This window comes from Klebsiella sp. KP20-425-1, from assembly GCF_025813515.1.
GTDB classification, from domain to species: domain Bacteria; phylum Pseudomonadota; class Gammaproteobacteria; order Enterobacterales; family Enterobacteriaceae; genus Klebsiella; species Klebsiella pneumoniae.
Map to the genome: position 1 here is coordinate 618,511 of NZ_CP109614.1, position 109,192 is coordinate 727,702.

122 protein-coding genes, 1 tRNA gene and 1 riboswitch (1 of these 124 cut by a window edge) are annotated in these 109,192 nt (G+C 56.7%); of the genes, 73 read left to right on the forward strand and 50 right to left on the reverse strand.

Translation table 11 applies throughout. The annotated features are described in order from the left end of the window. Positions 1-641: the 5' portion of a transcriptional regulator LsrR gene (gene lsrR, locus OHJ17_RS03035; protein WP_032433599.1), read on the reverse strand. It extends 331 nt beyond the left edge of the window; only the first 641 of its 972 coding nucleotides appear in the window; the start codon lies at positions 639-641; its stop codon lies off the left edge, out of view. A 218-nt stretch (positions 642-859) separates the two neighbouring features. On the opposite strand from lsrR, the gene lsrA reads away from it, so the two are divergent. Genes lsrA through lsrG form a run of 6 tightly spaced genes read left to right on the forward strand, consistent with a single transcriptional unit; the run spans position 860 to position 6,572 of the window. Beyond that, entirely contained in the window at positions 860-2,347 is a 1,488-nt protein-coding gene (gene lsrA / locus OHJ17_RS03040) for an autoinducer 2 ABC transporter ATP-binding protein LsrA (protein ID WP_002917730.1), read from the forward strand. Continuing rightward, positions 2,344-3,378: an autoinducer 2 ABC transporter permease LsrC gene (lsrC, locus tag OHJ17_RS03045; RefSeq protein ID WP_002917729.1), complete on the forward strand. Its 1,035-nt coding sequence runs from the start codon at positions 2,344-2,346 to the stop codon at positions 3,376-3,378. The genes lsrA and lsrC overlap by 4 nt, the downstream gene beginning before the upstream one ends. After that, on the forward strand, positions 3,379-4,377 hold the full coding sequence (gene lsrD, locus OHJ17_RS03050) for an autoinducer 2 ABC transporter permease LsrD (protein ID WP_002917727.1): 999 nt from the start codon (positions 3,379-3,381) through the stop codon (positions 4,375-4,377). It abuts the gene before it with no gap. Position 4,378: 1 nt separating this feature from the next. Beyond that, on the forward strand, positions 4,379-5,380 hold the full coding sequence (gene lsrB / locus OHJ17_RS03055; RefSeq protein ID WP_002917725.1) for an autoinducer 2 ABC transporter substrate-binding protein LsrB: 1,002 nt from the start codon (positions 4,379-4,381) through the stop codon (positions 5,378-5,380). A gap of 11 nt (positions 5,381-5,391) precedes the next feature. Continuing rightward, positions 5,392-6,279, forward strand: a complete 888-nt coding sequence (gene lsrF / locus OHJ17_RS03060) for a 3-hydroxy-5-phosphonooxypentane-2,4-dione thiolase (RefSeq protein ID WP_002917724.1) — start codon at positions 5,392-5,394, stop codon at positions 6,277-6,279. Then, positions 6,276-6,572, forward strand: a complete 297-nt coding sequence (gene lsrG / locus OHJ17_RS03065; protein WP_004181386.1) for a (4S)-4-hydroxy-5-phosphonooxypentane-2,3-dione isomerase — start codon at positions 6,276-6,278, stop codon at positions 6,570-6,572. Before lsrF ends, lsrG begins: the two co-directional genes overlap by 4 nt. 46 nt (positions 6,573-6,618) lie before the next feature. On the opposite strand, the gene ygjG is transcribed toward lsrG, so the two are convergent. Together ygjG and OHJ17_RS03075 are read right to left on the reverse strand one after the other, a co-directional pair. Next, positions 6,619-7,998, reverse strand: coding sequence for a putrescine aminotransferase (ygjG, locus tag OHJ17_RS03070; RefSeq protein ID WP_032433597.1), 1,380 nt, complete (start codon positions 7,996-7,998; stop codon positions 6,619-6,621). 257 nt (positions 7,999-8,255) lie between these two features. Beyond that, positions 8,256-8,810, reverse strand: a complete 555-nt coding sequence (locus OHJ17_RS03075) for a PadR family transcriptional regulator (protein ID WP_002917718.1) — start codon at positions 8,808-8,810, stop codon at positions 8,256-8,258. A 237-nt stretch (positions 8,811-9,047) separates the two neighbouring features. Between OHJ17_RS03075 and OHJ17_RS03080 the strand changes: the two genes are divergently transcribed. Further along, positions 9,048-9,824: a siderophore-interacting protein gene (locus tag OHJ17_RS03080; protein WP_004144829.1), complete on the forward strand. Its 777-nt coding sequence runs from the start codon at positions 9,048-9,050 to the stop codon at positions 9,822-9,824. Between the two features lie 155 nt (positions 9,825-9,979). Here OHJ17_RS03080 and OHJ17_RS03085 read toward each other — a convergent pair whose 3' ends face one another. The 5 genes from OHJ17_RS03085 to OHJ17_RS03105 all read right to left on the reverse strand — a co-directional run bounded on the left by OHJ17_RS03085 (position 9,980) and on the right by OHJ17_RS03105 (position 15,191). Then, positions 9,980-11,629: a glycerone kinase gene (locus OHJ17_RS03085; RefSeq protein ID WP_004185760.1), complete on the reverse strand. Its 1,650-nt coding sequence runs from the start codon at positions 11,627-11,629 to the stop codon at positions 9,980-9,982. 75 nt (positions 11,630-11,704) lie between these two features. Next, positions 11,705-13,126: a dihydroxyacetone kinase phosphoryl donor subunit DhaM gene (gene dhaM, locus OHJ17_RS03090; RefSeq protein ID WP_023328340.1), complete on the reverse strand. Its 1,422-nt coding sequence runs from the start codon at positions 13,124-13,126 to the stop codon at positions 11,705-11,707. 10 nt (positions 13,127-13,136) lie between these two features. Next, a complete protein-coding gene (dhaL, locus tag OHJ17_RS03095) occupies positions 13,137-13,769 on the reverse strand; it encodes a dihydroxyacetone kinase subunit DhaL (RefSeq protein WP_004181378.1) in 633 nt (210 codons plus the stop codon). A 10-nt stretch (positions 13,770-13,779) separates the two neighbouring features. Continuing rightward, a complete protein-coding gene (dhaK, locus tag OHJ17_RS03100) occupies positions 13,780-14,850 on the reverse strand; it encodes a dihydroxyacetone kinase subunit DhaK (protein WP_002917682.1) in 1,071 nt (356 codons plus the stop codon). A gap of 155 nt (positions 14,851-15,005) precedes the next feature. Then, complete coding sequence (locus OHJ17_RS03105; protein WP_031593445.1) at positions 15,006-15,191, reverse strand: hypothetical protein; 186 nt, start codon at positions 15,189-15,191, stop codon at positions 15,006-15,008. Positions 15,192-15,460: 269 nt separating this feature from the next. On the opposite strand from OHJ17_RS03105, the gene OHJ17_RS03110 reads away from it, so the two are divergent. Then, on the forward strand, positions 15,461-16,558 hold the full coding sequence (locus OHJ17_RS03110) for a glycerol dehydrogenase (RefSeq protein WP_002917681.1): 1,098 nt from the start codon (positions 15,461-15,463) through the stop codon (positions 16,556-16,558). 101 nt (positions 16,559-16,659) lie between these two features. Then, positions 16,660-18,585: a dihydroxyacetone kinase operon transcriptional regulator DhaR gene (gene dhaR, locus OHJ17_RS03115; protein ID WP_002917680.1), complete on the forward strand. Its 1,926-nt coding sequence runs from the start codon at positions 16,660-16,662 to the stop codon at positions 18,583-18,585. On the opposite strand, the gene OHJ17_RS03120 is transcribed toward dhaR, so the two are convergent. Genes OHJ17_RS03120 through OHJ17_RS03135 form a run of 4 tightly spaced genes read right to left on the reverse strand, consistent with a single transcriptional unit; the run spans position 18,563 to position 21,081 of the window. Next, positions 18,563-19,093 carry a cob(I)yrinic acid a,c-diamide adenosyltransferase gene (locus OHJ17_RS03120; RefSeq protein ID WP_019704946.1) on the reverse strand — a complete coding sequence of 177 codons (531 nt, stop codon included), beginning with the start codon at positions 19,091-19,093 and terminating at the stop codon, positions 18,563-18,565. The two genes, dhaR and OHJ17_RS03120, sit on opposite strands and share 23 nt — an antisense overlap. Beyond that, entirely contained in the window at positions 19,094-19,447 is a 354-nt protein-coding gene (locus OHJ17_RS03125; protein ID WP_002917678.1) for a glycerol dehydratase reactivase beta/small subunit family protein, read from the reverse strand. A gap of 20 nt (positions 19,448-19,467) precedes the next feature. Further along, positions 19,468-20,631 carry a 1,3-propanediol dehydrogenase gene (gene dhaT, locus OHJ17_RS03130; RefSeq protein WP_023328341.1) on the reverse strand — a complete coding sequence of 388 codons (1,164 nt, stop codon included), beginning with the start codon at positions 20,629-20,631 and terminating at the stop codon, positions 19,468-19,470. A 21-nt stretch (positions 20,632-20,652) separates the two neighbouring features. Next, the gene (locus OHJ17_RS03135; protein WP_015875176.1) at positions 20,653-21,081 is read right to left on the reverse strand and encodes a GlcG/HbpS family heme-binding protein; all 429 of its coding nucleotides are present in this window, start codon (positions 21,079-21,081) and stop codon (positions 20,653-20,655) included. A gap of 413 nt (positions 21,082-21,494) precedes the next feature. Between OHJ17_RS03135 and OHJ17_RS03140 the strand changes: the two genes are divergently transcribed. The 5 genes from OHJ17_RS03140 to OHJ17_RS03160 are packed head-to-tail and all read left to right on the forward strand — an operon-like array spanning position 21,495 to position 26,880. Further along, complete coding sequence (locus tag OHJ17_RS03140; RefSeq protein ID WP_002917676.1) at positions 21,495-23,162, forward strand: propanediol/glycerol family dehydratase large subunit; 1,668 nt, start codon at positions 21,495-21,497, stop codon at positions 23,160-23,162. 12 nt (positions 23,163-23,174) lie between these two features. Then, the gene (locus OHJ17_RS03145; protein WP_002917672.1) at positions 23,175-23,759 is read left to right on the forward strand and encodes a propanediol/glycerol family dehydratase medium subunit; all 585 of its coding nucleotides are present in this window, start codon (positions 23,175-23,177) and stop codon (positions 23,757-23,759) included. A gap of 2 nt (positions 23,760-23,761) precedes the next feature. Next, complete coding sequence (locus OHJ17_RS03150; RefSeq protein WP_023328342.1) at positions 23,762-24,187, forward strand: glycerol dehydratase small subunit DhaB3; 426 nt, start codon at positions 23,762-23,764, stop codon at positions 24,185-24,187. A gap of 12 nt (positions 24,188-24,199) precedes the next feature. After that, positions 24,200-26,023, forward strand: a complete 1,824-nt coding sequence (locus OHJ17_RS03155; RefSeq protein ID WP_002917661.1) for a diol dehydratase reactivase subunit alpha — start codon at positions 24,200-24,202, stop codon at positions 26,021-26,023. Positions 26,024-26,076: 53 nt separating this feature from the next. Then, positions 26,077-26,880, forward strand: a complete 804-nt coding sequence (locus OHJ17_RS03160) for an MIP/aquaporin family protein (protein ID WP_002917658.1) — start codon at positions 26,077-26,079, stop codon at positions 26,878-26,880. 52 nt (positions 26,881-26,932) lie between these two features. On the opposite strand, the gene hdeB is transcribed toward OHJ17_RS03160, so the two are convergent. Both hdeB and OHJ17_RS03170 read right to left on the reverse strand, forming a co-directional pair. Continuing rightward, complete coding sequence (gene hdeB, locus OHJ17_RS03165; RefSeq protein ID WP_002917655.1) at positions 26,933-27,238, reverse strand: acid-activated periplasmic chaperone HdeB; 306 nt, start codon at positions 27,236-27,238, stop codon at positions 26,933-26,935. Positions 27,239-27,264: 26 nt separating this feature from the next. Next, positions 27,265-27,840 carry an HdeD family acid-resistance protein gene (locus OHJ17_RS03170; RefSeq protein ID WP_002917651.1) on the reverse strand — a complete coding sequence of 192 codons (576 nt, stop codon included), beginning with the start codon at positions 27,838-27,840 and terminating at the stop codon, positions 27,265-27,267. A gap of 240 nt (positions 27,841-28,080) precedes the next feature. On the opposite strand from OHJ17_RS03170, the gene OHJ17_RS03175 reads away from it, so the two are divergent. Next, the gene (locus tag OHJ17_RS03175; protein ID WP_072196897.1) at positions 28,081-28,743 is read left to right on the forward strand and encodes a YfdX family protein; all 663 of its coding nucleotides are present in this window, start codon (positions 28,081-28,083) and stop codon (positions 28,741-28,743) included. Between the two features lie 90 nt (positions 28,744-28,833). On the opposite strand, the gene OHJ17_RS03180 is transcribed toward OHJ17_RS03175, so the two are convergent. Then, positions 28,834-32,076 (reverse strand): ATP-binding protein, encoded by a 3,243-nt coding sequence (locus OHJ17_RS03180; RefSeq protein WP_023328343.1) that lies wholly within the window; start codon positions 32,074-32,076, stop codon positions 28,834-28,836. A gap of 4 nt (positions 32,077-32,080) precedes the next feature. Beyond that, entirely contained in the window at positions 32,081-32,695 is a 615-nt protein-coding gene (evgA, locus tag OHJ17_RS03185) for an acid-sensing system DNA-binding response regulator EvgA (protein WP_004174237.1), read from the reverse strand. 301 nt (positions 32,696-32,996) lie between these two features. On the opposite strand from evgA, the gene OHJ17_RS03190 reads away from it, so the two are divergent. Beyond that, entirely contained in the window at positions 32,997-33,362 is a 366-nt protein-coding gene (locus OHJ17_RS03190; protein ID WP_029602352.1) for an HdeA/HdeB family chaperone, read from the forward strand. Between the two features lie 68 nt (positions 33,363-33,430). Here OHJ17_RS03190 and OHJ17_RS03195 read toward each other — a convergent pair whose 3' ends face one another. From OHJ17_RS03195 to OHJ17_RS03210, 4 genes are all read right to left on the reverse strand, one after another. After that, positions 33,431-33,703, reverse strand: a complete 273-nt coding sequence (locus tag OHJ17_RS03195; protein ID WP_023328345.1) for a hypothetical protein — start codon at positions 33,701-33,703, stop codon at positions 33,431-33,433. A gap of 710 nt (positions 33,704-34,413) precedes the next feature. Then, entirely contained in the window at positions 34,414-35,661 is a 1,248-nt protein-coding gene (locus tag OHJ17_RS03200; protein ID WP_032433591.1) for a hypothetical protein, read from the reverse strand. A 22-nt stretch (positions 35,662-35,683) separates the two neighbouring features. After that, entirely contained in the window at positions 35,684-36,682 is a 999-nt protein-coding gene (locus OHJ17_RS03205; RefSeq protein WP_032433590.1) for a phage integrase, read from the reverse strand. Beyond that, the gene (locus tag OHJ17_RS03210) at positions 36,682-37,257 is read right to left on the reverse strand and encodes a phage repressor protein CI (RefSeq protein WP_032433588.1); all 576 of its coding nucleotides are present in this window, start codon (positions 37,255-37,257) and stop codon (positions 36,682-36,684) included. Before OHJ17_RS03210 ends, OHJ17_RS03205 begins: the two co-directional genes overlap by 1 nt. Before the next feature lie 129 nt (positions 37,258-37,386). Here OHJ17_RS03210 and OHJ17_RS03215 point away from each other — a divergent pair, with 129 nt between their 5' ends. The 11 genes from OHJ17_RS03215 to OHJ17_RS03265 all read left to right on the forward strand — a co-directional run bounded on the left by OHJ17_RS03215 (position 37,387) and on the right by OHJ17_RS03265 (position 43,850). Further along, positions 37,387-37,650, forward strand: coding sequence for a hypothetical protein (locus OHJ17_RS03215; RefSeq protein ID WP_001630878.1), 264 nt, complete (start codon positions 37,387-37,389; stop codon positions 37,648-37,650). A 30-nt stretch (positions 37,651-37,680) separates the two neighbouring features. Continuing rightward, the gene (locus OHJ17_RS03220; RefSeq protein WP_039818858.1) at positions 37,681-38,190 is read left to right on the forward strand and encodes a phage regulatory CII family protein; all 510 of its coding nucleotides are present in this window, start codon (positions 37,681-37,683) and stop codon (positions 38,188-38,190) included. 7 nt (positions 38,191-38,197) lie between these two features. Then, positions 38,198-38,398 (forward strand): phage filamentation protein Fil family protein, encoded by a 201-nt coding sequence (locus tag OHJ17_RS03225; protein WP_023343330.1) that lies wholly within the window; start codon positions 38,198-38,200, stop codon positions 38,396-38,398. Further along, entirely contained in the window at positions 38,362-38,700 is a 339-nt protein-coding gene (locus tag OHJ17_RS03230) for a DUF5347 domain-containing protein (RefSeq protein ID WP_032433585.1), read from the forward strand. Before OHJ17_RS03225 ends, OHJ17_RS03230 begins: the two co-directional genes overlap by 37 nt. 67 nt (positions 38,701-38,767) lie before the next feature. Beyond that, the gene (locus OHJ17_RS03235; RefSeq protein WP_032433580.1) at positions 38,768-38,995 is read left to right on the forward strand and encodes a DUF2732 domain-containing protein; all 228 of its coding nucleotides are present in this window, start codon (positions 38,768-38,770) and stop codon (positions 38,993-38,995) included. Then, on the forward strand, positions 38,995-39,216 hold the full coding sequence (locus OHJ17_RS03240; protein ID WP_032433578.1) for a TraR/DksA family transcriptional regulator: 222 nt from the start codon (positions 38,995-38,997) through the stop codon (positions 39,214-39,216). Before OHJ17_RS03235 ends, OHJ17_RS03240 begins: the two co-directional genes overlap by 1 nt. A 148-nt stretch (positions 39,217-39,364) precedes the next feature. Then, positions 39,365-41,434 (forward strand): replication endonuclease, encoded by a 2,070-nt coding sequence (locus tag OHJ17_RS03245; RefSeq protein ID WP_072198081.1) that lies wholly within the window; start codon positions 39,365-39,367, stop codon positions 41,432-41,434. Between the two features lie 118 nt (positions 41,435-41,552). Further along, the gene (locus OHJ17_RS03250) at positions 41,553-41,993 is read left to right on the forward strand and encodes a DinI family protein (RefSeq protein WP_048292468.1); all 441 of its coding nucleotides are present in this window, start codon (positions 41,553-41,555) and stop codon (positions 41,991-41,993) included. Between the two features lie 428 nt (positions 41,994-42,421). Then, complete coding sequence (locus OHJ17_RS03255; protein WP_162897204.1) at positions 42,422-42,577, forward strand: hypothetical protein; 156 nt, start codon at positions 42,422-42,424, stop codon at positions 42,575-42,577. Between the two features lie 36 nt (positions 42,578-42,613). Continuing rightward, entirely contained in the window at positions 42,614-42,922 is a 309-nt protein-coding gene (locus OHJ17_RS03260) for a helix-turn-helix domain-containing protein (RefSeq protein WP_071557792.1), read from the forward strand. Continuing rightward, positions 42,900-43,850, forward strand: coding sequence for a reverse transcriptase family protein (locus OHJ17_RS03265; RefSeq protein WP_032433573.1), 951 nt, complete (start codon positions 42,900-42,902; stop codon positions 43,848-43,850). The genes OHJ17_RS03260 and OHJ17_RS03265 overlap by 23 nt, the downstream gene beginning before the upstream one ends. A gap of 138 nt (positions 43,851-43,988) precedes the next feature. Here OHJ17_RS03265 and OHJ17_RS03270 read toward each other — a convergent pair whose 3' ends face one another. Then, complete coding sequence (locus OHJ17_RS03270; protein ID WP_032433571.1) at positions 43,989-44,420, reverse strand: hypothetical protein; 432 nt, start codon at positions 44,418-44,420, stop codon at positions 43,989-43,991. Between OHJ17_RS03270 and OHJ17_RS03275 the strand changes: the two genes are divergently transcribed. Then, the gene (locus OHJ17_RS03275; protein WP_032433569.1) at positions 44,419-44,613 is read left to right on the forward strand and encodes a hypothetical protein; all 195 of its coding nucleotides are present in this window, start codon (positions 44,419-44,421) and stop codon (positions 44,611-44,613) included. The two genes, OHJ17_RS03270 and OHJ17_RS03275, sit on opposite strands and share 2 nt — an antisense overlap. A gap of 512 nt (positions 44,614-45,125) precedes the next feature. Here OHJ17_RS03275 and OHJ17_RS03280 read toward each other — a convergent pair. Next, complete coding sequence (locus OHJ17_RS03280; RefSeq protein ID WP_032433567.1) at positions 45,126-46,169, reverse strand: phage portal protein; 1,044 nt, start codon at positions 46,167-46,169, stop codon at positions 45,126-45,128. After that, the gene (locus OHJ17_RS03285) at positions 46,169-47,938 is read right to left on the reverse strand and encodes a terminase ATPase subunit family protein (protein WP_009309687.1); all 1,770 of its coding nucleotides are present in this window, start codon (positions 47,936-47,938) and stop codon (positions 46,169-46,171) included. Before OHJ17_RS03285 ends, OHJ17_RS03280 begins: the two co-directional genes overlap by 1 nt. A gap of 165 nt (positions 47,939-48,103) precedes the next feature. Here OHJ17_RS03285 and OHJ17_RS03290 point away from each other — a divergent pair, with 165 nt between their 5' ends. The 26 genes from OHJ17_RS03290 to OHJ17_RS03415 all read left to right on the forward strand — a co-directional run bounded on the left by OHJ17_RS03290 (position 48,104) and on the right by OHJ17_RS03415 (position 68,549). Next, entirely contained in the window at positions 48,104-48,958 is an 855-nt protein-coding gene (locus OHJ17_RS03290) for a GPO family capsid scaffolding protein (protein ID WP_032433566.1), read from the forward strand. Positions 48,959-49,031: 73 nt separating this feature from the next. Further along, positions 49,032-50,090 (forward strand): phage major capsid protein, P2 family, encoded by a 1,059-nt coding sequence (locus tag OHJ17_RS03295; protein WP_025710540.1) that lies wholly within the window; start codon positions 49,032-49,034, stop codon positions 50,088-50,090. 3 nt (positions 50,091-50,093) lie between these two features. After that, on the forward strand, positions 50,094-50,837 hold the full coding sequence (locus tag OHJ17_RS03300; protein ID WP_032433565.1) for a phage terminase small subunit: 744 nt from the start codon (positions 50,094-50,096) through the stop codon (positions 50,835-50,837). A gap of 96 nt (positions 50,838-50,933) precedes the next feature. Further along, complete coding sequence (locus OHJ17_RS03305) at positions 50,934-51,440, forward strand: head completion/stabilization protein (protein ID WP_009309691.1); 507 nt, start codon at positions 50,934-50,936, stop codon at positions 51,438-51,440. Next, positions 51,440-51,643 (forward strand): tail protein X, encoded by a 204-nt coding sequence (locus OHJ17_RS03310; protein ID WP_019725382.1) that lies wholly within the window; start codon positions 51,440-51,442, stop codon positions 51,641-51,643. The genes OHJ17_RS03305 and OHJ17_RS03310 overlap by 1 nt, the downstream gene beginning before the upstream one ends. Positions 51,644-51,647: 4 nt before the next feature. Then, entirely contained in the window at positions 51,648-51,938 is a 291-nt protein-coding gene (locus tag OHJ17_RS03315) for a phage holin family protein (protein ID WP_032433564.1), read from the forward strand. Continuing rightward, positions 51,925-52,422, forward strand: a complete 498-nt coding sequence (locus tag OHJ17_RS03320; protein WP_032433563.1) for a glycoside hydrolase family 24 protein — start codon at positions 51,925-51,927, stop codon at positions 52,420-52,422. Before OHJ17_RS03315 ends, OHJ17_RS03320 begins: the two co-directional genes overlap by 14 nt. Beyond that, positions 52,419-52,850, forward strand: coding sequence for an Rz-like lysis system protein LysB (gene lysB / locus OHJ17_RS03325; protein WP_032433560.1), 432 nt, complete (start codon positions 52,419-52,421; stop codon positions 52,848-52,850). Before OHJ17_RS03320 ends, lysB begins: the two co-directional genes overlap by 4 nt. Further along, the gene (gene lysC, locus OHJ17_RS03330) at positions 52,732-52,983 is read left to right on the forward strand and encodes an Rz1-like lysis system protein LysC (protein WP_142743271.1); all 252 of its coding nucleotides are present in this window, start codon (positions 52,732-52,734) and stop codon (positions 52,981-52,983) included. The genes lysB and lysC overlap by 119 nt, the downstream gene beginning before the upstream one ends. After that, complete coding sequence (locus OHJ17_RS03335) at positions 52,946-53,413, forward strand: phage tail protein (RefSeq protein WP_032433558.1); 468 nt, start codon at positions 52,946-52,948, stop codon at positions 53,411-53,413. Before lysC ends, OHJ17_RS03335 begins: the two co-directional genes overlap by 38 nt. Beyond that, positions 53,406-53,855, forward strand: coding sequence for a phage virion morphogenesis protein (locus OHJ17_RS03340; RefSeq protein ID WP_032433555.1), 450 nt, complete (start codon positions 53,406-53,408; stop codon positions 53,853-53,855). Before OHJ17_RS03335 ends, OHJ17_RS03340 begins: the two co-directional genes overlap by 8 nt. A 328-nt stretch (positions 53,856-54,183) precedes the next feature. After that, positions 54,184-55,227 (forward strand): hypothetical protein, encoded by a 1,044-nt coding sequence (locus tag OHJ17_RS03345; RefSeq protein WP_045326985.1) that lies wholly within the window; start codon positions 54,184-54,186, stop codon positions 55,225-55,227. 390 nt (positions 55,228-55,617) lie between these two features. Next, entirely contained in the window at positions 55,618-56,211 is a 594-nt protein-coding gene (locus tag OHJ17_RS03350; protein WP_229297262.1) for a phage baseplate assembly protein V, read from the forward strand. Beyond that, entirely contained in the window at positions 56,208-56,555 is a 348-nt protein-coding gene (locus OHJ17_RS03355) for a GPW/gp25 family protein (RefSeq protein WP_014343405.1), read from the forward strand. The genes OHJ17_RS03350 and OHJ17_RS03355 overlap by 4 nt, the downstream gene beginning before the upstream one ends. 4 nt (positions 56,556-56,559) lie before the next feature. After that, entirely contained in the window at positions 56,560-57,468 is a 909-nt protein-coding gene (locus OHJ17_RS03360) for a baseplate assembly protein (protein WP_032433553.1), read from the forward strand. Positions 57,469-57,475: 7 nt separating this feature from the next. Then, complete coding sequence (locus OHJ17_RS03365) at positions 57,476-58,063, forward strand: phage tail protein I (protein ID WP_076026137.1); 588 nt, start codon at positions 57,476-57,478, stop codon at positions 58,061-58,063. Continuing rightward, positions 57,999-60,329, forward strand: coding sequence for a sialate O-acetylesterase (locus OHJ17_RS03370; RefSeq protein WP_125116968.1), 2,331 nt, complete (start codon positions 57,999-58,001; stop codon positions 60,327-60,329). Before OHJ17_RS03365 ends, OHJ17_RS03370 begins: the two co-directional genes overlap by 65 nt. Before the next feature lie 5 nt (positions 60,330-60,334). Then, a complete protein-coding gene (locus OHJ17_RS03375; protein WP_032433551.1) occupies positions 60,335-61,063 on the forward strand; it encodes a hypothetical protein in 729 nt (242 codons plus the stop codon). Positions 61,064-61,074: 11 nt separating this feature from the next. Beyond that, positions 61,075-62,154 (forward strand): phage tail protein, encoded by a 1,080-nt coding sequence (locus tag OHJ17_RS03380; protein ID WP_032433550.1) that lies wholly within the window; start codon positions 61,075-61,077, stop codon positions 62,152-62,154. Positions 62,155-62,263: 109 nt separating this feature from the next. Further along, entirely contained in the window at positions 62,264-63,445 is a 1,182-nt protein-coding gene (locus OHJ17_RS03385) for a phage tail sheath protein (protein ID WP_019724797.1), read from the forward strand. Between the two features lie 13 nt (positions 63,446-63,458). Beyond that, positions 63,459-63,974 (forward strand): phage major tail tube protein, encoded by a 516-nt coding sequence (locus OHJ17_RS03390; protein WP_032433549.1) that lies wholly within the window; start codon positions 63,459-63,461, stop codon positions 63,972-63,974. A gap of 60 nt (positions 63,975-64,034) precedes the next feature. Then, a complete protein-coding gene (locus tag OHJ17_RS03395; RefSeq protein ID WP_114505217.1) occupies positions 64,035-64,310 on the forward strand; it encodes a phage tail assembly protein in 276 nt (91 codons plus the stop codon). 32 nt (positions 64,311-64,342) lie between these two features. After that, positions 64,343-64,462 carry a GpE family phage tail protein gene (locus tag OHJ17_RS03400; RefSeq protein WP_014343413.1) on the forward strand — a complete coding sequence of 40 codons (120 nt, stop codon included), beginning with the start codon at positions 64,343-64,345 and terminating at the stop codon, positions 64,460-64,462. Beyond that, positions 64,455-66,893, forward strand: a complete 2,439-nt coding sequence (locus OHJ17_RS03405; protein WP_032433547.1) for a phage tail tape measure protein — start codon at positions 64,455-64,457, stop codon at positions 66,891-66,893. Before OHJ17_RS03400 ends, OHJ17_RS03405 begins: the two co-directional genes overlap by 8 nt. 16 nt (positions 66,894-66,909) lie before the next feature. Continuing rightward, the gene (locus tag OHJ17_RS03410; RefSeq protein WP_023343304.1) at positions 66,910-67,389 is read left to right on the forward strand and encodes a phage tail protein; all 480 of its coding nucleotides are present in this window, start codon (positions 66,910-66,912) and stop codon (positions 67,387-67,389) included. Beyond that, the gene (locus OHJ17_RS03415) at positions 67,389-68,549 is read left to right on the forward strand and encodes a phage late control D family protein (protein WP_032433545.1); all 1,161 of its coding nucleotides are present in this window, start codon (positions 67,389-67,391) and stop codon (positions 68,547-68,549) included. The genes OHJ17_RS03410 and OHJ17_RS03415 overlap by 1 nt, the downstream gene beginning before the upstream one ends. 40 nt (positions 68,550-68,589) lie before the next feature. On the opposite strand, the gene OHJ17_RS03420 is transcribed toward OHJ17_RS03415, so the two are convergent. Then, positions 68,590-68,997 carry a hypothetical protein gene (locus OHJ17_RS03420; RefSeq protein ID WP_032433542.1) on the reverse strand — a complete coding sequence of 136 codons (408 nt, stop codon included), beginning with the start codon at positions 68,995-68,997 and terminating at the stop codon, positions 68,590-68,592. 93 nt (positions 68,998-69,090) lie between these two features. Between OHJ17_RS03420 and OHJ17_RS03425 the strand changes: the two genes are divergently transcribed. Next, positions 69,091-69,309 carry a DNA-binding transcriptional regulator gene (locus OHJ17_RS03425; RefSeq protein WP_023343301.1) on the forward strand — a complete coding sequence of 73 codons (219 nt, stop codon included), beginning with the start codon at positions 69,091-69,093 and terminating at the stop codon, positions 69,307-69,309. A 158-nt stretch (positions 69,310-69,467) separates the two neighbouring features. On the opposite strand, the gene OHJ17_RS03430 is transcribed toward OHJ17_RS03425, so the two are convergent. After that, positions 69,468-69,543, reverse strand: a tRNA-Ile gene (locus OHJ17_RS03430). A 124-nt stretch (positions 69,544-69,667) separates the two neighbouring features. On the opposite strand from OHJ17_RS03430, the gene mug reads away from it, so the two are divergent. Further along, positions 69,668-70,174, forward strand: a complete 507-nt coding sequence (gene mug, locus OHJ17_RS03435; RefSeq protein WP_002917636.1) for a G/U mismatch-specific DNA glycosylase — start codon at positions 69,668-69,670, stop codon at positions 70,172-70,174. A gap of 99 nt (positions 70,175-70,273) precedes the next feature. Here the strand turns inward: mug and rpoD are convergent, their stop codons facing one another. The 3 genes from rpoD to rpsU all read right to left on the reverse strand — a co-directional run bounded on the left by rpoD (position 70,274) and on the right by rpsU (position 74,406). Beyond that, on the reverse strand, positions 70,274-72,115 hold the full coding sequence (rpoD, locus tag OHJ17_RS03440) for an RNA polymerase sigma factor RpoD (protein ID WP_004174339.1): 1,842 nt from the start codon (positions 72,113-72,115) through the stop codon (positions 70,274-70,276). Positions 72,116-72,333: 218 nt separating this feature from the next. Then, positions 72,334-74,079, reverse strand: coding sequence for a DNA primase (dnaG, locus tag OHJ17_RS03445; RefSeq protein WP_002917631.1), 1,746 nt, complete (start codon positions 74,077-74,079; stop codon positions 72,334-72,336). Positions 74,080-74,190: 111 nt separating this feature from the next. Continuing rightward, positions 74,191-74,406: a 30S ribosomal protein S21 gene (gene rpsU / locus OHJ17_RS03450; protein WP_001144069.1), complete on the reverse strand. Its 216-nt coding sequence runs from the start codon at positions 74,404-74,406 to the stop codon at positions 74,191-74,193. Positions 74,407-74,643: 237 nt separating this feature from the next. Between rpsU and tsaD the strand changes: the two genes are divergently transcribed. After that, the gene (tsaD, locus tag OHJ17_RS03455) at positions 74,644-75,657 is read left to right on the forward strand and encodes a tRNA (adenosine(37)-N6)-threonylcarbamoyltransferase complex transferase subunit TsaD (protein WP_002916879.1); all 1,014 of its coding nucleotides are present in this window, start codon (positions 74,644-74,646) and stop codon (positions 75,655-75,657) included. 44 nt (positions 75,658-75,701) lie between these two features. Here tsaD and OHJ17_RS03460 read toward each other — a convergent pair whose 3' ends face one another. The 8 genes from OHJ17_RS03460 to OHJ17_RS03495 all read right to left on the reverse strand — a co-directional run bounded on the left by OHJ17_RS03460 (position 75,702) and on the right by OHJ17_RS03495 (position 82,413). Next, on the reverse strand, positions 75,702-77,309 hold the full coding sequence (locus OHJ17_RS03460) for a purine-cytosine permease family protein (protein ID WP_004181356.1): 1,608 nt from the start codon (positions 77,307-77,309) through the stop codon (positions 75,702-75,704). Between the two features lie 153 nt (positions 77,310-77,462). Then, the gene (gene ureG / locus OHJ17_RS03465; RefSeq protein ID WP_002916877.1) at positions 77,463-78,080 is read right to left on the reverse strand and encodes an urease accessory protein UreG; all 618 of its coding nucleotides are present in this window, start codon (positions 78,078-78,080) and stop codon (positions 77,463-77,465) included. Between the two features lie 8 nt (positions 78,081-78,088). Continuing rightward, positions 78,089-78,763, reverse strand: a complete 675-nt coding sequence (locus OHJ17_RS03470; RefSeq protein WP_004150924.1) for an urease accessory protein UreF — start codon at positions 78,761-78,763, stop codon at positions 78,089-78,091. Between the two features lies 1 nt (position 78,764). Continuing rightward, positions 78,765-79,241 (reverse strand): urease accessory protein UreE, encoded by a 477-nt coding sequence (gene ureE / locus OHJ17_RS03475; RefSeq protein WP_032433540.1) that lies wholly within the window; start codon positions 79,239-79,241, stop codon positions 78,765-78,767. Positions 79,242-79,250: 9 nt separating this feature from the next. After that, complete coding sequence (ureC, locus tag OHJ17_RS03480) at positions 79,251-80,954, reverse strand: urease subunit alpha (protein WP_015958999.1); 1,704 nt, start codon at positions 80,952-80,954, stop codon at positions 79,251-79,253. Next, entirely contained in the window at positions 80,947-81,267 is a 321-nt protein-coding gene (locus OHJ17_RS03485; protein WP_002916872.1) for an urease subunit beta, read from the reverse strand. The genes ureC and OHJ17_RS03485 overlap by 8 nt, the downstream gene beginning before the upstream one ends. 9 nt (positions 81,268-81,276) lie before the next feature. Next, complete coding sequence (locus OHJ17_RS03490) at positions 81,277-81,579, reverse strand: urease subunit gamma (RefSeq protein WP_002916871.1); 303 nt, start codon at positions 81,577-81,579, stop codon at positions 81,277-81,279. Positions 81,580-81,588: 9 nt separating this feature from the next. Continuing rightward, positions 81,589-82,413 (reverse strand): urease accessory protein UreD, encoded by an 825-nt coding sequence (locus tag OHJ17_RS03495; protein WP_023328348.1) that lies wholly within the window; start codon positions 82,411-82,413, stop codon positions 81,589-81,591. Between OHJ17_RS03495 and OHJ17_RS03500 the strand changes: the two genes are divergently transcribed. Beyond that, a complete protein-coding gene (locus OHJ17_RS03500) occupies positions 82,403-82,549 on the forward strand; it encodes a hypothetical protein (RefSeq protein ID WP_032416339.1) in 147 nt (48 codons plus the stop codon). The two genes, OHJ17_RS03495 and OHJ17_RS03500, sit on opposite strands and share 11 nt — an antisense overlap. 10 nt (positions 82,550-82,559) lie before the next feature. On the opposite strand, the gene OHJ17_RS03505 is transcribed toward OHJ17_RS03500, so the two are convergent. Both OHJ17_RS03505 and plsY read right to left on the reverse strand, forming a co-directional pair. Continuing rightward, positions 82,560-82,679 carry a hypothetical protein gene (locus tag OHJ17_RS03505; RefSeq protein ID WP_032416338.1) on the reverse strand — a complete coding sequence of 40 codons (120 nt, stop codon included), beginning with the start codon at positions 82,677-82,679 and terminating at the stop codon, positions 82,560-82,562. Between the two features lie 131 nt (positions 82,680-82,810). Next, complete coding sequence (plsY, locus tag OHJ17_RS03510) at positions 82,811-83,428, reverse strand: glycerol-3-phosphate 1-O-acyltransferase PlsY (protein ID WP_004144530.1); 618 nt, start codon at positions 83,426-83,428, stop codon at positions 82,811-82,813. A 107-nt stretch (positions 83,429-83,535) separates the two neighbouring features. Between plsY and folB the strand changes: the two genes are divergently transcribed. Then, positions 83,536-83,919, forward strand: coding sequence for a bifunctional dihydroneopterin aldolase/7,8-dihydroneopterin epimerase (gene folB, locus OHJ17_RS03515; RefSeq protein WP_004150923.1), 384 nt, complete (start codon positions 83,536-83,538; stop codon positions 83,917-83,919). Between the two features lie 198 nt (positions 83,920-84,117). Further along, complete coding sequence (gene bacA / locus OHJ17_RS03520; RefSeq protein WP_004144532.1) at positions 84,118-84,939, forward strand: undecaprenyl-diphosphate phosphatase; 822 nt, start codon at positions 84,118-84,120, stop codon at positions 84,937-84,939. A gap of 11 nt (positions 84,940-84,950) precedes the next feature. Here bacA and OHJ17_RS03525 read toward each other — a convergent pair whose 3' ends face one another. Further along, complete coding sequence (locus OHJ17_RS03525; protein ID WP_002916864.1) at positions 84,951-86,192, reverse strand: multifunctional CCA addition/repair protein; 1,242 nt, start codon at positions 86,190-86,192, stop codon at positions 84,951-84,953. 61 nt (positions 86,193-86,253) lie between these two features. Then, positions 86,254-86,874: a TIGR04211 family SH3 domain-containing protein gene (locus tag OHJ17_RS03530; protein WP_002916862.1), complete on the reverse strand. Its 621-nt coding sequence runs from the start codon at positions 86,872-86,874 to the stop codon at positions 86,254-86,256. 214 nt (positions 86,875-87,088) lie between these two features. On the opposite strand from OHJ17_RS03530, the gene OHJ17_RS03535 reads away from it, so the two are divergent. The 3 genes from OHJ17_RS03535 to hldE are packed head-to-tail and all read left to right on the forward strand — an operon-like array spanning position 87,089 to position 92,737. Continuing rightward, complete coding sequence (locus OHJ17_RS03535) at positions 87,089-88,387, forward strand: CYTH domain-containing protein (protein WP_009484818.1); 1,299 nt, start codon at positions 87,089-87,091, stop codon at positions 88,385-88,387. Between the two features lie 20 nt (positions 88,388-88,407). Next, positions 88,408-91,245: a bifunctional [glutamate--ammonia ligase]-adenylyl-L-tyrosine phosphorylase/[glutamate--ammonia-ligase] adenylyltransferase gene (glnE, locus tag OHJ17_RS03540; RefSeq protein WP_032433538.1), complete on the forward strand. Its 2,838-nt coding sequence runs from the start codon at positions 88,408-88,410 to the stop codon at positions 91,243-91,245. Between the two features lie 58 nt (positions 91,246-91,303). Beyond that, positions 91,304-92,737, forward strand: coding sequence for a bifunctional D-glycero-beta-D-manno-heptose-7-phosphate kinase/D-glycero-beta-D-manno-heptose 1-phosphate adenylyltransferase HldE (hldE, locus tag OHJ17_RS03545; protein WP_002916858.1), 1,434 nt, complete (start codon positions 91,304-91,306; stop codon positions 92,735-92,737). Positions 92,738-92,814: 77 nt separating this feature from the next. Here the strand turns inward: hldE and OHJ17_RS03550 are convergent, their stop codons facing one another. Beyond that, complete coding sequence (locus OHJ17_RS03550) at positions 92,815-92,964, reverse strand: hypothetical protein (RefSeq protein WP_032433536.1); 150 nt, start codon at positions 92,962-92,964, stop codon at positions 92,815-92,817. Between OHJ17_RS03550 and glgS the strand changes: the two genes are divergently transcribed. Continuing rightward, the gene (gene glgS, locus OHJ17_RS03555; protein WP_002916857.1) at positions 92,956-93,153 is read left to right on the forward strand and encodes a cell surface composition regulator GlgS; all 198 of its coding nucleotides are present in this window, start codon (positions 92,956-92,958) and stop codon (positions 93,151-93,153) included. The two genes, OHJ17_RS03550 and glgS, sit on opposite strands and share 9 nt — an antisense overlap. A 35-nt stretch (positions 93,154-93,188) precedes the next feature. Here glgS and ubiK read toward each other — a convergent pair whose 3' ends face one another. After that, positions 93,189-93,461 carry a ubiquinone biosynthesis accessory factor UbiK gene (gene ubiK, locus OHJ17_RS03560; protein ID WP_004174355.1) on the reverse strand — a complete coding sequence of 91 codons (273 nt, stop codon included), beginning with the start codon at positions 93,459-93,461 and terminating at the stop codon, positions 93,189-93,191. 120 nt (positions 93,462-93,581) lie between these two features. Next, a riboswitch (FMN riboswitch) is annotated at positions 93,582-93,733 on the forward strand. 106 nt (positions 93,734-93,839) lie between these two features. Here ubiK and ribB point away from each other — a divergent pair. Beyond that, positions 93,840-94,493, forward strand: coding sequence for a 3,4-dihydroxy-2-butanone-4-phosphate synthase (ribB, locus tag OHJ17_RS03565; RefSeq protein WP_004174356.1), 654 nt, complete (start codon positions 93,840-93,842; stop codon positions 94,491-94,493). Between the two features lie 61 nt (positions 94,494-94,554). Here ribB and zupT read toward each other — a convergent pair whose 3' ends face one another. Continuing rightward, positions 94,555-95,325, reverse strand: coding sequence for a zinc transporter ZupT (gene zupT / locus OHJ17_RS03570; protein ID WP_002916852.1), 771 nt, complete (start codon positions 95,323-95,325; stop codon positions 94,555-94,557). A gap of 186 nt (positions 95,326-95,511) precedes the next feature. Between zupT and ygiD the strand changes: the two genes are divergently transcribed. Then, positions 95,512-96,303, forward strand: coding sequence for a 4,5-DOPA-extradiol-dioxygenase (ygiD, locus tag OHJ17_RS03575; protein WP_004174357.1), 792 nt, complete (start codon positions 95,512-95,514; stop codon positions 96,301-96,303). 44 nt (positions 96,304-96,347) lie between these two features. Here the strand turns inward: ygiD and OHJ17_RS03580 are convergent, their stop codons facing one another. The 3 genes from OHJ17_RS03580 to tolC form a co-directional block, all read right to left on the reverse strand. Further along, positions 96,348-97,508 (reverse strand): glutathionylspermidine synthase family protein, encoded by a 1,161-nt coding sequence (locus OHJ17_RS03580; RefSeq protein WP_004144540.1) that lies wholly within the window; start codon positions 97,506-97,508, stop codon positions 96,348-96,350. Positions 97,509-97,513: 5 nt separating this feature from the next. Then, positions 97,514-98,185, reverse strand: a complete 672-nt coding sequence (locus OHJ17_RS03585) for a DUF1190 family protein (protein ID WP_032433535.1) — start codon at positions 98,183-98,185, stop codon at positions 97,514-97,516. 167 nt (positions 98,186-98,352) lie between these two features. After that, on the reverse strand, positions 98,353-99,825 hold the full coding sequence (tolC, locus tag OHJ17_RS03590) for an outer membrane channel protein TolC (protein ID WP_032433534.1): 1,473 nt from the start codon (positions 99,823-99,825) through the stop codon (positions 98,353-98,355). A 196-nt stretch (positions 99,826-100,021) separates the two neighbouring features. On the opposite strand from tolC, the gene nudF reads away from it, so the two are divergent. Genes nudF through parE form a run of 5 tightly spaced genes read left to right on the forward strand, consistent with a single transcriptional unit; the run spans position 100,022 to position 104,426 of the window. Continuing rightward, a complete protein-coding gene (gene nudF, locus OHJ17_RS03595; protein ID WP_002916848.1) occupies positions 100,022-100,654 on the forward strand; it encodes an ADP-ribose diphosphatase in 633 nt (210 codons plus the stop codon). Continuing rightward, complete coding sequence (locus tag OHJ17_RS03600) at positions 100,651-101,073, forward strand: DUF1249 family protein (protein WP_002916847.1); 423 nt, start codon at positions 100,651-100,653, stop codon at positions 101,071-101,073. Before nudF ends, OHJ17_RS03600 begins: the two co-directional genes overlap by 4 nt. Before the next feature lie 24 nt (positions 101,074-101,097). Beyond that, on the forward strand, positions 101,098-101,925 hold the full coding sequence (gene cpdA, locus OHJ17_RS03605) for a 3',5'-cyclic-AMP phosphodiesterase (protein WP_002916846.1): 828 nt from the start codon (positions 101,098-101,100) through the stop codon (positions 101,923-101,925). After that, positions 101,925-102,500: an esterase YqiA gene (gene yqiA, locus OHJ17_RS03610; protein WP_002916845.1), complete on the forward strand. Its 576-nt coding sequence runs from the start codon at positions 101,925-101,927 to the stop codon at positions 102,498-102,500. Before cpdA ends, yqiA begins: the two co-directional genes overlap by 1 nt. Positions 102,501-102,530: 30 nt before the next feature. Continuing rightward, entirely contained in the window at positions 102,531-104,426 is a 1,896-nt protein-coding gene (gene parE / locus OHJ17_RS03615) for a DNA topoisomerase IV subunit B (RefSeq protein WP_002916844.1), read from the forward strand. A 72-nt stretch (positions 104,427-104,498) separates the two neighbouring features. On the opposite strand, the gene OHJ17_RS03620 is transcribed toward parE, so the two are convergent. The 4 genes from OHJ17_RS03620 to qseB form a co-directional block, all read right to left on the reverse strand. After that, on the reverse strand, positions 104,499-104,813 hold the full coding sequence (locus OHJ17_RS03620; protein WP_002916842.1) for a putative quinol monooxygenase: 315 nt from the start codon (positions 104,811-104,813) through the stop codon (positions 104,499-104,501). 80 nt (positions 104,814-104,893) lie between these two features. Continuing rightward, positions 104,894-105,475 (reverse strand): NAD(P)H-dependent oxidoreductase, encoded by a 582-nt coding sequence (locus OHJ17_RS03625; RefSeq protein WP_002916840.1) that lies wholly within the window; start codon positions 105,473-105,475, stop codon positions 104,894-104,896. A gap of 106 nt (positions 105,476-105,581) precedes the next feature. Continuing rightward, positions 105,582-106,931, reverse strand: a complete 1,350-nt coding sequence (gene qseC / locus OHJ17_RS03630; RefSeq protein WP_032432263.1) for a quorum sensing histidine kinase QseC — start codon at positions 106,929-106,931, stop codon at positions 105,582-105,584. Continuing rightward, positions 106,928-107,587 carry a quorum sensing response regulator transcription factor QseB gene (gene qseB / locus OHJ17_RS03635; protein WP_002916836.1) on the reverse strand — a complete coding sequence of 220 codons (660 nt, stop codon included), beginning with the start codon at positions 107,585-107,587 and terminating at the stop codon, positions 106,928-106,930. The genes qseC and qseB overlap by 4 nt, the downstream gene beginning before the upstream one ends. Before the next feature lie 150 nt (positions 107,588-107,737). On the opposite strand from qseB, the gene OHJ17_RS03640 reads away from it, so the two are divergent. Both OHJ17_RS03640 and OHJ17_RS03645 read left to right on the forward strand, forming a co-directional pair. Then, the gene (locus tag OHJ17_RS03640; protein WP_002916833.1) at positions 107,738-108,133 is read left to right on the forward strand and encodes a YgiW/YdeI family stress tolerance OB fold protein; all 396 of its coding nucleotides are present in this window, start codon (positions 107,738-107,740) and stop codon (positions 108,131-108,133) included. A gap of 77 nt (positions 108,134-108,210) precedes the next feature. After that, entirely contained in the window at positions 108,211-109,080 is an 870-nt protein-coding gene (locus OHJ17_RS03645) for an AraC family transcriptional regulator (protein WP_002916831.1), read from the forward strand. The last annotated feature ends 112 nt before the right edge of the window (positions 109,081-109,192 follow it).

The window sequence follows — 109,192 nt, forward strand, 5'->3', positions numbered from 1 at the left end:
ATGCCAACCACCGCCGCGTCCGCCGCCGTCGCCGCGAGGATCACGTCGCGCACGCTCGACTCACGGCGCAGGATCTCGGCGACCTCCGCCGAAGAGACCCGCAGCGGCGCCGGGATAATGCTGACGCTGCAGGCGGCATCCAGCTGGCCAATACCGGTCATATAGGGGCCGACGCCGCCGGAGAGGGTCACCAGCCGCACCTGCTGCGAGCCGATAAAGCCGCTGAGATGCTGCAGGCAGCTCATGGTGGCTTCGCCGAAGCCGACCGCCAGCAGCTGTCCCGGCTGCAGAATGCCCATCAGCGACTGCGCCGCGCCGATACCCAGCCGGGTATTCATCGGCGGGGTGTTGAGCGCCGGCAGTACGCGGGCAATCTTGAGGCCAAAACGCTGCTGGAGTTCACTTTCCAGCGCCAGACAGCCCTCATAGCGCGAGTTGATCTGCACGCGGATCACCCCGGACTGGCGGCCTTTCTCCAGCAGGCGAGAAATCTTCAGCCGCGGCAGCCCCAAACGCTCGCCGATGTCATTTTGCGTCAGGCCGTCGTGGTAGTAGCACCACGCCACCCGCGCCACCAGCTCTTCCTCGGCTAACGCCAGCCCGGCGTAGCGGTTCTCTTCCGTAATGCGTTTATCGCTCATAAATTGAACTCTTATAAAAATTTAGATCATATGTTCGCTATTGCGCGGTCGGAAAGTGTGAGCCGACTGGCAAAACGGATCTTTCATCGCTGGCCCATTTTTTCCTGACGATCTAAAGCACCAAAGTGTGATCTTCGCACGGTTGTAAATATAGTTCACCGTCTACGCTTTTGAACATTATTAAATTTAAAAATCATTTGTTCAATCGAGGCGCGATGATGAAGCCACTGCTTGAAGCTCGCCAGATCCGCAAACAGTTCTCCGGCGTTGCCGTGCTGAAGGGCATCGACTTTACGCTATGCGCGGGCCAGGTGCATGCCCTGATGGGAGGCAATGGCGCGGGTAAATCGACGCTGATGAAGATCATCGCCGGCGTCGAAACCCCGGATAACGGTGAACTGACGATCGGCGACCGCGCGTTTGCGCGCCTCAATCCGGCGCTGGCTCATCAGTTAGGCATCTATCTGGTGCCGCAGGAGCCGATGCTGTTTCCCAACCTCAGCGTGCGCGAGAACATTCTCTTTCGTTTGCCGAAGCGGGCGGATACCGTCGCGCGGTTGCAGGACAAACTGCAGAAGTTGAACTGCCAGATCAACCTCGACGCCAGCGCCAGCACGCTCGAGGTAGCCGATCAACAGATGGTCGAGATCCTGCGCGGGCTGATGCGCGAGGCCAGGATCCTGATCCTGGATGAACCCACCGCCTCTTTAACGCCGGGTGAAACCGAGAGGCTCTTTAGCCAGATCCGTGCGTTACAGGCGCTGGACGTTGGGATCGTCTTTATCTCACACAAATTGCCCGAAATCCGCCAGCTTGCCAGCCATATTTCGGTGATGCGCGACGGCGCGGTGGTGCTGAGCGGCGAGACCGCGGCATACCGCGACGAACAACTGATTAACGCGATGACGCCGGTCAGCCGCGACCATGCGCTGAGCGACACGCAAAAGCTGTGGCTGTCGCTACCGGGCAACCGCCGTACGCAACCGCAGGACTTTCCCGTGCTGCGGGTGGAAGATCTTACCGGCGAAGGCTTTATCGATCTCAATCTGGAGATCCGCGCCGGAGAGATCGTCGGTCTGGCCGGGCTGGTGGGATCCGGGCGCACCGAATTTGCCGAAACCTTATACGGCCTGCGTCCACCGCGCGCCGGGCGAATCTGGCTGGAGAACCGCGAGATTAGCTGCGACAGCACCCGCGCCAGGTTGGCCAGCGGGCTGGTCTATCTGCCGGAAGACCGCCAGGTCTCGGGGCTGTTTCTCGATGCGCCGGTGCGCTGGAACACGGTGATGTTCAATCAGCCGTCGTGGTGGCAGCAGGGGAAACGGGAGGCGGCGGTGGTTGAACGCTATCACCGGGCACTGGGGATCAAGCTGGCCGATGGCGATCAGCCGGTGCGCACTCTCTCTGGCGGTAACCAGCAGAAGGTGCTGCTGGCGCGCTGTCTGGAAGCTAATCCGTTACTGCTGATTGTCGATGAGCCGACGCGCGGCGTGGATGTCTCCGCCCGCGCCGATATCTATCAGCTGCTGAAAAGCGTTGCCGCGCAAAACGTGGCGGTGCTGATGATCTCCAGCGATCTGGATGAGTTCGTTGGCCTTGCCGACCGGGTGCTGGTGATGCATCAGGGCCGCTACAGCGGCGAGCTGGCGCGGCAGGCGGTGACCGTCGATCGCATGATGACCCTGGCCTTTGGAGGGCAGGCATGAAAACGTTACTCAAGAATCGCGAACTGAGCGCCTTCTTTGCCATCGTGGCGCTCTTTGTTGTGCTGGTGGCGCTCAATCCAGCCTATTTCAGCCTGCAGACCCTGGCGATGATTTTCTCCAGCTCGCAAATCCTCTGCCTGCTGGCATTGGGCGCGACCCTGGTGATGCTGACCCGCAATATTGACGTGTCGGTAGGTTCGACCGTTGGGCTATGCGCCATCGCCGTCGGCGTGGCGCTGAACAACGGCTATGGGTTGGCGACGGCTATCGCCTTCGCGCTGGCGATTGGCGCGCTGGCCGGAGCTTTTAACGGCCTGCTGGTCGTGGGGCTGCGCATCCCGGCGATCGTCGCGACGCTCGGTACGCTGGGGTTGTATCGCGGGGTGATGTTGCTGTGGACCGGCGGGAAATGGATCGAAGGCTTGCCCGACAGCCTGAAATCGCTCTCGGAGCCCGCGTTTATCGGCGTGTCGCCGCTGGGCTGGCTGGTGCTGGCGCTGCTGCTGGCGGGCGGCTGGCTGCTGTCGCGCACCGCCTTTGGTCGTGATTTTTACGCCGCTGGCGATAACCTCGCCGCCGCGCGCCAGCTGGGCGTGGCGGTCAACCGCACGCGGATGCTGGCCTTTACCCTCAACGGTATGCTGGCGGCCTGCGCCGGGATCGTCTTCGCCGCGCAGATTGGTTTTGTGCCTAATCAGACCGGCAGCGGCCTGGAGATGAAAGCCATCGCCGCCTGCGTGCTGGGCGGGATCTCGCTGCTCGGCGGTACCGGCACGCTGCTTGGCGCGTTTCTCGGCGCCTTTTTCCTCACCCAAATCGACACCGTACTGGTGCTGTTCCGCCTTCCCGCCTGGTGGAACGACTTTATCGCCGGCCTGGTGCTGCTCGGCGTGCTGGTGCTCGATGGCCGTCTGCGTCAGGCGCTGGCCCGCCATCAGCGGGCGCTAAAGTACAGCCGTTTCCAGCCCGGTAACAAAGGGGGGAAACAGGTTGCCCGCTTTCCCGAACGCAAAAGCAAAGAGGTGGCTTAAATGAAGCTGAAGCTTAACTGGGAAAGCGCGCTGCTGGCGTTGCTGATCGTGGAGATCCTGCTGTTCGGCGCGCTGAATCCGCGCATGCTGGATCTCAATATGCTGCTCTTTAGCACCAGCGACTTTATCTGCATCGGCATCGTCGCGCTGCCGCTGACGCTGGTGATCATCAGCGGCGGGATCGATATTTCGCTGGGCTCGACCATCGGCCTGTGCGCCATCGCCCTCGGGGTGATGACCCAGGCGGGCTGGCCGCTGTGGCTCGCGGTATCGCTGACGTTGCTCTTGGGACTGCTGTGCGGGTTATTCAACGCCGCGCTGATCCACTACACCGGCATCAGCCCGCTGGTGATCACGCTTGGTACGCTGTATCTGTACGGCGGCGGCGCGCTGCTGCTTTCCGGGATGGCCGGCGCGACCGGTTACGAGGGGATTGGCGGTTTTCCCGATAGCTTCACCGCCTTCGCCAATTTAACCCTCGCCGGACTGCCGCTGCCGCTGGTGCTGTTCGCGATTATCACCTTTTTCTTCTGGCTGCTGACCCATCGCGGGCGCTTTGGCCGCCACCTCTTTTTACTCGGGCAAAACCCGCGCGCCGCGCGCTATGCCGCGCTGTCGGTGAACGGCATCCCGTACGTGCTGTATGGCCTGGTGGGCGTCGCCTCGGCGGTCGCGGCGCTGGTGATGGTCTCCTATTTCGGCTCGGCACGTTCGGATTTAGGCCGCGACCTGCTGATGCCGGCGCTGACCGCGGCGGTGCTCGGCGGGGCCAATATTTACGGCGGCTCGGGATCGATACTGGGTACCGCGCTGGCGGCATTGCTGGTGGGGTATCTGCAACAGGGTTTACAGATGGTCGGCATCCCCAACCAGGTGTCGAGCGCGCTGTCAGGGGCGCTGTTGGTTGTGGTGGTGATGGGGCGTTCGCTGAGCCTGCACCGTGAATGGGTGCGCGCGACCTGGCGGCGTCTTTTCTCGCATAAAACAATCGGAGCATAAAATGAAATTAAAACTGATCGTGCTGGCGCTGGCGATGAGCGTGGTTACCGCGCAGGCGGCGGACCGCATCGCCTTTATTCCTAAGCTGGTCGGCGTCGGCTTCTTTACCAGCGGCGGCAACGGCGCGAAAGAGGCGGGGAAAGCGCTGGGCGTGGATGTCACCTATGACGGCCCAACCGAGCCCAGCGTCTCCGGCCAGGTGCAGCTTATCAACAACTTCGTCAACCAGGGCTACAACGCGATTATCGTTTCCGCCGTCTCGCCGGACGGCCTGTGTCCGGCGCTGAAGCGGGCGATGCAGCGCGGGGTGAAAGTCCTGACCTGGGATTCCGATACCAGGCCGGAGTGCCGCAGCATCTATATCAATCAGGGCACGCCGCAGCAGCTTGGCGGCCTGCTGGTCGAGATGGCGGAAAAGCAGGTGACGAAGCCTACTGCCAAGGTAGCGTTTTTCTACTCCAGCCCGACGGTGACCGACCAGAACCAGTGGGTGAAGGAAGCCAAAGCCAAAATCGAAAAAGAACATCCGCAGTGGCAAATCGTCACCACCCAGTTTGGCTATAACGATGCCACCAAATCGCTACAAACCGCCGAGGGGATCTTAAAAGCCTATCCGGATCTCGACGCCATTATCGCGCCGGATGCCAATGCGCTGCCGGCGGCGGCGCAGGCGGCAGAGAACCTCAAGCGTCAGGGCGTGGCGATTGTCGGCTTTAGTACGCCGAACGTGATGCGTCCGTACGTTGAGCGCGGCACGGTGAAAGCGTTCGGCCTGTGGGATGTGGTTCAGCAGGGCAAAATTGCGGTTAACGTCGCCGATCGATTACTGAAAAAGGGCGATCTTAACGTAGGCGACAGCGTTGAGGTGAAAGATATCGGCTCGCTGAAGGTCGAACCGAACAGCGTGCAGGGCTATCAGTATGAGGCGAAGGGCAACGGTATCGTGCTGCTGCCGGAGCGCGTGGTGTTCAGCAAAGAGAACATCAACAACTACGACTTCTGACGGAGGATGAGATGGCAGATTTAGACGATATCAAAGAGGGGAAGGACTTCGGTATTGACCGCCCGCAGCAGAATACGCTGTATACCCTGAAAGGCTGCGGCTCGCTGGACTGGGGCATGCAGTCGCGGCTGGCGCGCATTTTTAATCCGCACAGCAACCGCACGGTGATGCTGGCCTTCGATCACGGCTACTTCCAGGGGCCAACGACCGGGCTTGAGCGTATCGACCTGTCGATTGCGCCGCTGTTTGCCGACACCGACGTGCTGATGTGCACCCGCGGCGTACTGCGCAGCCAGGTACCGGCGGCCACCAATAAGCCGGTGGTGCTCCGCGCCTCCGGCGGCAATTCGATTTTGAGCGAACTCTCCAACGAATGCGTGGCGGTGGCGATGGAAGACGCGCTGCGGCTCAACGTATGCGCGGTGGCGGCGCAGGTCTATATCGGCAGCGAATACGAACATCAGTCGATCAATAACATCATCAAACTGGTGGACGCCGGCAATCGCTACGGTATGCCGGTCCTGGCGGTTACCGGCGTCGGCAAAGAGATGACCCGCGATGCGCGCTACTTCTCGCTGGCCAGCCGGATTGCCGCCGAAATGGGGGCGCAGTTTGTGAAGACCTATTTCGTTGAGGAAGGCTTTGAAAAAGTGACCGCCAGCTGTCCGGTGCCGATCGTTATCGCCGGCGGTAAAAAACTGCCGGAGCATGAGGCGCTGGAGATGTGCTGGCGGGCGATCGACCAGGGGGCTTCCGGGGTGGATATGGGGCGCAATATCTTCCAGTCCAGCGCCCCGCGCGCGATGCTGAAGGCGGTGAAAAAGGTGGTACATGAGAATCTGAACGCGCGGGAAGCGTATCAGTTCTGGCAGGAAGAGAAACAGGGAGAGCTGAAATGAACGTCACGCTAGTGGAGATCAATATTAAACCCGAGCGGGTGGATGAGTTTCTCGAGGTGTTTCGCGCCAACCACGAGGGCGCGCTGCGGGAGCCAGGCAACCTGCGCTTTGATGTCCTGCAGGATCCTGAGGTGAAAACCCGCTTTTTTATCTACGAAGCCTATAAAGACGATGAGGCGGTGCTGGCGCATAAGAAGACGCCGCACTATTTAGCCTGCGTCGAAAAGCTGGAGGAGATGATGTCGCAGCCGCGGCAGAAGCGCAGCTTTATCGGCCTGTTACCGCAGGTGTGAGGGTTATCCTTCACCCTCTCAGAGGGAGAGGGTGAAGGACACTTTATTACGCTTCTTCGACCGAAACGCGCAGGGCCGCCAGCGCCTTGCGCGCCGCCTTCAGCACCTGTTCGCACTGCTCAAGGGTGAGCGTCAGCGGCGGTTCAATGCGGATCGTCTTGGCGTTGTTTAACGTCCCGGCGACCAGCACCCGCTGTCTGAACATCTCGCTGGCAAAGTCGTAGCCAATCTCGTTATCAACAAACTCGATAGCCATCAGCATGCCTTTCCCGCGCACTTCATTCACCAGGTCCGGATACTCCTGCGCCAGCAGGCGGAAACCGTCCAGCAGCATATCGCCTTTCTGCGCCGCCTGCGCCGGCAGGTTTTGCGTCAGCAGCACGTTGATCGTCGCCAGCGCCGCCGCACAGGCCAACGGGTTGCCGCCGAAGGTGGTGGTGTGCAGGAACGGGTTATCGAAGAGCACCGAGAAGACCTCTTCCGTCGCCACCGTCGCGCCGATCGGCATCACACCGCCGCCGAGCGCTTTCGCCAGACACAGAATGTCCGGCTGGACGTTCTCATGCTCACAGGCGAACATCTTGCCGGTGCGGCCCATGCCGGTCTGCACTTCGTCGAGGATCAGCAACGCGCCAAACTCGTCGCACAGTTTACGCACCGCCGGCAAATACCCCGTTGGCGGGAGGATCACGCCCCCTTCGCCCTGAATCGGCTCGAGGATCACCGCCGCGACGTCGTCGCCGGTTTTCTTGCACTCGCTCAGCATGGTGCGCATGGCGTTGATATCGCCGAACGGCACGTGGCGGAAGCCCGGCAGCAGCGGCATAAAGGGTTTGCGGAAGGTCGACTTGGCGGTGGCCGACAGCGCGCCCAGCGATTTACCGTGGAACGCGCCGCTGGTGGCGACGAAGGTAAATTTGCCGCGCGGAGACTGATAGGCTTTTGCCAGCTTCAGCGCCGCTTCTACTGATTCGGTACCGCTGTTGCAGAAGAAACTGTATTTGAGCTTGCCGGGCGTTAAGGCCGCCAGGGTTTTCGCCAGCATCGCGCGTAGCGGGTCCAGCAGCTCCTGACTGTGAAGCGGTTGTTTCGCGAGTTGATTCTCGACGGCGGATACCACAACTGGATTACGGTGCCCTACATTGAAGATGCCAAACCCACCAAGGCAGTCGATAAACTCCTGTCCCTGGGTGTCGACAAGCGTATTTAACCCTCCCGCTTGCCACTCTACGGCTCCGTAATCCCCGCCGGCTGTGACCGATTTTCGATACTCTAAAAACCCCGGATTCACATGCTCTTTAAAGTATTCCCTGACCTCCTGGTTAAGTGCTTTCATTTCCTCATGATCAAGCGTGCGCTTTTCAATGAGATTCAGTGCGTGTGCGCTGCAGGCCAGAGCCGATGCGCTGGAAGGTAACCTGTTCAAAATGTGCTCCTGGGGCGGACGTATCACACGATACTGGATTAAGTATTGCAGGGATTACGCCAGTTCGGCAGAAGCGGTGAAAATCGGGATAAATGCAAAGCAAAAGACGAATTGTGTAAAATTTAATCTCATTGCGCCACTATTGGCACGTTTTATTCCTGAGCTGACGAGATTTTCTGCCTGGCGGCAATGGACGGGGCGATCCGCCGTGGTGCGGGCTGCCCCAGCGCGGGGCAGCCGGTGGTGAAAAAAGAGGCTTAGTCGAGCTGAGAGATCTCCATCGCCGCCCGGTCAATAATGCCGATGATCTGCTTGAGCTGGGCGGCACTGCTGGCCTGCTGGTTCACTTTCAGGTCGAGGACCGCTTTGAAGTTTTCCAGCGCGCGCTTCATCTGCGGATCGCGGCGCAGCTCGCAGCCGACCATCCGCGCCTGCAGGCGCTCCTGGATATGGGCCAGGTGCTCCTGGTTCTCGGCGTGCAGCTGTTTTCCTTCCTCGCTGATAAGGATTTTCTTGCGTCCGTTGTCGTCTTCCACGCTGATAAGGCCCTGGTCCTGGAGCAGATCCAGCGTCGGATAGATCACCCCCGGGCTGGGGCTGTAGTTCCCCTGGGTAAGCGTTTCGATCTCTTTGATCAGCTCATAGCCATGGCTGGCGCTGCGGCTGAGGATATCCAGAATGATCAGCCGCAGTTCACCGTGGCCAAAGAAACGCTGGCGACGTCCGCCGCCGCGGCGGCCATGGTCGCCGTGTTCGCTGGGGTCACCGTGGCGCCCGCGTGGCCCACGCCCCTCTTCATGATGATGTCGCATGGTTACCTCCTGCTGTTTTTGATATATCTAATTTATATCTAAAAAATAAATGTTCGCAATGCTGGTTGCTATTTATTTTTTAAGATTTTGATATATATGTGATTTTTTTCTGGGTGTGGATTTTGATGCGGTTTGTTTTGACTATATCAAAAAAAGACTTGCATTCTTTTTAGTTGGCAATCATTATCATTTGCATCAAGTTTAGATATATCTATTTACCGTTCACGAAGGCAATCGATGATGACAAAAACCAAAGCAGACAAGTACCCGCAGCGTGTCCGCAATGAGCTGCGTTTCCGTGAGCTGACGGTGCTGCGCGTGGAGCGCGCAGGCGCGGCGTTCCAGCGTATCGTGCTGGGAGGCGAGGCGCTGGAAGGCTTCGCCTCTCACGGCTTTGACGACCATACCAAGCTTTTTTTCCCCGAGCCGGGCGCGGCATTTACCCCGCCGCAGGTGACCGAGGAGGGGATTGACTGGGGGGAAGGCGTGCGGCCTGCCACCCGCGACTATACGCCGCTGTACGATGCCGAACGTCACGAGCTGGCTTACGATTTCTATATCCACGATGGCGGTATCGCCAGCCGTTGGGCGCTGGAAGCAAAAGTGGGCGATAAGCTGGTGATCGGCGGCCCGCGCGGCTCGCTGGTGGTGCCGGAAGATTATGCCTGGCAGCTGTATGTTTGCGATGAGTCCGGCATGCCGGCGCTGCGCCGTCGTCTGCTGGGATTACGCCAGCTGCCGGCGAGGCCGCAGGTGACGGCCATCGTTACTATCGCCGATGCGTCGTATAAAGATTATCTGGCGGATCTCGACGGCTTTAACATCGAGTGGGTGGTGGGCCACAATCCGGCCTTCGTCGCCGAGCGTCTGGCGCAGGTGAAGGTGCCGGCGGAGGATTATTTTATCTGGCTGACCGGCGAAGGCGCGGTGGTGAAATCGCTGCTGGCGCGCTTTGAAGACGAGAGCATCGATCAGCAGCTGGTGCGTTCCCAGGCGTACTGGCACAGCAAGTAAAAAGCCATCGTGGTAAAACCCGGATAGCGGCGGGTCGCGCCTTATCCGGGCTACCGGCGGTGCCGTTTTTTGTCGGGTGGCGGCTTACGCCTTACCCGACCTGCTATTCGGCGGTGTTACATCGCCCCGGTAAGCGCAGCGCCACCGGGGAAGGCTTAGCGTTCCGCCAGCGCCTTAAATACCATCGCCACCGCGTGGGCGCCGGGGTCCATGTTGCCGAGCAGGCTATCGCTGTTGAGATAGGACGCGCGTCCGGCGCCGGCTTTGCTTGACTGGCAGGTGCGATCCGCCCCGGCCTGCGCCGCGGCGAAAGCGGCCTGCAGATTCTCCGGTTCGGCCAGCAGCGCCGCCAGGGCCGGCTGCAGAGCGTCGATCATCGTCCGGTCTCCCTCATCGGCGCCGCCGTAAAACTTCATCTGTTCCAGACCGGCGTTCAGCGCCTCGGCCACGCTGGCGCCTTGCCCCAGCTTCTGCCCGGCAGCGGTGAAGAAGATAGACATCAATACCCCGCTGGAGCCGCCCATCACCACCGTCAGGCGTTCGCCGATCAGCGCGAAGAGCGTTGGCAGATCGTTCAGGGGCAGCTGCTGACGCTCGAGCCGCTCGGCAATTTCACGCGCCCCGGCGGCGAAGGTGGAGCCGGTATCGCCGTCGCCTACTTTGGCATCCAGCGCGTTGAGATGTTCTTCAAGATCGATGAGGGCGCCGGTCACCTGCGCCACGTAATCGCCCACCTGTGGGTTGGCCGAGGGTGTAAAATCCACCCGGGCGCTGTCGAGGGTGGACGGCACGACGTTGATAGTCCGCGGCTGCACCGGCTTCTGCCAGCTGGCGGTTTCCACATCCGAAAGCAGCGCTTTCTCAATACTCTCCTCCAGCACGATGGCGGTCAGCGAGAAGCCTTTCATATCCAGCGCCGTCACCAGCGAGGCCGGGCCTATTAACCAGTCAATGCGCGCCTGCAGCGGGGTGTTGGCCAGCTCGCGGGTCAGAATCGCCATCTCAGCCACCGACACGCCGCCGAGGTTATTGAGCATCACCGCCAGGCGGCCGGTTTCCGGTAGGGCGGCGGTCAGTTTTTCCACCATCAGGTTAACGATCTCCGCACTGTTTTGCGTGGCGATCGTCGAGGCGCCCGGCTCACCGTGGATGCCCATTCCCAGCTCGGCGTGACCGGCCTGATGGCGCGGCGCGCTGTCGGCTTCCTGCGGCAGGTGGCAGCTGGCCAGCGCCACCCCGATGCTGGCGGTATGGCTGGCGGCGTATTGCGCTTCACGCAGGACGGTGGCGAGGTTGAAGCCGCGCTCGGCGAAATAGCCCGCCACTTTATGCACCAGAATGGTCCCGGCGATGCCGCGCGGCTGTTTGTTATCCGGCAGCGAAATATCGTCGCCGACGATCAGCATCTCCACGTTGTAGCCGAGTCGGCGCGCTTTCTCCGCCGCCAGACCGAAGTTAAGCCGATCGCCGGTGTAGTTTTTGACGATCAGCAGGCAGCCCGCCTCGCCGGTCACTGCCTGAATGGCGGTGAGCACCGCGTCGACGCTCGGCGAGGCGAACAGATCGCCGCAGACCGCGGCGGTCAGCATGCCTTTACCAATAAAGCCGACGTGCGCCGGTTCATGGCCGGCGCCGCCGCCGGAGATCACCGCCACGTTGTTTTTATTCAGATCGCGACGGACCACCACCCGGATCGCCGGGTCGCTCTCCAGACGGGCGAGGTTATTCCACGGGCTGGCGATAATGGTACCCTCAATCACATCGTTGACGAGGCTGGCGCGCTGGTTAAAAAAGAATTGAGACATAGTGGTTCCTGAAGAGTAAGCGAAAACTCACCCTCCGGAGGCAGGCCCCCGGAGCGGTAACGGTCAACGTGAATTTTAGTCACGGATAAGGCGCTGGTGGCGCATATCGAGCACGATAGTCTCGCCGGGCTGCACGCTGTTCAGCGCCTCGCCCTGCTGGCTCAGCCAGGCGATCCCCGCCGCGCGGGCGATAATCGCGCCGTGAGCCTGTTCGCTGCCATCGCGCAGGCACAGGCCTTTAACGAAGCTGGCATCCAGCTGTAAGACGGTTGAGGGATAAATGTTGTCGGCAATAATAATTGTTGGCTCGCCGGGCGTCGGCACTCTCTCCTGAACGCCCTGCAGATGGCGCAGGGTGCGCTGCAAAATATCTTCGATATCGATATAGCGCGCCTGCAGGTAGGGGTCATCCAGCTGGCGATACTGCTGGCTGAGCTCCATCAACACCTGATGCCATGCCCATTCCGCCGTGCATTGTTCGGTGAGCAGACGATCGTTGGCGGCATCAAACAGATCGTCATCGTCGAGTAGGGTGTGGTGCCCGGCGAAGATCGCCGCGATATCGGCGTGAAATTTATTTTCCGCCAGCTCGGTCAGGGCGATAAGATCCGCCAGCGTCTGGTCAATGGCCTGGCGCAGGCGCTGCTGCTCGCGGGCGGCATCGGCGGCAGCCGGGCGGAGCGGCTGGATCAGGGCCAGCGGATAGCGCAGGGCAGCGCCTTCGACGCGCTCGGGCGTTGCCGGAGCCGCTGCCGGTTGCGCCGCAGGAGATTCACCGAAGTTATCGGCGGCCAGCGCCTGAAACGCCGCCAGCGCCGCGTCGGCATCCGGACCGCGGGCCAGCAGGCGCAGCTTATCGTTGCGGCGGACCTGCAATAGCGCGATTTGGTTGAGGCTGTCCGGGTTGACGCACTTCCCGTTTTTCTCCAGCAGCAGATCGGCGTTAAAGCCCGCCAGCGCGGCGACCAGCTTCGACGCCGGACGCACGTGCAGGCCGTTGTGATTGTTAATAATGACTGACACCGATTTTGTGTCGCCGTCGTCGGCAAGCATCGGCGCCGGCGCGGCGTCAGAAGTTGGCGAAGGTAAACCCAGCTGAACCCGCTTGGCCTCCAGGGCGCTCATGGCGTCGGCGATCACCTTGTCGATCCCCGCGCCGGAGGCAGCGCTGACGGTGGCCGCCAGCGTCCCTTCCACCAGCGGCGCGGCGCACAGTCGCACCTTCGCGGCAATCGCCGGATCGAGCAGATCGAGGGCGGTTTCGGCGCTGAGCAACGCGCTGCCGATATCCATCATCACCAGCACGTGATCGGTATCGGCCACGGATTCGATCGCCTCCATGACTTTAAGCGGATCGGTGCCGATCGGGCTGTCGGGATCGTCGATCCCGGCGGCGATCGCCAGTTTGCAGCCATCGTTGATTAACATCTGCCGGGCCAGTTCTCCGACACCTTCGCCCAGCCGGGCGCTATGAGAAACAATAACCAGGTTTACCATCGCAATTTCCTTACTCTTTGGCGGCGGCGGCCAGCATCTGAACCATAAACAGCACCGAGGTCGCGCCGGGATCCTGATGTCCGATGCTGCGCTCGCCGAGATAGCTGGCGCGGCCTTTACGCGCCTGCATAGTGATGGTGGCGTGGGCCGCACGCTCGGCCACTTCGCAGGCGGCATCCAGCGCGGCGGCGATCGACAGGTGCTGCTCGCTGGACTGGCGCAGGGAGTCCACCACCGGCAGCCAGACGTCGCACATGGTTTTATCCCCTGGCTCCGCTTTGCCGCGATTGACGACACCGTCCGCACCTTCGCGGATCATCAGGTACAGCTCGTCGAGCGTCAGGCTCTGGTGGGCCTGGGTCACCTGCGCGGCGCGAATGAAGAAGGTGCCGAACAGCGGGCCGCTGGCACCGCCGACGTTGGAGAGCAGCGTCATGCCGGTGTTTTTGAGGATAAAGCCAATATCTTTATCGGCAATCGACGGCAGCTTTTCGACCACTTTACTGAAACCGCGGTGCATATTGAGACCGTGGTCGGCGTCGCCAATCTCTTTATCGAGGCCGGTGAGAAAATCGCTCTCTTTGGTGAAAATATCGCCGCAGCGGTACAGCCAGTCGACGATTTGCGTTCTGTTCAGTGACATGTCGTGCTCCTTAGTTTCCCCAGTTCAGCGCCGGGGTGTGAACCGGGGCGTCCCATAGCGTCAGCGTCTCGTCATCCACTTTCAGCAGAGTGATGGAGAAGCCCGCCATATCCAGCGAAGTACAGTAGCTGCCGATGAGGTTGCGTTCGATGATGATGCCGGACGCTTCGCAGCGCTGGGCGAGGCGGTTATACACGCCATACAGTTCGGAAAGCGGAGTGGCGCCGAGGTTATTAACCAGCGCGATAACCCGGTCGCCGTTTTGCAGCGCGGTTTTGCTCTGCTGCACTTCCTGCCACGCGCCCTTGACGGTATCCCACTGGCGCAGCGTGCGGCTGTAAGCGCCGTTTTCCAGCAGGGTATCGAACATCTCATCGACGGTTTGGTCCAGCGAGCTGAAGCGGCGGCGGTCGATGCCCGGCTCGCCGTGAATGCCGACGCCGAACTCCATCTCGTCATCTTTCAGCGTAAAGGATGGCTGCCCGGCAGCCGGTACGGTGCAGGCGCCAAGGGCGATACCAATCGAGTGGCCGAGATTGTTCAGGCGGCGGCCCAGTTCAGCGCAGGCTTCCAGCGAGTCGCCGCGCTCGGCGGCGGCGCCGACCAGTTTTTCGATCAGTACGGTGTTGGCGACGCCGCGACGACCGGCGGTATAGAGGCTGTCTTTCACCGCCACGTCGTCGTCGACCACCACGGTGGTGACTTTAATGCCGCTCTCATGCAGCAGCTCGGTGGCGGTCTCAAAATTCAGGATGTCGCCGGTATAGTTTTTGATAATTAGCAAGACGCCTTCGCCGCCGTCAATTTGCATCGCGCATTCAAACATTTTGTCCGGCGTCGGCGAGGTGAAGATTTCCCCCGGACAGGCGCCGGAGAGCATGCCCTGGCCGATATAGCCGCAGTGCATCGGTTCATGTCCGCTGCCGCCGCCGGAGAGCAGGGCCACCTTGCCAGCCACCGGCGCGTCGGTGCGGGTCACATACAGCGGGTCCTGATGCAGGGTCAGCTGCGGATGGGCTTTAGCCAGCCCCTGTAATTGTTCATTCAGTACATCTTCAACACGGTTAATCAGCTTTTTCATTATTCAGTGCTCCGTTGGAGAAGGTTCGATGCCGCCTCTCTGCTGGCGGAGGCAGTCATCGCGTAGGGGTATCGTCTGACGGTGGAGCATGCCTGGCGATATGATGATTCTGGCTGAGCGGGCGAAAAAAAGAATGCCCCGACGATCGGGTTTCATTACGAAACATTGCCTCCTTGTTTTGTTTCTTTATGGAACGTTTTTGCTGAGGATATGGTGAAAATGCGAGCTGGCGCGCTTTTTTTCTTCTGCCATAAGCGGCGGTCAGGATAGCCGGCGAAGCGGGTGGGAAAAAATTTTTTGCTGATTTTCTGCCGACTGCGGGAGAAAAGGCGGTCAAACACGGAGGATTGTAAGGGCATTATGCGGCAAAGGAGCGGATCGGGATCGCAATCCTGACAGAGACTAGGGTTTTTTGTTCCAATATGGAACGTAAAAAATTAACCTGTGTTTCATATCAGAACAAAAAGGCGAAAGATTTTTTTGTTCCCTGCCGGCCCTACAGTGATCGCACTGCTCCGGTACGCTCCGTTCAGGCCGCGCTTCACTGGCCGGCGCGGATAACGCCAGGGCTCATCATGTCTACATGCGCACTTATTTGAGGGTGAAAGGAATGCTAAAAGTTATTCAATCTCCAGCCAAATATCTTCAGGGTCCTGATGCTGCTGTTCTGTTCGGTCAATATGCCAAAAACCTGGCGGAGAGCTTCTTCGTCATCGCCGACGATTTCGTAATGAAGCTGGCGGGAGAGAAAGTGGTGAATGGCCTGCAGAGCCACGATATTCGCTGCCATGCGGAACGGTTTAACGGCGAATGCAGCCATGCGGAAATCAACCGTCTGATGGCGATTTTGCAAAAACAGGGCTGCCGCGGCGTGGTCGGGATCGGCGGTGGTAAAACCCTCGATACCGCGAAGGCGATCGGTTACTACCAGAAGCTGCCGGTGGTGGTGATCCCGACCATCGCCTCGACCGATGCGCCAACCAGCGCGCTGTCGGTGATCTACACCGAAGCGGGCGAGTTTGAAGAGTATCTGATCTATCCGAAAAACCCGGATATGGTGGTGATGGACACGGCGATTATCGCCAAAGCGCCGGTACGCCTGCTGGTCTCCGGCATGGGCGATGCGCTCTCCACCTGGTTCGAGGCCAAAGCTTGCTACGATGCGCGCGCCACCAGCATGGCCGGAGGACAGTCCACCGAGGCGGCGCTGAGCCTCGCCCGCCTGTGCTATGATACGCTGCTGGCGGAGGGCGAAAAGGCCCGTCTGGCGGCGCAGGCCGGGGTAGTGACCGAAGCGCTGGAGCGCATCATCGAGGCGAACACTTACCTCAGCGGCATTGGCTTTGAAAGCAGTGGCCTGGCCGCCGCCCATGCAATCCACAACGGTTTCACCATTCTTGAAGAGTGCCATCACCTGTATCACGGTGAGAAAGTGGCCTTCGGTACCCTGGCGCAGCTGGTGCTGCAGAACAGCCCGATGGACGAGATTGAAACGGTGCTGGGCTTCTGCCAGCGCGTCGGCCTGCCGGTGACGCTCGCGCAGATGGGCGTCAAAGAGGGGATCGACGAGAAAATCGCCGCGGTGGCGAAAGCCACCTGCGCGGAAGGGGAAACCATCCATAATATGCCGTTTGCGGTGACCCCGGAGAGCGTCCATGCCGCTATCCTCACCGCCGATCTGTTAGGCCAGCAGTGGCTGGCGCGTTAATTCGCGGTGGCTAAACCGCTGGCCCAGGTCAGCGGTTTTTCTTTCTCCCCTCCGGCAGTCGCTGCCGGAGGGGTTCTCTATGGTACAACGCGGAAAAGGATATGACTGTTCAGACTCAGGATACCGGGAAGGCGGTCTCTTCCGTCATCGCCCAGTCATGGCACCGCTGCAGCAAGTTTATGCAGCGCGAAACCTGGCAAACGCCGCACCAGGCCCAGGGCCTGACCTTCGACTCCATCTGTCGGCGTAAAACCGCGCTGCTGACCATCGGCCAGGCGGCGCTGGAAGACGCCTGGGAGTTTATGGACGGCCGCCCCTGCGCGCTGTTTATTCTTGATGAGTCCGCCTGCATCCTGAGCCGTTGCGGCGAGCCGCAAACCCTGGCCCAGCTGGCTGCCCTGGGATTTCGCGACGGCAGCTATTGTGCGGAGAGCATTATCGGCACCTGCGCGCTGTCGCTGGCCGCGATGCAGGGCCAGCCGATCAACACCGCCGGCGATCGGCATTTTAAGCAGGCGCTACAGCCATGGAGTTTTTGCTCGACGCCGGTGTTTGATAACCACGGGAGGCTGTTCGGCTCTATCTCGCTTTGCTGTCTGGTCGAGCACCAGTCCAGCGCCGACCTCTCCCTGACGCTGGCCATCGCCCGCGAGGTGGGTAACTCCCTGCTTACCGACAGCCTGCTGGCGGAATCCAACCGTCACCTCAATCAGATGTACGGCCTGCTGGAGAGCATGGACGATGGGGTGATGGCGTGGAACGAACAGGGCGTGCTGCAGTTTCTCAATGTTCAGGCGGCGAGACTGCTGCATCTTGATGCTCAGGCCAGCCAGGGGAAAAATATCGCCGATCTGGTGACCCTCCCGGCGCTGCTGCGCCGCGCCATCAAACACGCCCGCGGCCTGAATCACGTCGAAGTCACCTTTGAAAGTCAGCATCAGTTTGTCGACGCGGTGATCACCTTAAAACCGATTGTCGAGGCGCAAGGCAACAGTTTTATTCTGCTGCTGCATCCGGTGGAGCAGATGCGGCAGCTGATGACCAGCCAGCTCGGTAAAGTCAGCCACACCTTTGAGCAGATGTCTGCCGACGATCCGGAAACCCGACGCCTGATCCACTTTGGCCGCCAGGCGGCGCGCGGCGGCTTCCCGGTGCTGCTGTGCGGCGAAGAGGGGGTCGGGAAAGAGCTGCTGAGCCAGGCTATTCACAATGAAAGCGAACGGGCGGGCGGCCCCTACATCGCCGTCAACTGCCAGCTATATGCCGACAGCGTGCTGGGCCAGGACTTTATGGGCAGCGCCCCTACCGACGATGAAAATGGTCGCCTGAGCCGCCTTGAGCTGGCCAACGGCGGCACCCTGTTTCTGGAAAAGATCGAGTATCTGGCGCCGGAGCTGCAGTCGGCCCTGCTGCAGGTAATTAAGCAGGGCGTGCTCACCCGCCTCGACGCCCGGCGCCTGATCCCGGTGGATGTGAAGGTGATTGCCACCACCACCGTCGATCTGGCCAATCTGGTGGAACAGAACCGCTTTAGCCGCCAGCTGTACTATGCGCTGCACTCCTTTGAGATCGTCATCCCGCCGCTGCGCGCCCGACGCAACAGTATTCCGTCGCTGGTGCATAACCGGTTGAAGAGCCTGGAGAAGCGTTTCTCTTCGCGACTGAAAGTGGACGATGACGCGCTGGCGCAGCTGGTGGCCTACTCGTGGCCGGGGAATGATTTTGAGCTCAACAGCGTCATTGAGAATATCGCCATCAGCAGCGACAACGGCCACATTCGCCTGAGTAATCTGCCGGAATATCTCTTTTCCGAGCGGCCGGGCGGGGATAGCGCGTCATCGCTGCTGCCGGCCAGCCTGACCTTTAGCGCCATCGAAAAGGAAGCTATTATTCACGCCGCCCGGGTGACCAGCGGGCGGGTGCAGGAGATGTCGCAGCTGCTCAATATCGGCCGCACCACCCTGTGGCGCAAAATGAAGCAGTACGATATTGACGCCAGCCAGTTCAAGCGCAAGCATCAGGCCTAGTCTCTTCGATTCGCGCCATGGAGAACAGGGCATCCGACAGGCGATTGCTGTAGCGTTTGAGCGCGTCGCGCAGCGGATGCGCGCGGTCCATGGCCGTCAGCAGGCGTTCGAGCCGACGGGACTGGGTGCGCGCCACGTGCAGCTGGGCAGAGGCGAGATTCTTTCCCGGGATCACGAACTGTTTTAACGGGCCGCTCTCGGCCATATTGCGGTCGATAAGCCGCTCCAGGGCGGTGATCTCCTCTTCGCCGATCGTCTGGCTCAGGCGGGTCAGGCCCCGCGCATCGCTGGCCAGTTCAGCCCCCAGCACGAACAGCGTCTGCTGAATATGGTGCAGGCTTTCCCGCAGCCCGGCGTCGCGGGTCGTGGCGTAGCAGACGCCCAGCTGGGATATCAGTTCATCGACGGTACCGTAGGCCTCGACGCGAATATGGTCTTTCTCGATGCGGCTGCCGCCGTACAGGGCGGTGGTGCCTTTATCCCCGGTGCGGGTATAGATACGATACATTCAGTTTCTCTCACTTAACGGCAGGACTTTAACCAGCTGCCCGGCGTTGGCGCCGAGCGTACGCAGATGATCGTCGCTATCGGTGACGTGTCCGGTAGCCAGCGGCGCGTCCGCCGGCAGCTGGGCATGAGTGAGGGCTATCTCGCCGGACGCGCTGAGCCCAATACCCACCCGCAGGGGCGAGCTTCTGGCCGCCAGGGCGCCCAGCGCAGCGGCGTCACCGCCTCCGTCATAGGTTATGGTCTGGCAGGGGACCCCCTGCTCCTCCAGCCCCCAGCACAGCTCATTGATGGCGCCGGCATGGTGCCCGCGCGGATCGTAAAACAGGCGTACGCCTGGCGGTGAAAGCGACATGACGGTCCCCTCGTTAACACTCAGAATGCCTGGCGGAAAATCGCGGCAATCTCCTGCTCGTTGCCTTTACGCGGGTTCGAGAACGCATTGCCGTCTTTCAGAGCCATCTCCGCCATGTAGAGGAAGTCGGCCTCTTTTACCCCCAGATCGCGCAGATGCTGCGGAATACCGATATCCATCGACAGACGCGTGATAGCGGCGATGGCTTTTTCCGCCGCGTCGAGAGTGGACAGTCCGGTGATATTTTCGCCCATCAGTTCAGCGATATCGGCGAATTTCTCCGGGTTGGCGATCAGGTTGTAGCGCGCCACATGCGGCAGCAGGACAGCGTTGGCCACGCCGTGCGGCATGTCGTACAGGCCGCCCAGCTGGTGCGCCATGGCGTGCACGTAGCCGAGGTTGGCGTTATTGAAAGCCATCCCGGCCAGCAGAGAGGCATAGGCCATGTTTTCCCGCGCCTGCAGATTGCTGCCGAGGGCCACGGCCTGGCGCAGGTTGCGGGCGATGAGGCGGATCGCCTGCATGGCGGCGGCGTCCGTCACCGGGTTAGCGTCTTTGGAGATATAGGCCTCTACGGCGTGGGTCAGGGCATCCATCCCGGTCGCCGCGGTCAGGGCGGCCGGTTTACCGATCATCAGCAGCGGATCGTTGATAGAGACCGACGGCAGGTTGCGCCAGCTGACGATCACAAACTTCACTTTGGTTTCGGTGTTGGTCAGGACGCAGTGGCGGGTGACCTCGCTGGCGGTGCCGGCGGTGGTATTGACCGCGACGATAGGCGGCAGCGGGTTGGTCAGGGTCTCGATTCCGGCATACTGGTACAGATCGCCCTCATGGGTGGCGGCGATGCCGATGCCTTTGCCGCAATCGTGCGGGCTGCCGCCGCCCACGGTGACGATGATGTCGCACTGTTCGCGGCGAAACACGGCGAGGCCGTCGCGCACGTTGGTGTCTTTCGGGTTCGGCTCGACGCCGTCAAAGATCGCCACCTCGATCCCGGCCTCCCGCAGATAATGCAGGGTTTTGTCCACCGCGCCATCTTTAATTGCCCGCAGGCCTTTGTCGGTGACCAGCAGGGCTTTTTTCCCCCCCAGCAGCTGGCAGCGTTCGCCGACTACGGAAATGGCGTTGGGGCCAAAAAAGTTAACGTTTGGCACCAGATAATCAAACATACGATAGCTCATAATATACCTTCTCGCTTCAGGTTATAATGCGGAAAAACAATCCAGGGCGCACTGGGCTAATAATTGATCCTGCTCGACCGTACCGCCGCTAACGCCGACGGCGCCAATTACCTGCTCATTAAAAATAACTGGCAGGCCACCGCCAAAAATAATAATTCGCTGTTGGTTGGTTAGCTGCAGACCGTACAGAGATTGTCCTGGCTGGACCGCTGACGTAATTTCATGGGTACCTTGCTTCAGGCTGCAGGCGCTCCAGGCTTTATTCAGAGAAATATCGCAGCTGGAGACGAAGGCCTCGTCCATCCGCTGGATAAGCAGCGTGTTGCCTCCGCGGTCAACCACGGAAAACACCACCGCCACGTTGATCTCAGTGGCTTTTTTTTCCACCGCCGCCGCCATTTGCTGGGCGGCGGCCAGGGTGATTGTCTGAACTTGTTGGCTCTTGTTCATCATTCTCTCCCGCACCAGGATAACGCTGGCGCGAATAGTCAGTAGGGGGCGATAGTAAAAAACTATTACCATTCGGTTGGCTTGCTTTATTTTAGTCAGCGTTATTTTGTCGCCCGCCATGATTTAGTCAATAGGGTTAAAATAGCGTCGGCAAAACGTAATTAAGGGCGTTTTTTATTAATTGATTTATATCATTGCGGGCGATCACATTTTTTATTTTTGCCGGCGGAGTAAAGTTTCATAGTGAAACTGTCGGTAGATTTCGTGTGCCAAATTGAAACGAAATTAAATTTATTTTTTTCACCACTGGCTCATTTAAAGTTCCGCTATTGCCGGTAATGGCCGGGCGGCAACGACGCTGGCCCGGCGTATTCGCTACCGTCTGCGGATTTCACCTTTTGAGCCGATGAACAATGAAAAGATCAAAACGATTTGCAGTACTGGCCCAGCGCCCCGTCAATCAGGATGGGCTGATTGGCGAGTGGCCTGAAGAGGGACTGATCGCCATGGACAGCCCCTTTGACCCGGTCTCTTCAGTAAAAGTGGACAACGGTCTGATCGTCGAACTGGACGGCAAGCGCCGGGACCAGTTTGACATGATCGACCGGTTTATCGCCGATTACGCGATCAACGTTGAGCGCACAGAGCAGGCAATGCGCCTGGAGGCGGTGGAAATAGCCCGCATGCTGGTGGATATTCACGTCAGCCGGGAGGAGATCATTGCCATCACTACCGCCATCACCCCGGCCAAAGCGGTCGAGGTGATGGCGCAGATGAACGTGGTGGAGATGATGATGGCGCTGCAGAAGATGCGTGCCCGCCGGACCCCCTCCAACCAGTGCCACGTCACCAATCTCAAAGATAATCCGGTGCAGATTGCCGCTGACGCCGCCGAGGCCGGGATCCGCGGCTTCTCAGAACAGGAGACCACGGTCGGTATCGCGCGCTACGCGCCGTTTAACGCCCTGGCGCTGTTGGTCGGTTCGCAGTGCGGCCGCCCCGGCGTGTTGACGCAGTGCTCGGTGGAAGAGGCCACCGAGCTGGAGCTGGGCATGCGTGGCTTAACCAGCTACGCCGAGACGGTGTCGGTCTACGGCACTGAAGCGGTATTTACCGACGGCGATGATACTCCGTGGTCAAAGGCGTTCCTCGCCTCGGCCTACGCCTCCCGCGGGTTGAAAATGCGCTACACCTCCGGCACCGGATCCGAAGCGCTGATGGGCTATTCGGAGAGCAAGTCGATGCTCTACCTCGAATCGCGCTGCATCTTCATTACCAAAGGCGCCGGGGTTCAGGGACTGCAAAACGGCGCGGTGAGCTGTATCGGCATGACCGGCGCTGTGCCGTCGGGCATTCGGGCGGTGCTGGCGGAAAACCTGATCGCCTCTATGCTCGACCTCGAAGTGGCGTCCGCCAACGACCAGACTTTCTCCCACTCGGATATTCGCCGCACCGCGCGCACCCTGATGCAGATGCTGCCGGGCACCGACTTTATTTTCTCCGGCTACAGCGCGGTGCCGAACTACGACAACATGTTCGCCGGCTCGAACTTCGATGCGGAAGATTTTGATGATTACAACATCCTGCAGCGTGACCTGATGGTTGACGGCGGCCTGCGTCCGGTGACCGAGGCGGAAACCATTGCCATTCGCCAGAAAGCGGCGCGGGCGATCCAGGCGGTTTTCCGCGAGCTGGGGCTGCCGCCAATCGCCGACGAGGAGGTGGAGGCCGCCACCTACGCGCACGGCAGCAACGAGATGCCGCCGCGTAACGTGGTGGAGGATCTGAGTGCGGTGGAAGAGATGATGAAGCGCAACATCACCGGCCTCGATATTGTCGGCGCGCTGAGCCGCAGCGGCTTTGAGGATATCGCCAGCAATATTCTCAATATGCTGCGCCAGCGGGTCACCGGCGATTACCTGCAGACCTCGGCCATTCTCGATCGGCAGTTCGAGGTGGTGAGTGCGGTCAACGACATCAATGACTATCAGGGGCCGGGCACCGGCTATCGCATCTCTGCCGAACGCTGGGCGGAGATCAAAAATATTCCGGGCGTGGTTCAGCCTGACACCATTGAATAAGGCGGTATTCCTGTGCAACAGACAACCCAAATTCAGCCCTCTTTTACCCTGAAAACCCGCGAGGGCGGGGTAGCTTCTGCCGATGAACGTGCCGATGAAGTGGTGATCGGCGTCGGCCCTGCCTTCGATAAACACCAGCATCACACTCTGATCGATATGCCCCATGGCGCGATCCTCAAAGAGCTGATTGCCGGGGTGGAAGAAGAGGGGCTTCACGCCCGGGTGGTGCGCATTCTGCGCACGTCCGACGTCTCCTTTATGGCCTGGGATGCGGCCAACCTGAGCGGCTCGGGGATCGGCATCGGTATCCAGTCGAAGGGGACCACGGTCATCCATCAGCGCGATCTGCTGCCGCTCAGCAACCTGGAGCTGTTCTCCCAGGCGCCGCTGCTGACGCTGGAGACCTACCGGCAGATTGGCAAAAACGCCGCGCGCTATGCGCGCAAAGAGTCGCCTTCGCCGGTGCCAGTGGTGAACGATCAGATGGTGCGGCCGAAATTTATGGCCAAAGCCGCGCTATTTCATATCAAAGAGACCAAACATGTGGTGCAGGACGCCGAGCCCGTCACCCTGCACGTCGACTTAGTAAGGGAGTGACCATGAGCGAGAAAACCATGCGCGTGCAGGATTATCCGTTAGCCACCCGCTGCCCGGAGCATATCCTGACGCCTACCGGCAAACCATTGACCGATATTACCCTCGAGAAGGTGCTCTCTGGCGAGGTGGGCCCGCAGGATGTGCGGATCTCCCGCCAGACCCTTGAGTACCAGGCGCAGATTGCCGAGCAGATGCAGCGCCATGCGGTGGCGCGCAATTTCCGCCGCGCGGCGGAGCTTATCGCCATTCCTGACGAGCGCATTCTGGCTATCTATAACGCGCTGCGCCCGTTCCGCTCCTCGCAGGCGGAGCTGCTGGTGATCGCCGACGAGCTGGAGCACACCTGGCATGCGACAGTGAATGCCGCCTTTGTCCGGGAGTCGGCGGAAGTGTATCAGCAGCGGCATAAGCTGCGTAAAGGAAGCTAAGCGGAGGTCAGCATGCCGTTAATAGCCGGGATTGATATCGGCAACGCCACCACCGAGGTGGCGCTGGCGTCCGACGACCCGCAGGCGAGGGCGTTTGTTGCCAGCGGGATCGTTGCGACGACGGGCATGAAAGGGACGCGGGACAATATCGCCGGGACCCTCGCCGCGCTGGAGCAGGCCCTGGCGAAAACACCGTGGTCGATGAGCGATGTCTCTCGCATCTATCTTAACGAAGCCGCGCCGGTGATTGGCGATGTGGCGATGGAGACCATCACCGAGACCATTATCACCGAATCGACCATGATCGGTCATAACCCGCAGACGCCGGGCGGGGTGGGCGTTGGCGTGGGGACGACTATCGCTCTCGGGCGGCTGGCGACGCTGCCGGCGGCGCAGTATGCCGAGGGGTGGATCGTACTGATTGACGACGCCGTCGATTTCCTTGACGCCGTGTGGTGGCTCAATGAGGCGCTCGACCGGGGGATCAACGTGGTGGCGGCGATCCTCAAAAAGGACGACGGCGTGCTGGTGAACAACCGCCTGCGTAAAACCCTGCCGGTGGTGGATGAAGTGACGCTGCTGGAGCAGGTCCCCGAGGGGGTGATGGCGGCGGTGGAAGTGGCCGCGCCGGGCCAGGTGGTGCGGATCCTGTCGAATCCCTACGGGATCGCCACCTTCTTCGGGCTAAGCCCGGAAGAGACCCAGGCTATCGTCCCCATCGCCCGCGCCCTGATTGGCAACCGTTCCGCGGTGGTGCTCAAGACCCCGCAGGGGGACGTGCAGTCGCGGGTGATCCCGGCGGGCAACCTCTACATTAGCGGCGAAAAGCGCCGCGGAGAGGCCGATGTCGCCGAGGGCGCGGAAGCCATCATGCAGGCGATGAGCGCCTGCGCTCCGGTACGCGACATCCGCGGCGAACCGGGCACCCACGCCGGCGGCATGCTTGAGCGGGTGCGCAAGGTAATGGCGTCCCTGACCGGCCATGAGATGAGCGCGATATACATCCAGGATCTGCTGGCGGTGGATACGTTTATTCCGCGCAAGGTGCAGGGCGGGATGGCCGGCGAGTGCGCCATGGAGAATGCCGTCGGGATGGCGGCGATGGTGAAAGCGGATCGTCTGCAAATGCAGGTTATCGCCCGCGAACTGAGCGCCCGACTGCAGACCGAGGTGGTGGTGGGCGGCGTGGAGGCCAACATGGCCATCGCCGGGGCGTTAACCACTCCCGGCTGTGCGGCGCCGCTGGCGATCCTCGACCTCGGCGCCGGCTCGACGGATGCGGCGATCGTCAACGCGGAGGGGCAGATAACGGCGGTCCATCTCGCCGGGGCGGGGAATATGGTCAGCCTGTTGATTAAAACCGAGCTGGGCCTCGAGGATCTTTCGCTGGCGGAAGCGATAAAAAAATACCCGCTGGCCAAAGTGGAAAGCCTGTTCAGTATTCGTCACGAGAATGGCGCGGTGGAGTTCTTTCGGGAAGCCCTCAGCCCGGCGGTGTTCGCCAAAGTGGTGTACATCAAGGAGGGCGAACTGGTGCCGATCGATAACGCCAGCCCGCTGGAAAAAATTCGTCTCGTGCGCCGGCAGGCGAAAGAGAAAGTGTTTGTCACCAACTGCCTGCGCGCGCTGCGCCAGGTCTCACCCGGCGGTTCCATTCGCGATATCGCCTTTGTGGTGCTGGTGGGCGGCTCATCGCTGGACTTTGAGATCCCGCAGCTTATCACGGAAGCCTTGTCGCACTATGGCGTGGTCGCCGGGCAGGGCAATATTCGGGGAACAGAAGGGCCGCGCAATGCGGTCGCCACCGGGCTGCTACTGGCCGGTCAGGCGAATTAAACGGGCGCTCGCGCCAGCCTCTCTCTTTAACGTGCTATTTCAGGATGCCGATAATGAACCAGACTTCTACCTTAACCGGGCAGTGCGTGGCCGAGTTTCTTGGCACCGGATTGCTCATTTTCTTCGGCGCGGGCTGCGTCGCTGCGCTGCGGGTCGCCGGGGCCAGCTTTGGTCAGTGGGAGATCAGTATTATCTGGGGCCTTGGCGTCGCCATGGCCATCTACCTGACGGCCGGTGTCTCCGGCGCGCACCTTAATCCGGCGGTGACCATTGCCCTGTGGCTGTTCGCCTGTTTTGAACGCCGCAAGGTGCTGCCGTTTATTGTTGCCCAGACGGCCGGGGCCTTCTGCGCCGCCGCGCTGGTGTATGGGCTCTATCGCCAGCTGTTTCTCGATCTTGAACAGAGTCAGCATATCGTGCGCGGCACTGCCGCCAGTCTTAACCTGGCCGGGGTCTTTTCCACGTACCCGCATCCACATATCACTTTTATACAAGCGTTTGCCGTGGAGACCACCATCACGGCAATCCTGATGGCGATGATCATGGCCCTGACCGACGACGGCAACGGAATTCCGCGCGGGCCGCTGGCGCCGTTGCTGATTGGCTTGCTGATCGCCGTGATCGGCGCGTCGATGGGGCCGCTAACCGGCTTTGCGCTGAATCCGGCGCGCGACTTCGGCCCAAAACTGTTTACCAGTCTGGCCGGGTGGGGCTCGATCGCTTTTACCGGTGGGCTGGCGATCCCTTACTTTCTGGTGCCGCTGCTGGCGCCGGTGGTGGGGGCGATTATCGGGGCGTTTTTGTATCGCAAGCTTATCGGCCGCCATCTGCCGTGCGAATGCGGTATCGATGAGTAAAGCGGGACCCGCCGCAGCGCGGCGGGTTTCCCCGGCCTGATGCCGGGGGGGGTTATTTTTTGATGACCGCGCTGAGATCGCCAAGTTTAGCGGCGGGGTTCTTGTGGCACTCCTGCAGCATTTTCGGTACCGAAACGGTCTCGACTTCATGCCAGTCAACATAGTCGCCGCCGCTAAAGTCGGTGTTGCGATTCACTACCCAGAAGGCCACCGGGGTCATGCTTTTTGGGTTCATATCCATAAATTCCTGACAGGTCATATTCTGCGGCGTGGTTTCCTCAACCGCGAACGCCGGGCTGGTCATCAGACAGAATGTGGTAGCCGCCACGGTCAATACGAGTGCTTTAGGTAAATTCATTTTCTTCTCCAGTGACAAAATAGGGCTTAAGCCTGAGCGTGCTTCATTTTATTGCGCAGGACCAACAAGCCGATGGCGCTAAATATCATTTCAACGCCGATAAAGGCGGTAATAAATAACCAGCTTTGCTGCGGGTTCATGGCCAGCCACAGGCAGGCGATAAGTAAATCCAACAGGCCGATAAAAATATTCCAGCCAGCGCCGCTTTGTTTGCGGGTTTGACATCCGTTAACGATGCGGGAAATACCGCCGAGAACAAATAAAAAGCCAAATAAAATGGCCAGACTGCTCATACCGTTGAGAGGATTGACGACAAAGCTCAGGCCGAGCACGATCCAGGCGATGGCGAAGATCAGCGCCACCAGGCGTGATTTCCAGTGCTGCTGGCGGAAGACAATCAGGCTGTACAGCGAATAGAAGCCGCAGATCATCAATAACATGCCGGTTACTGTGGCGAGATACCAGCCGGCGACCAACGGCCAGGCCAGACAACAGGCTCCGCAGATAAACAGCAATACCGCCATCAGGCAGGCATGCCGTTTATATCGAATGAAGACGCGTGGGCTAAACGCATTTAAGGTGTAATGGCTAAACATAAACATAATTGCTCCGCAGATCCCGGTTGGCGGCCTGACGCTGAATAAAAAGCGTGAGGGTTTATTCAGCGGGCCAAAAGAAAGGTCTGAGGAAAATAGTAGGCCGCGCGATCGGCAGGCGTAAATAAGAGCGCCGAGGCCACTTTATACGCCTGGTCTGACAGCTGTCAGACCAGGCCCGCAATATTACTTCCGGGCTCTGATTCTCAATGCCCACGATATTTTTTAAGCTGGCTGCTTTTGGTGATGCTTACCGATTTTAATCAGGAGTCAACGATGAAAAAAGTCATTCTGGCGAGCCTGCTGGCAACCATGATGAGTACCTCTCCGGTATGGGCAACAGATAGCGCGACGGCAGCGCCAGCCGCGGCAGCCACGACGCAGGTACAGAAAGAAGCCGCCGATGTGCTGCAGGTGGCGGTGCAGGGCGCGAATGCGATGCGCGACATCCAGTTCGCCCGTCTGGCGCTGTTCCATGGCCAGCCGGATAGCGCCAAAAAACTGACAGACGACGCCGCCGCGCTGCTGGCCGCCGATGATGCCAGCTGGGCGAAGTTTGTGAAAACTGATGCTAAAGCCAAAATGATCGCCGATCGCTATGTGATCATTAACGCCTCTATCGCCCTGTCTGAAGACTATGTGGCCACGCCGGAAAAAGAGAGCTCTATCCAATCCGCCAACGAAAAGCTGGCGAAAGGCGATCAGAAAGGGGCTATCGATACCCTGCGCCTGGCCGGTATTGGCGTGATTGAGAACCAGTATCTGATGCCGCTTAACCAGACCCGTAAGGCGGTAGCGCAGGCGCAAGAACTGCTGAAAGCCGGTAAATATTACGAAGCGAATCTGGTGCTGAAGGGCGCTGAAGAGGGCATTGTGGTGGATAGCGAGATGCTGGTGGCAGGCAACTGATACTTGTTCCACCCTGAGAGAGCGCAGAGGAAAAAACTGACAAGGATGTCCCCTTAACGCTCGGGCAGGCGGACTGCCCGAGCGGAACGGCTAGCGGCCGATCAGGGCGTCGATTTCGCCATCGATCTCGCGCATGACGCCGGTGATGCGCTGTACCACCTCCAGACAGCTTGCCGGCGTCAGCGAATCAGGCCGCTTTGCCTCAAAAGGGGCGCACAGTTGTTGTAGCGCAGTAATCCCCAGAATTTGTGCTGAACCGTGCAGACGGTGCAGCGCCCGCAGAAAGGTCTGCGGCTCATGCCGGGCGATTGCCTGTCCGGCAGCCTGTAAATCCGCGGCCGACGCATCGCGGAACGTCTCCAGCATCTCATTCATCAGCGCCTGGTCTCCCCCCGTATTCTCGCTCAGCACGCTGAGCTTCAGGTGCCGGGTAGCGTGAGGTGATGCGCGGCCCACCGCTAAACGGCTGAGCTCATGACTCAGCGTCTGGACCGACACCGGCTTAAACAGACACATATTCATGCCGCTGGCCAGACACGCCTCCCGCGACTGCGGCAGCGCGCTGGCAGTCACGCCCCAAATTACCAGGCCCGGATAGCGACGGCGTAGCGAGGCCGCCAGCGCCAGGCCATCTTTCTTCGGCATATTGAGGTCCGTTATCAGCAGATCGTAATGTTTGCTGGCGAGCTTATTCTCTGCCTCTTCACCGTCGCAGGCTTCATCGACGCTATAGCCGATAGTGCTGAGCTGGCGCTTGAGCAGTAGCCGGTTGGTGGGGTGATCGTCCGCTATCAGTATCGCCAGCCCGGGTAGAGCCTGCGGTCTGGCGGGCGACGACTGCGGCGCGTGGATCGCGCAGCGGCTCGCCTTGACCGGCAGCGTGATGGTGAAAGTGGTCCCCACGCCCGGACGGCTGACCATCTCCAGGCGACCCTGCATCAGCGCAACCAGCTCTTTGCAAATGACCAGCCCCAGTCCGGAGCCGGTCTGCTGGCGTCCCTGGCGCGCCTGGGCATAGCGGTGGAAGAGGGTGGCCTGCTCTGCTTCACTGATCCCGCAGCCGCTGTCGCTAACCATGAGGGCCAGCTCTCCCTGTGTCTCATTCGCCAGCGTCAGCCGGCAGGAGACCTGAATTGCGCCTTCGACGGTAAACTTCAGCGCATTGCCGATGAGATTATTGAGGATTTGCCGTAGCGCCTGCGGGTCGACCCACAGCATGGTCCCTTCCTGCAGCGCGTTATGGTAGTGCAGATCGATGCCCTTTTGCTGCGCCAGCGCGTCGAAGGTATGACACTGCTGCGACACTAACTGTGCGACATCGCTCCACTGCGGGGTAACCTGGTATTTTCCCGATTCAATCTTGTCGATATCAAGAATATTGCCGATAAGTCCCAGCAGGGTTTGCGCCGTCGACCCCGCCAGCTCGATCGCCTCTTTACGCTGGCCGACGTTCAGCTCAGGTTTCGCCAGCAGCTCCAGAAAGCCGACGATGGCGCTCACCGGCGTGCGCAGCTCGTGGCTCATGCTGGCCAGAAAGCGGCTCTTGGCTTTTGTCGCCTGAATCGCTTTGTCTTTTTCGCGCTCCAGCGCACAGGAGAGAGCTTCCTTCTGCGCCAGCTCCTCCTCGAGCCGCTGCTGGGAGTCTTTACGTTTGCGCACTTCCCGACACAGGGAGAGTCCCCAGCCGAGGCTGATGGCGATCAGCACCAGCGCAAAGGCGATCAGCTGGTAAAACTGGCGGCTGTACTGGCTCCAGTTCTCTATTTGCTGACTGGAGATTTTCGACCACTTCTCGGTCATCTGCAGAATATCCCGTGGCGGAATAACCTGCAGCGCTTTGTTAAGAATGGCGGCCAGCACCGGTTCATCGCGCGGGATGGCCAGCCGAATGGCCGCGACGGGGAGTCCATCAATGCGGGTGTAGTGCAGACCCTGTGGATAGTAGTGGTCGATCATATAGCGGGCGGAAAGCTCCGAGGCTACGGCGGCATCCACTTCGCCTTCCTCTACCATCTTCATGGCGACGCCAACGTTATCCGTTTCCACCCAGTTAATCAGCGGAAAACGCGCTTTCAGATCATGGGCGGCGATAGGCCCGACCGGCAGGGCGATCCGCGCCGAGCGCTTCAGCAGATGCTGGTCGGGGGCGCTGCCGCGGGCGACCAGCACAAAGGCCACGTTAATGAGCGGATCGCTGAGGGTGACGTAGGCCTGCGGCTGTGGGGTCAGGGTGGCGGCGGGCATGATCGCCCAGTCCTCTTTTTCCATGCGCTTTGCCAGAGCCTGACGGTTGCGCACCAGAATGGGGTCAAACTGCAGGCCGGTCTGGAGTGAGACAATATTCAGCATATCGGCCATGATGCCGCGTAGTTCATCCTCGTTATCCACCAGGGTAAATGGCGGAAAATAGGGGTTCACCAGCAGGCGGACGCGACGATGCTTCTGCAGCCAGCGCTGCTCTTCGGGGCTAAAGGTAAGCGGGGTATTGAGAAACGACAGATCGCCACGGTTGAGCCAGTTTTGCATGATCCGCATCGCGGTGTCGCTGTCGACGGCATGGATAAAACGGTCGAAGAGTTGATGCAGCTCTGGCCGATCGTCACGGGTGACAAAGCGGTTGTGTTGCTCCTGCTGACGAAAATAGTGCGCGATAACCAGCGATTGCGAGAAATATTTCGAGATGCAGTGGCCAGTGGTGATGTTGTTGCCGATAAAATACTGATTCTCGCCGCTGACCACCGAGGCGAGAGCCTGATAGTCGCTATCATAAAGGGTGATTTTGGCGTTGGGAAACGCCTGCTGAATAATATCGAAAAAAGCGCAATCGCGGGTGCAGGCCAGCGTGACGCGGCGGTCAGTGGTCAGCGGCGGCAGAGGGGATTTCAGCGAGGTGACCAGCGTCGGCCAGGTTTTAAGCAGCGGCGCGGATTGATCCAGGCCCGGGGCGAGCGCATCCCGGTGCGCCACCTGAGTGAGCAGGGTATCCACCTGGCGGTCGGCCAGGGCGGTGAGCGCCTGCTGCTCGGTGTCATACTGGCGGATAATCACCTTCAGTCCGAGGCTGTGCGCCATCAGCGCCAGATAGTCGGCGTTAATGCCCTGATAACTTTTCTCGTCGCCGTCATAGACGATGGGCGTCCTCTCGGGAAGCCAGGTCCCGACGGTCAGCGTAGGCTGCGCCGCCAGCCATGCTTTCTCCTTACCGCTAAGCGGGATATCGATCGCCGCGATATGAGAATGGCTCTTCAGCTCCAGCTGTTTCATGGCATACGCGGCAGGCGAGAGGCTCAGCGCCAGCCCGACAACGACGGATAAAATAAGACGAACCGCCATGCCATCACCCTATTTTATTGCGTTGCGCAAAGTCATATAGCTCAAGCAGGGTGCTGCAGCCTAATTTATCCATCAGACGGACCTTATAGGTACTTACCGTTTTATTGCTGATATTCATTTTGCTGCCGATGGTGGTGTAGTCGACGCCGCTGAGAATATAGCGGAACACCTTCATCTCCTGCGTTGACAGCGTATCCAGCCGGTCCTGATCGGTGATGCCGTGGGTGCAGAAGCGTTCCAGTGAAAAGGGGAAATAGCTGTAGCCATTATTGGCTGCGTCGATTGCGGCGAGGATATTATTCATTCCCTCTTTTTTACTCACAAAACCATTTGCTCCGCAGTCGGCGCTGCGTTTGCCGTAGAACAGTTCATTCTTAGCGGAAATGATGATGATTGTTCCCTGGTAGCGGCGTTTGCGCAGCTGCTCCAGCACCTCGATACCGCTGAGCTCCGGAATATCGACGTCGACGATGAGCAGGTCAGGCTGCATGCTTTCCGCGGTCTGCACGGCATGAGCGCCGCTGTCGAGCTCTGCCGCGACGGTAATACCGTTGCTGTCGAGAAGGTTGCGAATGGCGATACGTGCCAATGGATGATCGTCAATGATTATCGCATTCATGGGGGCGTAAATCCTGATATGAAAAAAGAAGGGCGATGCCTGGTGCAGGTGCGGCGGGGGTTATTTTTATCGATGCCGTTATAAGGCGTAATTGTAACACAAATCGTTTTGGGCCAGGGAAATATTGTGGAGCTGAGCCAGACGAATATATTTGCATAGCTGGATGACAGCTGTAGGAACGGGCGTTCACTTGCTTCAGCGCGGTCTGCTGTTAAAAAAAATGCAAACGATTAATCTGCTCTTATTAAGGTGAGTTCTCGGGAATATCGTCCGGCGACAACTGGCAGGTAAAATAATAACAATGGCGAAAGAAAAACGCGCCTTCTGGCGAAAATGGGTTTGGAAACATCTGCTGGCAGGAATAACAGTACTGGCAATGAGTAGCGCCGCGGTGGGAAAGGATATCGTCCCCGATGAGGCGCGGACCCGAGATATGATGCGCTGTCAGGATTATCTGCAACTGGATCCGCGCGCCTGGACGCCGATGGTGATTTGGCTGATGAACGATCCTTTTTCACTGGAGCCGCCGGAGTGGACCGACTTCCATGAAGCCGAGCTGGTGCTGACGCCGATCCTCACCGAAATCTGCCGTCAGGAGCCGGATGTCTGGCTCACCTCGCTGCGGGAACGGCTCAATTCTTATCAGCAGGTGCGGTCGCTGAACTAAGCGACCGCGGTAAAACGGCAGAAAAAGTGACTAAATGCGCAGTTAGCGGCCTTCTTCTGCGCAAAGGCTCAGCAGCGGCCCGCTTTTTGCGACAGGGCGTCGCAGGTTTTGCTCGCTAGCGTCGGGTTGGCGCCGGCGCAGATGGCATTCGAGACGGTGCTACCGCCGCCCAGCGGGATCAGCCCGTAAAGCTTCGGCTCGGCGGCCTTCGTCACATAGCAGCGATGGCTGGTTTTGCCGATGGTGACCACAAAGTTGGTTTTCACATCCTGCTGCCTCGCATCGGAAATTGTCACCTGCGAAGCATCGCCATTAAAAGCAAACGCGGCGGCCTCTTTCATTTTCCGTCGTCATGGGTGGTTTAGCTACGCAACCCATTAATAACAGTGCCAGACAGGTACTGATTGATATATCCCGTATTTTCATCATTTCATCCTTTTTGTAAGTCAGCGGGTTATATATAAGAGCGGGGGGAGGAACGCGTTGATTTCGATCAGCTGGCGCAGGCTATGGTTATTTTTCGGAAATTGACCTGTGTTGTTACATTTATCGTGAGTAGTATGAATTCCAGCATTGCAGGAATGAAAGATATTTCAAGACTACGTTGCGTAGTTAGACAGAAGTCAACAGGAGTGCGGCGGTTATGGGCTGCCCGAGATGCTCTGAGCAATATTTTGCTAAGGCAGAATGCTATCTGTTTTAGCGTAAGCGCAAATTTTCCCTGCGTTATAACGGACTTTTTATCCTCTTAATGGGATAGCGACAACACGCTAAGCCATGCGCGCTGCTCAGCGGTTTGTGGTGCCATTTTAAAATTCAGGAACAAAAAAGCCACTCTTTCGAGTGGCTTAATTATATGATTTTAAATCTAAAATTTGGTGGCCCCTGTTGGGTTTGAACCAACGACCAAGCGATTATGAGTTCCTAACAGAACAACAGAAAATCAATAGTTTGCTTTATTTATCATTGACATAGATTGCCATTATTTGCCAGTGATTGTCCATTATTCGCCATTTCTACCGCCACTTTATCGCCACTCTATAGGTTTAGTCTATGGTACAGAGTTCGTTAACTCATTATCTTTTAAAATACATTTTTGAGATAACCATTTGATTACACTCAAGGCTGCTTGTATATTATCGGCTTCATCTGAATATGGTTCAAAGATAGCTTCGGTTTGTCCTCTCCTACTTTTCTTTGAGTGTACTACTGCGCAACGTATTTTATAGAGCCAGTCGCTAATGTTAGTCACTAATATTGGTTCGTCTTGAACGCTAACGCCAGTGATTTTAACACCTGAAGATGAAATGATATCTTGTCCTATGTTAGTAACTAGGTGCCGCGAAAAGTTCATTATGAATTGATAAAGTTCATTATGATTAGTTATTAGATTCATGACATGTCTTAAATTTTCTTTTTCTGTGCGAGCAGTTGTTAGTCCTATTAATGGTGCAGCATCTTCCAAATAATACTCTAAGACATTATAATACCCAGTGAAGCTCAGTAACGGATTTCTTTCTCGTAGTCCAGAGAAATAATATGAAAGCAATAAAGGTGAATAAGTTTTATTTGTGGTTATTTTTTGGACAGGAATGTCTATAATATCTCCTGATATAATTTCAGACTCGATCTCAAATGTATCAATGCTCTTTATTCTATGGAATGATATTTTGTATTCTAAATCAAGAGCCTGAGTATAGTCTAAAACTTCATTTTCACTTTCAATTAGTCTCAATCTTCCCATATATCCATCTCGGTGAGAGTCAGGAGCAATGATGGCATTTATTTTCTCATTATATAGTTTCTTGATATTTATGGCGCAATTTTCCAAATGATTGAAAATTAATGGTTTTGCAAAGCAAAAATCAGTGAAATTCCATTCCTCTCCTGAAGCATCTTGTAAACTAACAATACTTTCATCATTAAGTGGATCAAGTGTTAGTGCTCTAGTGTTTTTATTGTCATGATATTGATAGAGGTCGTTTGACTCGAAAGGCCAAAAAGCAGGCTTTGTTATTTTTGAGCACATCCTGGAATCGCTATCTAAGAGTGAGTATTCGAATAAATAGTTATCTATTAAATACTCAATTTCTTTTTCAGAGATTGGTTTTGGCGGTTCAATTCTTAATCTTGCAATAGCCTCTAGTTCATCAAGGTAGTATATGGGTTGAATGGATGTCAGAGGTTCGCCATAAACATATGGATGAATGATGAGGTCATAACTTAATCCAGAAAAATATATAGCTTTATTTAGCCCTTTACTTTCGAATAATTGGCATGTAAAAAGTTTTGCTGCCATTGCTATATCCTTATTGAAGTTATCAATTATTTGCTAACGGGTTTAATTTAACTGCATCTTCCAAGTGGTCTGGGGCAAAGTGCGCATATCGCATGGTCATTTTTATATCCGTATGGCCGAGAACGCGCTGCAAGACCAAAATATTACCACCATTCATCATAAAGTGGCTGGCGAAGGTGTGGCGCAAAACGTGGGTAAGCTGTCCTGCCGGTAGTTCGATGCCTGTTCTTTCCAGAGCTGACCGGAACGCGCCATAACAATCACTAAACAACCGGCCTTTTTTATTCTCAGGCAGAGACTCATAGAGTTCTTTGCTGATTGGGACGGTGCGGTTTTTTCTGCCTTTCGTGTTGGTGTACGTGATTTTGTATTTCGCGAGCTGGCTTTTTCTCAGACTCTCAGCCTCAGACCACCGTGCACCAGTGGCGAGACAGATTCTTACCACGGGTTCTAAATCAGGGTGGTCATGCCTTTTACACTCTCCGAGCAGTTGCGAAATCTGGTCGTGAGTTAGCCAGGCCATTTCCATTTCTTCTGTGCGGAATGGGCGCATATTTTTCAGCGGGTTCTCACCCTTCCATTCTCCGAGGCGATTTAGCTCATTGAATACCGCCCGGAAGTAGGCCAGCTCAAGATTAAGCGTGCGAGGCGATACCTCTTTCACTCTGTTTGAACGGGCATACTCACCTTTTAACCGTTTTTCTCGGTAGCGGGAAAACATCTGCGCATCGAAATCGCGTGCGAGTGGTTCACCCATACACTCAAAGGCATGGTGCATGGCTAACTGGCGTTTCAGGCCGTCTTTCAGTGTAATGCCATGAGCGCTATACCATGAATCAACCAGCTCTTTTAACGTGCGCCTGTCTTCCTTTTCTTCCTGCCACGGGTTTTGAACGGTATATTGCTCAAACGCCAGAGCTTCGCCCTTAGTGGCGAATTTCTTTCTGATTCGTTTGCCTTTTGCGCCGTTTGGGTAGAGTTCACAAATCCAACCGCCAGCCGGATTTTTACGCACGGTCATTAGTTAACCTCGCTGTATACACCCATCACGCGACCTAATGCTTTAATGTCATCAAATCCACATTCAAAGGGAACTTTGCCCCCTGCTACATGTAGTTTTCTGCCAGGCAATTTTGTTAATTCTCGAATGCTAATTGCACCTTCAATATCAACGAGCCATTCTCCATCTGAAAGGGATGCGTCTCGTTCGATGAAATGGAGTTTTCCGTCAGCGTAGACGGCAATTGGATTCGTAAGCGGCTTGCCAAAGAACTTGCCAGCAATACTCAAATCGCCATCACTAACCAGAGACTCTTCACTTAATGTGAATTTCTCCACATTTTGGGTATCGTTATTCATGTTGCCGGTTGTAGGTGACCCTTTGCCGGTGAGTAGCCAAGCGAGATTTGCGCCAGTTTCTAGGGCGCAATGCACAATAAAGTCATAAGAAATGGAATCGCGACTGTACCTATTAGCAAGAGAGCTTGATGCAATTTCGAAGTGTCTAGCTAATTGAATTTTCTGAGAAAATCCGTAAGCCTCGCAAATCCTATCCAGCACTTCTTCATTGTTTAAACCAAGACCTTCAATTCTCATGTAGCTTTAACCTATTTACAAGCTCCATTTTGGGAGTTATGTTAAGCCTAAACCTAGGCAATTAATGGCGAACGTTGGCAAACAGATGGCTATTAATTGCAATCTTTAGTAAAAGGGGAATCATGCAACATGGCTTCTGAAATCGCAATCATCAAAGTGCCTGCACCTATCGTTACTCTGCAACAATTCGCGGAGCTCGAGGGTGTTTCTGAACGCACCGCCTACCGCTGGACAACCGGCGACAACCCTTGTGTACCAATCGAACCCCGCACCATCCGTAAAGGCTGCAAGAAAGCAGGTGGCCCGATTCGCATCTATTACGCACGCTGGAAAGAAGAGCAGTTGCGTAAGGCGTTGGGTCATTCCCGTTTTCAACTCGTCATCGGCGCTTAATTCACTTTATGTGAATTATAAGGATGCAACATGTTTGATTTTCAGGTCTCCAAACATCCCCACTATGACGAAGCATGCCGGGCTTTTGCGCAGCGTCACAACATGGCGAAGCTGGCCGAGCGTGCGGGTATGAATGTTCAGACGTTACGCAACAAGCTCAACCCGGAACAGCCTCACCAGTTCACGCCGCCTGAATTGTGGCTGCTGACTGACCTGACAGAAGACTCAACCCTCGTTGATGGCTTTCTTGCGCAGATTCATTGTCTACCGTGCGTGCCGGTAAATGAGCTGGCTAAAGACAAATTGCAGTCTTATGTCATGCGAGCAATGAGTGAACTCGGCGAGCTGGCAAGCGGTGCGGTCTCTGATGAGCGCCTGACCTCTGCACGTAAGCACAACATGATTGAAAGCGTAAATGCTGGAATTCGCATGTTGTCATTGTCGGCTCTGGCGTTGCATGCGCGGCTTCAGGCTAACCCGGCAATGACAAGCGTTGTAGACACCATGAGCGGTCTCGGTGCCTCATTCGGTCTGATGTGAGGTGCTTATGTTGAATACTGAACCGTCATTCGCGTCTTTGCTTAAAAAGCAAAGTCCCGGCATGCACTATGGCCACGGCTGGATCGCAGGTAAGGATGGCAAGCGCTGGCACCCGAGCAGCTCACAGGCTGATTTACTGGCTGGTCTCTCCACTCAAAAGCAGGGGGAATCATGGCTATCGAAGCTGTTTCTGCGACTGTTCCGCTAAAAGCGGGTGAACGTCTGGCCGGTCTCAATCATGTGGCTGAATTGCGCGCGAGATATTGGGGCGATAGCTGGAAAGAGGTTGAACGTTTTGTCGATGATATGCGCGATAAACGTGACCCACAATTTGAAGAAAATAATCGGGCGCTGGCCGCTATTTTCTTTCTGGCAAAAATCCCGGCGGCTCGTCATGAGCTCGAATTAAGTGAGCTGACTACTGACGAGAAAAAGGCGTTTATTACAGCGATGAATCATTTTCGTGCAGTGGTGAGTTTATTTCCCAAACGGCTAACTATGCCGAATTAATCCAAACAGAAATTTAATGGCGTAAACCCGCCGGGCTTCTTATTACCCGAAATCAGGAGAATAAATTATGCGTAATACCGTAACCCGTTGTTTTAATACAGATAGCGATGCGCTGGCCGTATTGCTGACCGATGCCAAAAAAGAAGAACGTAAAGACCGCGCGCTCGCTGTTTCAATCCGTCTTGAGGCACTGGCGATACATATCACCAAAGAGGGGATGAGCGGTACCGAAGCCGCCGAACTGCTGCGCCGTGAAGCCACTCGCTTTGAGAATGAATCACAGGAGCTGCACTAATGGCCGACGCAATGGATTTAGCACAACTGCGCGAGCAGGAAGACCGCGAACGCCACATCAGCAACGCGCGTAGCCGTATCGCTGCACCTTCCCGTTTTCTCTGCGAAGAATGTGACGCACCAATCCCGGAAGCTCGCCGCATTGCGATTCCGGGTGTGGCCTTTTGCGTGACCTGTCAGGAGGTCACCGAATTGAAATCTAAACATTATCGGGGGGTATGACTTGGCGGTTCAATTCGCTTACCCGTGGAATGCTCCACGGTCGGCAATAGCCAGCCCATATCTTACCTATGACCAACAGCATCGCCGCGGCCGTATGTTCGCGGCTTTGCTGCATGCGAGAAAAGTGCTTTCTCTCCAGCCTGAGTGTGTGCGTTTTGATGTTTATCGAACCGCTACGGTGCTTGAGCAAAATCAGGGCGGTCAACGAGCTAATGCCTTTTTAATCAGCTTTTGTAAAAAGGCATTGCCGCGTCTTGAACTGGTCGCAAAAAAATACGAGTGCGTTGGCATCAACAGCAATGTATCAACCGCTGTTTTCGGCGGTCATCTTGATACCCAGCTTATGCAATATCTGGCATCACGCATGGTCAATATGGTCGCCAGATTTAACCGACTCCCGGACATGTCCCGCGCCGATATTGACTTACTGGCCTCTGATATCGCTAATTTCATCCGGTCAGAGCTGGCCGACATTGATGACACCGGATTAAGTGAACTCAAAACGCTGTACACGTGGTATATGCAAGCTGGGATTATTTCCCTGCAATTCAATGTTACCCCGCCACATTGGGAGCGGGTGACAAAGAAATATGTCGGCGAGGACGAAATAGCCCCAGCTATCACCCGCATGTTTAACGATGTGTGGTGGCGTGGTCGTCTGCGACGCATTGCGGCTGCATGGCGCGAACATCTGCACATTGCCGTCGGCAACGTCAGCAAGAAAAAGCACGCCTACGCGAGTAAAAACTGCGTGACAGACTGGCGCGAGCAGAAGCGCCGCACGCGTGAGTTTCTCAAAGGTCTGGATCTCGAAGACGAAGACGGCAACCGCATCAGCCTGATTGAAAAATACGACGGCTCAGTCGCTAATCCAGCTATACGCCGCTGTGAGCTGATGACCCGCATCCGTGGGTTTGAAAATATCTGTAATGAGCTCGGTTATGTCGGGGAGTTTTACACCCTGACTGCACCGTCTAAATATCACGCCACGACTAAAGCGGGATACCGTAACAGCAAATGGAACGGAGCCAGCCCGTCGGACACGCAGAGTTATCTCACCGGACTTTGGGCGCGCATTCGCGCCAAGCTGCATCGGGAAGAAATCCGCATTTTCGGCATACGTGTTGCCGAGCCTCATCACGACGGAACGCCGCACTGGCACATGCTTATGTTCATGTTGCCGGAAGACGTCGAGCGCGTACGCATTATCATCCGTGATTATGCGTGGGAGGAAGACCACCACGAACTGAGAAGCGATAAAGCCAAAAAAGCGCGCTTTCATGCTGAGGCCATTGACCCGGAAAAGGGCAGCGCTACCGGCTATGTTGCTAAATACATTTCAAAAAATATCGATGGCTATGCTCTCGATGGTGAAACCGATGACGAAAGCGGTGGGCTGCTGAAAGATACAGCTCCTGCCGTATCAGCATGGGCGGCACGCTGGCACATTCGTCAATTTCAGTTTATCGGTGGCGCGCCGGTGACGGTATATCGTGAGTTACGTCGTCTCGCTGATACCGAGACCGCGCACGGTTTAAGCGTTGAGTTTGCCGCCGTTCATGATGCCGCTGACGCCGGTGACTGGGCTGGTTACGTTAATGCGCAGGGAGGCCCGTTTGTCCGGCGCGATGATTTACAAGTGCGCACACTGTATGAACCGCGGGCCGAGTTTAACCAGTATGGCGAGGAAACTGTCTGCATTCGTGGCGTGTACGATTCCGCCGTCGGTTCTGACACCCCGATTTTAACCCGACTAACGCAGTGGAAAATTGTGCCGAAGCGAGCCGTTGATTTGGCCGTTGACGTTAAAGGCGCTCCTGCGCCCTCTCGGAGTTCTGTCAATAACTGTACGGGAAGCGAAAGCGATCCACCGATACTGGATTTAACAAAACCGCTGAGTCGGCGTGAAAGACGAGAGCTGACCAACCGACTCAGGAAGCAAAAGCCAGCAGTACGGCGAAAATTCACTCACGGAACGGACGAGCAAACAGCAGTTATAGTGAAAACTATCGACGAGATACACCTGACAACCGGCATCACAATCAGCCGGGGCGAAGCCCTGCACCTGATGGCCGGTGGTAAAAGTTGTTTTGATGGCAAATGGCTACGCGTAACGGCCAAAGGAGAAATATTTTCCGCAGCACCATCGCATCAGGCTAGAGCTAGGAAAATCCTTAATCGTGTTGCGGCTTTAGCTGAACTGGCAACGAAAATGTAACCGCTAATATTCATCCATATCATGTACATACAGTGTATTTAACTGTGATTTTTTTCTTCACACCTTTTGCCAAAACGTGATACTGTTTATTTATACAGTATCTCGTGGTGGAGGTTGTGTGGATAGAGAGTTGAGAGAGCTCGTCATGATTGAGCGTGTCGAAATGATTGCGCGTCTGACGGCTGAAGGTACTTGTCAGGAGCGAGACCGAGAAATTGCCTTAAATTTGATTGCGGAAATAGCAAAAGGCAACCTAATGAAAAACAATAATTTTTCCGTTGTTTTTTCCGCTCTGCCTGTCGATGAGACTTTTGCAAAGGAGGGCAAGGTGAAGGTAAATATCACGTTAGATAAAGACCAAAAAATAGGCCAGCCGGTAATTGATGCTTTTCAATGCGAATTGACCAAGCGAATACAGTCTGTTTTCCCGTCAACGCGCGTAACGGTTAAAAAGGGATCTATGACCGGTGTCGAGCTGATGGGGTTCGATAAAGATTCTGACCGAGAGGCGCTTGATAGTATCCTTCAGGAAGTGTGGGAGGATGAGAGCTGGCGTTAATGTATTGTGCTCATGGTGCTTCTCATCGAAAAAGTGTAATTAAATTTTTCATTATGTAATTGTATATTAAATATTCTATTATGAGAAAATGTTATAAGTCATCACTCCTAAGCGAAGCGGATATCTTGTTATGATGCGTTCATTGGTTAGTTAGTGAGATAAGTCGCCACCAATTGGGTATTTATTACCCGTGGAAAGCAGATGCTTTCTAACATTTACCCCGCGCAACGCCTCTGAGCACCGAAGCGACGCAGCTCGCAAGAGTCATCGCAGGTCCAGATGGTATGGCGTATGGGTATTCGAACCCTTTGGGCGACCAAGGGTTCGTGGAGCAGGGGGCTAGTGCTGTTCAATCTCATCCTTATGAGGGCGAACCATGGTGCTTGAGCAAACATCCGTTTGCACACCGTGGGCATAAGGAAAAAGTCATGAAGAATGATAAAGTAACCAACGAACAGCAGGCGCAGAGCAAGTCAAACCGGAAAAAGTGGGCTGCTTATGCGTGGGAAGCGATCAAGTGGGGTATTCGACTGTTTGATTTAATCACACGATTAGTAAACTATTTTGAAGGGGGAGATGAGTAATGCGTCCTCCCTAGTTTCAATAGCATGGAGTTGCCTATGTTACATAAAGCCCTTCGTTTAATAAGGCAATACCATAAAGAATCAATAGTTGAATTATCAACATCTTTGGGTATTCCAAAAGAAAAAATAGTAGAACTTGAAAGCGGAGTTTGGTCGCCGTCGATTGAAGTTTTACAGCGTTATGCATCTCATTTTGACATACCAGTATCTTCCTTAGTGTTTTTTTCAGAATCATTAGGTACTCAAGGGCGTTTGTCTAAGAGTTTACGCTTAAATTTAGCAGGTAAAGTTCTGGATATCGTAGAGTGGGTAAGTAATAAAAATGAAAAAACGGAAAAAGCTTAAGATCTCCACTAAAAATAAATCTTATGACGTAAAGGATTCGCCATTTTATAAGCTCAAAACCAAAAAAAAACTTGCCGGACTTCTTTGCGTTAGTGTGAATGATTTATCTATTTTGAGAAAAGACGAAGGTAATTACTCTGTTTTTGAACAGCTGTCTAAAAAAGGCAAGCCACGAAAAATACAAAAGCCTTTAGAGAAATTAGATGTAGTGCATACGCGAATTGCGAGTTTATTATCGCGCATTGCGTTACCAGAATATCTGCATTCAGGTAGAAAAAAGTGTTCTAATGTAACGAATGCTAAAGCTCATCTTAACCATGAAAAGATGATGACAACTGATATTAAGGCCTTTTTCCCTTCAACAACAAGGGTAATGATATTTTCATTTTTCTTTTCAGTGATGAAAACGTCATCTGACGTTGCTGATATTTTGTCGCACATATGCACCTGTCATGACCGGTTGCCAACAGGAAGTCGGATTAGTATGCCTTTGGCCTACTTTGCAAACTCTAGAATGTTTAGTGAAATGTATGAGCTTTGCCAAAAATTAACAGTTAACATGACTGTTTATGTTGATGATCTGACTTTTTCTGGCGCTAACGTAAATCGATTATTCTGTGCTGTGATTCGTAAGGTTATCTGCAAGCATGGGCATACTATGCATCCTGATAAAACAAGATTATATGCTAAAGACCAACCCAAGTTGGTAACTGGAGTTATTGTATTAGGTGACTGTTTGAAAGTTAGAAATGAGCAACATCGCCTAATGGCTAGAGATATTGAGTATTGGAAAATAATTAAAGATGTGGAAAGTGCTAAAGAAACATCGATTGCAAAAACACTCTTTGGTCGTTTGCATTCAATGGGAGTTATTGAACAACGGTATAAATCGAAAGTCCTCACTTTAAAGTTTAATACCGCAAATTAAAATATTGAATGCAGTGGGTGTACGTCAATTAAAAAATTGATGAGTTAGGTTCGGTATGGATAACTCATTATGATAACCCGGCCAGCACTGAAAACGGTTTCAGTGCTGGCCGGGTTGAACAACGAGTCCTGCGAGGCGTTAGCTTGTTACCAGATTAACACCGAGTGTCAGCAAATTCGTCACCGCACCTGCAATGACTCCTGGGGTTCCATCCTTCACCGCACTGATAATCTTATCGCCCATCGTTTCATTACCGCCAAGCGCCTCAGGCTTTTTGTTGAGCACGGCGAGAGCTTTCTCGGTCAGACGCACATCCATAAAATACGTTTGATGGTCGGTTTCATACTGGATGTATCCATTTTCACCAAGAAAAGTGAATGTACCTTCAACCACACTACGCAATTGATTTATTGCTTTCATTTCCGGTGAGTTAAGTTGGTTAAAGTAGTCATCGGGTAGTGCTGCGTTAAATTTTTCGTAGGTGATGACTTGCGGAACGGGAAAGTTATCCCATAGCACCGCAAAGATTTCCGCCGTCTGTTGGTTAAATAAATCGAGGTTTTTAGACATGCAAAATTCCATTTCTAGTGAGGATAAGTGGGTTAAGCGCTGGTCGAAGCACATTACCTGTCTGGCGCAGAACAATGACCTTAGTTCACGAGAGGTCGACAGCTATACCGCTAAGCTGGTCGAACAGGCAAGCAGCGAAGAGCTAGGCAAGGTCATTAAAGACCTACTGAATCACATCAGAATGCAAAAATAAAAGGATCTTTATCAATATGTTACCTCTCATTTATGAAAATCCGTGGACAACTGTTTTTCTGCTGATTGTTACCAGCGTGTGTCTCAACAGTATCATTGGCACATTACGCGGCCAGTAACTTCACAGAAGCGCCCCTAACCGGCAACCTGAATGCCGGTTTTTTTATGCCATTTCCCCGCGATTTTTCCGTTTCTTAGTCGTGCATGCATTAAGTGCATCATTCTGCATGCGTGTTTACTCCATTTTTGTGACGATCGCCGCCAGAGCTGGCGCGGATCCGATGACCTGTTGCAGTTGCATTAATTCCTACCCACGAAGCGGGCAGGCGAGGCGGGGAAAGCACTGCGCGCCAGCGTACTTTTGCGCATTTATTTTCGCAACCTGAGCGCGTCGCTGCGCCGCGCGGATTCGCGAGGGTGTCGGTGGGAGATGCGGAGGCGTTCGAGGGCGTGGCGGGCTTTTGAGGCGGTCAGGCGTGGGGGTAAGAAAAAGCCGCCCGGAGGCGGCGGAAATCAGTCACTTTCGGTGTCGAGGGTGTAACTTTTGAACCGGATCACCTCCTGACCGACCCACTCGTTGACCTCTCGCATTCTGTCCTGTAACGGGATGAGCTCGTTACGAACAAACACTTTTGCCACCTTTTCGATGTCACCGAGCGAGCCGACGTTTTCCGGCTTGCCGCCCATCAGTTGGAACGGGATGCGGTGAGCGTCGAGCAGGTCGGCGGCGCTGACTTTTTTGATATTGAAGAAATCGTCTTTCGTTGCCACCTCACTAAGCGGCACAATTTTTATGCCGTCCGGTTTTCCGTGCGGTGCGTAGAAAAACAGATTTTTGAAGTTGCCGAGCCCCTTCGAACTGCGCATCGCATCGCGCAACGCCTCAACATCGGTACCGCTTTGCGCGGCGTCCGTCACATACATGATGTAACCTGCATGAGCTCCGTTCTGGTAATACTTGCGACGGAACAGCGTCGCCGCTTCATTCAGCCAGGCGGAGTTTAGCGCGCTGAGATATTCCGGCATGCCGTACAGCTCTTGGTTGATGTCTGGCTCCAGCAGGTGGAATACGGATCCCGGCGCGAACGGGTGCGGCTGGTCAAATGACGGCACCCACCAGTAGACATCATCCTCAATACCACGCCGCGTGTATTTCGCCGGTGACGCTTCCAGCTTCAGCGGGTGACCGGTGACACTCTTTCGGAGCTCTAAAAACGCGTTGCCAAACACCAGAAAATCAAGCGCGAAGCGGCTGAAGTCCTGTTGTGACAGTAGCGGGTGCGGAATAAACGTTGAGGCCAGAATGTTGCGCTTAACGTAAATCGGCGAGCTGTGATGAACGGCGGCACGCAGGCTTTTTGCCAGCCCGTTAAAGCTGACCGGTGGCTCGAACCAGCGACCATTATTGACGCATTCCACGTAATCCAGAATATCGCGGCGGTCGAGCACGGCGCTCGGTTCACCAAAGGTAAACGCCTCCACTTTCTGGGGCGCGCTGTCTTTCATGTTGCGCGGGCGCTGTTGTGGCTGCGGCTTGCGGCCTTTGTATTTACTCATCAGTTGAACTCCAGAATGGACGATGTGGCCTGGCCGCTGCCAGCGGTCAGCGGTTCGTTTAACAGCGCGTGCATGGTCGCCCAGGCGACGTCCGCGTGACTGGCTTCCTCGGTGCGGCTGGCCTCATAGGTGGCGCTGCGCCCGCTGCTGGTCATGGTCTTGCGGATAGCCATAAACGAGGTGGTGATGTCGGTGGCGCTGACGTCATATTCGAGACAGCCACGGCGGATAACGTCCTTTGCTTTCAGCACCATTGCGGTTTTCATTTCCGGCGTGTAGCGGATATCGCGGGCGGCGGGATAAAACGAGCGAACCAGCTGGAAGACGCCAATACCGAGGCCGGTCGCATCGATACCGATGTACTCGACGTTGTATTTCTCGGTGAGCTGGCGGATGGATTCGGCCTGCGTCGCAAAGTCCATGCCTTTCCACTGATGGCGCTCCAGAATGCGAAACTTGCCCCCGGCGACAACCGGCGGCGCGAGCACCACACACCCGGCGCTGTCGCCGCTGTGCGACGGGTCGTATCCGACCCAGACCGGGCGGGAGCCGAACGGGTTGTCGGCGAACGGCGCAAAGTCTTCCCACTCTTCCAGACTGTCGACCATGCAGCGTTGCAAATCCTCGAACGGGAACACCGACGCTTTGTCGTCAACGAACTCGCACATAAACAGATTGCGGAAGTCGTCGACGCTGTTTTCGCGCTTGAGTTGCTCCAGATTGAACAGCGTACAGCCCCCGGCGAGCGCATCCTCAATGGTGACAATCTGCCGCCACTGACCGTCAGGACACGCCACGCCAGCGGCGAGCGCGTCATGACTGATATCGATGTCAACCCGCTCGCTGGCGCTGGCGCGGCCCCGGTTGAATAATTCCCCCGACCAGAACGGGTAAGCGCCGTGTGCCAGGGTGGAAGGTGTCGAAAAGTAGGTGCTGCGCAGGTGGCTTTGTGAGGCCATGCCCGACGACACTTTGCGTAGTTTCTGGAAGTTGGGGATCCAGAAAATTTCGTCGACATAAAGGTCGCCGTTGTGGCTCTGCGCGGTGTTTGAGTTGGTGCCGAGAAAAATCAGCTTAGCGCCGTTGTTGCCTATGACAATCGGGTCACCGGTCAGGTCGACATCGACCCGGCGGGCAAACTGAATGATGTACTCGCGGAATACATACGCCTGCGTCTTACTCGCTGACAGGAAAATCTGGTTATGGCCGGTTTTCAGCGCATGCAGCAGCGCCTCGCGGGAAAAGTAGAACGTCGCCCCAATCTGGCGCGATTTCAGAATGTCGCGAATACGGTGCTCAAGCCCGGCGCGGTGCCAGCGGAGCTGATACTCGAAAGACTCCGCGAAAAAAATCTCTTCCAGTTTCTCGATAGCCTCGTCGCTGAAAAAGTTCTTTGTCGGCTTTTTGCGGTCGCCTTTGTTGCGGTTGGCCACATTGGGATTAAGGTCAACCTCATTTCCGGTCTGGCCATAGCGATTAATGCGCGCAAAGCGCTCCATCTGTCGGGCCAGAAAATCCGCCACCTTGAAATCGTGGGGTGTCAGGTTGGGCTTTGCGTAGAGCTGAATCAGCCGGGCCTCTAAGGTGCTTTCGACCCGGTTCAGCGGTGCGGTTTCCTCCCACTGGTCGCGCTGTTTCCAGCTCTGCACCGTCGGGCGTTTGGTCTGCAACATTTCGGCAATCTGCGGCACGGAAAACCCCTGCCAGTACAGTAAAGCCGCCTGGCGTCGCGGGTCGTTTAATAAAGTGGTGTCGGTGGTGATGGTCATGGATGCCTCGCCGTGATTGATACAGGGCAAGGCTAAAGAAACGGGTGATGCGAATCGCTAAGGTGCTGTTGTGTGAGGGATAAGCCATCCGGGATTGATAGCGGGTGGGCGGCGACGTCGGGAAACTAACCCCGACCCGTTAACCCGATATCAGGACTCCTGACAATGGCAAAAAAAGTTTCAAAATGGTTTCGCATCGGCGTCGAAGGCGATACCTGTGACGGCCGCGTTATCAGCGCGACGGATATTCAGGAAATGGCTGAGACCTTTGACCCCCGCGTCTATGGTTGCCGCATTAACCTCGAACACCTGAAAGGCATCCTGCCGGATGGCCCGTTCAGCCGTTACGGCGATGTGGTTGAGCTGAAGTCTGAAAAGATTGACGACGATTCGGTACTGAAAGGCAAGCTGGCGCTGTTCGCCAAAATCACCCCGACCGATGACCTGATCGCAATGAATAAAAAATTGCAGAAGGTCTACACCTCAATGGAAATTCAGCCGAATTTCGCCAATAGCGGTAAATGCTACCTGGTCGGCCTCGCCGTGACCGATGACCCGGCCAGCCTTGGCACCGAATACCTCGAATTTTGCCGGGGTGCCAAATTTAACCCCCTCAACCGCTTCAAAGCCGAGCCGGGCAACCTGATTTCCGTCGCCACCCTCGCCGAGCTGGAGTTTGAAGACCAGGCGGAAAATGTCTTTACCGCCCTGAGTGACAAAGTGAAAGCGATCTTCAGCCGCAAACAGGCCAGCGATGACGCCCGTTTTCAGGATGTGCATGAAGCCGTGACGGCCGTCAGTGAACATGTGCAGGAAAACCTAACCGCCACTGAGCAGCGTCTTGCCACGCTGGAAAATGCCTTTGCGACGCTGAAACAGGACGTCACCACGAAGGCCGACCAGACCAGCCAGGCATTCAGCCAGTTAAAAACGTCGCTGGATAACACCGAAAGCACCGCGCAGCCACGCCGCAAGCTCTCCACCGGTGGCGGTGGCGATGAGCTGCTGACCGACTGCTAAACGGTCATGAATTTATCGCCGGGCGACAGGCTTGCCCGGTCAGACAACCAGATTTAACCAAACAGGAAAGACTATGCGTCAGGAAACCCGTTTTAAATTCAATGCCTACATGTCCCGCGTTGCTGAGCTGAACGGCATAGACCCGGACGACGTGAGTAAAAAATTCTCCGTCGAGCCGTCCGTCACGCAAACCATGATGAACACCGTGCAGATGTCCTCGGCCTTTTTGCAGAAAATTAATATCGTGCCGGTGGATGAGCTGAAGGGTGAAAAAATTGGCGTCGGCGTCAATGGCACCATCGCCAGCACCACGGACACCAACAGCGGCAAGGAGCGTAAAACCGCCGACTTTACCGCGCTGGAGTCCAACAAGTACGAATGCGATCAGGTCAACTTCGACTTTCACTTCAAATATAAAAAGCTGGATTTGTGGGCGCGATTCCAAGACTTCCAGCGCCGTATTCGTGATGCCATCATCCAGCGGCAGGCGCTCGATTTCATCATGGCCGGGTTCAACGGCGTTGAGCGCGCCGAAACCTCTGACCGCGCCACTCATCCGATGTTGCAGGATGTCGCCGTCGGCTGGCTGCAGAAATACCGTAATGAAGCGCCGACCCGCGTGATGAGCAAAATTGTCGACGAAGAAGGGAATGTTGTTTCCGCTGTGATCCGTGTGGGTAAAAACGGCGATTACGTTAACCTCGATGCGCTGGTCATGGATGCAACAGACAACCTGATTGACGAGATTTATCAGGAAGATGCCGAACTTGTAGCGATTGTGGGTCGTAAGCTGCTGGCCGATAAATATTTCCCGATCGTCAACAAAGACCAGCCGAACAGCGAAGCGCTCGCGGCTGACATCATCATCAGCCAGAAACGCATCGGCAACCTGCCCGCCGTCCGTGTGCCGTACTTCCCGGCGAACGCGATTATGGTGACGCGTCTCGATAACCTGTCCATCTATTTCATGGATGAAAGTCACCGCCGCTCCATCATCGAAAACCCGAAACTCGACCAGGTGGAAAACTACGAATCGATGAACATCGATTACGTGGTCGAAACCTACGCCGCCGGGTGCTTCATTGAAAATATCAAGCTGGGCGATTTCTCTGCCGCGCAACCGGAGGGCTAACCGATGACGAGCCCCGCACAGCGTCACATGATGCGGGTCTCGGCCATTGAAACCGCGCAGCGGGAAAACAACCCGCTGCGGCATGCCACTGCCTACGAGCAGATGCTGGTTAAGCTGGCCGCAGACCAACGCACGTTAAAAGCCATCTTTGGTAAAGAGCTGAAAGCCACGAAAAAGCGCGAGCTGCTGCCGTTCTATCTGCCGTGGGTCAGTGGCGTGCTGGAACAGGGCAAAGGTGCGCAGGATGACATCGTGATGACCGTCATGCTGTGGCGTCTTGATGTCGGCGATATCGGCGGCGCGATGGATATTGCCCGCTACGCCTTTAAGTACGGTCTGACCATGCCAGGCAAACACCGCCGCCCGCCGCAGTACATGTTTACCGAAGAGGTGGCACTCGCCGCCATGCGCGCCCATGCCGCCGGTGAACCGGTCGTCATCAGCCAGCTGCTCGACACGCTGGCGCTGACCGCCGCCGCCGATATGCCTGATGAAGTGCGCGCAAAGTTGCACAAAATCACCGGCCAGGTGTTGCGGGATAACAAACAGCCCGCCGACGCGCTGGCCCACCTCAAACGCGCGATGCAGCTCGATTGTCAGGCAGGCGTCAAAAAAGACATTGAACGGCTTGAGCGAGAGCTGAAGCCCAGACCGGCAACAGTCGTTAAAGCCCCGGTAAGCACGCCGCGCGCCGTGAAAACCACGGCACCGGCTAAACGTGGCCGACCGAAAAAGACCGCCGGTTAACAGAATGCGCCCCGCGCCAGGGCGGCACGCCGGTCGATGAGGGTGTTTTACCCGACCTGAGACCGGCGTCCACCGCCCACCTATTCAGAGGTAGTCATGACGACGCTGATTATTAAAAAGAACGATGAGCCGCAGCCGGGTGGCGTGGTGGTCATCCCGCCGCCTGCCAGCGATGAGCCGGTGATAAAAAATACGTTTTTCTTTCCTGACATCGACCCGAAACGCGTGCGTGAAGGGATGCGCCTTGAGCAGACCGTCGCCCCGGCCCGGCTGCGTGAGGCCATCAAAACCGGCATCGCCGAAACCAATGCCGAGCTGTTTTTGTGGCGGGAACAGCAGATTGCCGGGGGTTTTAGCAAGCTGGCCGACGTACCGGCTGACGATCTCGACGGCGAAAGCGTGCGCGTTTTCTATTACCTGCGCGCCGTCACCTCAATGGCGACCGCCACGCTCTATGAGCGTTATCGCGGTGTGGATGCCAGCGCAAAAGGTGACAAGAAAGCTGACAGCATCGATACCACTGTCGACGAGCTGTGGCGGGACATGCGCTGGGCCGTATCACGCGTCCAGGACAAACCCCGCTGCATCGTGAGCCAAATCTGATGCAGGCCATCGCGCAACAGGGCGACACGCTCGACATGATTTGCGCCCGGTATTACGGGCGCACTGAGGGGGTCTTCGAGTCGGTGCTCGCCGCAAATCCGGGGTTAGCCGAGCTCGGCGCAGTATTGCCTCATGGCACTGTGATCGAGCTACCTGATGTGAAGTCATCCCCCGTAACAGAAACCATAAACCTCTGGGAGTAACCACATGACGGAAGGGGAAAAAAGCGTCATTTCGCTTTTTATCATCGGCGCGCTGATTGTCGTAGGTAAAGTGCTGGCCGGTGGTGAACCGATCACCGCACGTCTTTTTATTGGTCGCACGTTGCTGGGTGGCTTTGTTTCGATGGTGGCCGGGGTTGCCCTGGTACAGTTTCCAGACCTGCCAACTGCGGCCGTGTGCGGATTTGGCTCCATGCTGGGTATCGCCGGTTATCAGGCGGTAGAGCTTGCTATCCAGCGCAAGATTAAAAAAGGGGAAAGCGATGGCAGTCATTAAGACACATCCCAACGTTGCGGCATTCCTCGACACGCTGGCATTTTCGGAAGGGACAGCAACGCATCCGCTGACCCGAAACAACGGTTACGACGTTATCGTCACGGGTATCGATGGCAAGCCGGAGATTTTTACCGATTATCGCGATCACCCGTTCGCCGGTGGGCGCCCGGCGAAGGTCTTCAATCGTCGCGGGGAAAAATCCACGGCATCCGGGCGTTACCAGCAGCTTTACCTGTTCTGGCCGCATTACAAAAAGCAGCTTGCATTGCCGGATTTCAGCCCGGCATCACAGGACAGGCTCGCCATTCAGCTGATTCGTGAGCGCCGCGCGCTGGAAGACTTGCAGCAAGGGCGCATCGAGCGCGCCATTTCCCGTTGTTGCAATATCTGGGCTTCATTGCCGGGTGCTGGATACGGTCAGCGTGAGCACAGCCTCGACAAGCTGGTCGCAATGTGGCGCAAGGCCGGAGGCGTATCCGCATGAAAATAGTCATTATCCTGCTGGCGCTGGCCGGTGCGGGTCTGCTGTGGATGCGACACGATAACAGCAATTTGCGGGTCTCATTTGAACGTGCGAACCGGGTCGCCGGTACGCAGAAAACCACCATCATCATGCTGAAAAATCAGCTCAACGTTGCCGCAGAGCAGTCGCAGCGCATAGAGCTGGCGCAGGTTGCCATGCGGGACAAACTCACCACGGCTAACCTGCTGGCCTTCCGGCGTGAACAAACTATCACGAGGTTACTCAATGAAAATGAAGCGTTTCGCCGCTGGTATCGCGCTGATTTACCTGATGCGGTGCGCCGGTTGCACCAGCGCACCGCCTGCACCAACGCCGCCGCCGGTGATTGTTTACAACGCCTGCCCGAAGGTCAGCCCCTGCCCGATGCCGGGCAGCGACCCGCTAACTAATGGCGACCTGAGTGCGGATATACGCCAGCTCGAAAACGCCCTGAAAAGTTGCGCAATCCAGGTCGATACGGTTAAACAATGCCAGGATGAAATCGATGCAAAAGCCCAACAGTCTGCGAAAAGCCTTAACTGATGCGGTGCCGGTACTGCGTACTAACCCCGATATGCTTTGCCTTCGCCTGGACGATGGCAACAATACGGCGACGCTGGCGCGCTCCCTGTCGTTTGAAAAGCGGTACACGCTTAACATCGTGGTCACGGATTTTACCGACGATATTGACCTGCTGTTTGTGCCGATTATGGCCTGGCTGCGAGTCAATCAGCCGGACATCATGACAACCGACGAGGGGAGAAAAAAAGGATTTGCCTGGTACGCTGACATTAATAACGACAGCAGCCTTGATGTCAGCATCAGCCTGTTGCTGACCGAGCGCACCCTGGTCAAAGAGGCCGACGGCGCAATGTACGTTGAGAACATCCCGGAGCCGCCACCGCCGGAGCCGGTGACGCGCCTTGTTGAGATGTGGAGTAATGGCGAACTGGTGAGTAAATGGGATGAATGACTTCAAACCCTTTGAGGACAAGCTCGCCGGGTTGATATCGGCCCTTTCTCCCGCCGGGCGTCGCCAGATGACCGCCGACATTGCGAAGAAACTGCGCCAGCGGCAACAGCAGCGCATTAAGTCGCAGAAAGCGCCGGACGGTTCGCCATTTGCCCCGCGTAAGCGCCAGCCCGTCAGGGCAAAGAAAGGCCGGATTAAGCGCGAGATGTTCGCGAAACTGCGAACCAACCGTTATATGAAAGCGAGCGGTAACGACAGCGCTGCGGTGGTGGAGTTTACCGGTAAAGTGCAGCGCATCGCCCGTGTGCATCAGCTCGGATTAAAGGACAAGCCATTCCCCAAAAGCGCCGCCGTCGAGTATCCACAGCGCCAGCTCCTGGGCTTTATAGACGATGACCGGCAGCTTGTGGAAAGCGTCATTATCGACTACCTCGTTGATTGAGCTGATACAGTTTTTACTGGCAACGACCCCCCCTTGATTAAGGATAGCGTTGTATCGACCCGTTGAACTCACAGCGAGTAATGGACGTTAACGACACTCTGTAGCTCAGGTTGATATCTAGATTCTCATCAGCTTAAGCAGCACCATTTATTGTATAGACTGTCACAGAAAATCAGCTCCCCATAACTGCTTAGTGAGTATATAGTATCAAAGTTAGGCATATCTTAAGCTATGCTGAAGGTAAAAAGAAAAATAAATGGAGAGTGTGTTTAATTCCAAATCTTCACTTATTTTTTCATGAATGTAAATTTGCATCAGGGGTCTGATTATGCCAGAGGGATTCATCCAGAGTTTTAAACTTAAAGTTCATGAAAGCGATGGGATAGAATATGAAAATTTGTTTTCAAAGGTTATGTCGTATTATATTCCTGGGTTCGAAAGAGTGAAACCTCATGGCAATATAGGTGACAGAGGTAATGATGGATGGGTATGTGGTGTCGGTGTTTATTACCAGGTATACGCCCCAGAGGATTTGCTTAGTAATGAAAAGAAATCGCTAGATAAAATGAAGGGTGATTTCAAAAAGCTTTATGAATATTGGAATGCCATTTCCACAGTCAGGGAGTTTTATTACGTTGTTAATGATAAATATAAGGGGATACCACCGCACCTTAATAATGCAATCTCCGAAATAAAAAGTGAATACAAACTAAATAAAGCCATGGTGATTGGTGCTACGGCCCTTGAGGGTTTTTTTATAACTCTGAGTGATGAACAGAAGAATTATATTTGTGGGCGATCGAATCGTATTCAGTTCTCAACAGAGCGCTACCTTATAGAGCGTATTACAAAAAGGATGTATCTTCAGGACTGGAATAATATCAGCGAGAATCTTATCGCTAACTCTATGCAAACTGAAGTTGTTGATGGATTTTATGAGGCTTGCCAGGCCGTTCTGGCAACCCAAATGCCAGGCCGACTTCCCAATCTTGACTTCTCAATGATTGAACTTGCTAACCATGCACATTGCCTTTGCGAACATATAACTAATATGAATTTTGCAAGTAACATAAATGGCTTTTGGAAAATGGATATGAGTTGGAAGAGAGTCAGAATGGATCAAGATAAATATCATGAAAAATATAACACCTACGAACACTGGAGAAGAGAGTTGTTTCGGCTGCATTATAACTTAGCTCATGCTTTAAATCTTTTCTCTGTAGAGGTTAGAAAATCACTTGAGCCTGATTTCTTTTTTGGCTCCCAATTCGGAATAAGTGATAGTATGGGTGCCTATAATCATATGGAACCTATGCTTTTTATTCCTGGATCATACTGTTCAAATTATCGAGAGCTGTTTGGTGACGTTTGATTTTTAATTAATGCCATCCTTAGGGGTGGCATTGTTAAAAACATTTCAATAATTAAAGCATAGTGATCAGCACAGCAATATCATCCTGAGGCTAAATTGTTTTTGATGAAAAAATATTTATCCAGCTCTTTGTTTTCTCAATTTTATCAAAAAAATTGCTTTTCTTAACACCATTACCGCAATGAACGTCTGCTTTGGCACAGAGCGGCTCATAAGATTAGGTCTGGCTCTGTGCCATGGATGTGTCAGGTCAATTCCGGGCTGATACATATAACGTTGTGCCAGCCAGGGCAAAACGCCCGCAGATTGCCGCCGGAACACCCCGGCGGCATCCTTTCCCCTATGAATACTCTCGCATCTATCCAGGAACTCGCCCGCGCGATACGCAACATGATCCGCACCGGAATCGTCGTCGAAACTGACCTCGACGCCGGGCGCTGTCGCGTGCAGACCGGCGGCATTTATACCGACTGGCTCCAGTGGCTGACGCATCGGGCCGGGCGCTCGCGCACCTGGTGGGCTCCCTCCATTGGTGAGCAGGTGATGATTCTGGCCGTGGGCGGTGAGCTCGATACCGCTTTTGTGCTGCCGGGTATTTATTCCGACGACAACCCCGCGCCGTCGGCCTCTGCTGATGCCTGGCACGTTGAATTTCCCGACGGTGCCGTTATGAGTTATGAGCCGGAAACCGGCGCGCTGACCGTCACCGGCATTAAAACCGCCGATGTGACCGCATCCGATTCGGTTGCCGTCAGCGTGCCGGTGGTGCTGGTAAAAGCCGAGACCCGCGTCACCCTCGATACACCGGAGGTGGTCTGCACCAACAAGCTGACGACCGGCACGCTGGAGGTGAAGCAAGGCGGCAAGATGTCAGGTGATATCGAGCACAGCGGCGGCGCTTTCACTTCCAACGGTGTGCAGGTGGATAAACACGGCCACGGCGGCATCAGGCGCGGCGATGAATGGACGGAGGGCACCCAATGACGGCGCGTTATCTCGGCATGAATCGCACGACCGGTGAAAGCATTTCAGACGTTGACCATATCAGTCAGAGCATCGGGGATATTCTGCGCACGCCCGTCGGCTCCCGCGTCATGCGTCGTGAATACGGCTCGCTGTTGTCGCAGATGATTGACCAGCCTCAGACACCGGCACTTGAGCTGCAAATTATGGCCGCGTGCTACATGGCGATCCTGAAGTGGGAGCCGCGCGTCAGGCTGACCAGCATCACCACAGCGCGGCAGTTTAACGGGCAGATGGTCGTCGACGTGACCGGCCAAATCACCGATACCGGTGAGAGCCTTTCCTTAACCATCCCTGTGAGTTGAACCTATGGCAGTTATCGACCTGAGCCAGCTCCCCGCGCCTGATGTGGTGGAAACACTGGATTTTGAAACCATCCTCGCCGAGCGCAAAGCGACGCTGATTTCACTGTACCCGGAAGATGAGCAGGAAGCGGTCGCCAGGACATTAACGCTGGAGTCTGAGCCACTGGTGAAATATCTCGAAGAGAATGCCTATCGTGAGGTGATTTTACGCCAGCGCATTAACGAGGCGGCGAAAGCCGGGATGGTGGCCTATGCCATCAAAAACGACCTCGACCAGCTCGCGGCAAATAATAACGTTGAACGCCTGGTCATCACCCCCGGAGACGAGACCCAAATCCCGCCGGTGGCGGCGGTCATGGAATCTGACAGTGATTTACGTCAGCGCGTACCGGCGGCATTTGAGGGTATGAGTGTTGCTGGGCCAACCGGTGCCTATGAATTTCACGCCCTGAGTGCCGACGGACGTGTCGCGGATGCTTCGGCTAATAGCCCGGCTCCAGCTGAGGTCACTATCGCGGTACTATCGCGGGAAGGTGACGGCACGGCGTCGGATGATTTATTGCTGGCCGTCAGTACCGCGCTAAATGATGAGAGTGTACGACCGGTCGCTGACCGCCTGACAGTCGTCTCGGCTGAAATCGTCAATTATGCGATCGACGCAGTGCTGTATGTTTACCCCGGACCAGCGACCGAGCCGATTCTTGCCGCCGCAAAAGCGCAGTTAACTGCCTATATTACGGAGCAGCGCCGCCTTGGTCGTGACATCCGAATGTCGGCGATTTACGCCGCGTTGCATGTGCAGGGGGTTCAGCGCGTCGAGCTGCGCGAACCGCTGGCCGATGTGGTGCTGGATAAAACGCAGGCGGCTTATTGCACCGACGCCCGCGTCATTATCGGGGGATCGGATGAATAATTCTCTAATGGCGCCCGGGTCATCTCTGCTGGAACAGCGAGCCGCCGCAGCATGCGCCTCTATCAGCGATTTACCCGTATCGCTGCGCGATTTATGGAATCCGTGGAAATGCCCGGTGAAATTCCTGCCCTATCTGGCCTGGGCGTTTTCTGTCGACCGCTGGGAAGAAACATGGTCGGAAACAGAGAAACGCCAGGCTGTTAGTGATGCTTTCTGGATCCACCAACGCAAAGGTACCGTTGCCGCCGTTCGGCGTGTGATTGAAACGCTGGGCTACAGCATGACGCTCCAGGAATGGTGGAAGGTGGCCGATCCTGCCGGGACATTCCGCCTTGAGATTGACCTCAACGATATCGGCATTACTGAGACGATGATTAAAGAGTTAGAACGAATTATCGGCGATGCAAAGCCGGTGAGTCGACATATATCACAACTCACACTATCGGCAAGCGTGTACGGCATGGCTCATATAGGCGCGGCAGTGGTCGACGGGGAAATTATAACGGTGTATCCGCCGGGGTATGAGCCGGATGACAGTATTTATTATGACGCAGCCGTTAATTATGACGGGAATTATCATTACTCCGGGAAATAATATGACCAGTATTATTGAAACACCTAAATGGGGCGACGTTCCTCTAATTACCCGCGCAGATAAAGTCGAGGGTGGTCGCGGCGGTGCGGCTAATATTCAGGCGCAGGAACTGGCAAACCGCACTTTGCTTTTAATGCAGACGCTGGAAGGTTATTCCGTTGGCGAAAAACCTTACAACAATGCGGCAGGCGCACAGGCTGATGTTGATAAGGGGCTGATTAAGCCTGATGCTATCTTTACGGTGCGTACTGATGATGCCGATTACTGGCTGGATGAATATAAAAATATTAATGGCATCGCCACGCCAACCGGGAAAAAGTTACCCAGCGATAAAATGCTGCAAGAAATTAAAAATAACTTTTTCCAGTCACGTCATGATGGCGATGTGATGTTGGATTTTGTTGATGATGACTGGTTCTCATTTTTTCGCGTGATGGCAAGTGGGGCGTTCGGGGCCATTAACTGCATGGTCGCGCCTGATGGTTTATATGTTAAAGACATGGCGATGTCGCATGAGGATGGCGAGCCAGGGTTGATTTATCGTGACCCGGAAGGATTTAGCGTAAATATTGTCGGGCCAGATGGTATCGGGCAACGTCCGGGAACGCTGAATGGTGGCGGAAAATTTCATACTGAAACCACGGACAGCGCCTGGTTGCGTCTGGAAGATATCGACGGGTTTTATTCTGACGTAGCTGACCAGTCAGGGAAAGCGGCGCCTCATGCGCTGAGTGGTGATGGTGAGTTCACTACGAAAGCCGGTGGTATGGGTTGGCTGAATCTTGAGGATGAGGAAGGTTTTTTCAAAGCGCTGACGGATAGGGATGGCGAGCTAATCGGGGTTAAAGATACCCCTGTTGAAAGCCTTAATCTGACTGCTGCTGATGCGCAAAACAAGGCGTATTCGCAGAATGTTCGCAGTCGCTATAACGCCGCGGTGCAGCGTCTTGTTACCGGTTTGATTCATCTGCTGATTTACAGCCAGAGTCTCGGAACGCAACAGGAGGGATGGCCCGCTCTGAGTCAAACCCCTGTAAAGGGTTTTGATAACCTGATGCTGGGCGATTCGATCCGACCAGCCAGCAGAACAGACCCGGCGTTTGCGCCTTTGGGAGATGCAGTATTAAAACCGTTGCGTGCTGTCGTTCAGAACGGCACCGGAAACGCGATGATAAGCAATGAACAGGTTGCAGCCCTGCCGGCAGGTTCACCTAATGAGGGCGAGGGAGGGGTAGCTATTGCAAACGGTCTGCGTCGTCTCTGGTTACAGCGAAATTGTCTGGAGCGCGACCCGTCGCGTCGATTTGTTCTGTCCAGCACCGGCGTAAACGGTCGCAGTATTGAGCAGCTTTCCAAAGGTGCGACGCCTGAACTATATCAGCGTCCGCTTCAGGCTGTTCAGCAGGTGAAAGCCCTGGCTGATAAGGAAGGCGTGTCTTATTCCATCGGGGCAATCATCTGGATTCAGGGGGAGTGGAATTACCAGAAAAGGGATGGCTCTAACGACAAAGCGACTTATAAGGCGAATCTCGAAAAACTCTATAACGATATGGTAGCCGATATGGCTGTCGGCATCGCCGGACAGAAAGCGCCGCCAGCTATTTTCATGTACCAGACCGGGGCCGGTTATACCCGTGATGATGCTGATTTATCTATCGGGATGGCGCAGTGGGAATTTTGTCGCGAACATGATAACGCTTACCTTGTCACGCCTGCGTATCCCTTCCCGGATAAAGGAGGGCATCTGGGGCCGAATGGCTATCGCTGGATGGATATGCAATTCGCCAAAGTGATGCACCAGGTATTAAACGAGGGGCAAGGCTGGGAGCCGCTGGGGCCGATTAGAATTATCAATATTGGGCGTGAGATTTACGTGTTTTATCACGTGCCGTCACCGCCGCTGACGTTCAGGCCGTCATACGTGAAAAACGTTGCCACGATGTATGTCGATAAAGGTTTTCGTGTGACCGACAGTGCCGGAACCGTAGCTATCGCCGCCGTTGAAATTGTGGCGGATACGATTATTAAAATCACAGCTGGCCGGGATATCACCGGCAATGCAAAGTTGTGGTATGGCGATAAAACTACCCATGAAGGAAACGGCAACGTTTTTGATAGCGACAAATTTAACTCGCTGGAAAATTTCATTTTCGAAGCGGGGACGGGCCAGTATGAGGCCGAAAATATACCGGAGCTGGTAGGTAAACCATACCCGTTAAATAACGCATCAGTGCAATTCTGTCTTTCGATTCCTTACGGAGAGTAAATAACATGGTTATGGTCATCAAATCTAACGTGCCGTCTAATATCATTGCAAACCCGGATGGATGGAATCCACCGTTTAACACAGATGGTCTTTTATATGCAGGTATTTACGGGCGCGGGAATCTGTCGAAAAACTTTGCAGCAGGTGGCGCGGATGCGGTCGTGTCTGGCTCGCCTGTAGTAAGCAATCATTTTGCCACTTTCGATCTTAATAACTTTATTGATACGGGAGTGCCAACGGCGAAGGAAACGACGCTGATTGCTGTTGTGAAGAAAGTAAATCCCACACTGCGACAATTTTTTATTTCTTCTTATAATGGTACAGGTGACGCTGGTCGCAGTCTGGTTATTGATAAGGGAACGGCAAGGCTGACATTTTATTCGCATTATAAAAATACAGAAACTAATGCCAATACAGTGCTGAATTGTTATGCCACATTAAATGTGACAGCCGGAGAGCCTGCGTTTATCTATGGCCGGGACACGGGTAAAAAAATTAATGTCGCGAGCATGACCGACAAGCTGAGCGGGGAGAATATCCCGACGGCTGCGTTTGAAACCATTGTAAACCCTGAACTGAAATACAGGATTGGTCGAGGTATTAGCAGTGAGGTTCCGGGGGCATCGGATATCGGCGCAGCATTGATTTTTGACCGCGCATTATCTGATACGGAAATAAAGTCAATTTACGATTACTTCCAGGCCTACTACGCCCGCCGTGGCATCAGCATTTAAGAGGTGATTCTATGGCAGGGAAAAAATATATTGCGATTCTGACGCCTGCCGGAGAAGCAAAAATGGCAGCGGCGGCGATATCGGGGGAGCCTGTCGGCTTCTCCCATATGGGGGTGGGAGATGGCGGAGGCACGCCATATCAACCCTATGCGGAGCAAACGGGGCTGGTTAATGAGCTTTATCGTGCCCCGCTTAACCGCCTGGTCATTGCCGACAGTGGTGCAAACGTGATCCGTGCTGAGATGGTGATGTTTCCCCAGGTCGGCGGGTTCTGGCTGCGAGAGGCCGCGCTTTATGATGATGACGGGGTATGCCTGGCGTTAGCCAGTTTGCCGCCGTCGTATAAGCCTCTTCTGGCGGAAGGCTCAGGCAGGCAGCAGGCCGTCAATCTGTGGATAGCGGTTAACAATACCGCTGATGTGCGGTTAATGACGGATCCGGCGGTTGTGATTGCCTCTCTGGGTGAGGTCGATCGAGCAAAGAATGAAGCTAAGGACTACGCCGATAAAATCATTAACGAGCTTGATATCAACATACAGCAGGCAATTACGGAGGCTGTTAAAACAGCGGTACGTGATGCCTGGGAGGAAGATAATCCACCAGGCACCACCCGCTTTTTTAACCAGAACCTCAACCCTAATGAGCGCTGGCCGTGGTCGCAATGGATTTACACCGGTGAAAATAAAACAATCCGGGTGGCAAAAGCTGACGGCTCAAACGTAGGGAATACCGGCGGCAGCGATACCGTTACATTACTGCGCGCAAACCTGCCCGCCGTACAAATCGATGTGACCGGCGAAACCAGCGAACAGGAGCAACAGGAGCTGACGACATCCGGAAATGGAAGGCACCGGCACAGGGCAGGGGACGGGGCTCCGGGGGATACCTGGCAGGACGCCACCCACGGAACGGATAACCAGAAATATACGGGATGGAACTATACCGACTATGCAGAAGACCATCAGCATAGCGTCACGATCCCGCCGCACAAACATTCGACCAGCGGCAAAACAGCCGACCTTGGCGAGGGAAAATCGTTCAGCGTGGTTGAAGCCCACACACTACTGATGTGCTGGAGTCGTGTTGCCTGACCTGTGACGGTCATTCCTGTTGTACTGTCCCTGTTACAGCGGGGATGACTCGTCACCCTTTCCACCACGATTGAAAATAATGCTCACCCTTAACCACGGAGTTAAACGGATGAGCGATTTTCATCACGGCGTCCAGGTTGTCGAGATTAACGACGGCACCCGCGTCATTTCCACCGTATCAACGGCGATTATCGGCATGGTCTGCACGGCAAGCGATGCCGATGCCGCCACCTTCCCACTCAATAAGCCCGTACTGATTACCAGCGTGCAAAGCGCCATTGCGAAAGCGGGTACAAAAGGCACCCTGGCCGCATCCCTCCAGGCAATCGCCGACCAGTCGAAACCGGTCATTGTCGTTGTGCGCGTTGCCGAAGGTACCGGCGACGATGCCGAGGCGCAGACTATCTCTAATATCATCGGCGGTACCGACGAAAGCGGCAATTACACCGGGTTGAAAGCGCTGCTCACGGCGGAGGCCGTCACCGGCGTTAAACCGCGCATCCTTGGCGTGCCGGGCCTCGACTCCCTTGAAGTGGCGACCGCCCTCGCGCCGATTTGCCAGAAGCTGCGCGCCTTTGGCTATATCAGCGCATGGGATTGTAAGAACATTTCCGAGGCGATGCTCTATCGCGAGAATTTCAGCCAGCGTGAGCTGATGGTTATCTGGCCGGATTTTCTGGCATGGGATACCACGGCGAACGCGACCGAGACCGCCTGGGCGACTGCCCGCGCGCTGGGCCTGCGCGCCAAAATCGACCAGGACACCGGCTGGCACAAAACTCTGTCAAACGTTGGCGTGAATGGCGTCACCGGCATCAGCGCGTCGGTCTTCTGGGATTTGCAGGAATCCGGCACCGATGCCGACCTGCTTAACGAGGCAGGCGTCACCACGCTCATTCGTAAAGACGGTTTCCGCTTCTGGGGCAACCGCTGCTGCTCCGATGACCCGCTGTTCTTGTTCGAGAACTACACCCGCACCGCGCAGGTTATCGCTGACACAATGGCCGCTGGTCACATGTGGGCGGTAGACAAGCCGATCACTGCCACGCTGATTAAGGACATCGTTGCGGGTATCAATGCGAAATTCCGCGAGATGAAAACGGCGGGCTATATCGTCGATGCGACCTGCTGGTTTGATGAATCGGCCAACGACGCGGCGACCCTCAAAGCCGGAAAACTGTATATCGATTACGACTATACGCCGGTTCCCCCTCTCGAAAACCTGACGCTACGCCAGCGCATTACCGATAAATACCTGGCGAATCTGGTGTCATCGGTTAACAGCAATTAAGGAGCCCTGACCAATGGCAATGCCGCGCAAGCTCAAATATCTGAACACGTTTCTGGATGGCGTCAGCTATCTCGGCGTTATCGAGTCCGTCACCCTGCCTAAGCTGACCCGTAAGCTGGAAAATTACCGGGGCGGCGGGATGTCAGGCTCAGCCCCTGTCGATTTCGGCCTCGACGATGACGCGCTGGCGATGGAGATTTCCCTCGGCGGCTTCCCTGATGATGCGATCTGGTCGCTTTATGGTGCCGTCGGTACCGGGACGCTGTTGCGCTATGCAGGCTCTTACCAGCGGGACGATAACGGCGAAACCGTGGCGGTGGAAGTTGAGACCCGTTTCAAGGTGAAGGAAGTCGATAACGGCGAGAGCAAACAGGGCGAGGATACCAGCAGCAAATTATCGCTGGTCTGCACGTACTACAAGCTGACCATGAACGGTAAAGAGCTGGTAGAAATCGACGTCCTCAACATGATTGAGAAGGTGAACGGCGTCGACCGACTCGACCAGCACCGCCGCAATATCGGCCTGTAATTTTTCCCCGGCCAGCATGTCTGGCCGGTTAACCCCGAATCCGTAAATAGTGAGAAACTCATGAGCAAAGAAAACATCGTCACCCTGGAAAACCCCATCAAACGCGGCGAGCAGGTCATCGAAAAAATCACCCTGATGAAGCCTAACGCCGGAACCCTGCGCGGTGTCAGCCTGGCAGACGTTGCGCGCTCTGAAGTGGATGCCCTGATTAAAGTGCTGCCGCGTATGACCAGTCCGTCTCTTACCGAATCGGATGTCGTCATGATGGATTTACCCGACCTGATGGCGCTGGCAACAAAGGTGAACGGTTTTTTGTCGCCGAATTTGGCGGATTAAATTTCCCGAAAGACATGTCGGTCGATGACCTGATGGCGGATATCGCGGTGATTTTTCACTGGCCGCCATCAGAGTTATATCCCATGAGCCTGACCGAGCTCACCACCTGGCGCGAAAAGGCGCTACAGCGAAGCGGAAACACGAATGAGTAACGACGTTAAATTGCAGGTTTTACTCAAGGCTGTTGACCAGGCGACCCGCCCGTTTAAAACCATCCAGACAGCGAGTAAAACGCTGTCTGGTGATATCCGGGACACTCAAAAATCATTGCGTGAGCTTAACGGTCAGGCATCCCGTATTGACGGATTTCGCAAAGCCAGCGCGCAACTCGCCGTTACCGGTCAGGAGCTGAAGAAAGCTAAACAGGAAGCCGCCGCGCTGGCGATCCAGTTCAAAAATACGGAGCAGCCTACCCGCGCGCAGGCGCAGGCGATGGACGCGGCACGAAAAAGCGCCGCCGCGCTACAGCTTAAACACAACAGCTTACGGCAGGCTGTACAGCGCCAGCGGCAGGAACTCAGCCAGGCGGGAATAAATACCCGTACCCTGGCCGCGGATGAACGCCGGTTAAAAACCAACATTAGCGAAACGACAGCACAGCTCAATCGTCAGCGTGAAGCGCTGGCGCGGGTCAGCGCGCAACAGGCAAAGCTCAATGCGGTTAAGCAGCGATATCAGGCCGGTAAGGAGCTGGCCGGAAATGCGGCAGCAATGGGTGCCGCCGGTGTCGGTATGGCGACGACAGGCACGCTGGCCGGTGTTGCACTGATGAAACCGGGTTATGATTTTGCGCAGAAAAACTCCGAGTTACAGGCTGTACTCGGCGTGGCGAAAGACTCCGCAGAAATGACTGCGTTGCGAAAGCAGGCCCGACTGCTGGGTGACAATACAGCCGCCTCTGCCGATGATGCGGCCGGTGCTCAGATTATCATTGCGAAAGCAGGCGGAGACGCGGCAGCGATTCAGGCGGCGACGCCCGTCACACTTAATATGGCGCTTGCTAACCGTCGAACAATGGAAGAGAACGCCGGTTTGCTGATGGGGATGAAATCAGCTTTCCAGCTTTCTAACGAGCAGGTCTCTCACATCGGTGATGTCCTGTCGATGACAATGAATAAAACCGCCGCAGATTTTGACGGGCTTAGTGATGCGCTGACATATGCTGCGCCGGTGGCGAAAAATGCCGGTGTCAGCATTGAGGAAGCCGCTGCAATGGTTGGCGCCCTACATGATGCGAAAATTACGGGATCAATGGCTGGTACGGGTAGTCGCGCTATTTTAAGTCGACTCCAGGCACCGACCGGGCAAGCCTACGCGGCGATTAAAGAGCTTGGAATTAAAACGGCAGACAGTAAAGGGAATACCCGCCCGATCTTTACCATCCTGAAGGAAATGCAGGCCAGTTTTGATAAAAATAAACTGGGTACCGGTCAGCGCGCTGAATACATGAAAACGATATTTGGTGAAGAGGCCAGCTCTGCCGCCGCTGTTTTGATGAACGCGGCTCAATCAGGAAAGCTGGACAAGCTCACGGCTGCATTTAAAGCCTCTGACGGTAAGACGGAGGAACTAGTTAAGGTTATGCAGGAAAACCTCGGCGGCGACTTTAAAGAGTTTCAGTCGGCATATGAGGCTGTAGGTACTGACCTTTTTGACCAGCAGGAGTCCTCTTTACGTAAATTGGTGCAAACCGCTACCGGCTACGTGCTCAAACTTGATAAGTGGATCCAGCGAAATAAAGAGCTCGCGCAGACGCTGGGGGTGATTACCGCTGTGGCGATCGGGGTCGTGGGGATGATTGGGGCTATTGGACTGATTGCCTGGCCGGTGATAACCGGTGTAAATGCCATCATTGCCGCTGCGACGGCACTCGGTACCGTATTTACTACGGTGGCCGGTGGCGTCGTTACTGCAATTGGCGCAATCTCCTGGCCGGTTGTTGCTGTCGTGGCCGCAATAGTGGCCGGGGCATTGCTCATCCGTAAATATTGGGAGCCCATCAGCGCGTTTTTTGGCGGTGTGATGGAAGGATTGCGCACGGCCTTCGCGCCAATAGCAGAACTATTTGCACCGCTTAAACCGATGTTTGACTGGCTAGCCGGAAAACTTAAAGCCGCGTGGGACTGGTTTAACAATCTGATTGCGCCGGTTAAATCATCACAGGAAACGTTAAACAGTTTCCGAGATGCCGGTGTGTTGTTTGGTCAGCGCCTGGCTGACGCTCTTACTTTACCGCTTACAGCATTCAATAAGCTGCGCAGCGGTATTGATTGGGTACTTGAGAAGCTCGGCATAATCAACAAAGAGTCCAGTACGCTTGATCAGACTGCCGCAAAAGCAAACGCAGCCACGCAGGGTAACTCTTATATCCCGGCTACCAGTACTTATAGCGGCTATCAGGCATACCAACCAGTCACCGCACCCGCCGGGCGTTCTTACATCGACCAGAGCAAAAGCGAGTATCACATTTCCGTTGATGGTAGCGGGAACGGCACGCAGCTCGATCGTCAACTACAGGATGCGCTCGAAAAGTTTGAGCGTGACAAGCGTGCTCGTCAGCGGGCCAGCATGAACCACGACTGACAGGAGGTAACGAGAAATGATGCTTGCACTCGGTATGTTTGTTTTTATGCGCCAGACGTTGCCACACCAGACGATGCAACGCGATGCCGAATATCTTTGGCCATCAAACTCACGCGTAGGTAAACGGGATTCTTTCCAGTATCTGGGGCCGGGGGAAGAAAGAATTACCCTGGCCGGTGTGTTATACCCGGAGCTCACCGGTGGAAAGTTGACGATGACAGCTATTCGTTTAATGGCTGACGAAGGGCGCGCCTGGCCGTTGCTGGATGGCACCGGCACTATTTACGGTATGTACGTCATCAATAATATCAGCGAGACAGGGAGCTTGTTTTTTGCTGACGGCACGGCGAGAAAAATTGATTTCACGCTGACGCTCACCCGCGTGGATGAATCACTCGCGGCGCTGTATGGCGATATTGGCGAACAGGCCAATGCACTTATTGGCAAGGCGGAAAATATGGCTTCGTCAGTGTCTGGCTTGGTGGGGATTAGCTGATGCTGGATATGCTGAGTTTGAATGCGGGTGGCGTCCTGACGCCCGATTTTATGCTGATGCTCGACAGCAAAGATATTACCGGCAATATCAGTAACCGCTTAATGAGTCTGACGATGACCGATAACCGCGGATTTGAGGCAGACCAGCTTGATATTGAGCTCGATGACGCTGACGGGCTTGTCGAGTTGCCGTTACGTGGTGCCGTGCTGACGCTTTATCTGGGATGGAAAGGGTTTGCGTTAATTAACAAGGGCTCTTTCACTGTCGATGAAGTTGAGCATCATGGCGCGCCAGATAGCGTGACAATCCGTGCCCGTAGTGCCGATTTTCGGGGAACGTTAAATTCCAGGCGAGAAGAGTCATGGCATGACAAGACTTTAGGCGAAATTGTGGCGGCGATAGCGACGCGTAACAAACTGACATCGAGAGTCATACCTGAACTGGCGGGAATTAAAATCCCGCATATCGACCAGTCACAGGAATCGGATGCTAAATTTTTGACTCGTCTCGCCGAACGAAATGGTGGTGAGGTTTCGGTAAAAGCGGGAAAGTTGCTTTTTCTGAAAGCCGGGCGTGGGTTAACAGCCAGTGGAAAGGCTATTCCACAAGTCACTATCACCCGCGGCGATGGCGACAGGCATCAGTTTTCGATTGCCGACCGTGGGGCATATACCGGTGTCACGGCAAAATGGTTACACACCAAAGACCCGAAACCACAAAAGCAAAAGGTGACGTTAAAGCGGAAACCGAAAGAGCAACATTTACGTGCGCTACAGCACCCAAAAGCCAAACCGGTAACGAAGAAAAAAGCGGTGAAGACACCGGAAGCCAGGGAAGGTGAATACATGGTCGGCGAGGATGACAACGTGTTCGCCCTGACGACAATTTTTTCAACCAAAGCGCAGGCGATGCGAGCAGCCCAGGCAAAATGGGACAAACTGCAACGTGGAGTTGCTGAGTTTTCTATCAGGCTGGCGACGGGGCGGGCTGATCTTTATCCAGAGACGCCGGTACAGGTTAAAGGCTTTAAGCGCGTCATAGACGAGCAATCTTGGACAATCACTAAAGTTATGCACTACCTGAGTAAAAGCGGCTTTACGACGAGCCTAGAGCTTGAGGTGAGGTTGTTTGATGTGGAATATGATGCTGTGGATGCTTAAAAAGGAAAACAACCCGTAACCAAACGGGTTGTTGTCATCTTCATTTTGAAACGTAGCCGTGGGTGTTTTCATACATCAAAGTCTTTGCTTCATCGTCCATCAGCGCACCCATCTTTTTACATGTAATCAGAGGGGTTTCAAACGTATAGCCCTGCGCTGAAAATTTATTAACGACATGTATCTCTTTGGTGTTTTTGAGATATCCCTCAGGGGCACTTTTAACCCAAACAGGAGTGCAGACACCGGATGATATCAGTGCTTCATATGCATCCGAGGTTACAGTGGCAGTTGGTAACTTTATTTTCACTGAGTCCGTCTTGACCTCAATTCCAACGGGCTGCCACGGTTTAAGACTTTTCATTAAAATTTGTGCATCAATGCTTTGTGAAAAGGCTCTGCTTGAAAGGGCTGCGACAGTACATAGAAGCGTTATTTTTAAGAGGTTCATGGGCATCCTTATCAACTAACTATGAATATCTTTCGCTTTTGGTGAATTATTGTGTATCATTTATTCACATTGTGTGAATCTCGGAGTGTAGTAATGTTCCATTGTCCAAAATGCCAGCACGCGGCACATGCGCGCACCAGTCGCTATCTAAGTGAGAACACCAAAGAGCGTTACCACCAATGTACTAACATAAATTGCAGTTGTACGTTCGTAACGATGGAATCGGTGGAACGTTTTATTGTTACGCCAGGAACGATAATCCCGGCCCCGCCTCATCCGACAGTTGGTGGTCAGCGCCCGCTATGGCTCTGAAAAAAATTTCAAAAAATGCCCGCCGCGAGCGGGTTTTTTTATGTGATCTGAAAAGTGGCGGTAAAAAATTCACCGCCATTTTATCGCCGCTCAATAACGATATAAGAAAAAAGCCACTCGCGTGAGTGGCTTAATTATATGATTTTAAAGCTAAAATTTGGTGGCCCCTGTTGGGTTTGAACCAACGACCAAGCGATTATGAGTCGCCTGCTCTAACCACTGAGCTAAGGGGCCGTGGCGAGGGATTATAAAGTAACTGGCGATTGCAATCCAGCGTAAAGCGCGCAGCTGCTGTTTTTATAAACAATGCATTTTCAATCCTTTATAATCATGTTTTAGCCATACAGCCGGAGAAAACATGATTAGCGATATCCTTGCGCCGGGCCTGCGCGTTGTCTTTTGCGGTATCAACCCGGGGAAGTCCTCCGCCCATACCGGCTTTCATTTTGCCCATCCTGGCAATCGCTTCTGGAAGGTCATCCATCAGGCCGGGTTCACCGATCGGCAGCTCAGGCCGGAAGAGGAGCTGCAGCTGCTGGATACGCGCTGCGGCATCACCATGCTGGTAGAGCGTCCGACGGTGCAGGCCAGCGAGGTCGCCTTGCAGGAGCTGCGCAGCGGCGGCCGTGAGCTGGTGCGGAAGATTGAGGAGTATCAGCCGCAGGCGCTGGCGGTGCTCGGCAAGCAGGCATTCGAGCTGGCCTTTAACCAGCGCGGCGCGAAGTGGGGGAAACAGGCCATGACCATCGGGACGACCCAGGTGTGGGTGCTGCCTAATCCCAGCGGCTTAAACCGGGCGACGCTCGATAAGCTGGTGGCGGCCTATCGTGAACTGGACGATGCCCTGGCAACCCGCGGCCAGTAGCGGAGAGAGGCGACTTTCCCGGGATGGCCACCTGAACGCCATAAAAAAAGCTCCCCGCAGGGAGCTTTTTAACAGGCTGTAGACGATGCCCCGCGACGATTAATCGTCGAGGAAGCTACGCAGCACTTCAGAACGGCTCGGGTGGCGCAGTTTACGCAGCGCCTTCGCTTCGATCTGACGGATACGTTCGCGGGTAACGTCGAACTGTTTACCCACTTCTTCCAGCGTGTGGTCGGTGTTCATGTCGATACCGAAACGCATACGCAGCACTTTCGCTTCACGAGCGGTGAGGCCGGCCAGCACGTCATGCGTTGCCGCGCGCAGGCTCTCGGTGGTCGCAGAATCCAGCGGCAGCTCGAGGGTGGTATCCTCGATGAAATCCCCCAGATGCGAATCTTCATCGTCGCCGATCGGCGTTTCCATGGAGATAGGCTCTTTGGCGATCTTCAGCACTTTACGGATTTTGTCTTCCGGCATCAGCATACGCTCAGCCAGCTCTTCCGGGGTCGGTTCACGGCCCATCTCCTGCAGCATCTGACGGGAGATACGGTTGAGCTTGTTGATAGTCTCAATCATATGCACCGGAATACGGATGGTGCGCGCCTGATCCGCGATAGAGCGGGTGATGGCCTGACGGATCCACCAGGTGGCGTAGGTCGAGAACTTGTAGCCGCGACGGTATTCAAACTTATCGACCGCTTTCATCAGACCGATGTTGCCTTCCTGAATCAGGTCGAGGAACTGCAGACCGCGGTTGGTGTATTTCTTGGCGATAGAGATAACCAGACGCAGGTTCGCTTCAACCATCTCTTTCTTCGCACGACGGGCTTTCGCTTCGCCGATGGACATGCGACGGTTGATATCTTTAACCTGCTCGATGGTCAGGCCGGTCTCTTCTTCAATCTGCTGCAGCTTCTGCAGGCCGCGCTGCACATCTTCTTTCACTTCCAGCAGCTTCTCAGACCACGGCTTGTTCATTGCCACCGCGGCGTTGAACCAGGTTTCGCTGGTTTCGTTGCCGGTGAACAGGGTGATGAAGTTTTTCTTCGGCATTTTGCACTGCTCAACGCACAGCTTCATGATGATACGTTCCTGAGTACGAACGCGATCCATCATGCTGCGCATGCTGTTGACCAGGTAATCGAACTGCTTCGGCACCAGGCGGAACTGCTTGAAGACTTCAGACAGCTTCAGGATCTCTTCCTGGGCGGCGGCATGGCTACGACCTTTGGCTTTGATGGTGTCGCGCGTCAGCTCGTACTGGGTACGCAGCTCGGCGAATTTCTCACGGGCCAGCTCTGGGTCGATGCTGTTGTCGTCATCGCTGTTGTCGTCGGCGTCTTCATCTTCGTCTTCGTCTTCGTCGTCATCCATCTCTTCCTGAGACAGCTCGGAGCCAACGTGGGTGGCGGTTGGCGCCATATCTTCTTCGGCGTTCGGATCGACGAAACCGGTGATCAGATCGGACAGACGGGCTTCTTCCGCTTCAACGCGGTCGTACTGCTCAAGCAGGTAGGTGATCGCTTCCGGATATTCGGCAACGGAGCACTGCACCTGATTGATGCCGTCTTCGATGCGTTTGGCGATGTCAATTTCGCCTTCACGGGTCAGCAGCTCTACGGTACCCATTTCACGCATGTACATACGCACCGGGTCGGTCGTGCGCCCGATTTCGGATTCCACGCTGGAGAGCACCTGCGCGGCGGCTTCGGCAGCATCTTCATCCGCGGTGTTTTCGGCAAGCATCAGATCATCGGCATCCGGTGCTTCTTCCATCACCTGAATACCCATGTCGTTGATCATTTGGATGATGTCTTCGATCTGATCGGAATCGACGATATCTTCCGGCAGATGGTCATTGACCTCGGCATAGGTCAGATAGCCTTGCTCCTTACCACGTTGGACAAGAAGCTTCAGCTGTGACTGCGGGTTTTGCTCCATAAGACGGTATCCACACTTAATTCGTTTGATTGGTGTCGGCAGACGGGCTGTCGACATTTAAAGCGAGGGCGTACTTATATTATTGCCGCTGCGCCTCTGCGCGGCTGTCGGGGGCTTCCCGATCGATACTCGGCACTTAAGCCGTTAAATACTTTTCCTTCACGTTGTTCTGCGCTTTCTTACTGCTTTGATACAACGTGAAGGATATTGTCTGTCATTTATTTTTTCGCCAGCTCCTGGCTGATGGTCCAGAGCTCCCGGCGTTCTTCACTGCTTAAACCGTGTGTGCGATCGCGAGCTATCAACTCTTCCTGTCGCAGTTCCAGCAGTGAATCAAACATATGGTTGAGCGAGTCGGTGAAGGTTTGTTCAGCGATGTCTTTATCTGCTATATCGTCCCACATCGACAGTTTTTCAAGGGTTGCCGCCTCTTTTGTGCCGCGATATTGCTCTAAAAGTTGCCCGGTTGTCAGACCAGGCTGCGCCAGACAGCTCTTCACCAGTTCGTTGAACAGGCTCAGTCCCGGCATTTTGCGCGAGTCCAGTCCCTCCAGCGGCGGGACTAACGGCGCCAGATCCGGGTTTTGCACCAGCAGTCCTATCAGTATACGCATGGTCGTGCGTTTTAGCTGCGGTGCGGGACGCGGCGCGCCATTTTCCGCCTGTTTTGGCATTAATCGTTCAAGCTGCGCGTCATCTAAAATGCCCAGCTTATTGCCCAACTCCTGACGCAAATAGATGCGCAGCGTTTCGCCCGGGACCTGGGTTATCAGCGGCAGCGCCAGCGTACTCAGCTGCGCGCGCCCGTCCGGAGTACTCAGATCGACCTGCGGCAGCAGGCTGTTAAACAAGAACGTGGAGAGCGGCTGAGCCTGCTCCATCCGCGCCTCGAACGCCGCTTTGCCCTCTTTACGCACCAGCGTATCCGGGTCTTCGCCGTCAGGCAGAAACATAAAGCGTAGCTGGCGACCATCGGTCATGTACGGCAGCGCCGTCTCCAGCGCGCGCCAGGCGGCATCGCGGCCGGCCCGGTCGCCGTCGTAGCAGCAGATGACGTTATTGGTCACCCGGAACAGCAGCTGGATATGGTCGGCCGTGGTCGAGGTACCCAGCGAGGCCACGGCATAATTAATGTCGTACTGCGCCAGCGCCACGACGTCCATATACCCTTCGACAACCAGCAAACGCGGTGGTTCGGGGTTATCCTGCTGCGCTTCATACAGGCCATACAGCTGGCGGCCTTTATGGAATATGTCGGTTTCCGGGGAGTTCAGATACTTCGGCAGGGCATCGCCCAGCACCCGTCCGCCAAACCCAATCACCCGGCCTCGCTTATCGCGGATGGGGAACATCACCCGTTCGCGGAAGCGGTCGTAACTGCGTCCCTGATCGTTGGTGACCAGCATGCCGGCATCAATAAGCGACTGGCGGTTTTCCTGATTGCCGCCAAACCGTTTTAAAACGTTATCCCAACCTGGGGGAGCATAGCCGATGGCAAAGCGCGTAATCACCTCGCTGCTTAACCCCCGTTTCGCCAGGTACTGGCGCGCAGGATCGGCGGCGGGCTGCATCAGAGACTGTTGATAAAACGCATTCAGACCATCCAGTAACTGGTAGAGGTTCTGCCGTTGATGGCGCTCTATCTGGCTGGGTCCGTTGCCTGCTTCATAAGGCACTTCGAGGTTGTGCATGGCGGCCAGCTCTTCGACCGTTTCCACGAACTCGAGCTTGTCGTAGTTCATCAGGAAGTCGATAGCATTGCCGTGCGCCCCGCAGCCGAAGCAGTGGTAAAACTGTTTTTCACCGTTGACGGTGAAAGAGGGGGTTTTTTCGTTATGGAACGGACAGCACGCGTGAAAATTTTTGCCCTGCTTTTTCAGCTTTACCCGCGCATCGATCAGATCGACGATGTCGGTTCTGGCAAGCAGATCGCTAATAAATACACGTGGAATTCGTCCAGCCATAAGCCCCGTTATTTCTGATGACTATAAACGAAAATAAGCCGCGCATTCCTTTCGGAAGCACGGCCTTACAACTACAACTCGGTCTGAATTGAGAGCGTCGCTCTCAACAGATTAGTACAGACGAGTACGGCGTGCGTTTTCGCGAGCCAGTTTCTTCGCGTGACGTTTCACTGCAGAAGCTTTAGCGCGCTTACGTTCGGTAGTCGGTTTTTCATAGAACTCACGACGACGAACTTCCGCCAGAACACCTGCTTTTTCGCAGGAACGCTTGAAGCGACGCAGAGCTACGTCGAACGGCTCGTTTTCACGTACTTTAATTACCGGCATGTGCCTCTCACCTTTGATTAATTCGGTTTGCCGCTGGCCGCAATGCCAGCTTATTTCAAAATGGTGCGGAATTTTACTGCAACTACTGCTGCTTTGTAAAGCACCGGCGCCTTTTTTGAAAGGGACTTTTATAAGGGTGAGGAGTATACACGAAGAGAGCACCAGGGGTGAGCAAAGTTTTACATCGCCGGTCATTGGACCTACACTGCGCGGTATTGAAGCGAGGTAAAACAACTCATGCGTGTACTGGGCATTGAAACATCCTGCGATGAAACCGGCATCGCGATTTATGACGACCAGCAAGGTCTGTTAGCCAACCAATTGTATAGTCAGGTGAAACTGCATGCGGATTACGGCGGCGTGGTGCCGGAGCTGGCATCGCGCGACCACGTGCGCAAAACGGTGCCGCTGATCCAGGCGGCGCTGAAAGAAGCCGGTCTGACGGCGAAAGATATCGACGCCGTCGCCTATACGGCGGGTCCAGGCCTGGTCGGCGCGCTGCTGGTCGGGGCGACCGTTGGCCGGTCGCTGGCCTTCGCCTGGAACGTGCCGGCGATCCCGGTACACCATATGGAAGGGCACCTGCTGGCGCCGATGCTGGAAGATAACCCGCCGGCGTTCCCGTTCGTCGCGCTGCTGGTTTCCGGCGGCCACACCCAGTTGATTAGCGTCACCGGTATTGGTCAGTATGAACTGCTGGGCGAGTCGATTGACGATGCGGCGGGCGAAGCCTTTGATAAGACGGCGAAGCTGCTGGGACTGGATTATCCCGGCGGGCCGATGCTGTCGAAAATGGCGTCCCAGGGCACCGAAGGCCGCTTTGTCTTCCCGCGGCCGATGACCGACCGTCCGGGGCTGGACTTCAGCTTCTCCGGCCTGAAGACCTTCGCCGCCAACACCATTCGCAGCAACGGCGACGATGAGCAAACCCGCGCCGACATCGCCCGGGCGTTTGAGGATGCGGTCGTCGATACGCTGATGATTAAATGTCGCCGCGCGCTGGAGCAAACCGGCTTTAAGCGTCTGGTGATGGCGGGAGGCGTGAGCGCCAACCGTACCCTGCGGGCGAAGCTGGCGGAGATGATGCAAAAACGCGGCGGCGAGGTGTTCTACGCCCGCCCTGAGTTCTGTACTGACAACGGCGCGATGATCGCCTACGCCGGCATGGTGCGTCTGCAAACCGGCGCCAAAGCCGAGCTCGGCGTGACGGTTCGCCCGCGCTGGCCGCTGGCCGAGCTGCCTGCCGCCTAACGCATCCTGAAACAGGCCGACGTCACGTCGGCCTGCCTTCCTGACTACTCCATACTTTTACACAGCGAGCAGATGGCTCCCTGATGCTTGTGCGAGTGCATCACGTCCGGGCGCTCGTACTCTTCCTCACAGCTAACGCATTGATACACGGTGGTGGAGGCATTCCCCGCCGCGTCATAGCGCGGCTCGGCGATGCCGTCATCCACCTGCTTAATATAGTAGCGCCCGCGGGTAAGGAGCCCCATCAGCGGGGTCATGACAAAGGCAACGACCAGCGCAATCAGCGGCGAGAACGGCGCCAGCGTCGCCCCCAGCAGACCGAAGAAGGCGCAGATCGACAGCCCGGCGGCCAGACCAAAGGAGACCACGCCCACCGGGTTAACGTTGTAGATCATGCCGCGACGATACTCCGGCTGCGCCGGCGCCAGCTTGAGCAAGCCTTTATTAAAGGTGATGTCGGTCGCCACCACCACGACCCAGGCGATGGCGAAGTTGGAGTAAAAGCCGAGGATCCACGACAGGGCGCTGAACATATCGCCCTCCATCAGCGCCAGGGCAATCGCCAGGTTGACCACCACAAAAATAATCCGTCCCGGATAGCGTTTGGTGGTGCGGGTCCAGGCGCTGGTCCACGCCAGCGAGCCGGAGTAGGCATTGGTGACGTTAATTTTGATCTGCGAGATCACCACCAGCACCACCGCCAGCGTCAGGGCCAGCCAGCCGGGCACCAGGTTATCGAAGACGCTGACGAACTGCTGCACCGGTTCGGTATTGTGCACCGCCGGGAAACGGGTCAACAGATAGAAGCCGAGGAAGGCGCCGATGATCTGTTTGATCGCGCCTAACACCACCCAGCCCGGGCCGGCGGAAAAGACCGCCAGCCACCAGCTTTTACGGTTCTCCGCGGTCTTAGGCGGCATAAAGCGCAGGTAATCAATTTGCTCGCCAATCTGCATGATCAGCGACAGGCATACCCCGGCGCCGAGCATGATGGCGGTGATATCCACCGTCGACGCGCTGTTTTTACCGGCGAAATGCAGGAAGCCGTCCACCAGCTGCGGATCTTTGACAATCAGCCACACCACCGGCACCACCATCAGCACCAGCCACAGCGGCGTGGTCCACACCTGCAGGCGGGTCAGAGCTTTCATGCCATAGACCACCAGCGGGAGCACCATCAGGGTGGCGATCAGATACCCCATCCACAGCGGGATCCCGAGGCCCACCAGCAGCCCCTGGGCCATGATCGAGCCTTCGAGGGCGAAGAAGATAAAGGTGAAGCCGGCAAAAATAATGCTGGTGATCACCGAGCCGAAATAGCCGAAGCCGGCGCTGCGGGTGATCAGGTCAAGGTCAATGTTGTAGCGCGCGGCGGTGATCGCCAGCGGAATGCCGGTGAGGAAGATCACCAGCGCCGCCACCAGGATCGAATAGATGGCGTTGCTGGTGCCCCAGGCCATACCGATGCTGGCGCCGATGGAAAAGTCGGCCAGATAGGCGATGCCGCCCAGCGCGGTGACCGCGACGACGCCCGGACCCCAGCGGCGGAAGCTCAGCGGGGCGTAACGTAAGGTGTAATCTTCTAAGGTTTCCCGGGAGCCGGAAGTCCGCGTTGTCGCGGGTAATTCAGGGTTAAGATCCAGTGATGACATAGTCATTCCTTAATGGTTAGGCATGACTTGAATTAGCAAACCTTATGCCATATTGCAGGGCAGGCGTGGCGCGGAGGTGGAGGCAGGATGATATAAAGAGAGAGCAGAGGCTGCACCATCCGGACGCGCTTGCGCCCGGCTGGTGCAACAGGCCTATTTGCCAAGCATGCCTTTGTCTTCGAGGAAGGCGATAATGGTGCTCAGGCCGTCGCCCTGCTTCAGATTGGTGAAGGTCCATGGGCGATCGCCGCGCATACGCTGGGTATCGCTCGCCATCACCTCCAGCGACGCGCCCACATAGGGGGCAAGGTCGGTTTTATTGATCACCAGGAAATCGGATTTGGTGATCCCCGGTCCGCCTTTGCGCGGGATCTTCTCCCCTTCGGCCACATCGATGACGTAGATGGTCAGATCCGCCAGCTCCGGGCTGAAGGTGGCGCTCAGGTTATCGCCGCCGCTTTCCACGAAGATAAGGTCGAGGTTACCGAACTTTTCACTCAGCGCTTCCACGGCGGCGAGGTTCATTGAGGCATCTTCGCGGATCGCCGTATGCGGGCAGCCGCCGGTTTCCACACCGACGATGCGTTCAGGCGCCAGCGCGCCCGCTTCGGTGAGGATGCGCTGATCTTCTTTGGTATAGATGTCGTTAGTGACCACCGCCAGCTGCCAGGTATCGCGCATCGCTTTACACAGCGCTTCCAGCAGAGCGGTTTTACCGGAGCCGACCGGGCCGCCGACGCCGACGCGCAGCGGGTGTTTATAAGAGTTCATGGCTTCTCCTAGGAACGGAATAATCGAGAGTATTGGGTTTCATGCCGGGCAGAGGCGATGGCGGCGAGCGGGGTGGCCGATCCGATATCGCCGTCCGGCGCGGCCAGCGCGCGGGGCATCTCGGCCGCGTAGTGGTCACAAAGACGTAAAATCAGCTGCTGGGCGGCCTGCTGGCCGAAGGGGACCAGCTTGACGCCGGCCATCACGGCGCTCTCAATCCAGCTATAGCCCAGGCTGAGGGCCATCTCGGGCAGGGCGATACGCCAGCGCACGCCGAGCCAGGCCATCCCGGCGAGCTGGCTTTGCTGGCACAGGGAGCGCCACGGCGGCGGACAGTCCGGCTGCCAGTCGCTCAGCAGACGGGCAAACGCCGCGCCGCGGTTGCGCTCTTCCTCCCGCAGTTCACGAGTTTCCCGGCAGGCCAGCAGATAGGCGGTCCAGCGCTGGGCCGCAGCGATATCGCCTTGTTCGCAGGCGCGGTACAGGCGGGCGAACAGCGGCAGGTCAACGGTAAAAAAGCCTTCCGTCATCTGGCGTCGCTGCCAGCGCTCGAAGGCCGCGACGTCCAGGACCCAGCCGGCTTCCACAGCCCACTCCAGCCCCTGGGACCAGCTGTAACCCCCTACCGGCAGGTTGCTGCTGGCCAGCTGCATCAGCCGCAGGCGTTGTTCCGCTGTCGACATGCTAGTGGCTGTGAGCGTGGTGGTCATGATGAGCATGATGATGACCGTGGCTCTCGCTGGCGTAAGCGCCGGCTTCCGGCTCGAACGGCAGCTGGCCAAAGGACACCGTCAGGCCGAACTGGCGCAGCATATCGTCCAGCACGTGATCGTGATGGTAGCGCAGCTCGCCCGGCATGATCTGCAGCGGCACGTGACGGTTGCCGAGGTGGTAGCAGGCCTTCGCCAGCATAAACGGATCGTCGCAGCGCACTACCGACACCCCTTCATCAGCGGCAATCACCTGCACAAACTCGGTGCCTTCTTCGTTGCTGAGCACATCGCCGCCGCGCAGCAGCAGGCCGCGGGGCAGCAGCAGGCCGACTTCCCGGCCATCGTTGAGGGTGACCTTAACCCGGCTTTTGACGCGAACATCAATCGGCAGCGTAACGCTGGCGGTCGCGGCGCTGGGGATCTCCAGACGTTGAGTTAAATAAAGCATCCGCTCTCCTTAAAACAGAAAATATCGTTGCGCCATCGGCAGAACGTCTGCCGGCTCGCTGGTGATAAGTTCGCCATCCACCCGCACCTCATAGGTCTGGGCGTCGACGGTGATGTTAGGCTGCAGGCTGTTGTGCACCATGTCGGCTTTCTGCACCGTACGGCAGCCTTTCACCACGGCGATCGCGCTGCGCAGGTTCAGCCGCTCGGCAACGCCATTGGCTGCCGCCGCCTGCGACAGGAAGGTGAGGCGGCAGTGATGGCGGGCGCTGCCCAGCGCGCCAAACATCGGGCGGTAGTGCACCGGCTGCGGGGTCGGAATAGAGGCATTGATATCGCCCATCGGCGCGATGGCGATCATGCCGCCTTTGATCACGGTGGCCGGTTTCACGCCGAAGAAGGCTGGCGACCAGACCACGAGGTCAGCCAGCTTACCCACCTCAATGGATCCGACTTCGTGTGCGATGCCGTGGGTCAGCGCCGGGTTGATGGTGTATTTGGCGATGTAGCGCTTCACGCGGAAGTTGTCGTTATCCCCGGTCTCCTCCGCCAGCGCTCCGCGCTGCACCTTCATGCGATGCGCCACCTGCCAGGTGCGGAGAATCACTTCCCCGACGCGGCCCATGGCCTGCGAATCGGAGGAGGTGAGCGAGAAGGCGCCGAGATCGTGCAGCACGTCTTCCGCAGCGATGGTTTCCCGGCGAATGCGCGACTCGGCAAAGGCCACGTCCTCGGCGATGTCCGGGTCCAGATGGTGGCAGACCATCAGCATATCGAGATGTTCATCGATGGTGTTGAGGGTGTAGGGCAGCGTTGGGTTGGTGGACGACGGCAAAATGTTCGGGTGGGCGCAGGCGGTGATGATGTCCGGCGCATGGCCGCCGCCGGCCCCTTCGGTATGGAAGGTGTGGATGGTGCGCCCGCCGATGGCGGCGAGGGTGTCTTCCACAAAACCGGATTCATTCAGGGTGTCGCTGTGCAGGGCGACCTGGATGTCCATTTCATCGGCGACGGTTAACGCACAGTCGATCGCCGCCGGGGTGGCGCCCCAGTCCTCATGGATCTTCAGGCCAATAACGCCCGCCGCCACCTGCTCGCGCAGGGCATCCGGCTGAGAAACGTTTCCCTTGCCCAGCAGGCCGATATTGACCGGCAGGCTGTCGGCCGCCTGCAGCATGCGTGAGATATACCACGGGCCCGGGGTGCAGGTGGTGGCATGGGTGCCCGCGGCCGGGCCGGTGCCGCCGCCGACCATGGTGGTCACGCCGGAGACCAGCGCCTCTTCCGCCTGCTGCGGACAGATCCAGTGAATATGGGTATCGATCCCGCCGGCGGTGACAATTTTTCCTTCGGCGGCAATCACTTCCGTCGCGGCGCCGATGGGGATGGTGACGTTGGGCTGGATGTCGGGGTTGCCGGCTTTGCCGATGGCGAAGATCCGGCCGTCCTTCACGCCGATATCGGCCTTAACGATCCCCCAGTGATCGACGATCAACGCGTTGGTGAGCACCAGGTCGACACAGTCGGCGGCCAGCATCTGTCCCTGGCCCATGCCGTCGCGGATCACTTTGCCGCCGCCGAATTTGACCTCTTCCCCGTAGGTGGTCAGATCGTCCTCCACCTCGATCCACAGCTCGGTATCCGCCAGGCGCACCTTGTCGCCGACGGTGGGGCCGAACATATCGGCATAGGCCTGGCGTGAAATATTACTCATCGTTTACCTCCAGAGGGCCCATGACCTCGCCGCGGAAGCCGAAGACGGCGCGGTGACCGGCGAAGGCCACCAGCTCGACCTCGCGTTTCTGGCCGGGTTCAAAGCGTACCGCCGTGCCCGCCGGGATATTCAGGCGATAGCCGGCGGCCTGCTGACGGTCGAACTTCAGCGCCGGGTTAACCTCGGCGAAATGGTAGTGCGAACCGACCTGAATCGGCCGATCGCCGTGGTTCTCAACGACCACGCGACAGGTTGCCCGGCCGGTATTCAGGGCTATCTGACCGGGCTTAACGTGATATTCACCGGGGATCATGGCGCTACCTCAGATAATCGGGTTGTGAACGGTGACCAGCTTCGAGCCGTCCGGGAAGGTGGCTTCGACCTGGATATCCGGGATCATTTCCGGGACGCCCTCCATCACCTGCTCGCGGGTCAGGACGTGACGGCCTTCCTCCATCAGCGAGGCCACGCTTTTGCCGTCCCGAGCGCCTTCCATAATAAAGGCGCTGATGAGGGCCACGGACTCCGGATAGTTGAGCTTCAGGCCGCGGGCCAGGCGACGCTCCGCCACCAGCGCGGCGGTAAACAGCAACAGCTTGTCTTTTTCTCGGGGGGTCAGTTCCATAACGTTCTCTTAAGTCAGCCAGATTCGGGGAAGTACGGGAGATTTACCGGTGAGATGAGGGCGCAGAAACTGCCATACGTCGCGCATCACCCGCTGGCAAATCAGATTATCGTCACTGAGGAAACGCACCGTCAGCAGGCGGTCGGTCAGGCTGGCGCCGGCGTAGAGACCGAGCGGCGCCAGCGCGTCGCGCACCCCGTCGAGCAGGGCATCGGTAGCCGGATAGCACAGCAAAGTGCCGACCCAGGGACGTTCGGCGACGCTGGAGAGCTCTCCCTCCTGCAGCTGCAGGCGCTCGACCAGCAGCGGCTCATCGTCCATCCATACCTCCAGCCGGTTGCTGAGGGTGCCGTGGCTGAAGGTTTCGCCAATCACCGGGCGGCCAAGGCAGAGCAGATCCCAGGCCAGCAGCCTGCTGGAGGCGCAAAGATGAAAGGTAGTGAACAGCCGGGCATTCGCCCCGGGAAAGAAGATGGCATCCTGCGGGAGCCACTCCAGGGTCGCCTGCGGGGCAAGGGTCAACTGCTGGCGAACTAGCGCTTGCGCGCCGCTGCTGCGGTAAAACTTGCTGGCGCCAGGCATGGTTATCAGCGTATGGCAGCCGGGGGCAAGGTGCGCGCTAATTGTCAGCTCATCACCGCCGACGATGCCGCCGGGCGGGTGAAGCAGATAGAGGTGACAGGTCTCTTCTTCCGGGTAAAACGGGCGCTGGACGGTCAGCGGGCCGACGTGTTGGGCGCTGGCGAGAACGGTCTTGCCGCCGGCCTGCTGAAAGCGGAGATCCAGCGTGGCCTGCCAGCCTTTTTTGAGTGGTGGTAACACGGTGCCGTGCAATGTTGAGCCCCTGCAAAATCAAGATAAAACAGCAGCAATGAGTATTGATCGGCGGGAGTTTATCCCGGTCATACGAAACGCTTATGTCATCCGTAACCCGGAGCGTCGCGACGGGCGCGAGGGGAAAGCGGCATAACCGCTCCGGATTATTCACCCCGATAATCTTTGCCGTCAATATCCTGATCCGCAGCCTGGGCGCGGCGGAAAAGGCGGCGGATCGGGTTGCGCCGCGCCGCCAGCCGCCAGCGCAACTTTTGCCTTTCCATGCTGCTAACGTATTGTTACAAAAGGGGGAGGCGGCGATGATCGCCTTTGATGGCGAGGAAGCGTAAAAGGGCGGATGAAAGGCGCGATTAGCGCAGGGGAGTTCCCCGGCTGGCGGAGCCGGGAGGGGAGATTACTTCTGCTCTGGCGTTTTTTTCTTCTTCACGCGGGTCCAGATTTTGCTCTCCTGGCGGCGCCACAGACGCTGAATGTTGTCGTGATGGCGCAGGAGGATCAGGCAGGAGAGCATCGACACCGGAAAGGTGTACTGCGGTTTGAACCACCAGACGTAGAACGGGGCGATCAGCGCGCTGACGATAGCGCCCAGGGAAGAGTAACCGCTGAGCAGGATGGTCAGCAGCCAGGTCCCGGCCATCACCCCGGTGAGATCGAGCCCGATGGGGGCGATAGCGCCGAAGGCCGTGGCGACGCCTTTACCGCCGCGGAAATGAAAGAAGACTGGCCAGATATGGCCCACGCAGGCGGCAATCGCCACTAACCCCAGCCAGAACGGCGTAAGGCCCAGCGCCCAGGCGCCCCACACCGGGAGCATGCCCTTCAGCACATCAAAAATAAGTACCGCTACGGCCGCCCCTTTTCCGCCAATTCGTAGTACGTTAGTGGCCCCGGGGTTGCCTGAGCCGCTGTCGCGTGGGTCGGGCAGGCCAGCAAGGCGACATACCAGAATGGCGCTGGAAATGGAGCCGCAGAGGTAGGCGAGGAGTACCAGTCCAGGCGCGATTGCACTCATAACGCTGTTCCGTTTTGAAAATGTCGTTGTATTCTCTGCATCTGTGGATAATACGCATAATTCGCCGGAAGTGGTATCCGGTTTAGCTAAAAAGCAGGCAGGGCGTGATGGATATTGTATTTATAGAGCAACTTTCGGTAATCACCACCATTGGTGTTTATGACTGGGAACAAACCATTGAGCAGAAGCTGGTGTTCGATATCGAAATTGCATGGGATAACCGCAAGGCGGCCGCCAGCGATGATGTCAGCGATTGCCTCAGCTATGCTGATATCAGCGAGCGCGTGATCGCGCATGTGGAGGGGGGAAAATTTGCGTTAGTGGAGCGGGTGGCGGAAGAGGTGGCCGACCTGCTGCTGGAAACATTCCAGTCGCCATGGGTGCGCATAAAAGTCAGCAAACCTGGCGCCGTGGCTCGCGCGGCAAACGTCGGGGTGATTATTGAACGTGGCCTTAATCTGAAACAAAACTTTTCAGGTCATACTTGTTAAACAAATTGCGTTTATACCGGTCATAGCATCCGGTCATCAGGCAATTTTACTGGCGATGTCCTTCCAGAACGGTGGACGAATCCGTGTGTACTTCCTGTACGCTGCGGATTACGCGCGCTCTGGCAGCCGGGTTGTGCCTGTTGAACGATACCGTGTTCCTGGTTTTTTTCATTTTACTTTTTTAAAGGGTTTAATTGGATGAGCGATATACACTCGCTGCTGGTGGCGGCAATATTGGGTGTGGTTGAGGGTTTGACAGAGTTTTTACCTGTTTCCAGTACCGGTCATATGATTATTGTTGGTCACCTGCTGGGGTTTGAAGGTGATACCGCAAATACCTTTGAAGTGGTGATTCAGTTAGGTTCGATACTCGCCGTGGTGGTGATGTTCTGGCGTCGCCTGTTCGGCCTGATCGGCATCCATTTCGGGAAACCGCCGGCGCATGAAGGCCAGGGCAGCGGCCGTTTGTCGCTTATCCATATCCTTCTCGGCATGATCCCCGCGGTGGTGATGGGGCTGATTTTCCATGACACCATTAAATCCTTGTTTAACCCGGTGAACGTGATGTACGCCCTGATTGTCGGCGGCGTATTGCTGATTGCAGCGGAAGTGCTGAAGCCGAAACAGCCGCGCGCGGTCGGGATTGACGATATGACCTACCGTCAGGCGTTCGTCATCGGCTGCTTTCAGTGCCTGGCGCTGTGGCCAGGTTTCTCCCGCTCGGGGGCGACTATCTCCGGCGGCATGCTGATGGGCGTCAGCCGCTATGCGGCCTCGGAGTTCTCTTTCCTGCTGGCGGTACCGATGATGATGGGCGCCACCGTGCTGGACGTCTACAAGAGCATCGGCTTCCTGAACATGGGCGATGTCCCGATGTTCGCCGTCGGCTTCGTGATGGCGTTTATCGTGGCGCTGATTGCGATTAAAACCTTCCTGCAGCTGATCAAACGGATCTCGTTCATTCCGTTCGCTATCTACCGCTTTATCGTCGCGGCAGCGGTGTACGTGGTCTTCTTCTAAGGCCTGCGCCCTCAGCCTTGCGGCTGGGGGCAACGCTGTTCCTTCCACTGCGCTACCGCCGCAATTCTCCGCCGCGTCAGCTCCTCGCGAATTTCCGCCCCTTTAAAGCCCGCCGCCACGACCTCTTTAGTGGAGACCGACTGCGCCACTTCCCAGGCCTCCAGCAGCAGGCGCCCCTGCGGGTAATCGCTGGCCTCGAAACCGGTGCGTCCGCGGACGTCGGCTTCGCTGGTGAGCGCGATCTGCTGCACGCGCTGCGGTTTGCGCCACGCGTCAATGCTGTCGAAGAGTTTGACGAGGGTTTTCGGCTGCAGAATTGGCAGGGTGTGGATTAGGTCATGGTACTCCGCCACCAGTTTCGCGAGATCGCGGATATCGTTCGGCACCCGCAGACGCGCGCAGAGCTGCTCCACCAGCTTGACTCCCGCCGGACCATGGCCGTGGTGACGCGGCCAGAGCGCCTTCGGCGTCAGCCCTTTGCCGAGGTCATGGCACAGGGTGGCGAAACGTACGTCGACATCCGGCGACAGCATCGCGGCCATCGTGACGGTCATCAGGGTGTGCAGGCCGGTGTCGATTTCCGGATGCCATTTCGCCGGGGCCGGCACGCCGTACAGGGCGTCAATCTCCGGGAACAGCACCTTGAGGGCCTGACAGTCGCGCAGCGTCTGGAAAAAGACCTGCGGGTTGCGAGTAGTTAATGCGCTTTCCGTCTCTTTCCACACCCGCTCCGGCGTTAAATGCGCCAGCTCGCCGGCCTCAACCATCGCGGCCATCAGGGCCTGAGTCTCTTCGGCAATGCGAAAACCGAGGTGGGCGTAGCGGGCGGCAAAGCGCGCGACGCGCAGCACGCGCAGCGGATCTTCACTAAACGCGGGAGAGACATGGCGCAGCAGGCGCTGACGGAGATCGTTCTGTCCGCCGTAGGGGTCGATAATTGCGCCGTCGGCATCCTGGGCGAGGGCGTTGACCGTCAGGTCGCGGCGCAGCAGATCGGCTTCGAGGGTGACGTCCGGGGCGGCATAGCAGGTAAAACCGGTATAGCCCGCGCCGGATTTGCGCTCGGTGCGGGCCAGGGCATACTCTTCCCGGCTTTGCGGATGGAGGAACACGGGAAAATCGCGGCCTACCTGTTGATAGCCCGCGTCTAGCATCTGTTGCGGGGTGGCGCCCACCACCACCCAGTCTCGGTCTTTGACCGGCAGCCCTAGCAGCGCGTCACGCACCGCGCCACCGACCAGATAACTCTTCACGCCTGATTCTCCCGTATCCGTTTTTCGCAAGATGATACGTAAGTCTGGCAGAGAAGACGAATTAGTTCATCCACCGGTCTTTACGTTTGCGGCTTGGCACCAGATGCGGCAGCACCAGACCGAGCAGCAGACCGACGCCCAGCACACCGCCGCCGTACATAAACCACTGCATGATAATGGTGCGCTGTTTATCATCAAGCTGCAGATTTGCCGCATTCACCTTCTTCTGCGCGACAACCAGCTCGTTTTTCAACTTTTGGTTCTCGTCCTTCAACGCGTTAATCACGCTGTCGCTGCCGGCGACTTTCTTCTGCATATCCGCCGTGCGCTGGTTCCAGGTGGCATCGATGTTATTCAGCTTATCGGTCAGCGTCTTGACCTGGTTTTCCAGATCCGGGACGCGGGTGCGCAGGCTGGGCTCGTTGCTCAGCTCTTTCAGCGGGATCCAGGCGGTACGGCCGTTGCTGTCGCGAATTTGCGCGTAACTGGTGCTGTCGTTCGTTTGCAGTACCGACACTTCTTCCCCGGCGTTGATGGTGCCGACCAGACGATAATTATCGCCCGGGCCGCTGCGAACCCAGGTGTTCAGCTCATCGGAAACGTAGCGCTTTTCTTCTGCGTGAACCGCCGTGGCGGCGCTAAGCGCGAGCAAAGTAAAAGTAATCAGGCGTAATTTTGGCATCAGGTCATCGTTTGGTCATAAAAAGTGGAACGATAGTAGAGGCATCGCCAGAGCGACGCAAAGTTTTCCGCCACAATCGGAATCATCCAGGAGGTGGCCCGGCAAAAAGCGCGTTGCATGGCGATTCACCGCAAAATACTATCTACTGACAAAAAATATTGTCGTAAGTTCGCCGCAATTTGTCGGCGCAGCACAGAAGCGGAAGAATTCAGTCATGGCTCAAGAAATCGAACTCAAGTTTATCGTCGCTCAGGATGGGGTAGAGACGCTGCGCGAGCAGCTCAATGCGCTCGAGGCGAAACATACGCCCGCGGGCCAGTTGCTGAACATTTATTACGAAACCGCCGATAACTGGCTGCGTCGTCACGATATGGGGCTGCGCATCCGCGGCGATCAGGGGCGTTATGAGATGACGCTGAAAATCGCCGGTCGGGTGGTCGGCGGCCTGCACCAGCGCCCGGAATATAATATTCCACTGGATAAACCGGAGCTGGCGCTTGAGCGCCTGCCGGCGGAGGTCTGGCCGCAAGGGGAACTTCCGGCCGCGCTGGCGGAGCATGTCCAGCCGCTGTTCAGCACCGATTTTGCCCGTGAACGCTGGGTGATCCAGGAAGGAAAGAGTGAGATTGAGATTGCCCTCGATCGCGGCGAAGTAAAGGCGGGCGAACATCAGGAGCCGATCTGCGAACTGGAGCTGGAGCTGCTCGCCGGGGAGACCACCGATCTGCTGCGCCTCGCGCATCGTTTGCTGGAGAGCGGCGTCCTGCGTCAGGGGAGCCTGAGCAAAGCCGCGCGCGGGTATCATCTGGCGCAAGGTAACAATGAGCGTCCGGTGACCCGGCTGGCGGTGCTGCCGGTGGCAGCGAAGGCCAGCGTGGAGCAGGGGCTGGAGGCGGCGCTGGAGAGCGCCCTGGCGCATTGGCTGTATCACGACGAGATCTGGCTGCGCGGCAACGCAAAAGCCAAAGCGGAAATTCTGCTGGCGATAGCCCGCGTGCGCCATGCCCTCGTGCTGTTCGGCGGCATCGTGCCGCGTAAGGCGACCACCCACCTCCGCGCGTTGCTGAACGACGCCGACGCCGTTCTGCTGGCTGCGGACACCGCCGACGAAGCGTTATTCCGCACCGAGGTCGTTGGCGCCAAACTGGCCCTGACCGAATGGCTGGTCCAGCGCGGGTGGCGTCCGTTCCTCAACGAGGCGGGAGAGAAAAAAATAGCCGGATCGTTCAAACGGTTTGCCGATATTCACCTCTCGCGGGTGGCGGCCGAGCTGCGCAGCGCCGTGCAGCATCTGGCGGTAGAAGATGCCGCTGACCAGTTGCCGAAGCTGTCCCGCGACATCGACAGCGTCCAGCTGCTGGCGGGCGCCTATGGCGACGCCGTCGCGCCCTGGCTGGAGAACTGGCAGGAACTTCAGCGTGCGATAGAGCATGACGACCGCAGCGTGTTTGAATATTTCCGTCGCCAGGCGCTGGCTGCCGAGCCGTTCTGGCTGCATAGTGGAAAACGATAATTACAGGCCAGGGAGCCCTTATGATGCCGCTTTCTCCGCAGTTACAGCAGCACTGGCAGACGGTCGCTGACCGTCTGCCAACGGATTTTCCCGTTGCCGAACTGAGCCCACAGGCCAGGTCGGTGATGGTGTTCAGCGATTTTGTCGAACAGAGTGTGATCGCTCAGCCGGGCTGGCTGAATGAGCTTGCGGACTCCGCGCCGGCGGCGGAAGAGTGGCGGCATTACGAAGCCTGGCTGCAGGAGCGCCTGCAGGCCGTCACTGACGAAGCGGGATTGATGCGAGAGCTGCGTCTCTTCCGCCGCCAGATGATGGTCCGCATCGCCTGGGCGCAGGCGTTGTCGCTGGTGCGCGAAGAAGAGACGCTGCAGCAGCTGAGCGTCCTGGCGGAGACCCTGATTGTCGCCGCCCGCGACTGGCTGTACGCCGCCTGCTGTAAAGAGTGGGGAACGCCATGCAACGCCGAGGGTCAGCCGCAGCCGCTGCTGATCCTCGGGATGGGAAAGCTGGGCGGCGGCGAGCTGAACTTCTCTTCCGATATCGATCTGATCTTTGCCTGGCCGGAGCATGGCGCCACCCGCGGCGGCCGCCGCGAGCTGGATAACGCCCAGTTCTTTACCCGCCTGGGGCAGCGGCTTATCAAGGCGCTCGACCAGCCGACGCAGGACGGCTTTGTTTATCGGGTGGACATGCGCCTGCGGCCGTTTGGCGACAGCGGGCCGCTGGTGCTCAGCTTTGCGGCGCTGGAAGATTATTACCAGGAGCAGGGGCGGGACTGGGAACGCTACGCGATGGTGAAAGCGCGGATCATGGGCGATAACGACGGCGCCTACGCCAGCGAACTGCGCGCGATGCTTCGCCCCTTCGTCTTCCGCCGCTATATCGACTTCAGCGTGATCCAGTCGCTGCGTAACATGAAAGGCATGATCGCCCGTGAAGTGCGGCGTCGCGGGCTGAAAGACAACATCAAGCTCGGCGCCGGCGGCATTCGTGAAATTGAATTTATCGTTCAAGTCTTTCAGCTGATCCGCGGCGGTCGCGAACCTGCGCTGCAGCAGCGCGCGCTATTGCCGACACTGGCGGCGATTGATGAGCTGCATCTGCTGCCGGAAGGCGACGCGACGCTGCTGCGCGCGGCCTATCTGTTCCTGCGCCGGCTGGAAAACCTGCTGCAAAGTATCAACGATGAACAGACCCAGACCCTGCCGCAGGATGAACTGAACCGCGCCAGACTGGCGTGGGGGATGCATACCGATGACTGGGAGACGCTGAGCGCGCAGCTGGCGAACCATATGGCCAACGTACGGCGGGTGTTTAATGAACTGATCGGCGATGACGAGGCTCAGTCGCCAGATGAGCAGCTGGCCGAGTACTGGCGCGAGCTGTGGCAGGATGCGCTGGAAGAAGATGACGCCAGTCCGGCGCTGGCGCATTTAAACGACGCCGACCGCCGCAGCGTGCTGGCGCTGATTGCCGATTTCCGCAAAGAGCTGGATCGGCGCACCATCGGCCCGCGCGGCCGCCAGGTGCTGGATCAGCTGATGCCGCATCTGCTGAGCGAAATCTGCTCGCGCGCCGATGCGCCGCTGCCTCTGGCGCGGATCACGCCGCTGTTGACCGGCATCGTCACCCGCACCACCTATCTTGAACTGCTGAGCGAATTCCCCGGCGCGCTGAAACACCTGATTACGCTCTGCGCGGCATCGCCGATGGTCGCCAGCCAGCTGGCGCGCCACCCGCTGCTGCTGGATGAGCTGCTGGATCCCAACACCCTCTATCAGCCGACGGCGACCGATGCCTATCGCGACGAGCTGCGTCAGTATCTGCTGCGGGTGCCGGAAGAGGATGAAGAGCAGCAGCTGGAGGCGTTGCGCCAGTTCAAGCAGGCGCAGCAGCTACATATCGCGGCGGCGGATATCGCCGGCACCCTACCGGTGATGAAGGTCAGCGACCATTTAACCTGGCTTGCCGAAGCGATCCTCGATGCGGTGGTGCAGCAGGCATGGGGGCAGATGGTGGCTCGCTACGGCCTGCCGACCCACCTGCACGATCGCCAGGGGCGCGGCTTCGCCGTCGTCGGCTACGGCAAGCTCGGCGGTTGGGAGCTGGGCTACAGCTCCGATCTCGACCTGGTGTTCCTCCATGACTGTCCGGCGGAGGTGATGACCGACGGCGAGCGGGAGATTGACGGCCGTCAGTTCTACCTGCGGCTGGCCCAGCGGATCATGCATCTGTTCAGCACCCGCACCTCGTCCGGTATTCTCTACGAAGTGGACGCCCGGCTGCGCCCTTCCGGCGCGGCGGGGATGCTGGTTACCACCGCTGACGCGTTTGCCGACTATCAGCAGAACGAGGCCTGGACGTGGGAGCATCAGGCGCTGGTGCGCGCCCGCGTGGTCTATGGCGACCCGGCGTTGCAGGCGCGCTTTGACGCCATTCGTCGCGATATCCTGACCACCCCGCGGGAGGGCGCAACCCTGCAGACCGAGGTTCGCGAGATGCGCGAGAAGATGCGCGCCCACCTCGGCAACAAGCATCCCAATCGTTTTGATATCAAAGCCGATGGCGGCGGGATCACGGATATTGAATTTATTACCCAGTATCTGGTCCTACGCTATGCCAGCGACAAGCCGAAGCTGACCCGCTGGTCTGATAATGTGCGTATTCTCGAGCTGCTGGCGCAGAACGACATCATGGACGAGGAGGAAGCGCGCGCCTTAACGCACGCGTACACCACCTTGCGTGACGCGCTCCATCACCTGGCCCTGCAGGAGCTGCCGGGACACGTGGCGCCAGAGGCCTTCAGCCGGGAGCGCGAGCAGGTCAGCGCCAGCTGGCAGAAATGGCTGATGGCTTAACTATAAAATCGGGTGTGCTATTATCGCGCGCAAAGTTTGCGTCTCGCAGGAGAGAGTCATGAAAGTAACGCTGCCGGAGTTTGAACGTGCAGGAGTGTTGGTGGTGGGTGATGTGATGCTGGACCGCTACTGGTACGGCCCCACCAGTCGTATTTCCCCGGAAGCCCCGGTGCCGGTGGTGAAGGTGGAAAATATCGAAGAACGTCCTGGCGGCGCGGCAAACGTAGCGATGAACATCGCCTCGCTGGGGGCAACCTCGCGCCTGGTGGGATTGACCGGGATTGATGACGCCGCCCGCGCGCTGAGCCAGGCGCTGGCCAACGTCAATGTGAAGTGCGACTTCGTCTCCGTCCCGACTCACCCGACTATCACCAAGCTGCGGGTGCTGTCGCGCAATCAACAGCTGATCCGCCTCGACTTTGAAGAGGGCTTCTCCGGCGTCGATCCGCAGCCGATGCACGAGCGCATTCAGCAGGCGCTGGGCTCTATTGGCGCGCTGGTCCTTTCGGACTATGCCAAAGGGGCGCTGACCAGCGTCCAGACCATGATCCGACTCGCACGTGAAGCGGGCGTGCCGGTGCTGATCGATCCGAAAGGCACCGATTTCGAACGCTATCGCGGCGCGACGTTGCTCACCCCGAACCTCTCTGAGTTTGAAGCGGTGGTGGGCAAGTGCCAGGATGAAGCGCAGATCGTTGAGCGCGGCATGAAGCTCATCGCCGAATTCGAACTGTCGGCGCTGCTGGTGACGCGCTCTGAGCAGGGGATGACGCTGCTGCAGCCGGGGCGTCCGCCGCTGCATATGCCGACCCAGGCCCAGGAAGTGTACGACGTGACCGGCGCCGGCGACACGGTGATTGGCGTGCTGGCGGCGACCCTGGCGTCCGGCAACACCCTGGAAGAGGCCTGCTATTTCGCTAACGCCGCGGCGGGCGTGGTGGTCGGTAAGCTGGGTACATCCACCGTTTCCCCTGTCGAGCTGGAAAACGCGGTCCGCGGCCGGGCTGAGACCGGCTTTGGCGTGATGAGCGAAGAGGAACTCAAACAGGCGGTTGCGGCGGCGCGCAAACGCGGCGAGAAAGTGGTGATGACCAACGGCGTCTTCGACATTCTGCATGCCGGTCATGTCTCCTATCTGGCGAATGCGCGCAAGCTGGGCGACCGTCTGATCGTGGCGGTCAACAGCGATGCCTCCACCAAACGTCTGAAAGGCGAAACCCGCCCGGTGAACCCGCTGGAACAGCGGATGATCGTGCTGGGGGCGCTGGAAGCCGTCGACTGGGTGGTCTCCTTCGAAGAAGATACTCCGCAGCGCCTGATCGCTGGCATCCTGCCGGATCTGCTGGTCAAAGGCGGCGACTACAAACCGGAGCAGATCGCCGGCAGCGAAGAGGTCTGGGCGAACGGTGGCGAAGTGCTGGTGCTCAACTTTGAAGATGGCTGCTCAACTACCAATATTATTAAGAAAATACAAAAAGATAGCGACAAATAAGCTTTTCGCTATTCACCGGTTTGTACGGTGAAGCATCACGGCCTGCGATAGACGTATCGCGGACCGTTTTTATTTAATCATGTGGAAAATGATTTAGCGCAATAAATAATCATGTTAAGCGCATTTTTCGTACAAATCGCGTTAAGGTAAGCGTAAATACTGAAGTGAATAAAAGGCATATGACTGATCAGAACATCCACCGCTGAAGGAGTATGCGCATGAACCATAACGATATGTATTCAATGAAGAATTTTGATTTTTTGGCGCGGAGTTTCGCCAGAATGCACGCCCAGGGCCAGCCAGTTGATCTTCAGGCCATTGTCGGCAATATGGATGAAGAACATCGTGAATGGTTTTGCCAGCGCTATGAACTGTACTGTCGCCAGGTGAGTAGTCAGGCGGAAGCCGCCCATTAAGCCAAACGCAAAACGGGCCCCCAGGGGCCCGTTTTTTACTGCTGCTCTTCGCTGCCCGGCGTCGTCGCCGGGCGGTTTTCGAGGTCATTCAGGCGCTGCTCCAGCAGCGCCAGTTTTTCCCGGGTCCGCAGCAGCACCTGAGTCTGCACGTCAAACTCTTCGCGGCTAACCAGATCCAGACGGGTCAGCTGCGACTGCAGCGCCTGGCGGATTTTCTTCTCAACATCCTCACCCAGATCGCGAAGTCCTTTTGGCATCGACTCATGGACCTGGCGGGCGATTTGTTCAATTTTTTTCGGGTCAATCATGGTGGTTTCCTGCTCGGGTCGGATGATTGATCATTGTAGTGCGAACCAGGCCGCCTATAAACCAGAAATGTTTGAAGCTTATGCATTGCCGAGGATAGTCAATAGCGTTATAGTTATCTCGCTTATTCTCAGGGCGGGGCGAAATTCCCCACCGGCGGTAAATCAACCATGGCGTTGAAAGCCCGCGAGCGCTTCCCGTGACTACGGGAAGGTCAGCAGATCCGGTGTAATTCCGGGGCCGACGGTTAAAGTCCGGATGGGAGAGAGTAACGGCACAGTCGGGCCCAGGCCCGCTCGCGTTGACTTTTGCCGCTAAACCGGCGCTCCTAAGACTGCCCTGATTCTGGTAACCATAATTTTAATGAGGTTTTTTTTACCATGAATCAGACGCTCCTTTCTTCTTTTGGTACCGCTTTTGAACGTGTGGAACACGCTTTGGACGCCCTGCGCGAAGGCCGCGGCGTGATGGTGCTTGATGATGAAGACCGTGAAAACGAAGGCGATATGATCTTCGCCGCCGAAACCATGACCGTTGAGCAGATGGCGCTGACCATTCGTCACGGCAGCGGCATTGTGTGCCTGTGCCTGACCGAAGATCGCCGCAAACAGCTGGATCTGCCGATGATGGTAGAGAACAACACCAGCGCCTACGGCACCGGCTTCACGGTGACCATCGAAGCGGCCGAAGGTGTGACCACCGGCGTCTCCGCTGCCGACCGCGTGACCACCGTCCGCGCGGCCATCGCCGACGGCGCGAAACCTTCCGATCTCAACCGTCCAGGTCACGTCTTCCCGCTGCGTGCGCAGCCGGGCGGCGTACTGACCCGCGGCGGCCACACCGAAGCCACTATCGACCTCGTGACCCTGGCTGGCTTTAAACCGGCAGGCGTGCTGTGCGAGCTGACCAATGACGATGGCACCATGGCCCGCGCGCCGGAGTGCATCAAGTTCGCTCAGCAGCACAATATGGCGGTAGTCACGATTGAAGATCTGGTGGCCTATCGTCGCGAACATGAGCGTAAAGCCAGCTAAATAGCGGTTCGCTATGCCCGAACACAGCCCACTTGTTAGTGGGCTGTGTTGTTTCTGCGCTTTAACCGATGCCCATCGTCTGGAGTACCACCAGGCTCAGCCCCATGACCGACATCCCGCACAGGACGCCGTAGCTTGGATTGCTTTGCGGATCGATCTCTTTCGCCAGCGGCATCAGTTCATCGACCGACAGCGCCACCATAATCCCGGCGACGGCAGCCATGATCGCGCCCATCACCAGCGGCGAGACCAGGCTCCCCAGAATCAACCACGCCAGCACGCCGCCCAAAATTTCCGCCATGCCGGAAAGCCCGGCCCAGAGCACCGCTTTGCTGCGCGAGCCGGTGGCGGCATACACCGGTCCGGCAACCGCCAGTCCTTCCGGAATATTGTGCAGGGCGACGGCAAGGGCGACGCCCATGCCAAGCTCGAGGTTGTTGCTGGCCGTGACATAGGTGGCGATCCCTTCCGGAAAGTTATGCAGGCTGATCCCCAGCGTCAGAAGAATAGCGGTGCGGCGTAAGTTGCGCGGGCGCGGCATGGCGGGAGTCATCAGATCCTGCGGGTGGGCGTGCGGCAGCAGGCGGTCAAGGCCAAAGTAGCCCAGCAGGCCGACAACAAACATTCCGTAGCCGAGCAGCGGCGACATGCCCTCGGCGGCCAGCGCGGCAGGCAGCATTTCCATCAACGAAATCAATAGCATAATCCCGGCGGCAAAGCCGAGGGAGAAGCCAAGCAGGCGGTTAGAGGGTTTCTGGCCAATCACGCCGAATATGGCGCCAATGAAGGTTGCGCTACCGGCTAACAGCGTCAATATTAAGGGTGATGACATCGCTTCTCTCCCTGTGAAAATAATTACATACGAGTATATTGCCTGAGGATGCGCGTACGGGACACGTCTCTTTACCGCGAATTACATTCAAATTTTCTGAAGATCATCATCATGGTTATCTGAGTTTATCCTGGCGCAAAAGCGCGTAATGTGAGCACATCACATTGACACCCTAAGGATATCATCATGTCCCGTACCCGAATGCCCGCGTTGTTTCTCGGCCATGGCAGCCCAATGAACGTGCTGGAAGACAACCGTTATACCCGCGCCTGGGCTCAACTGGGCGAAACCCTGCCGCGTCCGAAAGCGATCGTGGTGGTCTCTGCGCACTGGTTTACGCGCGGTACGGGCGTAACGGCGATGGAGGCGCCGAAGACCATTCATGACTTCGGCGGTTTTCCGCAGGCGCTGTATGACACGCATTATCCGGCGCCGGGCTCTCCGGCGCTGGCGCAACGGCTGGTGGAGCTGCTCTCGCCGGTGCCGGTCACCCTCGATACAGAAGCCTGGGGATTTGACCATGGCTCGTGGGGCGTGCTGATTAAAATGTATCCGCAGGCGGATATCCCGATGGTTCAGTTGAGCATCGACAGCACCAAACCGCCGGCCTGGCATCTCGAAATGGGGCGGAAGCTGGCCTCGCTGCGTGATGAAGGCATTATGCTGGTGGCCAGCGGCAATGTGGTGCATAACCTGCGCACCGCCCGCTGGCATGGCGAGAACACGCCGTACCCTTGGGCAGAGTCCTTCAATAACTACGTGAAAGCGAATCTGCAATGGCAGGGGCTGGACGAGCAGCACCCGCTGGTTAACTACCTGGCACACGAAGGGGGCTCGCTCTCCAATCCGACGGCGGAGCATTTCCTGCCGCTGCTGTATGTCCTGGGGACGTGGGATGGCGTTGAGGCGATGACGATCCCGGTCGATGGCATCGAGATGGGCTCGCTGAGCATGCTGTCGGTGTTGGTTGGCGCCTGATGATAGCGCGCTCCGGCGGCATTTACCGTCGCCGGAGCGCGGCATTATTCGACGAAAATGTGCGGATAGAAGCGCGACAGATCCTGGGTGATCAGCGCCCGGTCTTCGCGAATACCGATCCCTGCAGGCTGGTCGTTGATGAGCCAGCTGCCAATCAGCGTATAGCTATCGCCAAACTTCGGCAGCGGGTAAAACGCCTGCACGATGGTGCCTTCTTCCCCGTACGGGCCTTCTACTGCCTCCACCACTTTGCCATTTTCAACGATCGACACGTTAGCGCCTTCGCGGGAGAAGATTGGCTTAATGACGTACTTCTCCATCTCCGGGTGAGTATCTTCGCTGAAGTAGGCCGCCAGCAGATTAGGGTGATTGGGGAACATCTCCCACAGCATCGGCAGCAGCGCCTTGTTGGAGATAATGCTTTTCCACGCCGGCTCCAGCCAGCGGACGCCAGCGTCTTCCAGCTTGGTGGAGAACATCTCCCGCAGCATAAACTCCCACGGATAGAGCTTGAACAGATTGCCAATCACCTGATCCTGCAGATCGGTAAACTGGCCTTTTTCGCCCAGGCCGATATCTTCAACGTAGAGGAATTCCGTCGCCAGCCCCGCTTCAGCGGCGCAGTCCTGCAGATACTGCACGGTACCGCGATCTTCAACGGTATCGCGGCAGCAGGCCATATGCAGCAGCTGAAAGCCAAACTGCTCGCGCAGCTCGCCGAAGCGATCGATCAGCTTTTCCTGCAAACTGTTGAACTGGTCGCTGCCCGCCGGCAGCTTGCCGGCGTTGAGCTGATCTTCCAGCCAGATCCACTGGAAGAAGGCCGCTTCATACAGCGAGGTCGGGGTGTCGGCATTGTTCTCCAGCAGCTTCGGTTCGCCGACGCCATCCCAGGCCAGGTCGAGACGTGAGTAGAGCGACGGCTGGTTGGTTTTCCACGACTGACGTACAAAACCCCAGGTGTGTTTAGGGATGCGGAATTTGGTCATCAGCTCATCGCTGGCGATCACTTTTTCCACCACCTGGAGGCACATCTGATGTAGCTCAGCGGTGACCGCTTCCAGCTTTTCCACCTGCGCGAGGGTCAGCTTGTAATACGCCTCTTCGCTCCAGTAGGGCTCGCCGTACATGGTATGGAAGTTGAAACCGTACTCGGTCGCTTTCTCGCGCCAGTCCGGGCGCTCGGTAATACTGACTCTTTCCATGTTGCTTAGCCGCCCATTGAGCGAGAAGAGGACGTTGAGCCTGCGGCGCTACGCTGCATGGTCGACTGTTTCGCTACCGACTCGCCAAAGCCGCCGCGGGTGACGGTGGTGGTGGTGGCTGGCTTCGGCGCCATCGCGGTTTTCGGCACATTCATGGTGCGGCCCGGCCGGGCGGCGCCATAGCTCTTGCCGCTGGCGTCAGTGTACTGACCGTAGGCCGGGCTGGCCGGATTTTTCGAGCTGAACAGCGGCTGCTGTTGCGCCATGCCGCCGCCCATCAGGCGGCCCATCATGTAGCCGGCCATCAGCGGCATCCAGAAGCTGCCGCTGCTTTGCGCCTGCGCCTGGTTTTCCGGGGCGACGCCCGCCTGGGCTGGCGTCTGCTGGCACTGGCCTTCGCCAAACTCGGCGACGCAGTCTTCGCGGGTGGCATACTTCGGCGCAGTGCGCTCTGCCTCTTTTACCGCGTTGGTGTAGGCCGTGGTGCATTCGGCTGCTTTGCCCGGGTTGGCGGCGGAGCAGTCATCGGCGTTCTGGTACAGCGACACCGTTTCGTCGCTTTTTTCACAACCGGCGAGCATAAAGACCGCGGTAACGGCCAGCGCGACCGGCGTCAGATGGCGTGCGCTCCAGCTTTTGCGGAACGACGAATGATTAATATTTTTTGTCCGTTTCATATTTGTCTTCCAGGACCCAGTGGTATGGCGTGTGTTAACGCTCAGGATAGAGGATGAGTGGTGGAAAATGAAGCGAAGAGGGGCGCTAAGCGGGGGATCTTTACGTTGCCTTACGTTTAACGCATCGCCTGTCCGACGGACAGGCGATGCGCATCACAGTATGAGAATTACTGACGGAACGGATTGCTGCCGCTGCTCTGGTTGGTCCGTGCGGACGCCGGCTTCACCGCCGCGGTAGTGTTGCCGTAGCCATCAGCGGTGGCATCCTGTTGCGGATTTTCCGGCGCGACGCTATCTGCGGAGGTGGAGATGGGTTTACCCAGCGTGTTGTTCAGGGCGACCAGATCCTGCTCGTTCAGGGTACCTAACGCCGACTTAATGTTCAGCTCGTTGATCAGGTAGTTGTAGCGCGCATTCGAGAGCTGCTGCTTAGCGTTATACAGCGTAGTGGTGGCGTCGAGGACGTCAACGATCGTACGCGTACCCACCGAGTAGCCAGCTTCCATGGCATCCAGGGAGCTTTGCGCAGAGACCACCGCCTGTTTGTAGGCGTTGATGCTGCTGATGGAGGCGTTCACGTTGTTAAACGATGAACGCACAGTCTGCACGACGCTGCGGTGGGCGCTTTCCAGCTGCTCGCTGGCGCCAACGAAGTTGTATTGCGCCTGTTTGACCTGCGAGGTCACCGCGCCGCCCTGATACAGTGGCAGAGAGAAGTTCAGGCCGATTTGGTTCTGCCCGGCATCGTTATCCTGGTATTGCTGAGGATTATTATGGGTTTTTGAACCACTGTAGCTAGTATTCGATATCCCACTCGACGCGGATAGGCTGAGCGTCGGCAAATGGCCGTCCTGCGCCTGGCGAATCTGCTCGCGAGCCAGGTCCTGGTTCAGACGCGCCTGCAGCAGCGACAGGTTGCGGTTCTCCGCTTCCTTCAGCAGGGCGTTGACCGCCTGCGGCTTGTTGGTTTTGAAGCCATTCACGTTCAGGGAGGCCAGCTCCGGATAGTAATTACCGGTGACCTGACGCAGTTCTTCGACGGCGTTGTCGAGATCGTTACGCGCGGTGACTTCGTTCGCCAGCACGGCATCGTATTGTGAACGGGCGTTCTGTACGTCGGTGATCGCCACCAGGCCTACGTTAAAGCGCTGCGTGGTTTGATCCAACTGGCGGTAAATAGCCTGTTTCTGCGCTTCGGTATAGGAAAGCGTGTCGATGGCGGCCAGCACTTTAAAATAGGCCGTCGCGGTATTCAGAATCAGTGTTTGCTGATCGGTCTGATACGTGACATCCTGAATCCCTGCCGTTTTTTCCTGCAGCGTCAGGGCGCGCCATTTCGACATATCAAACAGAACCTGCGTTAACTGCAGCGAGCCGCTGGTGACGTTTGAATTGATGCCGTTGCTGTCGCGATAGCCATTGTTATAGGTATAATCCGCTCCCAGCCCAAGCTGAGGCAGTAATGGACTGCGCGCTTCGTTGATCTTTTCGAACGCGGCGTCACGATCGGCTGCCGATTTACGCAGATCGGGGTTGCTGATGCGTGCCTGCTGGTAAACCTGAAGCAGGTTTTCCGCCTGGCTCATGGCGCTGAACCCGGTCAGGCTCAGGCCGATAAGAATGGGGAGCAATTTCTTCATTTGCATTCCTTGTTGTGAAGCATTTAGCGCTGGTCTAATTCTAAGAAAAATTCCGCTGATTGTATCGATTCTGCCGCCGTAAAAAGTTGGCGTTACGTGCCATCCGGCGGTAATTTGCACCAATCTAACATACGGACCGTAAAACGGTAGCCAAACGGTTTGGAAATCCCTAATTTCAGATTCGCAGGACATGACAATGAGCAAACCCACGCAGCAGGGAATTACCTTCTCCAAAAATGATGTAGAAATTATTGCACGCGAAACGCTATATCGTGGTTTTTTTTCGCTCGATTTATACCGTTTTCGCCACCGCCTGTTTAACGGCGGCATGAGTGGCGAAATCACCCGTGAAATTTTTGAGCGCGGGCACGCCGCCGTCTTGCTACCCTTTGACCCGGTGCGCGACGAAGTGGTGCTGGTCGAACAAATCCGTATCGCCGCCTATGATACCAGCGAGAGCCCGTGGCTGCTGGAGATGGTCGCCGGCATGATTGAAGCGGGTGAAACGGTGGAAGATGTTGCCCGTCGGGAAGCGCTGGAGGAGGCCGGGCTTGAAGTTGGGCGGACGAAACCAATATTAAGCTATCTGGCCAGTCCCGGCGGCACCAGCGAACGGTTATCGATCCTGGTGGGAGAAGTTGATGCATCGACGGCAAAAGGCATTCACGGCCTGGCCGAGGAAAACGAGGATATTCGGGTGCATGTGGTGAGTCGGGAGCAGGCTTACCAGTGGGTAGAAGAGGGGAAAATCGACAACGCAGCCTCTGTCATCGCCTTGCAATGGCTGCAATTGCATTATCACAATTTACGAAATGAGTGGACAAAATGAAGCGTTATACACCTGACTTCCCTGAGATGATGCGCCTGTGCGAGACCAACTTCGCGCAGTTGCGCCGCCTGTTGCCGCGAACGGATGCAGCGGGTGAGAAGGTAAGCTATCAGGTGGGAAGCGCGCAGTATCGGTTAACGATAGTTGAATCGACCCGCTACACTACTCTGGTGGCAATAGAGCAGACTCTGCCTGCAGTGAGCTACTGGAGCCTGCCATCGATGACCGTCCGCCTCTACCATGACGCCATGGTGGCCGAAGTGTGTTCGAGTCAGCAGATCTTTCGCTTCAAAGCGCGATATGATTATCCTAATAAAAAGTTGCATCAACGCGACGAAAAGCATCAAATTAACCAGTTTTTGGCCGACTGGCTGCGTTACTGTTTAGCACATGGAGCGATGGCGATTCCGGTTTGTTAGCGTCGTTAAACCTAAGGACACCATTTGGAAAGCCTGTTAAACCTACCTCTGGCTGGTGAGGCCAGAGTCAGGATATTACAAATTACTGATACTCACCTGTTTGCTGAAAAGCATGAAACGTTGTTAGGCATCAATACCTGGGATAGCTATCAGGCCGTACTGTCGGCCATTCATGCCTCACAGCGTCCATGCGATCTGATTGTCGCAACAGGCGATCTGGCGCAGGACCACTCCTCCGCGGCCTATCAGCATTTTGCTGAGGGCATCGCGAGTTTTGCTGCACCCTGCGTCTGGCTACCGGGCAACCATGATTTCCAGCCGGCGATGTACAGCACCCTGCAGGAGGCGGGCATTTCCCCTGCCAAGCGCGTGTTTCTCGGCGATCGCTGGCAGATCCTGCTGCTCGACAGCCAGGTGTTTGGCGTTCCCCATGGCGAGCTGAGCGACTTCCAGCTGGAGTGGCTCGAACATAAGCTGGCGGAGGCGCCGGAGCGCTATACCTTACTCCTGCTGCACCATCATCCGCTGCCGGCCGGCTGCAGCTGGCTGGATCAGCATAGTCTGCGCAACGCCGGCGCGCTGGACAGCGCGTTGAGCGCCTGGCCGCGGGTGAAGCATCTTTTGTGCGGCCATATTCATCAGGAACTGGATCTCGACTGGAATGGCCGGCGCATGATGGCGACGCCGTCGACCTGCGTCCAGTTTAAACCGCACTGTGCCAATTTCACTCTGGATACGGTGTCACCGGGCTGGCGCTGGCTGGAGCTTCACCCTGACGGGACGCTGACCACCGAAGTGTGCCGCCTGGAAGGCGCCGCGTTTCATCCGGATATTGCTTCAGAAGGCTACTGATGGCGACGCTCCTTTATCTGCACGGCTTTAACAGCTCTCCGCGCTCGGCGAAGGCGACGGCGTTAAAGACCTGGCTGGCGCAGCACTATCCTGAGATCACCATGGTGGTGCCGGAGTTGCCGCCTTACCCGGCGGAAACGGCGGAGCTGTTGGAGTCCATCGTGCTGGAGCACGGCGGCGAGCCGCTGGGGGTCGTAGGGTCGTCGCTGGGCGGCTACTACGCGACCTGGCTTTCGCAGTGCTTTATGCTGCCGGCGGTGGTGGTTAACCCGGCGGTGCGGCCGTTTGAACTACTAAACAATTTTCTCGGCCACAATGAGAATCCATACACCGGGCAGCAATATGTGCTAGAGTCTCGCCATATTTACGATCTCAAAGTCATGCAAATCGACCCGCTCGAAGCGCCGGATTTACTCTGGCTGCTGCAGCAGACCGGGGATGAAGTGCTTGATTACCGCCAGGCCGTGCATTACTACGCCTCTTGCCGGCAGACGGTAGAGGAGGGCGGTAATCACGCATTTGTCGGCTTTGACGATCATTTCACTCAGATTATCGAATTTCTCGGCCTGCGCTAAACGGCCCTGAACGACCTACGAATACACACCATGACGCAATCTTCATATAATGCTGATGCCATTGAGGTACTCACCGGGCTAGAGCCGGTGCGCCGCCGTCCGGGCATGTATACCGACACCACTCGTCCTAACCATCTTGGTCAGGAAGTTATTGATAACAGTGTGGATGAAGCGCTGGCAGGCCACGCCAAACGCGTGGAAGTTATCCTTCATGCCGACCAGTCCCTGGAGGTCATTGACGATGGTCGTGGGATGCCGGTCGACATCCACCCGGAAGAGGGCGTGCCAGCGGTTGAGCTGATCCTCTGCCGGCTGCATGCGGGCGGTAAGTTTTCCAATAAAAACTATCAGTTTTCCGGCGGCCTGCACGGGGTGGGGATCTCGGTAGTCAACGCCCTGTCAAAACGCGTGGAGGTCAACGTGCGTCGCGACGGTCAGGTCTACAGCATCGCCTTTGAAAATGGTGAAAAAGTGGAAGACCTGCACGTCACCGGCACCTGCGGCAAACGCAATACCGGGACCAGCGTCCATTTCTGGCCGGACGAAAGCTTCTTCGACAGCCCGCGCTTTTCCGTTTCACGTCTGACCCACCTGTTAAAAGCGAAAGCGGTGCTGTGCCCGGGCGTGGAAATTGTTTTCCGCGACCAGGTGAACAACAGCGAGCAGAGCTGGTGCTATGCCGATGGCCTGAACGATTACCTGAGCGAAGCGGTGAACGGCCTGCCGCTGCTGCCGGAAAAACCATTCGTCGGCGCCTTCTCCGGCGAGACGGAGGCGGTGGACTGGGCGCTGCTGTGGCTGCCGGAAGGCGGCGAGCTGCTGACCGAGAGCTACGTGAACCTGATCCCGACCATGCAGGGCGGAACGCACGTTAACGGTCTGCGTCAGGGGCTGCTCGACGCGATGCGTGAGTTCTGCGAGTACCGTAATATCCTGCCGCGCGGCGTGAAGCTGTCAGCGGAAGATATCTGGGATCGCTGCGCCTACGTGCTGTCGGTGAAGATGCAGGATCCGCAGTTCGCCGGGCAAACCAAAGAGCGCCTGTCGTCGCGCCAGTGCGCGGCGTTCGTCTCCGGCGTGGTGAAGGACGCCTTCAGCCTGTGGCTGAATCAGAACGTGCAGGCCGCGGAGCTGCTGGCGGAGATGGCCATCTCCAGCGCCCAGCGCCGTCTGCGCGCGGCCAAAAAAGTGGTGCGCAAAAAGCTGACCAGCGGTCCGGCGCTGCCGGGTAAGCTGGCGGACTGTACCGCCCAGGATCTGAACCGTACCGAGCTGTTCCTTGTCGAAGGGGATTCGGCGGGCGGCTCAGCCAAGCAGGCGCGCGATCGCGAATATCAGGCGATCATGCCGCTGAAGGGCAAGATCCTTAATACCTGGGAAGTCTCCTCCGATGAAGTGTTAGCTTCGCAAGAAGTGCACGACATTTCGGTGGCGATTGGTATTGACCCGGATAGCGATGATTTAAGCCAGCTGCGCTACGGTAAAATTTGTATTCTGGCGGATGCGGACTCCGATGGTCTGCACATTGCCACCCTGCTGTGCGCGCTGTTCGTAAGACATTTCCGTACCCTCGTGAAAGAGGGGCACGTCTATGTGGCGCTACCGCCGCTGTACCGTATCGACCTCGGTAAAGAGGTTTACTACGCGCTGACGGAAGAAGAAAAAACCGGCGTGCTGGAGCAGCTAAAGCGCAAGAAGGGCAAGCCAAACGTCCAGCGCTTTAAAGGGCTCGGTGAGATGAACCCGATGCAGCTGCGCGAAACCACCCTTGACCCGAATACCCGCCGCCTGGTGCAGCTGGTGATCAGCGATGAGGACGAGCAGCAGACCACGGCGATAATGGATATGCTGCTGGCCAAAAAGCGTTCGGAAGATCGTCGCAACTGGCTGCAGGAGAAGGGCGATATGGCGGATCTGGAAGTGTAAGTCTGTACGTTGCGCCAGACGTAAAAGGGAGCCTCAGGCTCCCTTTTTCATGGCATTACTGAGTCGGCGGACTTAAACGCCAGCCTGCAGAATACGGATGCTGGTCTCCAGCACATCGCCTTTGACCGCTTCCGACCAGGCTTTCATGTGCGGGGTTTGCAGGTGTGCTTCAAGATGCGCGACGCTTTCCCACTGCTCGACCATGACGATAGAGTCGGGCGCCGTGGTCTGGAAGCTGACGCCGGCGGCATGATCCACCAGCGGGGCATAGCCGTGGCAGCCGGCCTCCTGCAAAACGGTCGGAATAATTTTCGCGAACTGATCGAGAACCGCCTGGCGGTGGTGCTGGCCCGGGCGGGTACGGATTTCTGCAATCACTGTTAACATGGTTAACTCAACTCCTTCTGTGTGGATCTCGTCATACTCCAGGTTCGAATAACTCGAAATATGTAGAGCTAGACCTCTAGTTAACCAAAAATTTCCGCCAGATGCTTGCGATATTCTGCGATATACCGTGGGACATCAGGCATTTTAATCACGTCGTTGGCGATAAAGGTCGGCAATGCCTCCATGCCGAGGAACTGATTGGCTTTATGGAACGGCAGGTAAACGCCGTCAACGCCGACGCCGTGGAAGAACTGGTCTTTGTCGGTGAAGGCTTCCATCGGCGCGTTCCAGGTCAGAGAAAGCATATATTTTTTCCCCTGCACCAGGCCGCCGGAGCCATATTTTTTGCTGGCGTCGGAGCGGGTACGGCCATCGCTGGCGTACAGCGAGCCGTGGCCTTCGGTAAAGACGTCATCCATATATTTTTTCACCGTCCACGGAGCGCCCATCCACCAGCCCGGCATCTGCCAGATCACCACATCGGCCCACAGGAAATTCTGTACTTCTTCTTTTACGTCGTACTCGCTTTCGGCGCGAACGCTTTTAACATCGTGCCCGGCGTCGCGCAGATAACTCTCCGCGACCTCGGTCAGGGTGTCGTTCAGTTGACCATTAGAGTGCGCGAACTTTTTCGCCCCATTGATAATCAGGATGTTGCTCATTTTTTACCCTCATATATGAAAATTTGCCGACGATCTTACCCCGCGAAGCGGGGCAGTAAAATGAGCAAAATGTGCAAAGTCTTTTGCCAAATGAGCAATAATCTCGCTACCAGTACACGCGGGCCTCGAAGCCGCCGTCGCGCGCGTTGGCAAAATCAACCTGCATGCCGTGCAGCGAGGCGATGCGCCGGACGATCGACAAGCCCAGGCCGCTGCCCGGCGCCTCCTGCCCCGGCGGACGATAAAAACGCTCGCCAATGCGCGAGAGCGCCTGCGGGCTAATGCCTGGGCCGTTATCGCGCACCCGGAACTCGCGGGCGTTGAGCGTGATATCGACCTGGCTGCCGCGCGGGCTATAGCGTACGGCGTTATCCAGCAGATTGCGCACCAGCAGACTGAGCAGCAGCGGCTGGCCGGTGCGGACGATATGGCTGGCATTAAGATGCAGGCGCAGCTCAATCCCGGACTGCTGCGCCGGGTGATACATCTCCATCACTGCCGACTGCAGCAGATCGGCGATAGCGACCTTCTGCACATCATCCAGTTGGGCGAGCGAGTCCAGCCGCGACAGCGTCAGCAGCTGATCCACCAGTCGGGTGGCGCGATCGATCCCCTGGTGGAGCTGATCCAACGCTTTCTCACGCCCTTCGGGATCGTCCAGGGAGAGTTGGGCGACTTCGGTCTGCACCTTCAGCGCCGCCAGCGGGCTGCGTAACTCATGGGCGGCATCAGAGGTAAACCGACGCTCGCGCAGCATGGCGTCGTGAGTGCGTCGGAACAGCTGATTCAGCGCTTCGACCAGCGGGCGAACTTCGGCGGGGATCTTCTCCACGCTGAGCGAATCCGCCGAGTCCGGCGCGCGCAGGCGCAGCGTGCGCGCCAGATTTTTCAATGGCGCCAGCTCGCGGCTTAACAGCACGATGAGCAGCACGAACATCAGCGGCAGGGCAACCATCCACGGGGTGAGCTGCGAGGTCACGATATCCATCGCCATTTCGCGCCGGTAATCCCACTCCTGGCCGACGGCGATGCGGTAGCGGCCGTCGGCGGTGGTTAACCACAGGAAACGCCACTCGTCATCGTCGTCACGCAGATAGCCATCGCTGAATCCCTCGCGCTGCGAATTCCACTGAATATCCTCTCCGTTCTCGCCGTCATTAAGCACCATTTTGCCGTCGCGGGTGAAGATGGCGAACGCCAGCGCGTCGTCGTCGATGTGCCCGTGGCGTACCTTTTTCTTTTCCCCGAGCAAGGCGGGCGGGGCGCGCAGTTCATCGAAATGCATGACGCTCAGGCGGCGAGCGAACAGCAGCTGCTGGGTATCGAACAGCTTATCCAGCTTTTTGCTGGTCTGCTGCCAGGCGATAACGCTGGCCATTCCCCAGGCGGCGGTGGTCAGTACGGCAAACAGCAGCGTCAGGCGCAGGCGCAGGCTCAGGCGGGCAAGTCGTTTCATGCGTCACCCAGGGTATAGCCGATGCCGTGGACGGTACGGATAAAGTCGCTGCCGAGCTTGCGGCGCAGATGATGGACGTGAACTTCCACGGCGTTGCTGGAGACCTCGTCGTCCCAGGTGTAGAGCTTTTCCTCGATAAGCTTACGCGGCAATACGCGCCCGGCGTTGCGCATAAGCAGTTCCAGCAGGGCGAACTCCTTCGGCTTCAGCGCCAGGCTTTCGCCGTCGAGGCTGGCGGTTAAGCGGTTCGGATCGAGGATCACCTTGCCGTGGCGCAGTTCGCTGCTGCTCTGGCCGTGCGCGCGGCGGATCAACGCTTCGAGGCGCGCTGCCACCTCAATCAGGGCGAAAGGTTTGCACAGGTAGTCATCGGCGCCCAGGCGCAGGCCCTCCACCCGCTGGCTGAGGGCATCGCGGGCGGTGAGGATCAGCACCGGCTCATGGCGGCCTTTATCGCGCCATTCGCGCAGAATATCGAGGCCATCGATGCCGGGTAGGGTGAGGTCAAGGATTGCGGCGTCGTAGGGGGCGCTGTATAAGGCATTTTTGCCCTCCAGCCCGGCGGTAAACCAGTCAATGCTAAAGCCCATTTTGCTCAGCCCGGCTTTGATGCCGTCGCCGATAAGCTTGTCATCTTCCACCAGTAATATGCGCATGTTTCCCTCCGACGATCCCGTTTCTTTGCGCAGTAAACCGCGTAGAAGCGGGTGATGTACAGCATTAAAATTTCTTTTTTCCGCTTAAGAAGTCGTTAAGTTTTGTCGGGCGTAATAGGAGCCATACCAACACAAAAGGGAGAATATAAGATGAAAAAAATTGCTGCGATGACCGCGATTATTGCTTTGGTTTCCATGCCGGTACTGGCCGCCGGGCAGGGAGGATTCACCGGACCGTCTACTACCACTACCACCCAGGCTGGCGGCTTCACCGGGCCGAGCGGCGCGGTGACCACCGTGGCGAACGCCAAGTCGCTGCGTGATGACACCTGGGTAACCCTGCGCGGTAAAATCGTCGAGCGCATCTCTGATGACCTGTATAAATTCCAGGATGCTTCCGGGGTGATCAATGTCGATATCGACCACAAGCGCTGGAACGGCGTGACCGTCGGCCCGCAGGACACAGTAGAAATTCAGGGGGAAGTCGATAAGGACTGGAACTCGGTAGAAATCGACGTTAAACAGATCCGTAAAATCGCGCCATAAGTCTCCGTCGGATAAGCGCAAGATCGGTCAGGAATCGCGATCCTCGCTCTGTCAGAGTATGTCGCGAGGAGGAGACGATGAACGATATTAAGGCCAGCCCGGCGTATGTCGGGCGCTTCCAGCGCGTCTGTAGGTACATTGCGCGCCATCTTGATGAGCCGCTGTCGTTGGAGACGCTGAGCGCGATAGCGCACAGTTCGCCTTACCATTTTCACCGGCAATTTAGCGCTTATACCGGCATTCCATTGTACCGGTATATTCAGTGGTTGCGTCTGCGACGCGCCTGTTGGCGCCTGGCGTTCAACCCCCGCGATAAAGTCATCGATATTGCCCTTGATGCCGGATTTCAGAATGCGGAGTCGTTCAGTCGTGCCTTCCGTACCGCGTTTGACCAAAGCCCGACCCAATTCCGTCAACAACCGGACTGGGCCGAGTGGCATCGACGCGTACCGAAACATACGCTACAGGAGCAAACGTCGATGGACGTCAACATTATTTCGTGCCCCTCCACCCGGATAGCCGTACTGCAACATCGCGGTAGCCCGGACCTTGTCAACGCCACCGCCGCGCGTTTTATCGCCTGGCGTAAGACGAGCGGACTATCGCCCGTCGCCACCAGCGATACCTGGGGGATCGCCTGGGACGATCCGCAGACCACCCCGCAGGAGGCATTTCGTTTTGATATCTGCGGTACGGTCGATCGGCCGGTTGGTGAAAACGCCTTTGGCGTGATTAACGGCGAAATCCCCGGCGGACGCTGCGCCGTCGTGCGCCATCACGGCTCGCTGGACACGCTGGCGAACAGCGTTTGGTTTCTCTATCGCGACTGGTTACCCGCTTCAGGCGAGACGTTACGGGATTTTCCGGTGTACTTCCGTTACCTCAATTTTGTCCATGAGGTGGCTGAGCATGAACTGCAAACCGATATTTATCTGCCGCTGGCCTGATTAAGCGTGACGGAATCCTCAGCCGATCTCACGGCCTGTGACTCAGGGCGTGAGATCGGGTATTATCGCGGGTAGTTTTGCCGTCCGAACGGTCGGTACCCAGATTGAGGAT

Coding starts and splice junctions, on each gene's coding strand:
- lsrA (WP_002917730.1), top strand. CDS start 860: ATGAAGCCACTGCTTGAAGCTCGCCAGATCCGCAAACAGTTCTCCGGC.
- lsrC (WP_002917729.1), top strand. CDS start 2,344: ATGAAAACGTTACTCAAGAATCGCGAACTGAGCGCCTTCTTTGCCATC.
- lsrD (WP_002917727.1), top strand. CDS start 3,379: ATGAAGCTGAAGCTTAACTGGGAAAGCGCGCTGCTGGCGTTGCTGATC.
- lsrB (WP_002917725.1), top strand. CDS start 4,379: ATGAAATTAAAACTGATCGTGCTGGCGCTGGCGATGAGCGTGGTTACC.
- lsrF (WP_002917724.1), top strand. CDS start 5,392: ATGGCAGATTTAGACGATATCAAAGAGGGGAAGGACTTCGGTATTGAC.
- lsrG (WP_004181386.1), top strand. CDS start 6,276: ATGAACGTCACGCTAGTGGAGATCAATATTAAACCCGAGCGGGTGGAT.
- OHJ17_RS03075 (WP_002917718.1), bottom strand. CDS start 8,810: ATGCGACATCATCATGAAGAGGGGCGTGGGCCACGCGGGCGCCACGGT.
- OHJ17_RS03080 (WP_004144829.1), top strand. CDS start 9,048: ATGATGACAAAAACCAAAGCAGACAAGTACCCGCAGCGTGTCCGCAAT.
- OHJ17_RS03085 (WP_004185760.1), bottom strand. CDS start 11,629: ATGTCTCAATTCTTTTTTAACCAGCGCGCCAGCCTCGTCAACGATGTG.
- dhaM (WP_023328340.1), bottom strand. CDS start 13,126: ATGGTAAACCTGGTTATTGTTTCTCATAGCGCCCGGCTGGGCGAAGGT.
- dhaL (WP_004181378.1), bottom strand. CDS start 13,769: ATGTCACTGAACAGAACGCAAATCGTCGACTGGCTGTACCGCTGCGGC.
- dhaK (WP_002917682.1), bottom strand. CDS start 14,850: ATGAAAAAGCTGATTAACCGTGTTGAAGATGTACTGAATGAACAATTA.
- OHJ17_RS03110 (WP_002917681.1), top strand. CDS start 15,461: ATGCTAAAAGTTATTCAATCTCCAGCCAAATATCTTCAGGGTCCTGAT.
- dhaR (WP_002917680.1), top strand. CDS start 16,660: ATGACTGTTCAGACTCAGGATACCGGGAAGGCGGTCTCTTCCGTCATC.
- OHJ17_RS03120 (WP_019704946.1), bottom strand. CDS start 19,093: ATGTATCGTATCTATACCCGCACCGGGGATAAAGGCACCACCGCCCTG.
- OHJ17_RS03125 (WP_002917678.1), bottom strand. CDS start 19,447: ATGTCGCTTTCACCGCCAGGCGTACGCCTGTTTTACGATCCGCGCGGG.
- dhaT (WP_023328341.1), bottom strand. CDS start 20,631: ATGAGCTATCGTATGTTTGATTATCTGGTGCCAAACGTTAACTTTTTT.
- OHJ17_RS03135 (WP_015875176.1), bottom strand. CDS start 21,081: ATGAACAAGAGCCAACAAGTTCAGACAATCACCCTGGCCGCCGCCCAG.
- OHJ17_RS03140 (WP_002917676.1), top strand. CDS start 21,495: ATGAAAAGATCAAAACGATTTGCAGTACTGGCCCAGCGCCCCGTCAAT.
- OHJ17_RS03150 (WP_023328342.1), top strand. CDS start 23,762: ATGAGCGAGAAAACCATGCGCGTGCAGGATTATCCGTTAGCCACCCGC.
- OHJ17_RS03155 (WP_002917661.1), top strand. CDS start 24,200: ATGCCGTTAATAGCCGGGATTGATATCGGCAACGCCACCACCGAGGTG.
- OHJ17_RS03160 (WP_002917658.1), top strand. CDS start 26,077: ATGAACCAGACTTCTACCTTAACCGGGCAGTGCGTGGCCGAGTTTCTT.
- hdeB (WP_002917655.1), bottom strand. CDS start 27,238: ATGAATTTACCTAAAGCACTCGTATTGACCGTGGCGGCTACCACATTC.
- OHJ17_RS03170 (WP_002917651.1), bottom strand. CDS start 27,840: ATGTTTATGTTTAGCCATTACACCTTAAATGCGTTTAGCCCACGCGTC.
- OHJ17_RS03175 (WP_072196897.1), top strand. CDS start 28,081: ATGCTTACCGATTTTAATCAGGAGTCAACGATGAAAAAAGTCATTCTG.
- OHJ17_RS03180 (WP_023328343.1), bottom strand. CDS start 32,076: ATGGCGGTTCGTCTTATTTTATCCGTCGTTGTCGGGCTGGCGCTGAGC.
- evgA (WP_004174237.1), bottom strand. CDS start 32,695: ATGAATGCGATAATCATTGACGATCATCCATTGGCACGTATCGCCATT.
- OHJ17_RS03190 (WP_029602352.1), top strand. CDS start 32,997: ATGGCGAAAGAAAAACGCGCCTTCTGGCGAAAATGGGTTTGGAAACAT.
- OHJ17_RS03195 (WP_023328345.1), bottom strand. CDS start 33,703: ATGAAAGAGGCCGCCGCGTTTGCTTTTAATGGCGATGCTTCGCAGGTG.
- OHJ17_RS03200 (WP_032433591.1), bottom strand. CDS start 35,661: ATGGCAGCAAAACTTTTTACATGCCAATTATTCGAAAGTAAAGGGCTA.
- OHJ17_RS03205 (WP_032433590.1), bottom strand. CDS start 36,682: ATGACCGTGCGTAAAAATCCGGCTGGCGGTTGGATTTGTGAACTCTAC.
- OHJ17_RS03210 (WP_032433588.1), bottom strand. CDS start 37,257: ATGAGAATTGAAGGTCTTGGTTTAAACAATGAAGAAGTGCTGGATAGG.
- OHJ17_RS03215 (WP_001630878.1), top strand. CDS start 37,387: ATGGCTTCTGAAATCGCAATCATCAAAGTGCCTGCACCTATCGTTACT.
- OHJ17_RS03220 (WP_039818858.1), top strand. CDS start 37,681: ATGTTTGATTTTCAGGTCTCCAAACATCCCCACTATGACGAAGCATGC.
- OHJ17_RS03225 (WP_023343330.1), top strand. CDS start 38,198: ATGTTGAATACTGAACCGTCATTCGCGTCTTTGCTTAAAAAGCAAAGT.
- OHJ17_RS03230 (WP_032433585.1), top strand. CDS start 38,362: ATGGCTATCGAAGCTGTTTCTGCGACTGTTCCGCTAAAAGCGGGTGAA.
- OHJ17_RS03235 (WP_032433580.1), top strand. CDS start 38,768: ATGCGTAATACCGTAACCCGTTGTTTTAATACAGATAGCGATGCGCTG.
- OHJ17_RS03240 (WP_032433578.1), top strand. CDS start 38,995: ATGGCCGACGCAATGGATTTAGCACAACTGCGCGAGCAGGAAGACCGC.
- OHJ17_RS03255 (WP_162897204.1), top strand. CDS start 42,422: ATGAAGAATGATAAAGTAACCAACGAACAGCAGGCGCAGAGCAAGTCA.
- OHJ17_RS03260 (WP_071557792.1), top strand. CDS start 42,614: ATGTTACATAAAGCCCTTCGTTTAATAAGGCAATACCATAAAGAATCA.
- OHJ17_RS03265 (WP_032433573.1), top strand. CDS start 42,900: ATGAAAAAACGGAAAAAGCTTAAGATCTCCACTAAAAATAAATCTTAT.
- OHJ17_RS03275 (WP_032433569.1), top strand. CDS start 44,419: ATGCAAAATTCCATTTCTAGTGAGGATAAGTGGGTTAAGCGCTGGTCG.
- OHJ17_RS03270 (WP_032433571.1), bottom strand. CDS start 44,420: ATGTCTAAAAACCTCGATTTATTTAACCAACAGACGGCGGAAATCTTT.
- OHJ17_RS03280 (WP_032433567.1), bottom strand. CDS start 46,169: ATGAGTAAATACAAAGGCCGCAAGCCGCAGCCACAACAGCGCCCGCGC.
- OHJ17_RS03285 (WP_009309687.1), bottom strand. CDS start 47,938: ATGACCATCACCACCGACACCACTTTATTAAACGACCCGCGACGCCAG.
- OHJ17_RS03290 (WP_032433566.1), top strand. CDS start 48,104: ATGGCAAAAAAAGTTTCAAAATGGTTTCGCATCGGCGTCGAAGGCGAT.
- OHJ17_RS03295 (WP_025710540.1), top strand. CDS start 49,032: ATGCGTCAGGAAACCCGTTTTAAATTCAATGCCTACATGTCCCGCGTT.
- OHJ17_RS03300 (WP_032433565.1), top strand. CDS start 50,094: ATGACGAGCCCCGCACAGCGTCACATGATGCGGGTCTCGGCCATTGAA.
- OHJ17_RS03305 (WP_009309691.1), top strand. CDS start 50,934: ATGACGACGCTGATTATTAAAAAGAACGATGAGCCGCAGCCGGGTGGC.
- OHJ17_RS03310 (WP_019725382.1), top strand. CDS start 51,440: ATGCAGGCCATCGCGCAACAGGGCGACACGCTCGACATGATTTGCGCC.
- OHJ17_RS03315 (WP_032433564.1), top strand. CDS start 51,648: ATGACGGAAGGGGAAAAAAGCGTCATTTCGCTTTTTATCATCGGCGCG.
- OHJ17_RS03320 (WP_032433563.1), top strand. CDS start 51,925: ATGGCAGTCATTAAGACACATCCCAACGTTGCGGCATTCCTCGACACG.
- lysB (WP_032433560.1), top strand. CDS start 52,419: ATGAAAATAGTCATTATCCTGCTGGCGCTGGCCGGTGCGGGTCTGCTG.
- lysC (WP_142743271.1), top strand. CDS start 52,732: ATGCGGTGCGCCGGTTGCACCAGCGCACCGCCTGCACCAACGCCGCCG.
- OHJ17_RS03335 (WP_032433558.1), top strand. CDS start 52,946: ATGCAAAAGCCCAACAGTCTGCGAAAAGCCTTAACTGATGCGGTGCCG.
- OHJ17_RS03340 (WP_032433555.1), top strand. CDS start 53,406: ATGAATGACTTCAAACCCTTTGAGGACAAGCTCGCCGGGTTGATATCG.
- OHJ17_RS03345 (WP_045326985.1), top strand. CDS start 54,184: ATGCCAGAGGGATTCATCCAGAGTTTTAAACTTAAAGTTCATGAAAGC.
- OHJ17_RS03350 (WP_229297262.1), top strand. CDS start 55,618: ATGATCCGCACCGGAATCGTCGTCGAAACTGACCTCGACGCCGGGCGC.
- OHJ17_RS03355 (WP_014343405.1), top strand. CDS start 56,208: ATGACGGCGCGTTATCTCGGCATGAATCGCACGACCGGTGAAAGCATT.
- OHJ17_RS03360 (WP_032433553.1), top strand. CDS start 56,560: ATGGCAGTTATCGACCTGAGCCAGCTCCCCGCGCCTGATGTGGTGGAA.
- OHJ17_RS03365 (WP_076026137.1), top strand. CDS start 57,476: ATGGCGCCCGGGTCATCTCTGCTGGAACAGCGAGCCGCCGCAGCATGC.
- OHJ17_RS03370 (WP_125116968.1), top strand. CDS start 57,999: ATGACAGTATTTATTATGACGCAGCCGTTAATTATGACGGGAATTATC.
- OHJ17_RS03375 (WP_032433551.1), top strand. CDS start 60,335: ATGGTTATGGTCATCAAATCTAACGTGCCGTCTAATATCATTGCAAAC.
- OHJ17_RS03380 (WP_032433550.1), top strand. CDS start 61,075: ATGGCAGGGAAAAAATATATTGCGATTCTGACGCCTGCCGGAGAAGCA.
- OHJ17_RS03385 (WP_019724797.1), top strand. CDS start 62,264: ATGAGCGATTTTCATCACGGCGTCCAGGTTGTCGAGATTAACGACGGC.
- OHJ17_RS03390 (WP_032433549.1), top strand. CDS start 63,459: ATGGCAATGCCGCGCAAGCTCAAATATCTGAACACGTTTCTGGATGGC.
- OHJ17_RS03395 (WP_114505217.1), top strand. CDS start 64,035: ATGAGCAAAGAAAACATCGTCACCCTGGAAAACCCCATCAAACGCGGC.
- OHJ17_RS03400 (WP_014343413.1), top strand. CDS start 64,343: ATGGCGGATATCGCGGTGATTTTTCACTGGCCGCCATCAGAGTTATAT.
- OHJ17_RS03405 (WP_032433547.1), top strand. CDS start 64,455: ATGAGTAACGACGTTAAATTGCAGGTTTTACTCAAGGCTGTTGACCAG.
- OHJ17_RS03410 (WP_023343304.1), top strand. CDS start 66,910: ATGATGCTTGCACTCGGTATGTTTGTTTTTATGCGCCAGACGTTGCCA.
- OHJ17_RS03415 (WP_032433545.1), top strand. CDS start 67,389: ATGCTGGATATGCTGAGTTTGAATGCGGGTGGCGTCCTGACGCCCGAT.
- OHJ17_RS03420 (WP_032433542.1), bottom strand. CDS start 68,997: ATGAACCTCTTAAAAATAACGCTTCTATGTACTGTCGCAGCCCTTTCA.
- OHJ17_RS03425 (WP_023343301.1), top strand. CDS start 69,091: ATGTTCCATTGTCCAAAATGCCAGCACGCGGCACATGCGCGCACCAGT.
- mug (WP_002917636.1), top strand. CDS start 69,668: ATGATTAGCGATATCCTTGCGCCGGGCCTGCGCGTTGTCTTTTGCGGT.
- rpoD (WP_004174339.1), bottom strand. CDS start 72,115: ATGGAGCAAAACCCGCAGTCACAGCTGAAGCTTCTTGTCCAACGTGGT.
- dnaG (WP_002917631.1), bottom strand. CDS start 74,079: ATGGCTGGACGAATTCCACGTGTATTTATTAGCGATCTGCTTGCCAGA.
- rpsU (WP_001144069.1), bottom strand. CDS start 74,406: ATGCCGGTAATTAAAGTACGTGAAAACGAGCCGTTCGACGTAGCTCTG.
- tsaD (WP_002916879.1), top strand. CDS start 74,644: ATGCGTGTACTGGGCATTGAAACATCCTGCGATGAAACCGGCATCGCG.
- OHJ17_RS03460 (WP_004181356.1), bottom strand. CDS start 77,309: ATGTCATCACTGGATCTTAACCCTGAATTACCCGCGACAACGCGGACT.
- ureG (WP_002916877.1), bottom strand. CDS start 78,080: ATGAACTCTTATAAACACCCGCTGCGCGTCGGCGTCGGCGGCCCGGTC.
- OHJ17_RS03470 (WP_004150924.1), bottom strand. CDS start 78,763: ATGTCGACAGCGGAACAACGCCTGCGGCTGATGCAGCTGGCCAGCAGC.
- ureE (WP_032433540.1), bottom strand. CDS start 79,241: ATGCTTTATTTAACTCAACGTCTGGAGATCCCCAGCGCCGCGACCGCC.
- ureC (WP_015958999.1), bottom strand. CDS start 80,954: ATGAGTAATATTTCACGCCAGGCCTATGCCGATATGTTCGGCCCCACC.
- OHJ17_RS03485 (WP_002916872.1), bottom strand. CDS start 81,267: ATGATCCCCGGTGAATATCACGTTAAGCCCGGTCAGATAGCCCTGAAT.
- OHJ17_RS03490 (WP_002916871.1), bottom strand. CDS start 81,579: ATGGAACTGACCCCCCGAGAAAAAGACAAGCTGTTGCTGTTTACCGCC.
- OHJ17_RS03505 (WP_032416338.1), bottom strand. CDS start 82,679: ATGGAAAGGCAAAAGTTGCGCTGGCGGCTGGCGGCGCGGCGCAACCCG.
- plsY (WP_004144530.1), bottom strand. CDS start 83,428: ATGAGTGCAATCGCGCCTGGACTGGTACTCCTCGCCTACCTCTGCGGC.
- folB (WP_004150923.1), top strand. CDS start 83,536: ATGGATATTGTATTTATAGAGCAACTTTCGGTAATCACCACCATTGGT.
- bacA (WP_004144532.1), top strand. CDS start 84,118: ATGAGCGATATACACTCGCTGCTGGTGGCGGCAATATTGGGTGTGGTT.
- OHJ17_RS03530 (WP_002916862.1), bottom strand. CDS start 86,874: ATGCCAAAATTACGCCTGATTACTTTTACTTTGCTCGCGCTTAGCGCC.
- OHJ17_RS03535 (WP_009484818.1), top strand. CDS start 87,089: ATGGCTCAAGAAATCGAACTCAAGTTTATCGTCGCTCAGGATGGGGTA.
- glnE (WP_032433538.1), top strand. CDS start 88,408: ATGATGCCGCTTTCTCCGCAGTTACAGCAGCACTGGCAGACGGTCGCT.
- hldE (WP_002916858.1), top strand. CDS start 91,304: ATGAAAGTAACGCTGCCGGAGTTTGAACGTGCAGGAGTGTTGGTGGTG.
- glgS (WP_002916857.1), top strand. CDS start 92,956: ATGAACCATAACGATATGTATTCAATGAAGAATTTTGATTTTTTGGCG.
- OHJ17_RS03550 (WP_032433536.1), bottom strand. CDS start 92,964: ATGGTTCATGCGCATACTCCTTCAGCGGTGGATGTTCTGATCAGTCAT.
- ubiK (WP_004174355.1), bottom strand. CDS start 93,461: ATGATTGACCCGAAAAAAATTGAACAAATCGCCCGCCAGGTCCATGAG.
- ribB (WP_004174356.1), top strand. CDS start 93,840: ATGAATCAGACGCTCCTTTCTTCTTTTGGTACCGCTTTTGAACGTGTG.
- zupT (WP_002916852.1), bottom strand. CDS start 95,325: ATGTCATCACCCTTAATATTGACGCTGTTAGCCGGTAGCGCAACCTTC.
- ygiD (WP_004174357.1), top strand. CDS start 95,512: ATGTCCCGTACCCGAATGCCCGCGTTGTTTCTCGGCCATGGCAGCCCA.
- OHJ17_RS03580 (WP_004144540.1), bottom strand. CDS start 97,508: ATGGAAAGAGTCAGTATTACCGAGCGCCCGGACTGGCGCGAGAAAGCG.
- OHJ17_RS03585 (WP_032433535.1), bottom strand. CDS start 98,185: ATGAAACGGACAAAAAATATTAATCATTCGTCGTTCCGCAAAAGCTGG.
- tolC (WP_032433534.1), bottom strand. CDS start 99,825: ATGAAGAAATTGCTCCCCATTCTTATCGGCCTGAGCCTGACCGGGTTC.
- nudF (WP_002916848.1), top strand. CDS start 100,022: ATGAGCAAACCCACGCAGCAGGGAATTACCTTCTCCAAAAATGATGTA.
- OHJ17_RS03600 (WP_002916847.1), top strand. CDS start 100,651: ATGAAGCGTTATACACCTGACTTCCCTGAGATGATGCGCCTGTGCGAG.
- yqiA (WP_002916845.1), top strand. CDS start 101,925: ATGGCGACGCTCCTTTATCTGCACGGCTTTAACAGCTCTCCGCGCTCG.
- parE (WP_002916844.1), top strand. CDS start 102,531: ATGACGCAATCTTCATATAATGCTGATGCCATTGAGGTACTCACCGGG.
- OHJ17_RS03620 (WP_002916842.1), bottom strand. CDS start 104,813: ATGTTAACAGTGATTGCAGAAATCCGTACCCGCCCGGGCCAGCACCAC.
- OHJ17_RS03625 (WP_002916840.1), bottom strand. CDS start 105,475: ATGAGCAACATCCTGATTATCAATGGGGCGAAAAAGTTCGCGCACTCT.
- qseC (WP_032432263.1), bottom strand. CDS start 106,931: ATGAAACGACTTGCCCGCCTGAGCCTGCGCCTGCGCCTGACGCTGCTG.
- qseB (WP_002916836.1), bottom strand. CDS start 107,587: ATGCGCATATTACTGGTGGAAGATGACAAGCTTATCGGCGACGGCATC.
- OHJ17_RS03640 (WP_002916833.1), top strand. CDS start 107,738: ATGAAAAAAATTGCTGCGATGACCGCGATTATTGCTTTGGTTTCCATG.
- OHJ17_RS03645 (WP_002916831.1), top strand. CDS start 108,211: ATGAACGATATTAAGGCCAGCCCGGCGTATGTCGGGCGCTTCCAGCGC.